This is a genomic window from Labrys sp. ALF-8 (assembly GCF_059699065.1).
On record NZ_AP048541.1, the window covers coordinates 1 to 114,858 of the forward strand.

At 62.8% G+C, this 114,858-nt stretch carries 106 protein-coding genes (1 of these 106 only partly in view); 53 read left to right on the plus strand and 53 right to left on the minus strand.

Features of this window, described 5'->3' with window-relative positions; all coding sequences use genetic code 11:
- A partial coding sequence (locus AC6H34_RS30960; RefSeq protein WP_497541507.1) for a substrate-binding domain-containing protein occupies positions 1-567 on the minus strand: 567 nt, incomplete at its 3' end.
- 165 nt (positions 568-732) lie between these two features.
- Positions 733-2,451 carry an ABC transporter substrate-binding protein gene (locus tag AC6H34_RS30965; RefSeq protein ID WP_497541508.1) on the minus strand — a complete coding sequence of 573 codons (1,719 nt, stop codon included), beginning with the start codon at positions 2,449-2,451 and terminating at the stop codon, positions 733-735.
- Between the two features lie 311 nt (positions 2,452-2,762).
- Between AC6H34_RS30965 and qhpR the strand changes: the two genes are divergently transcribed.
- The 3 genes from qhpR to AC6H34_RS30980 all read left to right on the plus strand — a co-directional run bounded on the left by qhpR (position 2,763) and on the right by AC6H34_RS30980 (position 5,370).
- On the plus strand, positions 2,763-3,803 hold the full coding sequence (qhpR, locus tag AC6H34_RS30970; protein WP_497541509.1) for an AraC-like transcriptional regulator QhpR: 1,041 nt from the start codon (positions 2,763-2,765) through the stop codon (positions 3,801-3,803).
- 78 nt (positions 3,804-3,881) lie between these two features.
- Entirely contained in the window at positions 3,882-4,607 is a 726-nt protein-coding gene (locus AC6H34_RS30975; protein WP_497541510.1) for an SDR family NAD(P)-dependent oxidoreductase, read from the plus strand.
- A gap of 16 nt (positions 4,608-4,623) precedes the next feature.
- Positions 4,624-5,370 carry an SDR family NAD(P)-dependent oxidoreductase gene (locus AC6H34_RS30980; RefSeq protein WP_497541511.1) on the plus strand — a complete coding sequence of 249 codons (747 nt, stop codon included), beginning with the start codon at positions 4,624-4,626 and terminating at the stop codon, positions 5,368-5,370.
- A 176-nt stretch (positions 5,371-5,546) separates the two neighbouring features.
- On the opposite strand, the gene AC6H34_RS30985 is transcribed toward AC6H34_RS30980, so the two are convergent.
- Positions 5,547-7,370, minus strand: a complete 1,824-nt coding sequence (locus AC6H34_RS30985; RefSeq protein ID WP_497541512.1) for a hypothetical protein — start codon at positions 7,368-7,370, stop codon at positions 5,547-5,549.
- A gap of 881 nt (positions 7,371-8,251) precedes the next feature.
- Here AC6H34_RS30985 and AC6H34_RS30990 point away from each other — a divergent pair.
- The 4 genes from AC6H34_RS30990 to AC6H34_RS31005 all read left to right on the plus strand — a co-directional run bounded on the left by AC6H34_RS30990 (position 8,252) and on the right by AC6H34_RS31005 (position 12,778).
- Positions 8,252-9,505 carry a glycosyltransferase family 4 protein gene (locus AC6H34_RS30990; RefSeq protein WP_497541513.1) on the plus strand — a complete coding sequence of 418 codons (1,254 nt, stop codon included), beginning with the start codon at positions 8,252-8,254 and terminating at the stop codon, positions 9,503-9,505.
- A gap of 87 nt (positions 9,506-9,592) precedes the next feature.
- Positions 9,593-10,723: a UDP-galactopyranose mutase gene (gene glf, locus AC6H34_RS30995; protein ID WP_497541514.1), complete on the plus strand. Its 1,131-nt coding sequence runs from the start codon at positions 9,593-9,595 to the stop codon at positions 10,721-10,723.
- 96 nt (positions 10,724-10,819) lie between these two features.
- Positions 10,820-11,863, plus strand: a complete 1,044-nt coding sequence (locus AC6H34_RS31000; RefSeq protein WP_497541515.1) for a glycosyltransferase family 2 protein — start codon at positions 10,820-10,822, stop codon at positions 11,861-11,863.
- Between the two features lie 12 nt (positions 11,864-11,875).
- Positions 11,876-12,778 carry a glycosyltransferase gene (locus tag AC6H34_RS31005; RefSeq protein WP_497541516.1) on the plus strand — a complete coding sequence of 301 codons (903 nt, stop codon included), beginning with the start codon at positions 11,876-11,878 and terminating at the stop codon, positions 12,776-12,778.
- 153 nt (positions 12,779-12,931) lie between these two features.
- Here AC6H34_RS31005 and AC6H34_RS31010 read toward each other — a convergent pair whose 3' ends face one another.
- From AC6H34_RS31010 to AC6H34_RS31080, 15 genes are all read right to left on the minus strand, one after another.
- Positions 12,932-13,258, minus strand: coding sequence for a hypothetical protein (locus AC6H34_RS31010; protein ID WP_497541517.1), 327 nt, complete (start codon positions 13,256-13,258; stop codon positions 12,932-12,934).
- 620 nt (positions 13,259-13,878) lie between these two features.
- A complete protein-coding gene (locus tag AC6H34_RS31015) occupies positions 13,879-15,513 on the minus strand; it encodes an ABC transporter ATP-binding protein (protein WP_497541518.1) in 1,635 nt (544 codons plus the stop codon).
- Between the two features lie 903 nt (positions 15,514-16,416).
- Positions 16,417-17,016, minus strand: coding sequence for a nitroreductase family protein (locus tag AC6H34_RS31020; RefSeq protein WP_497541519.1), 600 nt, complete (start codon positions 17,014-17,016; stop codon positions 16,417-16,419).
- Between the two features lie 203 nt (positions 17,017-17,219).
- The gene (locus AC6H34_RS31025) at positions 17,220-17,663 is read right to left on the minus strand and encodes a DUF1284 domain-containing protein (RefSeq protein WP_497541520.1); all 444 of its coding nucleotides are present in this window, start codon (positions 17,661-17,663) and stop codon (positions 17,220-17,222) included.
- Entirely contained in the window at positions 17,660-18,250 is a 591-nt protein-coding gene (locus tag AC6H34_RS31030; protein WP_497541521.1) for a biotin transporter BioY, read from the minus strand. The genes AC6H34_RS31025 and AC6H34_RS31030 overlap by 4 nt, the downstream gene beginning before the upstream one ends.
- Before the next feature lie 112 nt (positions 18,251-18,362).
- Positions 18,363-19,001, minus strand: coding sequence for a GntR family transcriptional regulator (locus AC6H34_RS31035; protein WP_497541522.1), 639 nt, complete (start codon positions 18,999-19,001; stop codon positions 18,363-18,365).
- A gap of 320 nt (positions 19,002-19,321) precedes the next feature.
- A complete protein-coding gene (locus AC6H34_RS31040; RefSeq protein ID WP_497541523.1) occupies positions 19,322-19,897 on the minus strand; it encodes an acylphosphatase in 576 nt (191 codons plus the stop codon).
- Positions 19,894-20,880 carry a sugar phosphate isomerase/epimerase family protein gene (locus tag AC6H34_RS31045; RefSeq protein WP_497541524.1) on the minus strand — a complete coding sequence of 329 codons (987 nt, stop codon included), beginning with the start codon at positions 20,878-20,880 and terminating at the stop codon, positions 19,894-19,896. Before AC6H34_RS31045 ends, AC6H34_RS31040 begins: the two co-directional genes overlap by 4 nt.
- 44 nt (positions 20,881-20,924) lie before the next feature.
- The gene (gene iolG / locus AC6H34_RS31050) at positions 20,925-21,917 is read right to left on the minus strand and encodes an inositol 2-dehydrogenase (RefSeq protein ID WP_497541525.1); all 993 of its coding nucleotides are present in this window, start codon (positions 21,915-21,917) and stop codon (positions 20,925-20,927) included.
- 53 nt (positions 21,918-21,970) lie between these two features.
- Positions 21,971-22,795 carry a carbohydrate ABC transporter permease gene (locus AC6H34_RS31055; protein ID WP_497541526.1) on the minus strand — a complete coding sequence of 275 codons (825 nt, stop codon included), beginning with the start codon at positions 22,793-22,795 and terminating at the stop codon, positions 21,971-21,973.
- Positions 22,792-23,700, minus strand: a complete 909-nt coding sequence (locus AC6H34_RS31060; RefSeq protein WP_497541527.1) for a carbohydrate ABC transporter permease — start codon at positions 23,698-23,700, stop codon at positions 22,792-22,794. The genes AC6H34_RS31055 and AC6H34_RS31060 overlap by 4 nt, the downstream gene beginning before the upstream one ends.
- Complete coding sequence (locus tag AC6H34_RS31065; RefSeq protein ID WP_497541528.1) at positions 23,697-25,019, minus strand: extracellular solute-binding protein; 1,323 nt, start codon at positions 25,017-25,019, stop codon at positions 23,697-23,699. The genes AC6H34_RS31060 and AC6H34_RS31065 overlap by 4 nt, the downstream gene beginning before the upstream one ends.
- Before the next feature lie 2 nt (positions 25,020-25,021).
- Positions 25,022-26,113 carry an ABC transporter ATP-binding protein gene (locus AC6H34_RS31070; RefSeq protein WP_497541529.1) on the minus strand — a complete coding sequence of 364 codons (1,092 nt, stop codon included), beginning with the start codon at positions 26,111-26,113 and terminating at the stop codon, positions 25,022-25,024.
- 211 nt (positions 26,114-26,324) lie between these two features.
- Positions 26,325-27,236, minus strand: a complete 912-nt coding sequence (gene iolE, locus AC6H34_RS31075; protein WP_497541530.1) for a myo-inosose-2 dehydratase — start codon at positions 27,234-27,236, stop codon at positions 26,325-26,327.
- A complete protein-coding gene (locus tag AC6H34_RS31080; RefSeq protein WP_497541531.1) occupies positions 27,233-28,384 on the minus strand; it encodes a Gfo/Idh/MocA family protein in 1,152 nt (383 codons plus the stop codon). Before AC6H34_RS31080 ends, iolE (AC6H34_RS31075) begins: the two co-directional genes overlap by 4 nt.
- A 142-nt stretch (positions 28,385-28,526) precedes the next feature.
- Between AC6H34_RS31080 and mocR the strand changes: the two genes are divergently transcribed.
- The 6 genes from mocR (at position 28,527) to AC6H34_RS31110 (ending at position 34,512) form a co-directional block, all read left to right on the plus strand.
- Positions 28,527-29,978: a rhizopine catabolism transcriptional regulator MocR gene (gene mocR / locus AC6H34_RS31085; RefSeq protein ID WP_497541532.1), complete on the plus strand. Its 1,452-nt coding sequence runs from the start codon at positions 28,527-28,529 to the stop codon at positions 29,976-29,978.
- 154 nt (positions 29,979-30,132) lie between these two features.
- Entirely contained in the window at positions 30,133-30,915 is a 783-nt protein-coding gene (locus AC6H34_RS31090) for an alpha/beta fold hydrolase (protein WP_497541877.1), read from the plus strand.
- 477 nt (positions 30,916-31,392) lie between these two features.
- The gene (locus AC6H34_RS31095) at positions 31,393-32,394 is read left to right on the plus strand and encodes a hypothetical protein (RefSeq protein ID WP_497541533.1); all 1,002 of its coding nucleotides are present in this window, start codon (positions 31,393-31,395) and stop codon (positions 32,392-32,394) included.
- Between the two features lie 7 nt (positions 32,395-32,401).
- Positions 32,402-33,478, plus strand: coding sequence for an OmpA family protein (locus AC6H34_RS31100; protein ID WP_497541534.1), 1,077 nt, complete (start codon positions 32,402-32,404; stop codon positions 33,476-33,478).
- Positions 33,479-33,641: 163 nt separating this feature from the next.
- The gene (locus AC6H34_RS31105; protein WP_497541535.1) at positions 33,642-34,007 is read left to right on the plus strand and encodes an ArsR/SmtB family transcription factor; all 366 of its coding nucleotides are present in this window, start codon (positions 33,642-33,644) and stop codon (positions 34,005-34,007) included.
- A complete protein-coding gene (locus AC6H34_RS31110; protein ID WP_497541536.1) occupies positions 33,985-34,512 on the plus strand; it encodes an SRPBCC family protein in 528 nt (175 codons plus the stop codon). Before AC6H34_RS31105 ends, AC6H34_RS31110 begins: the two co-directional genes overlap by 23 nt.
- Before the next feature lie 49 nt (positions 34,513-34,561).
- Here AC6H34_RS31110 and AC6H34_RS31115 read toward each other — a convergent pair whose 3' ends face one another.
- Positions 34,562-35,227, minus strand: a complete 666-nt coding sequence (locus AC6H34_RS31115; RefSeq protein WP_497541537.1) for an HAD-IA family hydrolase — start codon at positions 35,225-35,227, stop codon at positions 34,562-34,564.
- Positions 35,228-35,419: 192 nt separating this feature from the next.
- Positions 35,420-36,541 (minus strand): NADH:flavin oxidoreductase, encoded by a 1,122-nt coding sequence (locus AC6H34_RS31120; protein WP_497541538.1) that lies wholly within the window; start codon positions 36,539-36,541, stop codon positions 35,420-35,422.
- Positions 36,542-36,639: 98 nt separating this feature from the next.
- On the opposite strand from AC6H34_RS31120, the gene AC6H34_RS31125 reads away from it, so the two are divergent.
- The gene (locus AC6H34_RS31125) at positions 36,640-37,032 is read left to right on the plus strand and encodes a winged helix-turn-helix transcriptional regulator (protein WP_497541539.1); all 393 of its coding nucleotides are present in this window, start codon (positions 36,640-36,642) and stop codon (positions 37,030-37,032) included.
- Positions 37,033-37,173: 141 nt separating this feature from the next.
- On the opposite strand, the gene AC6H34_RS31130 is transcribed toward AC6H34_RS31125, so the two are convergent.
- Genes AC6H34_RS31130 through AC6H34_RS31140 form a run of 3 tightly spaced genes read right to left on the minus strand, consistent with a single transcriptional unit; the run spans position 37,174 to position 40,809 of the window.
- Positions 37,174-38,508 (minus strand): tetratricopeptide repeat protein, encoded by a 1,335-nt coding sequence (locus tag AC6H34_RS31130; RefSeq protein WP_497541540.1) that lies wholly within the window; start codon positions 38,506-38,508, stop codon positions 37,174-37,176.
- Entirely contained in the window at positions 38,495-39,355 is an 861-nt protein-coding gene (locus AC6H34_RS31135) for an alpha/beta fold hydrolase (RefSeq protein WP_497541541.1), read from the minus strand. Before AC6H34_RS31135 ends, AC6H34_RS31130 begins: the two co-directional genes overlap by 14 nt.
- The gene (locus AC6H34_RS31140; RefSeq protein ID WP_497541542.1) at positions 39,352-40,809 is read right to left on the minus strand and encodes an APC family permease; all 1,458 of its coding nucleotides are present in this window, start codon (positions 40,807-40,809) and stop codon (positions 39,352-39,354) included. The genes AC6H34_RS31135 and AC6H34_RS31140 overlap by 4 nt, the downstream gene beginning before the upstream one ends.
- Positions 40,810-41,061: 252 nt before the next feature.
- Here AC6H34_RS31140 and groES point away from each other — a divergent pair, with 252 nt between their 5' ends.
- The 11 genes from groES to AC6H34_RS31195 all read left to right on the plus strand — a co-directional run bounded on the left by groES (position 41,062) and on the right by AC6H34_RS31195 (position 51,279).
- Positions 41,062-41,349, plus strand: a complete 288-nt coding sequence (groES, locus tag AC6H34_RS31145) for a co-chaperone GroES (RefSeq protein WP_497541543.1) — start codon at positions 41,062-41,064, stop codon at positions 41,347-41,349.
- A gap of 40 nt (positions 41,350-41,389) precedes the next feature.
- Positions 41,390-43,018, plus strand: coding sequence for a chaperonin GroEL (gene groL, locus AC6H34_RS31150; RefSeq protein ID WP_497541544.1), 1,629 nt, complete (start codon positions 41,390-41,392; stop codon positions 43,016-43,018).
- A 142-nt stretch (positions 43,019-43,160) separates the two neighbouring features.
- Positions 43,161-43,925 carry an alpha/beta fold hydrolase gene (locus tag AC6H34_RS31155; RefSeq protein ID WP_497541545.1) on the plus strand — a complete coding sequence of 255 codons (765 nt, stop codon included), beginning with the start codon at positions 43,161-43,163 and terminating at the stop codon, positions 43,923-43,925.
- Between the two features lie 160 nt (positions 43,926-44,085).
- On the plus strand, positions 44,086-44,934 hold the full coding sequence (locus tag AC6H34_RS31160; RefSeq protein WP_497541546.1) for a transporter substrate-binding domain-containing protein: 849 nt from the start codon (positions 44,086-44,088) through the stop codon (positions 44,932-44,934).
- Positions 44,924-45,760: an amino acid ABC transporter permease gene (locus AC6H34_RS31165; RefSeq protein ID WP_497541547.1), complete on the plus strand. Its 837-nt coding sequence runs from the start codon at positions 44,924-44,926 to the stop codon at positions 45,758-45,760. Before AC6H34_RS31160 ends, AC6H34_RS31165 begins: the two co-directional genes overlap by 11 nt.
- A 19-nt stretch (positions 45,761-45,779) precedes the next feature.
- A complete protein-coding gene (locus AC6H34_RS31170) occupies positions 45,780-46,688 on the plus strand; it encodes a homocysteine S-methyltransferase family protein (protein WP_497541878.1) in 909 nt (302 codons plus the stop codon).
- Positions 46,689-46,738: 50 nt separating this feature from the next.
- Positions 46,739-47,494 (plus strand): amino acid ABC transporter ATP-binding protein, encoded by a 756-nt coding sequence (locus AC6H34_RS31175; RefSeq protein ID WP_497541548.1) that lies wholly within the window; start codon positions 46,739-46,741, stop codon positions 47,492-47,494.
- A 330-nt stretch (positions 47,495-47,824) separates the two neighbouring features.
- A complete protein-coding gene (locus tag AC6H34_RS31180; RefSeq protein WP_497541549.1) occupies positions 47,825-49,300 on the plus strand; it encodes an ABC transporter substrate-binding protein in 1,476 nt (491 codons plus the stop codon).
- 197 nt (positions 49,301-49,497) lie between these two features.
- A complete protein-coding gene (locus tag AC6H34_RS31185; RefSeq protein ID WP_497541550.1) occupies positions 49,498-49,713 on the plus strand; it encodes a hypothetical protein in 216 nt (71 codons plus the stop codon).
- Between the two features lie 116 nt (positions 49,714-49,829).
- A complete protein-coding gene (locus AC6H34_RS31190; RefSeq protein WP_497541551.1) occupies positions 49,830-50,831 on the plus strand; it encodes a carbohydrate ABC transporter permease in 1,002 nt (333 codons plus the stop codon).
- 229 nt (positions 50,832-51,060) lie between these two features.
- Positions 51,061-51,279 carry a hypothetical protein gene (locus tag AC6H34_RS31195; RefSeq protein ID WP_497541552.1) on the plus strand — a complete coding sequence of 73 codons (219 nt, stop codon included), beginning with the start codon at positions 51,061-51,063 and terminating at the stop codon, positions 51,277-51,279.
- Positions 51,280-51,368: 89 nt separating this feature from the next.
- Here AC6H34_RS31195 and AC6H34_RS31200 read toward each other — a convergent pair whose 3' ends face one another.
- The 12 genes from AC6H34_RS31200 to AC6H34_RS31255 form a co-directional block, all read right to left on the minus strand.
- Positions 51,369-53,078, minus strand: a complete 1,710-nt coding sequence (locus tag AC6H34_RS31200; RefSeq protein WP_497541879.1) for a dipeptide ABC transporter ATP-binding protein — start codon at positions 53,076-53,078, stop codon at positions 51,369-51,371.
- Positions 53,078-53,938 (minus strand): ABC transporter permease, encoded by an 861-nt coding sequence (locus AC6H34_RS31205; RefSeq protein ID WP_497541553.1) that lies wholly within the window; start codon positions 53,936-53,938, stop codon positions 53,078-53,080. The genes AC6H34_RS31200 and AC6H34_RS31205 overlap by 1 nt, the downstream gene beginning before the upstream one ends.
- Positions 53,935-54,924 (minus strand): ABC transporter permease, encoded by a 990-nt coding sequence (locus tag AC6H34_RS31210; protein ID WP_497541554.1) that lies wholly within the window; start codon positions 54,922-54,924, stop codon positions 53,935-53,937. Before AC6H34_RS31210 ends, AC6H34_RS31205 begins: the two co-directional genes overlap by 4 nt.
- Positions 54,921-56,603, minus strand: coding sequence for an ABC transporter substrate-binding protein (locus AC6H34_RS31215; RefSeq protein WP_497541555.1), 1,683 nt, complete (start codon positions 56,601-56,603; stop codon positions 54,921-54,923). Before AC6H34_RS31215 ends, AC6H34_RS31210 begins: the two co-directional genes overlap by 4 nt.
- Positions 56,604-56,812: 209 nt before the next feature.
- Positions 56,813-58,177 carry an LLM class flavin-dependent oxidoreductase gene (locus tag AC6H34_RS31220; RefSeq protein ID WP_497541556.1) on the minus strand — a complete coding sequence of 455 codons (1,365 nt, stop codon included), beginning with the start codon at positions 58,175-58,177 and terminating at the stop codon, positions 56,813-56,815.
- A 51-nt stretch (positions 58,178-58,228) separates the two neighbouring features.
- Complete coding sequence (locus tag AC6H34_RS31225; RefSeq protein WP_497541557.1) at positions 58,229-58,852, minus strand: dimethylsulfonioproprionate lyase family protein; 624 nt, start codon at positions 58,850-58,852, stop codon at positions 58,229-58,231.
- A gap of 2 nt (positions 58,853-58,854) precedes the next feature.
- On the minus strand, positions 58,855-60,204 hold the full coding sequence (locus AC6H34_RS31230) for an LLM class flavin-dependent oxidoreductase (protein ID WP_497541558.1): 1,350 nt from the start codon (positions 60,202-60,204) through the stop codon (positions 58,855-58,857).
- The gene (locus tag AC6H34_RS31235; protein ID WP_497541559.1) at positions 60,201-61,037 is read right to left on the minus strand and encodes an ABC transporter ATP-binding protein; all 837 of its coding nucleotides are present in this window, start codon (positions 61,035-61,037) and stop codon (positions 60,201-60,203) included. The genes AC6H34_RS31230 and AC6H34_RS31235 overlap by 4 nt, the downstream gene beginning before the upstream one ends.
- Positions 61,037-61,897, minus strand: a complete 861-nt coding sequence (locus tag AC6H34_RS31240) for an ABC transporter ATP-binding protein (protein WP_497541560.1) — start codon at positions 61,895-61,897, stop codon at positions 61,037-61,039. Before AC6H34_RS31240 ends, AC6H34_RS31235 begins: the two co-directional genes overlap by 1 nt.
- Positions 61,894-62,790 carry an ABC transporter permease gene (locus tag AC6H34_RS31245; protein ID WP_497541561.1) on the minus strand — a complete coding sequence of 299 codons (897 nt, stop codon included), beginning with the start codon at positions 62,788-62,790 and terminating at the stop codon, positions 61,894-61,896. Before AC6H34_RS31245 ends, AC6H34_RS31240 begins: the two co-directional genes overlap by 4 nt.
- Positions 62,787-63,764: an ABC transporter permease gene (locus AC6H34_RS31250; protein WP_497541562.1), complete on the minus strand. Its 978-nt coding sequence runs from the start codon at positions 63,762-63,764 to the stop codon at positions 62,787-62,789. Before AC6H34_RS31250 ends, AC6H34_RS31245 begins: the two co-directional genes overlap by 4 nt.
- A gap of 11 nt (positions 63,765-63,775) precedes the next feature.
- Positions 63,776-65,329 (minus strand): ABC transporter substrate-binding protein, encoded by a 1,554-nt coding sequence (locus AC6H34_RS31255; protein WP_497541563.1) that lies wholly within the window; start codon positions 65,327-65,329, stop codon positions 63,776-63,778.
- Between the two features lie 187 nt (positions 65,330-65,516).
- Between AC6H34_RS31255 and AC6H34_RS31260 the strand changes: the two genes are divergently transcribed.
- The 11 genes from AC6H34_RS31260 (at position 65,517) to AC6H34_RS31310 (ending at position 76,677) form a co-directional block, all read left to right on the plus strand.
- The gene (locus AC6H34_RS31260) at positions 65,517-65,954 is read left to right on the plus strand and encodes a RidA family protein (RefSeq protein ID WP_497541564.1); all 438 of its coding nucleotides are present in this window, start codon (positions 65,517-65,519) and stop codon (positions 65,952-65,954) included.
- Positions 65,955-66,149: 195 nt separating this feature from the next.
- Positions 66,150-67,739, plus strand: coding sequence for an ABC transporter substrate-binding protein (locus AC6H34_RS31265; protein ID WP_497541565.1), 1,590 nt, complete (start codon positions 66,150-66,152; stop codon positions 67,737-67,739).
- Between the two features lie 12 nt (positions 67,740-67,751).
- Positions 67,752-68,096 (plus strand): DUF3088 domain-containing protein, encoded by a 345-nt coding sequence (locus AC6H34_RS31270; protein WP_497541566.1) that lies wholly within the window; start codon positions 67,752-67,754, stop codon positions 68,094-68,096.
- Between the two features lie 35 nt (positions 68,097-68,131).
- A complete protein-coding gene (locus tag AC6H34_RS31275; RefSeq protein ID WP_497541567.1) occupies positions 68,132-68,404 on the plus strand; it encodes a hypothetical protein in 273 nt (90 codons plus the stop codon).
- A 122-nt stretch (positions 68,405-68,526) separates the two neighbouring features.
- A complete protein-coding gene (locus AC6H34_RS31280) occupies positions 68,527-69,570 on the plus strand; it encodes an MsnO8 family LLM class oxidoreductase (RefSeq protein ID WP_497541880.1) in 1,044 nt (347 codons plus the stop codon).
- A gap of 29 nt (positions 69,571-69,599) precedes the next feature.
- Positions 69,600-70,946: an LLM class flavin-dependent oxidoreductase gene (locus AC6H34_RS31285; protein WP_497541568.1), complete on the plus strand. Its 1,347-nt coding sequence runs from the start codon at positions 69,600-69,602 to the stop codon at positions 70,944-70,946.
- Entirely contained in the window at positions 70,943-72,181 is a 1,239-nt protein-coding gene (locus AC6H34_RS31290; RefSeq protein ID WP_497541569.1) for a M20 aminoacylase family protein, read from the plus strand. Before AC6H34_RS31285 ends, AC6H34_RS31290 begins: the two co-directional genes overlap by 4 nt.
- Positions 72,178-72,708 carry a GNAT family N-acetyltransferase gene (locus tag AC6H34_RS31295; RefSeq protein WP_497541570.1) on the plus strand — a complete coding sequence of 177 codons (531 nt, stop codon included), beginning with the start codon at positions 72,178-72,180 and terminating at the stop codon, positions 72,706-72,708. The genes AC6H34_RS31290 and AC6H34_RS31295 overlap by 4 nt, the downstream gene beginning before the upstream one ends.
- A 77-nt stretch (positions 72,709-72,785) precedes the next feature.
- Entirely contained in the window at positions 72,786-74,582 is a 1,797-nt protein-coding gene (locus AC6H34_RS31300) for an amino acid ABC transporter permease/ATP-binding protein (protein ID WP_497541571.1), read from the plus strand.
- Between the two features lie 58 nt (positions 74,583-74,640).
- Complete coding sequence (locus tag AC6H34_RS31305; protein WP_497541572.1) at positions 74,641-75,579, plus strand: ABC transporter substrate-binding protein; 939 nt, start codon at positions 74,641-74,643, stop codon at positions 75,577-75,579.
- A gap of 63 nt (positions 75,580-75,642) precedes the next feature.
- Positions 75,643-76,677, plus strand: coding sequence for an LLM class flavin-dependent oxidoreductase (locus AC6H34_RS31310; protein ID WP_497541573.1), 1,035 nt, complete (start codon positions 75,643-75,645; stop codon positions 76,675-76,677).
- A 43-nt stretch (positions 76,678-76,720) separates the two neighbouring features.
- Here AC6H34_RS31310 and AC6H34_RS31315 read toward each other — a convergent pair whose 3' ends face one another.
- The 3 genes from AC6H34_RS31315 to AC6H34_RS31325 all read right to left on the minus strand — a co-directional run bounded on the left by AC6H34_RS31315 (position 76,721) and on the right by AC6H34_RS31325 (position 79,880).
- Positions 76,721-77,713, minus strand: a complete 993-nt coding sequence (locus AC6H34_RS31315; protein WP_497541574.1) for a PLP-dependent cysteine synthase family protein — start codon at positions 77,711-77,713, stop codon at positions 76,721-76,723.
- A gap of 176 nt (positions 77,714-77,889) precedes the next feature.
- Positions 77,890-78,999 (minus strand): LLM class flavin-dependent oxidoreductase, encoded by a 1,110-nt coding sequence (locus AC6H34_RS31320; protein ID WP_497541575.1) that lies wholly within the window; start codon positions 78,997-78,999, stop codon positions 77,890-77,892.
- Positions 78,996-79,880, minus strand: a complete 885-nt coding sequence (locus AC6H34_RS31325) for a sulfurtransferase (RefSeq protein ID WP_497541576.1) — start codon at positions 79,878-79,880, stop codon at positions 78,996-78,998. The genes AC6H34_RS31320 and AC6H34_RS31325 overlap by 4 nt, the downstream gene beginning before the upstream one ends.
- A gap of 123 nt (positions 79,881-80,003) precedes the next feature.
- On the opposite strand from AC6H34_RS31325, the gene thiM reads away from it, so the two are divergent.
- The 3 genes from thiM to AC6H34_RS31340 all read left to right on the plus strand — a co-directional run bounded on the left by thiM (position 80,004) and on the right by AC6H34_RS31340 (position 83,877).
- Positions 80,004-80,852: a hydroxyethylthiazole kinase gene (gene thiM, locus AC6H34_RS31330; protein ID WP_497541577.1), complete on the plus strand. Its 849-nt coding sequence runs from the start codon at positions 80,004-80,006 to the stop codon at positions 80,850-80,852.
- 113 nt (positions 80,853-80,965) lie between these two features.
- Positions 80,966-82,204, plus strand: coding sequence for a styrene monooxygenase/indole monooxygenase family protein (locus AC6H34_RS31335; protein WP_497541578.1), 1,239 nt, complete (start codon positions 80,966-80,968; stop codon positions 82,202-82,204).
- Positions 82,205-82,914: 710 nt separating this feature from the next.
- Positions 82,915-83,877, plus strand: a complete 963-nt coding sequence (locus AC6H34_RS31340; protein WP_497541579.1) for a sugar-binding transcriptional regulator — start codon at positions 82,915-82,917, stop codon at positions 83,875-83,877.
- 63 nt (positions 83,878-83,940) lie between these two features.
- On the opposite strand, the gene dhaL is transcribed toward AC6H34_RS31340, so the two are convergent.
- The 4 genes from dhaL to AC6H34_RS31360 form a co-directional block, all read right to left on the minus strand.
- Positions 83,941-85,704 (minus strand): dihydroxyacetone kinase subunit DhaL, encoded by a 1,764-nt coding sequence (gene dhaL, locus AC6H34_RS31345; protein ID WP_497541580.1) that lies wholly within the window; start codon positions 85,702-85,704, stop codon positions 83,941-83,943.
- 36 nt (positions 85,705-85,740) lie between these two features.
- Positions 85,741-86,706, minus strand: coding sequence for an ABC transporter permease (locus AC6H34_RS31350; protein ID WP_497541581.1), 966 nt, complete (start codon positions 86,704-86,706; stop codon positions 85,741-85,743).
- A 4-nt stretch (positions 86,707-86,710) separates the two neighbouring features.
- Positions 86,711-88,195: a sugar ABC transporter ATP-binding protein gene (locus AC6H34_RS31355; protein WP_497541582.1), complete on the minus strand. Its 1,485-nt coding sequence runs from the start codon at positions 88,193-88,195 to the stop codon at positions 86,711-86,713.
- A 64-nt stretch (positions 88,196-88,259) separates the two neighbouring features.
- On the minus strand, positions 88,260-89,198 hold the full coding sequence (locus tag AC6H34_RS31360) for a substrate-binding domain-containing protein (protein WP_497541583.1): 939 nt from the start codon (positions 89,196-89,198) through the stop codon (positions 88,260-88,262).
- Positions 89,199-90,226: 1,028 nt separating this feature from the next.
- On the opposite strand from AC6H34_RS31360, the gene AC6H34_RS31365 reads away from it, so the two are divergent.
- The 5 genes from AC6H34_RS31365 (at position 90,227) to AC6H34_RS31385 (ending at position 94,393) form a co-directional block, all read left to right on the plus strand.
- Complete coding sequence (locus AC6H34_RS31365) at positions 90,227-91,159, plus strand: 3-hydroxyacyl-CoA dehydrogenase NAD-binding domain-containing protein (protein ID WP_497541584.1); 933 nt, start codon at positions 90,227-90,229, stop codon at positions 91,157-91,159.
- Positions 91,152-91,847, plus strand: a complete 696-nt coding sequence (locus tag AC6H34_RS31370) for an aspartate/glutamate racemase family protein (protein WP_497541585.1) — start codon at positions 91,152-91,154, stop codon at positions 91,845-91,847. The genes AC6H34_RS31365 and AC6H34_RS31370 overlap by 8 nt, the downstream gene beginning before the upstream one ends.
- Positions 91,848-92,245: 398 nt before the next feature.
- On the plus strand, positions 92,246-92,479 hold the full coding sequence (locus tag AC6H34_RS31375) for a hypothetical protein (RefSeq protein WP_497541586.1): 234 nt from the start codon (positions 92,246-92,248) through the stop codon (positions 92,477-92,479).
- A 124-nt stretch (positions 92,480-92,603) separates the two neighbouring features.
- Positions 92,604-93,461 (plus strand): DUF6895 family protein, encoded by an 858-nt coding sequence (locus tag AC6H34_RS31380; RefSeq protein WP_497541587.1) that lies wholly within the window; start codon positions 92,604-92,606, stop codon positions 93,459-93,461.
- Positions 93,458-94,393, plus strand: coding sequence for a DUF6895 family protein (locus AC6H34_RS31385; protein ID WP_497541588.1), 936 nt, complete (start codon positions 93,458-93,460; stop codon positions 94,391-94,393). Before AC6H34_RS31380 ends, AC6H34_RS31385 begins: the two co-directional genes overlap by 4 nt.
- 158 nt (positions 94,394-94,551) lie before the next feature.
- On the opposite strand, the gene AC6H34_RS31390 is transcribed toward AC6H34_RS31385, so the two are convergent.
- Both AC6H34_RS31390 and AC6H34_RS31395 read right to left on the minus strand, forming a co-directional pair.
- Positions 94,552-95,679: a Gfo/Idh/MocA family protein gene (locus tag AC6H34_RS31390; protein ID WP_497541589.1), complete on the minus strand. Its 1,128-nt coding sequence runs from the start codon at positions 95,677-95,679 to the stop codon at positions 94,552-94,554.
- Positions 95,666-96,634 carry a hydroxyacid dehydrogenase gene (locus AC6H34_RS31395; RefSeq protein ID WP_497541881.1) on the minus strand — a complete coding sequence of 323 codons (969 nt, stop codon included), beginning with the start codon at positions 96,632-96,634 and terminating at the stop codon, positions 95,666-95,668. The genes AC6H34_RS31390 and AC6H34_RS31395 overlap by 14 nt, the downstream gene beginning before the upstream one ends.
- A gap of 198 nt (positions 96,635-96,832) precedes the next feature.
- Here AC6H34_RS31395 and iolD point away from each other — a divergent pair, with 198 nt between their 5' ends.
- The 3 genes from iolD (at position 96,833) to AC6H34_RS31410 (ending at position 100,476) form a co-directional block, all read left to right on the plus strand.
- Positions 96,833-98,677 carry a 3D-(3,5/4)-trihydroxycyclohexane-1,2-dione acylhydrolase (decyclizing) gene (gene iolD / locus AC6H34_RS31400; RefSeq protein ID WP_497541590.1) on the plus strand — a complete coding sequence of 615 codons (1,845 nt, stop codon included), beginning with the start codon at positions 96,833-96,835 and terminating at the stop codon, positions 98,675-98,677.
- Positions 98,678-98,753: 76 nt separating this feature from the next.
- A complete protein-coding gene (gene iolE, locus AC6H34_RS31405) occupies positions 98,754-99,653 on the plus strand; it encodes a myo-inosose-2 dehydratase (RefSeq protein WP_497541591.1) in 900 nt (299 codons plus the stop codon).
- Between the two features lie 4 nt (positions 99,654-99,657).
- Positions 99,658-100,476, plus strand: coding sequence for an SDR family oxidoreductase (locus AC6H34_RS31410; RefSeq protein WP_497541592.1), 819 nt, complete (start codon positions 99,658-99,660; stop codon positions 100,474-100,476).
- A 199-nt stretch (positions 100,477-100,675) separates the two neighbouring features.
- Here the strand turns inward: AC6H34_RS31410 and AC6H34_RS31415 are convergent, their stop codons facing one another.
- The 4 genes from AC6H34_RS31415 to AC6H34_RS31430 form a co-directional block, all read right to left on the minus strand.
- The gene (locus AC6H34_RS31415) at positions 100,676-101,545 is read right to left on the minus strand and encodes a MurR/RpiR family transcriptional regulator (RefSeq protein WP_497541593.1); all 870 of its coding nucleotides are present in this window, start codon (positions 101,543-101,545) and stop codon (positions 100,676-100,678) included.
- 166 nt (positions 101,546-101,711) lie between these two features.
- Positions 101,712-102,728 carry a sugar-binding protein gene (locus AC6H34_RS31420; protein WP_497541594.1) on the minus strand — a complete coding sequence of 339 codons (1,017 nt, stop codon included), beginning with the start codon at positions 102,726-102,728 and terminating at the stop codon, positions 101,712-101,714.
- Between the two features lie 59 nt (positions 102,729-102,787).
- The gene (locus tag AC6H34_RS31425; RefSeq protein WP_497538351.1) at positions 102,788-103,849 is read right to left on the minus strand and encodes an ABC transporter permease; all 1,062 of its coding nucleotides are present in this window, start codon (positions 103,847-103,849) and stop codon (positions 102,788-102,790) included.
- The gene (locus tag AC6H34_RS31430) at positions 103,839-104,579 is read right to left on the minus strand and encodes an ATP-binding cassette domain-containing protein (protein ID WP_497541595.1); all 741 of its coding nucleotides are present in this window, start codon (positions 104,577-104,579) and stop codon (positions 103,839-103,841) included. The genes AC6H34_RS31425 and AC6H34_RS31430 overlap by 11 nt, the downstream gene beginning before the upstream one ends.
- Positions 104,580-104,702: 123 nt before the next feature.
- Here AC6H34_RS31430 and AC6H34_RS31435 point away from each other — a divergent pair, with 123 nt between their 5' ends.
- The 3 genes from AC6H34_RS31435 (at position 104,703) to AC6H34_RS31445 (ending at position 107,197) form a co-directional block, all read left to right on the plus strand.
- Complete coding sequence (locus tag AC6H34_RS31435; protein ID WP_497541596.1) at positions 104,703-104,879, plus strand: hypothetical protein; 177 nt, start codon at positions 104,703-104,705, stop codon at positions 104,877-104,879.
- A gap of 90 nt (positions 104,880-104,969) precedes the next feature.
- The gene (locus tag AC6H34_RS31440; RefSeq protein WP_497541597.1) at positions 104,970-106,163 is read left to right on the plus strand and encodes a Gfo/Idh/MocA family protein; all 1,194 of its coding nucleotides are present in this window, start codon (positions 104,970-104,972) and stop codon (positions 106,161-106,163) included.
- A 32-nt stretch (positions 106,164-106,195) separates the two neighbouring features.
- Positions 106,196-107,197, plus strand: coding sequence for a Gfo/Idh/MocA family protein (locus AC6H34_RS31445; protein ID WP_497541598.1), 1,002 nt, complete (start codon positions 106,196-106,198; stop codon positions 107,195-107,197).
- 44 nt (positions 107,198-107,241) lie between these two features.
- Here AC6H34_RS31445 and AC6H34_RS31450 read toward each other — a convergent pair whose 3' ends face one another.
- The 5 genes from AC6H34_RS31450 to AC6H34_RS31470 form a co-directional block, all read right to left on the minus strand.
- A complete protein-coding gene (locus AC6H34_RS31450; protein ID WP_497541599.1) occupies positions 107,242-108,057 on the minus strand; it encodes an HpcH/HpaI aldolase family protein in 816 nt (271 codons plus the stop codon).
- Between the two features lie 10 nt (positions 108,058-108,067).
- The gene (locus AC6H34_RS31455; RefSeq protein WP_497541600.1) at positions 108,068-109,504 is read right to left on the minus strand and encodes an NAD-dependent succinate-semialdehyde dehydrogenase; all 1,437 of its coding nucleotides are present in this window, start codon (positions 109,502-109,504) and stop codon (positions 108,068-108,070) included.
- 2 nt (positions 109,505-109,506) lie between these two features.
- Complete coding sequence (gene iolG / locus AC6H34_RS31460; RefSeq protein WP_497541601.1) at positions 109,507-110,514, minus strand: inositol 2-dehydrogenase; 1,008 nt, start codon at positions 110,512-110,514, stop codon at positions 109,507-109,509.
- A gap of 113 nt (positions 110,515-110,627) precedes the next feature.
- Entirely contained in the window at positions 110,628-111,377 is a 750-nt protein-coding gene (map, locus tag AC6H34_RS31465; RefSeq protein WP_497541602.1) for a type I methionyl aminopeptidase, read from the minus strand.
- A 204-nt stretch (positions 111,378-111,581) separates the two neighbouring features.
- Positions 111,582-112,208: a ParB-like protein gene (locus AC6H34_RS31470; protein WP_497541603.1), complete on the minus strand. Its 627-nt coding sequence runs from the start codon at positions 112,206-112,208 to the stop codon at positions 111,582-111,584.
- A gap of 342 nt (positions 112,209-112,550) precedes the next feature.
- Here AC6H34_RS31470 and AC6H34_RS31475 point away from each other — a divergent pair, with 342 nt between their 5' ends.
- The 3 genes in view from AC6H34_RS31475 to AC6H34_RS31485 are tightly spaced (at most 58 nt apart) and all read left to right on the plus strand, a layout consistent with a single transcriptional unit that may run on beyond the window.
- Entirely contained in the window at positions 112,551-113,468 is a 918-nt protein-coding gene (locus AC6H34_RS31475) for an NUDIX hydrolase (RefSeq protein ID WP_497541604.1), read from the plus strand.
- A 58-nt stretch (positions 113,469-113,526) separates the two neighbouring features.
- Complete coding sequence (gene nadA / locus AC6H34_RS31480) at positions 113,527-114,510, plus strand: quinolinate synthase NadA (protein WP_497541605.1); 984 nt, start codon at positions 113,527-113,529, stop codon at positions 114,508-114,510.
- A protein-coding gene (locus AC6H34_RS31485) for an L-aspartate oxidase (RefSeq protein WP_497541606.1) crosses the window boundary here: on the plus strand, positions 114,507-114,858 show its start. Its footprint extends 1,202 nt past the window's final position; 352 of the gene's 1,554 nt are visible here — the first part of the coding sequence; the start codon lies at positions 114,507-114,509; its stop codon lies off the right edge, out of view. Before nadA ends, AC6H34_RS31485 begins: the two co-directional genes overlap by 4 nt.

Genomic DNA, 114,858 nt, shown 5'->3' on the forward strand with positions numbered 1-114,858 from the left:
CTTGGCGATATCCATGATCCAGTCGCGGAAGGGGCCGCGCCCCTGGGAACCGCCGACGTAGTTCAAGGTGCCGGGCGACCAGAGCGCGTCTCCTTCATTGGCTGCCCGGTCGCAGATCGGTTCGTTCGCCACCGCCACCAGGACATTGTGCTGGAGGGCCGTCTCGGTGAGGATCTTGCAGGCCTGGTTGCCGTCGTTCATCTCGCCGAGGATGGCATTGTACTTGCCGCTGGAGATCACGTTCTGCGCCTGGTTGTGCTGAACGGTGGCGCTCCAGTTCGGATCGAAGACGTCAAGCGTGGCGCCGATCTTCTGGGCGGCCTCCTTGGCCCCCTTGATCGCAGCCTGGAGATGAGTGTTGTTGGTGGCGGCGACCAGGAAGGCGATATGGAGCTGGCCGCAGCCACCCAGCACGGATTTGCCTTCGCCAAGATCGATCTTGTGGGGCTTGCACGTGTCGTCGGCGCGAGCCGGTATGCTGCCGGTGCCGGCGAGCAACGCCACGCCAAGCGTGAGCGCAGCAGTCGAAAGCAGGCAGAGGCGCAGTTTATCGGACAGTCTCGTCATGGATCCCCACCATCTGGTCAGGCGGCCCTCGTTGCGTGGCCGCTCTCTGGATGGGGAGCGAGTATGTTCTATCCCGGGATTTTCGATTTAACAGTTGAACACAAAGTTCGGGATGCAGCTTCGGGAAGAGCAGCGGCCGCGCCCTTTCAACTTGATGTCGTCCCCCTATTCCGGGTTCAGCCAGGGCGGCGCGCGGAAAGTACACTCGCCATAGGGCAGGGGCGATAGGATGCGCTGCCGCCCCTCCTGGATCTGGTAGATCAGATGCGCTTGGCTGATGGAAGGATCGTTCGAGGTGTCGGGATAGGCCTGCGCGACCTGGCCGGGATTGTCGAGGAAATAGGCACCGTTGACGCCGCGATGGATTACGGCGCGGATCTCCGGCACCACACGGTCGAAGGCCCTCGGATTGTCGGTTCGCGTCCAGGCTGTGGCGAGGATGTTCACGCGATCATAGGCAAGTCCGGCATGGGAATGTCCGGGCTTGACGCCGTGCATCTGCTCGTAGCGCTCGGCGAAGCCGCGGGCGAGATGATCCTGGTAGAGCCCGGTCGTCGTGGCCCAGATCACGCCGTCCGCATCGCTGCCGAGCTGCTGCCGAAAGGCCGGAACCGAGGGGGCGTACAGCATGTAGACCAGCGCATTGGCCGGATTGATGAGGAATTGCCGTAGGAAGGCGATGCTTTCCTCCGGGAAATAATAGGCGAGGAAGATGGCAGCAGGAGCGGAGCGATGCACCTTGTCCATCACCGCGCTCCAGTCGATGTTACGAAGCGGCAGATCGTCGATCAGATCGATCTTCCAGCCGGATCTGGCCGAGAATCTCTCCAGATTCCGAAAGCCGATATTCATGCGGGACCAACGTGGCTGGATCACCGTGACACGACGGCTCTGAGGCATCCATTGGCGCGAACACTCCAGTTCCGTCAGGAACTGGATGAAACGGGGGCCGTAGTGGATATCGCTCGGGCAGAGCTGAAAGACGTTGCGTAGCCGGAAACGATCCTGACGGACCCTGTCCACCATCGCCTCCATGGTGGCGCAATGCAGATAGGGGGCGCCATAGTCGGCAAGGAGATCCTGAACCCGTTCCTCCGAGCAGGTATAGCCCGACGTGATCGCATCCACCTCGGCGTCGATCAAGGCGCGGATCGCTCCCGTCACGGCGCGTTCATCACCGACATCGCAATCGACGACGCGAATCTCCAGCTTGCGGCCGGCGACACCGCCGCGCCGGTTGATCTCCTCGACAGCAAGGCGCGTGCCGTTCAGCATCTCGGTGGCATCTGCGGAAGCGAGACCGCTGAGCGACAAAGGCGTGCCTATCAGGATCGGCCGTCGCTCCACGGAGGGTGCCTGTCCCCTGGCCTGCCTCGTGCGCCAGGGCGCCTTCTGGTCGACCAGGCCAACCGTCAGCGGCATCAGGTTGCGGCCCCCACCCGGGGTCGGCAGTCGGAGCAGGCCCAGGTCGATCGCCAGGGTTGCAGCGCCCGTGCGACTCATCTGCCCGAGCTTCACCAGAATCTTCTCGATATGGGTAGTCACCGTCCGCAGGCTGGTCTCCAGGCAGCTTGCGATCTCCTGATTGCCGAGCCCTCCGGAGATCAAGGTGAGGACATCCAGCTCCCGGGCCGTGAGGCCGAAAGGCGGGACGACGACAGCGGCAGAGAGAATGGCGCGGCAGGAATCGTCGGCCTTGCGTTCCAGATCGATACGGATCGCATACCAGGACTTGTCTTCGTCGATCCAGACGAAGCGCACGAGTTCGCGGCCGCTATGCAACAGGGCCACCGCGAAATCACAAAGGTCGGGGCGGGCCGAGACGAAGGCGACGGCGTCCCGACCCTCGATCTGCTCGATCTCGCCTTTTTCGGTCAACGCCACGCGGTGGGTTCCCAGGCGCGGAACGGCCTCTGGCTGAGAGAGTGCGGGCACATGCTGCACCGTCGTCCCCGCGGCGCCGGGCCTTCTCATATGAACCAGGCTTGATCGGTTCGCTGCAGCCATCGGACCCGAACCCCTCACATGGACATCCCATCCCAGGATTAGCAAATCCCATGCCATAGGGCATCGGTCGGTTTACGTATTTTGCCGCTTTTTTGGCCAGCTAATCTCCCTTCCGCGGCCTGTAACTCCGCAAACGGGCAACCAGACTGCTTCGCCCCCTTGTTGGTCCAACGCCGATGGAGCTCGCAATGGCACATAATGTAATGTCGTCCGCCAGCATTCTGTCTTGCGCGGCCAACGGCATTTCGGAGTTTATTGTCGCCAACGGCGCCGATCCCGGCGTCATACTCCAGGCCGCCGGCATTGACGAGGATAGCGTCCGTACCGGTCGGGTCAGCCTCGACCTGCGCCGTTATTGCGAGATGATAGAGCTGGCGGCACGCCAGACCAGAAATGACAATTTCGGCCTGCAGTTCGGCTACAGCTTCACGCCGGAGAGGCTTGGTCTCATCGGCCAGATCGCACTCGCCTCGTCCACCCTCGGCGCGTCGCTGCACAACCTGGTGCGCTTCTTCCCCTATCACCAGCAGAACACGCAGGCTGCCTTCCGTCGCGTAGGGGCGTTTTGCCGTCTCGAATACCGCATCCTCGATGGGCGTATCCTGCAGCGGCGCCAGGATGCCGAGCTGACCATGAGCCTCTACCTCAATGTCATCCGTCGCTGCCTCGGGCCGCTCTGGACGCCGGACGAAGTGCATTTCGAACATCCTCGCCCGGATGAAATCGAGGCGCACCGGGGCGTGTTCAAGGCGCCGCTCTATTTCAACATGCCCACCAACGCCCTGGTATTCCGCGATTGCGATCTCGCCAGACCGATGCCGGGCTGGAACGCCGATCGCATGGAGGGCCTCTGCAGGGCGCTGACCCAGCTTGCGGGCAATACCGGTACGCTCAGCCTCACCGACCAGGTGGCGGGTGAAATCCGCTCGCGGTTGCCGGCCGGCTATCCGAAGATCGAAGAAGTCGCCGATGCATTGCAGATGACGCGCTGGACGCTGCAGCGCCGGCTCGCCGATCATGGCCAGGTCTTTTCGGATCTCGTCGAATCCACACGCCGGCGCCTGGCCGAGCTCCATCTCGGCGAGAGCCGCATGCCGATCAGCGACATCGCCGACATCCTCGGCTATTCCGAGCTGAGCGCCTTCAGCCGCGCCTGCGTGCGCTGGTTCGCGGCTTCGCCCTCCAAGGTGCGCGAGCGGCTGCTTCGCACCAAACGCGAACGGCAGTGACCAGATGTCAAGCGTTGTCCGCCTCCAGGCTCTATCCTGTCCGCTTGCGTCTGCCGAATTAGGGGAGGGGATGAGCATATGAGGGTGAAGGACAAGTTTGCGGTCGTCACGGGCGCCCATCGTGGCATCGGCCGAGCCTGCGCCGAAGTGCTTGCCCGTGAAGGAGCCCGCGTGATCGCCGTCGACGTGCTGCGGCAGAACCCGGGCTACGACAATCCAGCCATTGTCTATCGCCGGCTCGATGTCGGCTCGGAGAGCGATTGGGCGGGTCTTGCCAGCGACATAGTCGCCGACGCGGGCCGCATTGACATCCTGGTCTGTGCTGCCGGCATCGCCCCCACCAAGGCCGGCGTCCATGACGTGAAGCTGGCGGATTGGGACAGCATCATTCGCGTCAACCAGACGGGCGTGCTGCTCGGCATGCGCACGGCGACCGCGCTGATGCTCGGCCGGGGACCGCTGTCGATCGTCACCATTTCCTCGATCTGGGGACAGGTCGGAGGCCACGGCCAGATCGCCTACCATGCCAGCAAGGGCGCGGTCATCAACATGACCCGCAATGCCGCCGTCACGTATGCCAGTCAGGGCGTCAGGGTGAACGCCGTGTTGCCCGGCCTGATCGATACCGAGATGGTGCGGGTTCAAAAGCCCGAGATGAATGCAGCAACCCTGGCTTTGACGCCCATGGGCCGCATAGGGCTGCCCGAGGAGATCGCAGCGGGGGTTCTGTTTCTCGCCAGTGACGAAGCCTCCTTCGTGACGGGCGCTGCCCTGGCTATCGACGGCGGCTTTACGGCTCAATAACGGAAATGCGGATCCTATGACCGACCAGATCGATACAGGCCCTCTTGCAGGACGCATAGCCCTGGTCACCGGGGGAGCGCGCGGCATCGGCGCCGCGGTAGCAACACGCCTCGCGGGCGACGGCGCCCTCGTGTATGTGGGCGACATCCTGCACGAAGAGGGGTGTGCCCTTGCTGGCAGCCTCGGCCCGCGGGCACGCTTTCAACGGCTCGACGTGACCGACGAGGTTGGATGGGCCGCCATGATGGAGCGTATTGCCCGAGAAGCGGGCCGCCTCGACATACTCGTCAACAATGCGGGGATCTACGGCCCGTCCTCGCTGCATGATGAAACGGCGGCGGGCTTTCGGCGCCTGTTCGAGATCAATCAATTCGCGATCTTCTGGGGCATGAAATGCGCCGCGCCGTTGATGACTCTCGGGGGGTCGATCATCAACCTGTCCTCGATCGGCGGCATGGTCGGCTATAAGGGCACCTTCGGTTATGCCGGTACCAAATGGGCGGTTCGTGGCCTCACCCGCTCGGCTGCCCGGGAACTGGCCCCCATGAAGATCCGCGTCAACACAGTGTGTCCCGGCGTCATCGATACGCCCATGTTCTACGAGAACGATCCGGCACTCCTGAACCAGTTTCTCGAATCCATTCCCCTCGGCTCACTCGGCAAACCAACGGACATTGCCTCGGCCGTCGCGTTCCTGGCCTCGGAAAACGCCGCGTATATTACAGGAGCGGACATTCTGGTGGATGGTGGAATGCTGGCCTGACCGGGGAGGCCGTCAGCCGCGAGTTCAAGCTTGAGGCGGTGAGGCTGGTGAAGGATCGAGGCGTTGCGATGGCTTGTCGGCCGTGACTGGGAGGGGGGGAGGGCGACCTGTCGACGGCATCCAATCACTGGGCCCTCAAGTTACGGTTGCCGGTTTCCTGGCCGCCCAACTTTCTCTCAGAGCTTTTGTCGATCCCGGATCAGACTCATTCTCGCGCTGCCTGGTTCAGGCAGCTTGAGCTGCTTACGCCAATATTCTTCGCTCCGGATCCCAGGGCCTTCCGATCGATACTTTCTTCCTGCCTGCTTTAATTTCGCTTTAATCCGGTATCCGATACGGGCGAGCCTTCGCATTCCGTCGAAGAATGCATGTCGATTCATCGTAGTCGTTTCCAGGTTCATGCCGCTGCCTGAGATCGTAAGAGTAACACCTTTCAGGCTACCGCGGCTGAAATCCCATGGGATGCGCCGATGCACGACCGTTCCGCAGTCCGTGTTGCGAAAAGAGGGATGCCATCCCCAGAGTCTCATTGTCAGTTTTTTCATAAGACCATGACGCTGCAATGGCCTGCGCAAAGTCAGATGGTCAAATTCGTCGCGCGTGGTCGCCGTCGAATTCTTCCGAGATTTCACTCTATCGAGTTGCTCGAGAGGCGCAGGAGTGTTTTTGAAAAACTCGGGTCCCTTCAGGACATCCATTACAGCATCGAGAACCGCGTACATACTTGCATAGTCGAACCGTAGCCCCAGGCGCTTGACCAACTTTGCGGTCTGCTTGAACGCCTTCATTCGTCCCGCATTGGGGCAGTGCATCAACGACAGAGCCAGCCAGCTTCGATTCGCGAGGTATTCGGTTGAGGGGCTGTGCTTCAAGCCGAAGTCATCGCACCAAGTGGCGACACCATTCAAAGTCACGATGTGGAAGTCATTCATCAAGCTGAAATCCACATCATCTCCGCGCACGAAAAACGGGAATGGCATGTATTTGACGCTCGCTAGAGGGTAGGCAAAAAACCACCAGGCGCCATAATTCGCACGGTCCGCTCCGTCGTTTGAACAGACCATCCCAAAATCAGCCAGATCGCGGTTGTGATTGAGAGCGGACCAGATCCACGGTTGGCGACCGGACGTGTCGAAGATCGCTCCCTTTTCATGCTGGATCGTAGGGCGGTTGGAGAGCAACATCGCACCTGCTACGGACGTCTTAGCATCCTGTGCATAGGAAAGTAGCGCAAGTGTGCGCCAAACACTTTCAGGCTCGCAGGATGCATCGTCATCCATGAACAGTACATGTGTGAATTCTGCGGCGTCCGTCGCCTCAAGCAGGCCTCTCGCAAATCCTCCGGCGCCACCGAGGTTGGGATTGCTAAAGATCGTGATTCCGGCCGGCGGCTCAATCGTCAGCGTCTGCCCGTTATCGATTACGAAAAGTTTGACGGAACCGACCGGCGGATTGACGCACGTCACCTCGGCAAAAGTCCTGATTGCCTTGGTGACGGCTTCCTCGCGCCTGAACGTCGTTATCACCCCACAAAGAGCAACCATTCGGCGCGGCTCATTGGGGGTTACCCACGCCATGGCACTTATCTTGGCGCCGCCCTCGAGTGCAGTCAGCGCAACAGCCAAGACCTCACCCGTTAATTTGGAGAACTCAGGAACGTCGATCTCGCCAGGCTCATCCCCGAGATCAACGTCTTTCGACACGATCTCCCATGCAGCGGCGGAAAATGTGTAGGCACGGATTGCAATCTTCACCTTTCCGGATCCATTCACCCGAAGCGCGAGCCCATCGAGGCCTGTGATTTCCCTCCATTTTCGATGACTGAAGACGTTGAAAAAGCTGCAGAAGGAAGCACCTTTGCCAGCCTCGAACTTCAGGGTTCCATCTTGCTGCGCGAGAGTGGGGCCTCCAAACCATTCGTCAACGTATAGTGGCGTGCGGTCCGCCCGGCTTTCGTCCGGAAATATAAAATTTTGTAAAACCTCCAAAAGAACCCCCAATCCCATGACGCCGGTGGCACGACTGTCCTAACGACAACCTGCCTATGAGGAAGCCTCTAATATTTGGATCTTGCACCGAAGTCAGCTTCTTTTTAGCCGAGTTTTTCCTTAGGATCGGTGCAGCTTCGCTGCACTAAACCCAAGTTTAGCCCGAAGATGGAACTTGCGTCCACTCCGCGGCCCAAAATACAGCCTACCCCCAAGGGAGGATGCTTCGGCTCCCTTCTTGTCTCGCTGATCGGAGAAGCGGGCCAAGTTGTTTTCGTCGTCTCCCAGCGTGTGGTGGGTTTTGGATGGCATTTTTGGAGTGCTTAACGTGCCTGGGAGTAGTTGAAAAGATTCCTGCTGGGTAATCCGAGGTTCGTCAATCGCTTGGAGGTTTCGGATTTCGCCTGATAAAAAGGCTGCCTTAGGCTCCATTATTCTTATGAAATCTAATTAATACTGTGTTTATTCGTTATAATTTTAAATGATAACTAAATATATAGTCTATTTGAAATTGTCTGCCGCCATGAGTGGAATAGAAAATACGAAGTGCCACCTGCATCCCAGCAAGATGGTATGAGATAACGAGAGCCCCGTCATTTGTGCGCACAAAATTGAGCAAACTGCTGGCGGTATCGAATAGTACCTTTTGAAATACATTATATAAAGGATAGGATTAAAGTAACTAACTGTAATGTTTTGATTGTATATGAATAAATTCGTTCATACTCAAATATTTATCTAATACCTATAATTTCAAAATCTGACCATTTTTGAACAAATTGCTCTAAAAGTAGAAATATAGTAGATAAAAACTGCGCTCATTGAAAAATTAGACTCGATATCTAGTTCGGAATCGCCTTATACCCCTAAGGAAGTTCTGGAGCTGAAATGTGATGGGTACTGCTCGTATGAGATCGGTGGGGCTGTCCATCCGCGAGCGCTCGGAATGGGGGTGCGATCCCTTCGCTGGTCTATCCCTGGCGCGAACGTCTGACGAGACCAGGCCTTTCAGCGATGTTTCTGCAATCCGAACAACGCTCAAGCTCTGTCATGTTTTGCCTCGAGGAATGCGGTATTCGTACTCAACCGCCACCTCGATCGACCTATTCGTATCGGAAATGGTCCAATACAGCCGCCAGAATAACATGGTGATTGCAGAGAGAGCCGCGGATCCTTTGCCGGCACCGGCACTGGTGGAAATGCCGTCCTATAAGGTTGCGAGGACGCTCAGGCGGACGCGCTTCATCGCTGAGAAGATCGCCAAGTTCGAGCCGGATGTGGTGATCGTGCAGCAACACCTGCCTTCGGCTTCGCTGATCAACAGACAGGTGACACGGCCAGTAATTCTTCAGAGACACAATATTATAGAGAATACGTTCCAGGCAGGACTTCTCGATAGGGTCAGTTATTGGAGAAAAGTGAGATCTTTAAATAGGCTAGCAGGTATTACTTTTGTTAGTGATTTCGTGCTCCAGCATTTCGAACGATGTTGGCCGGACGTAGGTGTTCCTCGAAGTGTAATTCACAACGGCTATGCCATCGGAAAGTGGAACGCTCAGCCAGTTCGCGAGAATGCCATTTTGGTCGTGGGCAGAGTTGCGCCCGAGAAGGGAATCCTGGAAGCGGCACAGGCAATAAAACGGGTCCTTTCCGTGGAGCCGGGCTGGAATGCAAAATTTATTCTGTCCGAAGAGAACGTGCATCCGTCCTATTTTGCAAAGATCCAATCTGTCATCGCGTCGCTGGGTGATAGCGCCGATGTTCAGCTCAACAGGCCTTTTGAGTACGTGAAGGCCGAGTTCGAGCGGGCTGCTATCGCCGTGATTCCATCGAAATGGGCGGAGCCCTTCGGACGGACGTGCCTTGAAGCGCATGCAGGAGGGGCTGCCGTGATCTCGTCTGGAACGGGTGGCTTGGCTTCGATCAGCGGCGATTGCGCGCTGTATGTCGATCCGAACGATCCGAGATCGATCGCAGGTGCGATAAGCAATCTGATTGCAGACGGCGCGCTACGCAAGGGACTGGCCCAAAGGGGCCAAGAGCGTGTGCAACGCTTGTTCGGGCTGGAGACCCTTGCAGCCAAGCTCGACGACTTTTGCCTTTCCACGGCTTTCAGGGCGCAGACAGCAGCGCACCCCGGTCCGTGACGTTTTCATCCCGGTCGCCAAATCATCAACCGCGGCTCCAGTGCGCTCCCGGGAGGGAGACGTCTTCCTTTCCTGGTCTGAGAAATCGTGAAAAAGAAACACTATGACTGGCTGATCGTCGGAGCCGGCTTTACCGGCGCCGTTTTGGCCGAACGCCTCGCTTCGCAAGCCGACAAGCGAGTCCTGCTGATCGACCGAAGGGATCATCTTGGCGGCAACGCCTATGATCGTCCCAATGAAGCGGGTCATCTCTTTCATCAGTATGGGCCACACATCTTCCATACCAATTCGGACGCCGTAGTTCGCTATCTGTCCGAATTCACCGAATGGCTGCCCTATGAGCATCGCGTGGTCGGTCTCATTGAAGGTCGGTTTGTTCCGATTCCCTTCAATCTCGGCTCCCTGGATATTCTCTTCTCCAGCACCGAGGCGCGGAAGATGAGGGATCTCCTGACAAGCAGCTACAGCTTTGGCCAGAAGGTGCCCATCCTGAAGATGAAGGAGTCGGCCCATGCCGGGATCCGTGATCTCGCCGACTTCATCTATGACAGTGTCTTCTATGGCTATACCACAAAGCAATGGGGGCTGACGCCCGAGCAGTTATCACCGTCCGTCACCGCCAGAGTTCCTGTCAATATTTCATACGACGACCGGTATTTCGCCGATACGTTTCAAAAGATGCCGATCCAAGGCTATACGGCGATGTTCAATCGGATGGTCGATCACCCCAATATCTCTGTTGAATTGAATACAGGATATAGGGATGTCCTTCACGAAGTTTCGTTTGGCAATGCGATCTATACGGGCGCTGTAGACGAGTTTTTCGATTACGAATTCGGCCCCTTACCTTATCGCAGCCTTCACTTCGAATTCCGGACTTATGAGCAGGCACGGCACCAACCGGTTGGAACCGTCAATTATCCCAACAGCCAGCCGTTCACCCGCATTACCGAAATGGGCCATCTCACAGGGCAATGGGGAAACACGACAACGGTAACCGTCGAGTACCCCCGGGTCCACCAGCCCGGTGAGACCACCCCCTACTACCCGATTCCTCAGGACGAAAACCTGAAGTTGCACCACCGCTATATCGAGTTCGCGGCCAGGGAGGCTGCAAACGTCCAGTTTGCAGGTCGCCTCGGCGATTATCGCTACTACAACATGGACCAGGCCGTTGGGCATGCCCTGTCGATCTTCAGCAAAAGCATGCTCATGTGAGCGTGTAGCGGCCGGGACGGCTCGAGGCCATCCTTGTCGCCACGCCACGCTGCCGTTCGAGATTGGGATCCAAGCGGTAAGGGCGGCGGGGGCTCAATGCTGATCGATGTGGTCGTTCCGGTGCGCAATGGCAGCGCTTGGATCGCACAGGCGCTTAACAGCGTCCTGAACGATGCGTCACTCCTCAACCATATCATCGTGATCGACGACGGATCGAGTGACGAGACGGCAGCGATTGTTCAGGCCCTTCCGCGGCAAGACCGGATAGAACTCATCAGGCAATCGCCATTGGGGGTGATCGCGGCGCTCAATCGTGGCCTGCATTGTGCAACAGCGCCGCTGGTTGCCCGGATGGACGCGGACGACATCTCTCTGCCCGGCCGCTTGCAGGCACAAGCCTGCTTTCTGGCTGAGAATTGCGATGTCCAGGTCGTTGGAACGCAGGTCTCCTACATTGACGAGGTAGGTATCGAGCTGGGTGGCGATACCCATTATCCGACCGATCCGCTGTCGGCCGCCGGTGCGCTGTTCGCCGGGCGCTGCATTCTGGCTCACCCGAGCGTGACCATGCGCCGGGAAGCCATTCTCGCCCTCGGCGGCTATCGCCCGGTCTTCGAGGCTGCTGAGGACTACGATTTGTGGCTGCGCGTGGCAGAGGTGGGAAAAGTTGCCAATCTTGCGCAGAAATTCCTGCTCTATCGGCGCCACGGAGCCCAGGTTGGCGCGATAAGGAAGCTTCGCCAGTCGTACTCGCGCGACTTGGCGTTGCTGTGCTCCCTGGAGCGCCGCAATGGACGGCCGGATCCCTTTGCGGGCGTGAGCGTCGGCACGCCCTATGATCCGGACGCCGAGGAGATCTCGCGCGCACCGGCCATTTTTTCGACTCTTGCACGAGGCTATCGGGCGCTCGCGGCGATGGAGGGCGGCGGCGGCTCCGTCAGAGCAGCAGACCTGAGTGTTCTTCCCGAACTCGCTGGCTCGCACCTGCTCGGTGAGGGGCGAAGGACCCGTCGCACAGCGTTGAAGAAAGCGTTCAGGGTTGCTCTCTCAATGGGTGAATGGGGCACCGCAGTCCGATCGGCACGCATGCTTGCCACGCACTCTCGCAAGCACGCGGCCTGGAATGAGATCAGGCGGTGATGGGATTCTAATATGACTAGGCCCGAGGCTGTGAGAATATGTGCCGTCGTTGTCAGTTTCAATCGCGCCAGTCTACTGGTGGAGGCCCTCGCCAGCGTGCTGGGACAGACACAGGGCTGTGATATCCTTGTGGTCGACAATGCATCCACCGACGGTTCGCGTGCCGTGATCGAGGAGATCGAGGCAAGAAGCACGCGCATCAGGACGTTGTATCTGCCCGAAAATATTGGAGGCGCCGGCGGTTTCCATGCAGGGCTGAAGGAAGCATGGAAACTCGGCTATCATCTGTTTTGGCTTCTGGACGACGATACGATCGCCGATGCCACCGCCTTGGCACGCTTGGTAGCGGCCTGGGATGCAGCGACGAATGCCAGCGGCCGCTCCCCCGCCTTTGCATGCTCCAATGTGCGGTGGCGGGATGGGACGGCGTGCCGTATGAACATTCCCGTCCTGTCCCGGGATTGGCTGGGCTCGGCCCAGCGCGGCCTACCCTATTTGTCCGTTCGCCAGGCGTCCTTCGTTTCATTGCTCGTCTCTCGCGAGACGGTGAAGACCTTTGGTCTGCCTTTGCGTCAATATTTTATTTGGTTCGATGATAGCGAGTTCACATATCGGATCTCACGGGAGGAACCTGGGATCCTCGCCCTCGACAGCCTCGTCGAACATAGGATATCCCAAAATATGATACCGGACATCAAGCACCTGGATAGCCAGAATATCTGGAAATTTGAATTCGGGTACAGGAATCAAGCGTCCTTTATAAGGCATAACAGCGGTACGACAAAGTATTTAAAATTTTTGAGAAGGGTACTCTTTCGTAGCATTAGAGCACCTCTTGCATGGCGATTGCGCTTACGCTTGATCAAGGCGACTCTGCGAGGTTATCGATTCCGTCCCTTGGTCGAATATCCGTAACAGCCACCGTTAATCACGCCGAGCTTATTGCTGATGGGTCGGGGCCCCTTCCGACGCCGGCACAACGCATGAAATCTTTCGAAGGGTGCCACGCTCTATAAAAACGAAATCAGGAATAAATCCATTTTGACTACAGTTCACCTCAACAACGATTTATTCTATGAATTTGAATCTCTTAGCCAATCTTCTTACTTGTTCGCACCAGCTGATTTTTTCAGTATTGCTTAATGATTGCATTCTAGCTTTTGTTGTTCCAGAGTAAAATTGCATATCTTTGTTAAAATTCAGATCGCTGTCGTCGACTTCATTGTTTATGAACTCTTTTACCGCACCCGAATTGAAGTGGAATCCGCACTCTTCCTCCGAGCCGAGCATCTGCCCCAGCCCGTTTGCGATGGAAATGGAGGAGCTTTGACATTCCGCGACCGACGTACCGGCGAGGAAGAGGATCGCAGTCATAGATAAGATCAGTCGCGGCACGATCGCCTCATACGAACACCCATGTGTGGTGAGTCCTGGGCAGGACTCATACCGTTCTGCCTCGGTGCCGGAAGACATCAGACAAAGAGGAGCAGGAACGTGTATTTATTCGATTCTTATGGATAATTTCTAGTACCAATTTTAAAATGACGTTGGGTATGTTTCGTATAACTACCGACTTATATCTTAATATAAATTACATTATATTTGAATAAATTCATAAATAATGTTGTTTTGTTTGGAATACTTGGTATCTAATTAAATTTAAACGAATAAACTTTAGATTTTTGCCTCGCCTCAATCTCGAAATAACTGCGGAAGGCGTCTGCGCAACAAGCACGCTTCGTATAACATCGATTAGCTCCGTGCCCACCTCGTAGCCTCTTCATGGATATGACTGGAAGATAGATCTTAGGGCGCTAGGTGCGCCGTGTTTGGCCGGTTCGCTGATTGCGTCGGCCGTGGAGCAGCCGTCCTGCGGGATGGCCGACGGGCTACAAACAATTCGGGGCTGTACACCTGGAGCAAAGCGCGTTTAGGCAGAAACGACGCTTTTCTCTAACTCTTTGTTTTTCGACGCGTCTTTGCGTTTTGTCGATCCCGTCAAAACACAGAACGCTCTAGCCGACGCTGACGTCGATCCCCTTCTCGATATGCACGACGCGGTCTACATGCGCGTAGCTCTCTTGCCGATGTGCGATGAGAATCATCGTCCGACCCTGTGCGAGATTGTGTAATCCGGCCTGGACATGCTGCTCCGATTCATGATCCAGCGCCGAAGTCGCTTCATCGAGCAAAATGATGGGCGCACCTTTCAGGATGGCCCGTGCAATAGCGATGCGCTGGCGCTGGCCGCCCGATAGAGAAGTGCCGTGCTCTCCGACCTGCGCATCGTATCCACCATCGAGCTTCTGAATGAACTCATGGGCATGAGCTGCCTTTGCCGCAGCCACGACGTCCTCTTCACGGGCGCCGAGACGCCCATAGCCGATATTTTCCTTTACGCTGCCCTTGAACAGGAAAGCGTCCTGGGAAACCACTGCAATCGCTTGTCGAAGCGATGTGAGGTTTACGGTCCAAATGTCCTGGCCATCTATTTCTACAGCGCCATGCTGCGGCCTGTAGAAGCCCTGAAGCAGGCTGAATACGGTGGACTTTCCGCTGCCCGAGGGCCCGATGAGCGCCGTGCTTTTCCCTGCTTCCGCCATGAAGGAGAAATGGCGGAGCACAGGCACGTTGTCGCGATAACTGAAGGTCACGTCCCTGAGGACGACTTCCCCGCGACTGACGGAAAGATCGGGGCGGCCATCCCTCTCGGGCTCGCTCCCGGGAGAATCGAGGAAGTCGAACATCATGCGTACGCCGACCAGGGCTCCACTCAGGTCGACATTGAACTTGGCGAGGCGCTTGGCCGGCTCATAGGCGAGCAGAAAGGCCGTTATGAACGAAAAGAACGCGCCCGGTGTCTGGCCGTCATGAATGACTCTCCACCCGCCGTATAAGATAACGACCGCGACCGTAATGCCTCCGAGCGTCTCCATCATCGGGCTCGAACGCGCACTTACGACATTCAGCCTCGTCGAGGCCAGTTCGAACGCCTTGATTGCTTTCTCCATGCGGTCGCGCATGAAACCGCCCAAATTGAAGGACTTGACGATACGAATGCCCTGCACCGCCTCCTGCACTGTCTCCATTATGATCGCGTTGGAATGAAATTCATTCTCCATGATCTTCTTGGAGCGCCGAATCAGCTTGCGGACCCCGAAAAGCGCGACCGGCATGAACAGAAAGGCCGCGAGTGACATGAATGGATCCTGGAGTACCATGACGGTTACCAGGCCGACCAGCGTCAGGCCATCGCGCCCGACGGCGGTCACCAACAGGTTCAAGGCGTTGCGGGCGGATCCAGCCATGAAGGACTGTTGGGCGATGAATTCCGTAGAGTGGCGCCCGGAGAAATAGTCCACGTCCTTTGTCAGGAGGTGAGCAAACATGCGCTCCTGAATTGATGCTACGATCCGATTCCCCACTCGCGCCAGGGTTATGTCCTGCCCATAGCCGGCAAGACCTTTTGCTGTATACGCGACGACTACCGCTCCCGAAATCAGCCACATCATCGACGCACTCTTGTCGATGAAGACCCGGTTGATGACATCGCGCATCAGCCAGGCGGTGAGTGACGTTGCGATAGCAGCGATCATCATGAACATGAATGAAATGATATAGCCACGAGCATGAACTCGCCCTTGCTCCATTAGCAATCTCCATGCCAATGGTAACATTCTTCCAGACGAAGCTAGCTTATATCCACGTAGGAAACGAAAAAACATTCAGACACCAGAATGTTGGGACTGCTCCTTTCCCAAAGGAATAATCGACAATCTCAACGGAATTAAACTTCGATAGCGTATTAGCGTATGGGAGCCTTTCCTACAAAACCTAAATTCCAACAGCAGCCAATTTCGGGCTCTTTGCCAGCCGCATCGCGACCGCAAAGGCTCCGCATGGTCCTGGTGTGCTTTAACGACAAGTCTAACCTCGTGAAATCGCAGAGCTTCTGGATCTCGGCCGAAGTATTTTCTACGCGATCTAAGGACGATTGCCCGGCGGATCGCGCCGACCCAGTTCATTCTGTGAATCGATCGGTGTGGCAGCATTCAGGGGATCGATGAGATGCATGTCGAGGGTGCAGGTACGTCGTCAACGACCGAATGGCCGCCGGCGTGCATCGAAAGCTCTCGCGAGCGGGGAGGGGGAGACGACAGGAAAAGTTCGACGGATATGTACAAGGCAGGCAGGAGTTGGATCACGACTCCTGTACATATTATTCTGACGCCCGATCCACGAGCCAGGAGGTCCCGATGCCGATGTCAGAACAAGCAGATCCGCCGAGAGTGCCCGAAGAGCCCGAGCCGATCGAGCCGGAGACGCCGCAGGAAGACCCCGCGGAGGAGCCAGTCGAGGATCCTGAAGGGTATCCCTCGGAAGCCCCCAGGTTTGACGAGCCGTTTCTGCCTTCGCCTCGCGAAATCTAAATGACCAATCTCATGGCGCTGCCCGTTCTATTCGGGCAGCGCTGACGCCCATGGGTGGCAATTTCGGCAAAGCCGATATCGCGCTGGACTTGACCCGCCGCAGTGACGACTGCGGTATTATCCTCAGGCGAAGACCTTGAAGCGTGTGTCGTCTGCGATGAACGTCTTCTCGGGCAGCGGCTTTTCGTTTGAGCCGAAGGGCATCTGGGCGCGCAGTTTCCAGGATGCAGGGATGGCCCACTCCTGGGCGATCGGCTCGTCGATCAAGGGATTGTAGTGCTGAAGGCTCGCGCCGATGCCTTCGGCCGCCAGCACAGACCAGACGGCAAATTGTGCCATCCCCGATGACTGCTCGGAGAACTCCGGGAATTTATCGGCATAAAGCGAAAATTTCTCCTGAAGTCCCCTGACGGTGCTCTGATCTTCGAAGAACAGGATGGTGCCGGCGCCGCCTGCGAAGGCATCGAGCTTTGCTTCGGTTGAAGCAAACGCCTCAGCCGGTACGATCTTGCGCAGAACTTCCTTTGTGATGTCCCATAGTCTGACACTGTGCTCGCCGAACAAGATGACGACGCGGGAGCTCTGTGAGTTGAAGGAAGATGGCGCCAGGCGAACGGCTTTTTGAATGATGCTGGCCAACTGCTGCTGGGGAACCGGCAATTGCTTTCCGAGCGCATACTGAGTGCGTCGTTTCGTGATTGTATCAATGAACGAATTGGACATGGTCACCACCTGATTGAACCTGAGCGAAAACCGAAGCGCTCAAGGTAGGGCAGGCTAGGGTGAGCGACTGTGGCGATCAACGCGCTGCGGCGCAACATAGCCATGCAAGGAGCGCAGGCAACGGTGGCACGACGACCAGAAAACTGGTGAACCGATCCGCTCGGCCGATCGCATCGGCCATAGTGCCGGCGTGCCAGGCAGCGTCATCGCGGCGCGTGAAAGCCAGGCGAATGCACCCGCGTTGTGTCGTAGTCGTCGGCTGCGATGGCGCTGCACAGATCGAACCACTCGCAACCGCTGCAGGCTGCGCGAACCCGACCATCAGCAAACGCGGCCCGCATCTGCCGAAGCAGCGCAGGTGGAAGCTCGAGCCGCGTTCCCTCCGCGATGGACATGTGAAGAAGCTGCCCGACATCATCGGCTGCGCGCCTGTCGCGATCCCTCACGCTCTCGCGCCAGCAATGGGGACCGTCGCCGTCGAGCAGCGGGGCACAGATCTCGTCCGGCCCCTCGACGATGACAATGTCCTCTCCGTCCGACAGTCTCCTGGCGATGTGATCATAGTTCGCAACGAAGGCGGGGCTGTAACCCTTGCCTGCATAGGTCAGCAGGCAAAGGAGGTGATGTGGCCGAAGGCGGACCGTCATTTTGCCGGCGACACCGTGGTCCGCACCATCAATCGAAGAATGGCGGCGCCGAGGGCGGATTTGAGGGCACCGCCGACAAGGAATGGAACGACGCCAAGCAGGAGGGCCTTTTCCAGGCCGATCATGGCTGCGAGCCATAGGCCACCAACGGCAAGGCAGGCGACATTGCCCAGAGCCATGGACAGCAGGGCGAGAAGGGGGCGACGGCCATTCCAGCCCTTTTCAGCCAGCAAGCCGGTGAGTGCGGCCGAAAGCGGAAAGGCGAAAAGGTATCCAGCCGTCGGCCCCACGAAATGATGTGCTCCAGCCGCACCGCCCGCGAGCACGGGGAAACCGGCTGCACCCTCGGCCAGCCATGCGATGACGGTCACCATCCCCAGTCGCCATCCATAGAGCGCTCCGAGCAAAGTAACCGCAAAGGTCTGCATCGTGATCGGCACGGGCACCATCGGCACTTCGATATAGGATGACAGCGCCAGCATGGCTGTCCCCAGGACAACGGCCGCGACCTGCCAGAGAAGCGGGCGATGTTGCAGATCGAGGGGGCTGAAGACAGGTTTCGGGGCCTGAGTTGCGATGCTGTTCATGACGGGCTTTCAAATTATAGATAATTTATAAGTTCTATCGCTAATGACTCCATAGATCTGCGCGGATGGCAAGAGTGCCAGTCTCGTTTTTCGGCGCCATGGGACGAGCGCGCTAGAACTGCATGGTCTGGCGAGGATTTTGGCCGACCCATTGGACATGACGGGTCAGCACACCGGCGGCGGCCTCCACGTTGCCGGCACGCAGCGCATCAAGAATGGAGCGGTGATCGCGATCCGTGGGAGCGTCCCACTCGGCCCGCCAGCCAGCAAACAGGAACCGGGCGCTGGCCGTATGGAGGTCATCGATTGCCTTCAGGAGGCGGGGCATGCCGCAGGGGGACAGGATCAGCTTGTGAAAGGTCCGATTGGCCTCTTCCCAGGCGTGTACGTCACCAGCCTTGTCGCCGACACGGGTTGCGGTTTCGGCCGCGTCGAGTATCGCTTTCGTCAAGTGAGGCGCGGCATGCCGCAGTGCCAGCACTTCGAGGGAGGCGCGCATCTCGGCCACCTCCTTGACTTCTTCAAGGCTGAAGCCCGCGACCCTGACGCCTCGTCGCGGCTCGCTGACGACGAGCCCTTGCGACTCCAGTCGCCGGAACGCCTCCCGGACTGGAACGTGGCTTGCATTGAATTCCTCAGCGATATGATCCTGGCGCAGTCTCGCGCCAGGCTGAATCGTGCCGGCGATGATGCGTTCTGCGAGCGTGCGACCGATGCGGGAAGCGAGCGTGTCTGATTTGGCAGTCGTCATGAATTATAGATAATTCACCGCGACTCGGCCGTCGAGTGTCGAAAAGGCAGCGCCCTGGCAATCGACGTCACTGGAACTATCCAGCGTCAGGAGCGGCGTGGCGGACCGTGTCTCGCACTTCGATCGCTTGGCGGAAGCTGGGAAAGCCGGCCAGGGGGCGGCCCCGATGCGGAGTTATGTTCCATAACAAACCTTATCGGAATCCGATCATTGTCACGGTGCGTCTTTTTTGAAGTGAGCGCTCCTGGCCCTGTCAAACCCTCCTCTGCACGTAGGCGAACTGGATCAGCACGCCCTCGCGCTTTCGAGACTTGCGGAGATCAGTCGCCCTCGCGCAATTTCTTCAAATCGTCGCCCTTCAATGTCGATCTCAGAATACCCTGCCAGACATTCTTGACGTCGGTGTCCGCGAGCGTCTTGTCCTCGGGCCGCAGGGTGAAGACGAGATCATAGGGGTTGGTGATGTCGCGGCTTGTGGATGTCCAGGCAAAGATTGTGAAATTGCCGAGAGCCCGATCGACCGTACCGGGCGTTGTCGCGACTTGGATGTTCGATGATTTTTTCGTGCCTTCGCGGATGGCCGCGACCGCTTTATCCAACCGGCCCGCGTCGCCTTGCAGCGTGAAGCTTACGATATCGTTCGGTAAGTTCTTTGCGTAGCCCGCGAGGTTATACTCGATAGCCTGCTTCATGATCATGGCTCTGAAACCGACGTGCTGATCGTTTCCGGTAACCGTTCCTGATATCGCTTCTTTGGGCTTCATGGTCGCCTCCTCGTGCCCTTTACGTCTTGGCCTGTACGGATCTAAAAATTCACGCGGTTTCTTCGGCATTTGGGACAACAGATTCGCCGCGCCATCGTCAGCCAGCCCCATGACAAGGGCCAGGCGACTCATGGCCGGGCATCATAGTTTCCATCGCTCCCGAATCCCTCGGCCCCGTTGCCTAGATTGATCGCGGCCTGGCGCAGGAGGTCGACGGATTTGCGCATGCCCTCCATGGGCGACATCATGGCGTCCTCATGCTCGATGGAGAGCACGTCGTCATAGCCGGCGAGCTTCAGCGCGGTACAGAACTGGCGCCACCAGGTCACTCCATGCCCGTAGCCCAGCGTGATGTAGTTCCAGCTGCGCTCGGCAATACGGTCGGGCGCCCTCGCCTCCAGCGTTCCATCGATGCCGGCGGGGACTGGCTCGATGCGCGTATCCTTCGCATGGACGTAGTAGATCGCAGATCCCAGGGCGCGCACCGCGGCCAGCGGGTCGGCATTCATCCACAGGGGGTGGCTGGGATCGTAGTTGGCTCCGACCGTATCCCCGACCGCCTCGCGCAGGCGCATCAGCGTATGGACGTTGTAGACCGCCTGGTGGCCGTGAAGCTCCAGGCACAGCTTCCGGATGCCCAGGCCGTTGGCATAGCCCACCAGATCGCGCCAATAGGGAATGAGCTTTTCGTTCCATTGATAGGCCTCGATCGCCAGGCATTCGGGTGGCCAGTCCGTGACGATCCAGTTGGGATTGGCATCGCCCGGGCCTCCCGGGAGGCCCGACATCATCACGACGCGCTCGATGCCCATGAGGCTGGCGAGCCTGATCGTCTTGCGGGTGACATCGTGATGCTCCGCGCCCTGGGGACCGGGATGGAGGGGATTGCCCGAGCAGTTCAGGGCCGCGATCGTCAGGCCGTGGTCGTGGACCTTGGCTGTGAATTCGCGGCGGACGGCCTCGCTCTCCACCATGGCGTCAAGGTTGAGATGCGGCGCCGACGACCAGTTGCCGCAGCCAAATTCCAGCGTCTCCAGGCCGAGCTCGGCCGACGCGGCCAGCATGGCATCTAAGGAGAGGCTGCCGAGGCTGTCGGTGATCATGCCGATTTTCATCTGTCTGTTCCTTGCACTTTGGCGTTCGGCGCGAAGGGCGCCGCTCAGTAGCGCACCGGCTCGAAGCGGCCCGATTTCGCTGAAGCGAGGGCGGCCTCGCATAGGATCATGGCCTTGCGCCCGTCCTCGGCGCCGACATCGGGCTTTTCTCCCGTCTCGATGCAGTCGATGAAATGGTCGAGCTCGGCGGCATAGGACTCCGCATAGCGCTCCACGAAGAAATAGAGCGGCTTGTCGGTCGCTATCGCGCTCGCGTTCGACACTTCCAGCGAGGTCGGCGTGCGGTTGCCGGCCCGCAGCATGCCCTGCGAGCCATGCACCTCGATGCGCTGGTCATAGCCGTAGCTGGCACGCACGGAATTGTTGATGTGGCATTGCCGCCCGGAGGCGGTGCGCATCACGAACATCGCCGTGTCGTAATCCCCCAGTTTGGCATAGGCCGGGGAGACCAGCGAGGAACCGGTGGCGAACATCGCCACGGGCTCCTCGCCGAGCAGATTGCGGGCCATGTCGAAGTCATGGATCGTCATCTCCCGAAATACGCCGCCCCCCGATGCCAAGGCCTCCTCGCTTTCGGGCTCGGGATCACGGCTGGTGATGATGACCTGCTCGACGGCACCGATCTCCTGTTCGGCAATGCGGCGCTTGAGCGCGCGGAAACTGGGGTCGAAGCGACGATTGAAGCCGATCTGGAAGAGCACGCCGGCCTTCGCCACGGCCGCAAGGCAGGCATCGGTCCGTCCTATGTCGAGATCGATGGGCTTTTCGCAGAAGATCGCCTTGCCCTTCCCCGCCGCGGCCATGGCGATATCGGCATGGGTCTTGGTGGCCGAAGCGATCATCACGGCCCGCACGGCAGGATCGTTGAGCGCGCTGTCGGTATCGGTGATCTCGGCTCCCGTCGCCGCGGCGATGCGCGCCGCGGCTTCGGTGCGCGGATCGACGATGTAGCGCAGCCGGACCCTGGCATTGCGCACCAGGTTTGCGGCATGGACGGAGCCGATGAGTCCGGCTCCAAACAGGCAAATATCGATCATGATGTCCCCTGCAAGTCGATGGCTTGAACCTTCCGGCCGGCGCAGGCCGTTCCCTACTTCACCGCTCCCATGGTCAGTCCCCGGACCAGATGACGCTGCACCATGAGGGCGAAGACCACGATCGGCAGCGCCCCGATCACGCCGGCCGCCGACATCGAGGCCCAGTCGGTATCGATGCGGCCGATCAGGGTCGCCGTGCCGCGCGGCATGGTCATCGCCCGGGGCGTTGCCGTCAGCGCGAGCGCGAACAGGAACTCGTTGAATGTGACGATCACGGCGAAGATGGCGGTCGCCGCCAGTCCGGGCGCGGCAAGCGGCAAGGCGATGCGATAAAAGGCGGTGAAGCGCGAATCCCCGTCGACCATGGCCGCCTCCTCCAGGTCCACCGGGATCTCGCGGAAGAAGCTCTCCATCATCCACACGCAGAAGGTGATGTTGAAGGCGGTGTAGGTCAGGATCAGGCCGAGCCAGCTGTCGAGCAGCTTGAGTTGCAGCATCAGGAGGTAGACCGGGATCAGGATGACCACCGGCGGCACGATGCGCAGCGTCAGAAGCGACAATCCGATCTTGCGCTCGAGGCCGAAGCGCAGATGGAACCGCGCGATCGCGTAGGCGCCGAGCGATCCGAAGACGAGCGCCACGAACACGGAAATGCTCGTCACGACCAGGGAGTTGGCCAGGAAAGCGCCGAACTGCTTTTCCGAGAACAGATGCAGATAATTGTCGAAGGATGGAGCGTGCGGATAGATCGTCGTCTCCTGCGTGATCTCCTTGTTGGATTTCAGGGAGGTCGCGACCATCCAATAGATCGGCACCAGGACGATCAGCAGGATCAGCACGATGACACCGGTGCGCAGGAGGCGTTCGATCCATCTCATAGCGGTTCGACCCTGCGCAGGAGGCGCACGGCCGCCAGCGCCAGCGCCAGTACGATCAGTCCGATCGTGACGAACAGCGCGGCGGCATAGCCCGTCTGCTGGAACTTGAAAGAGGTATCGTAGCCGAACAGGGAAATCAGCCTCGTCGCCTCGCCCGGACCCCCATGGGTGAGCACGAAGACCTGATCGAAGGTGCCGAAGGCATCGATCGTGCGCAGGACGATGGCGATCGCCAGGACAGGGCGCATCATCGGCAAGGTGAGGTCGGCAAAGACCCGCCAGTTGCCGGCTCCGTCGACCTGCGCCGCTTCGAAAGGCTCCTGGGGCAGCGACTGGAGGCCGGCCAGCAGGATCAGGAACATCAGCGGCGTCCACTCCCAGACATCGAGCAGGACGAGGCCGATGAACGCCTTCATGGGATCGCCGAGGATCTCGACGGGGCGCCCGCCGAGAAGCTGCGAGAAGGTCGTGAGCATGCCGACATCGCTGGCATAGATCAGCCGGAACACGATGGCGACGACCACGGGCGTAATCACCATCGGCATGATCAGCACGGTGCGCAGGAGGCGGATGCCGGCAAATTCGCGCAGGCAGAACAAGGCGAGTGCAAATCCAAGCACCGTCTCGATCGCCACCGACAGGCCGACGAACTGAACCGTCACCCAAAGCGCATTGCGAAACTGGTCGTCGCTCCACAGGCGCACATAGTTCTGCAGGCCGACATCGGCGACCGGCGAGCCGTAGCGATAGAGTTTGGTGCTGGCGCGCAGCCCATCCCAAAGAGGATAGACCAGCACGCCAAGCACGGTGAGGACGCCCGGCGCCAGCAGGAGATACGGCAGGCAAAGGTCGAGCCCCCTGCCCTGCAGCCTGCCCGTCTGCTGTCGCCGGACGAGAGAGGTCATTGATAATATCCCGCCTGGGTCAGGTAGTCCTTGACCTGCGCCGCCGCCGTATCGAGGGCCGCGCCGCCTCCCGATCCTGCCTGCAGCGCCTTGTTCAGCTGGATGCCGAGAAGTTCCTCGATTTTTGCCCAGTCGGGGGTACGCGGCCGTGGCAAGGCGCCGGCGTCGAGCTGCTTGAGCGCAACCGGAATGAGCCGGTTTCCCGGATCGGGAACGGCGAAGGCCGAACGCTTGACGGGGATGGATCCCGCCTCGGCCAGCTTGGCCTGGATCTGCGGGCTGGAATACCATTTCAGGAAGGCCAGGGCGTTTGCCTTGTTCGGCGCCGATTTGGGCACGCCGGCGATGAAGATGCCCATTTGCGCGATGGCGGAGACTTTCTTCGGCACCACGCCGAAGTCGAGCTTGCCGGCAACCTTCGACTGTTTGGGATCGTCCGATTTCACGGCATTGCCGGAATACTGGATGATTGCCCCGGCGTCCCCGCCGAGGATGGCCGCGCCCTCCTGGTCGGAGTCGAACTCGACTACGCCGGGCGGCGCATTCTGCTTGAGGGTGGAGACGAAGAAATCGGCCGAAGCCTTGCCGGCATCGGAGTTGAAGGTGACGTTCCACTTGTCGTCGAAGAACTGGCCGCCGAAGGACAGGAAGATCGGATACCAGCTCGTGACGATCGGGTTGCCCGAGACCCCGCGGAATACCACGGGATATTTGATCTTGCCTGCGGCCACGCCGGCCTTGCCCTTGGTCAGGACGTCGTCCCAGGTCGCCGGCGCGCCGTCCGTGAACACATCGTTGCGGTAGGTCAGCGTCTGCAGGTCGCCGACAAAGGGCACACAGATCAACGTCGGCGTCGCCGTCTCGAATCCCTTGACGCGCGGACCCTGGCGCGGGGGCCAGTAGCCCATGTCGATCATCGAGCCGATCCAGTCCTTGTCCGCGCCGTCTATGCCGCCGGCCGCCAGGTCTTCCAGGACATTGGCGGCGCCGAACTGGGGCACCCAGGGATCATCGAGCAGGTAGAGATCATACTGGCCCGCGGAATGCTGGGCATCCGCGAACCATTTCTCCAGCGTGACGCCATATTCGTCCTCCAGGAACTGGATGTCGAACCCCTCGGCCTTGGCGAGTGGCAGGATCTTTTCCTTGAACGGCGTCAAGCCACCGTCGGCAAAGGCGCCGATGATGAGCTTGCGGCTTTCGGCGCGCGCCGGTGTTTGCGGGACAGCCACCAGGGCCGCCCCCATCAGGAGTCCGCTCGTGCCTTGCAGCAGGGCACGACGGCTGATCGTAAATTTCAGATGGTCAAGACTTGTCACAGCTATCCCCTCTTGTTCTTTACGCGATGCACTACGGTTGAACCGGCGGCGTCGAAGAAACTGGCGTCGTCCGGATCGAAGGTGACACCGATCGTCGACCCGATCGGCGCCGTGAAGCCGCGGCCGGCGCGTACGCACAGCCGCTCGCCCCCCAGTCTGATGTCGACAAGCGTCTCGTTGCCCATGGGCTCGATCACATAGATCTCGCCACCGAGCACGCCGGGCGAGCCCGGCTCGGCAAAGCGAAGATCCTCGGGCCGGACGCCGATCTCGGCGATCGCCGCGCCGCGGCAAGCGCGACGCCGCTCCTCGCCAAGCGGCATCCGGCCGCCGGCGATGTGCAGGTCCGTGTCGTCCACCGCGGCACGCAGGACATTCATCGGCGGATTGCCCACGAATGTCGCCACGAAGCGGTTGGCAGGGCGTTCGTAGATCTCGTCGGGGCTGGCCAGCTGCTGCAATTCACCGGCGCTCATCACAGCGATCAGATCGGCCATGGTGAGCGCCTCGGCCTGGTCATGTGTCACGTAGAGCGTGGTGGCGCCAAGCCGATGGCACAGGCGCTTGATCTCCCCGCGCATGGTCAGGCGCAGACGTGCATCGAGATTGGAGAGGGGCTCGTCCATCAGGAACGCGGCCGGGTCGCGTACGATGGCGCGTGCCAGGGCGACCCGCTGGCGCTGTCCGCCCGAAAGCTGGCGTGGATGGCGGTCGAGCAGATGGTCGATCTCCAGCGCCTTGGTGACCTCGGCGATCTTGGCCGCCCGTTCCTCGCCGCCGACCTTCCGTATCCAGAGCGGATAGCCGATATTGTCGGCGATGGTCATGTGCGGATAGAGGGCATAGCTCTGGAACACCATGGCGACGTCCCTGTCGCGAGGCTGCAGGCGCGTGACGTTGCGCTCGCCGATCATGATGCGGCCGCTCGTCGGCATCTCCAGGCCGGCCAGAATGCGCAGGGCCGTGGTCTTGCCGCAGCCGGACGGACCAAGCAGGGCCAGGAAGGTCTGGTCGGGTATGGCAAGGTCGAGCGAACGAAGGGCCTTGAATGCCCCGAAATTCTTCACCACCGCCTGATAGGCGACCGCACTCACGCCTGACCCCCACCCGAATGCAAGAGTCCTGCTTGACCGGCGCCGGCGCTGTTGCTCGCTGGACTTGACGATGAAATCACGAACTCCCCCGGTACGGTTGGTGGCTCTTGGTTGTCCTTGTGTCGAAGACGCCCCAGGTCATGCGGGCCCCTTCCCTGAAATGCTGGCTCGCCATCGCGCCGTGGACACGAGACAAGCGCGTGGTGCTCGTTCAGGAGGGCGGCGATCCCTCGACGCTGAAGCCGGCCTCCCGGGCAAGGCGATAGAGATTGCGATAGCCGAGACTGGCATAGGTCAGCGGGTGGGCCTTGGCCGGGTCCTGTTCGGCCTCGACGACAAGCCAGCCCTCATAGCCGTGCTCGGCAAGCAGGCGCAGAAGCGGAAGGTAATCGATGGCGCCGTCGCCCGGCACCGTGAAAATGCCCTCCAGCACAGCGCCCATGAAACTCATGTCGCGTGCGCGCGCACGTGTGAGGACATCGGCCCTGACGTCCTTGCAGTGGACATGGACGACGCGCCCGACGTGTTTTTCCAGGAGTCGACCGGGATTTCCTCCCGAGAAGGCGCAGTGCCCGGTGTCGTAGAGCAGGCCGACGGCCTCGCCCGTTCGCGCCATCAGTTCGCCGATCTCGGCGTCGGTCTCGACGATCGTTCCCATGTGATGATGGAAGGCAAGGCCCACCCCGAAATCCGCCATGCGTTCGGCCAGCGCCGTGATCTTGCGGCCATAGGCCGGCCATTCGTCCGCCTCGAGCTTGGGACGCTGCGAGATGGGGTCGAGGATGGCGCCATGACGTCCGCGGGATGTGTCGGCATAGACGACATGACGGGCGCCCAGATCGCGCAGAAGCGTCAGGTGCGGCAGGATCGCATCGAATTCCGCCTCCATCTCCCTTTCGAGGATGCGCCCGTCATACCAGCCGGACACGAGCTCCAGATCGTAATTCCTAAGAATAGGCCCCAACACATTGCTCTGGCGGGGAAATTTCCCTCCCAGCTCCGTGCCCTGGTAGCCGGCCTGGCGCGTCTCGGTCAGGCAGGTCTCCAGCGGCGTGTCGCCCCCGAGTGCCGGATCGTCGTCATTGGTCCAGGTGATGGGATTGATGCCGAGCTTGACGGTCATGCGTTCATCCTTGTGAGGTCCGGCACCCTCTCGGGCTGCCGGATCCAGTGGCCGCTGGCAGTGGAGTCGAGGATGGCCTCGCAAATGCGAGAGATGCGGGCCGCGTCGGCGAGATCGGGCTGCGCGTTCTGGCCCGTGGCGATCGCCGTCAGGAAGGCCTTGAGCTCGATGGTCTTGAGGTCGTTGAAGCCGAGGCCATGGCCTGGCGCGGGCAGGAAGGCCGCATAGTCGGGGTGACCCGGTTCGATCAGCAGGCGACGAAACCCCGCGCCCGCTCGTTCGTCGAGATAAAGGCCGAGTTCGTTGAGGCGCTCTGCCTCGAAGCGCAGCGTGCCGCGCTCGCCGGTCAGCTCGAACGTGAGGTCCATCTTGCGTCCGAGCGCGACCCGGCTGGTCTCGATGAGCCCCGGCATGCCATTTTCGAAGCGCAGGAGGGCGGAGGCATAGTCTTCGTTCTCCACCTGGCGGAGCTGCGACCCTTCTCCATCGCTTGGTCGATAGGGATGGAGGATCGCGCTCTGGCCGACCAGGGCCTCGATTGGCCCGCACAGATAGCGGGCGACCGAAAGGATGTGACAGCCAAGGTCACCCAGCGCACCGCAGCGCCCGGCGCTCGCGGCCGACAGGCGCCAGCTGAAAGGCGCCTCGGGCGCGGCGAGGTAATCCTCGAAATGGCGTCCGTAGAAATGCAGGGGCCGGCCGATGAGGCCGGTGTCGATCAGGTGACGGGCATGGCGGATCAGGGGGGAACGCAGATAGGTGAAGCCGACGGCGTTCACCACCTTCCGCGCGCCTGCCTCATCCGCCAGGGCCTGCGCCTCATCGCTCGAAAGGCCCACGGGCTTTTCGCAAAGGATAGGCTTGCCCTGGGCCAGCGCATGTCTGGCGATGGCGGCGTGGGCGTTGCTTGGCACCGCTATGATGACGGCGTCGGCCTCGTCGACGGCCTCGCGCCAGTCGGGCGTGGTCCTGGCAAAGCCAAGGGTGGAGGCTCGCGCCAGGCGCTGGGGATCGGCGTCGGCCAGGATATGGGCCTCTGCGATGATCGGACAGTCCGCGAACACGGCGTTGACGGCGCGAACCGCCAGGGCGTGCGAACGGCCGATGAATCCGGCCCCGATCAAACCTATGCGAAACCTGTCCTGCATGGGGATAGTCCGCTGTCCTGATGTAAAAACACTACTCCTTTGTGTATCCTTCGCGAGAGCCAGTTTTGTTGATTTTCGAGGAACCAGTTTCCTTCCCCTCGCGGATGGCGCGAAGAGACGGGATTTCAAGAAAGGATGGCACATGCGGCAGGCCTTTCCTCTCGATGTCTTGATGCTGGAGCGCGCCGCCGGCGAGGCCCTGCACCACCAGCTCTACAAGGCGCTGCGCTCGCTCATCCAGGACAATACCTTGCCCGCCGGATCCGCCCTGCCCTCGACGCGCATGCTGGCCAGCGACCTTGCCATCGCCCGCAACACGGTGATTGCCGCTTATGAGCAACTGGCCACCGAAGGCTATCTTCTGAACCGGCCCGGTGCCCGGCCTGTCGTGGTTGATCTGCCCGTCAGGCCCCGTCCCGAGGCGACCGCCCAGCACCAGGCGGCGCCATGCGCGCTATCGCGGCGGGGCGAGGCCATGATGCGCCAGCCCTATCATCATGGCTTGCCGGGCCAGGTCGCCTTTCATCCCGGTATGCCGGATGCCCGCAGCTTCCCGTTCGGCGTATGGAGCCGGCTGCTGGCGCGCCGCGCCAATTTTGCCGGGACCACGCTGTTCGGCACCTACAACGTCGTGGGCCACCCGGCCCTGCGCGAGGCGCTGGCGATCTATCTGCGCACGGCCCGCGGCGTGCGCTGCACGGCCGACCAGATCGTGGTGACCACGGGCGCCCAGGCTGCCTTCGACCTCCTGGCCCGGCTGCTGCTCGATCCCGGCGAAGCCGTTTGGATGGAGGAGCCCGGCTATCTCGGCGCGCAGTCCGCCTTCGTGGCGGCGGGCGCGCAATTGGTGCCGCTACGCGCCAATCTCGAAGACTGGCAGCTCGATCGCCCCAGACCCTCGCCTCGCCTCATCTATGTGACGCCGGCTTGCCAATACCCTCTCGGCATCACCATGCGCATGGAGCAGCGCCTCCGGCTCCTGGAAGTCGCCGCGCAGAATGATGCCTGGGTGATCGAGGACGATTTCGACGGCGAGTATCGCTTCCAGGGGCGGCCGATACCGGCCATGCAGGGTACGGACCATTCGGGAAGGGTGATCTATGTGGGCACCTTCGCCAAGATCCTGTTTCCTGCGTTGCGGCTCGGCTTCATGGTGCTGCCTCCTGCCCTGCATGAGCGCATCCAGCACGCGCTCAGCATTACGGGACAATTCGCCCCCCTCCTTCTCCAGGCCGCACTGGCGGATTTCATGATGGAAGGGCTGATGACCCGCCACCTCAAGCGCATGCGCCGCATCTATGCGGCGAGGCGCCAGCGATTTCATGAGCTCTGCGCCGCAGAACTGCCTGGCCGGCTGACGTTGCTGTCCGGCGAAGCCGGCATCCAGGTGACGGGACTGTTCGAGGAAGGCCTGGACGACCGCTGCTTTGCCGAGGTGGCCCTGGACCTCGGCCTCAACGTGCTGCCCCTGTCGAAGCACTATCGCCATGACGCCCCGCTTCATGGTCTCGTGCTCGGCTATGCGGCCTGCAACGAGGAGGAGACCGAGCAGGGCATCCAACGTCTCAAGAGGGTTTTCGAGCGCATGGCGTGACCGGGCACGGGTACGTCAGGAAGCCCGTCGGCATTTTCCCGGCCGCTCGCGCTTCCCGGGACTGATCCGCGAGATACCAAGCACAGGCCGGCGAGACGTGCTAGACATCGACATATTGGGCAGGTTGCGGCGAGGTCGAGCAGTGCGCGTGGCAATGAGAGACGGGGTGGCGCTGCGCTATGAACTGGCCGATGGCGAGCGCCCGCCGATCGTGCTCATCCATGGCTGGTGCTGCGATCACACATTCTTCGCGCCGCAGTTCGAGCAATTCGCCAGCCTCGGCCATGCGGTGGTTGCGGTCGACCTCAGAGGCCACGGCACGAGCGACAAGCCCAGGCAGCCCTATTCGATGCAGGTCTTCTCCGATGACCTTGCCTGGCTCGCAGGCCAGATCGGCCTGTCGAAGCCGATCGTCATCGGGCATAGCATGGGCGGTGTCGTGGCGTTCGACCTTGCCGTTCGCCATCCTGATCTCGCCTGCGCTATCGTGATGATCGACTCGCCGGTAACGAGGCCGGAGGCTGCGCGCGCCAGGATGCCGGCTTTCCTGCAGACACTGGAAGAAGGCGACTACCGGGCCGCGATCTCGGCCTATGTGGAGCAGGCGCTGTTCCTGCCGACAGATGCTCCCGACCGACGCGCGGCCATCCTCGCCAGGATGCTGCACACCGAGAGGCACTTGATGGCTGCGGCCTTCAAGGGGCTCTACGATTTCGATCCGAACGAGGCGGCCGGCCGCATGCTCGCGCCGAGCCTTTACATCGCCGCCAACGCCCGGCCGTTGTCCGACATGCCGCGCCTTTTCGCGCTCGCGCCGCAGACCCGGTTTGGCCAGACGGTGGGTTCGGGGCATTTCTGCCCGCTCGAGGTGCCCGACCAGGTCAACGCGATGATAGGCCGATTCCTGGAAATATTGGACCTCCCGGCAAGCTGGTGAGTCCAACGGGCGTCCAATCGCTCGCGAGATTGCCCAACTCACTGCAAAGTCACGTGGGGGCGCCCATACTGGGTGAATTCTGGAAATGACTTGGAGTGGGCTGAAGCCCTGCTGACCACCGGGGTGCCTGGGCTTCGTCGAATTTCGAGCCGTGGCGCTGCTCATGATTCGCGCTGTGCAGGAACGTTTCCGCCCTTCTGGATTCTACCTTGGGTCCGGAGGGAAACATGCGACGCCAGGGAGAAACCGGTCCAGGCAGTGCCTGCGCTCGATCCCATGTTTGGGGGATAGGCAGTGCGGATTCCAGGCATAAGATGATGTGGTGATGTCGAGCGGGGCAAAAGGACTCCCGGCACGCCAGATTCCCGCGAACAGGAACTGGCCCTCGGCTTCGTAATGCCCCGGTCACCCGGCTTTATTGCAGCGGGCCGCTCCTGCGGGACGCGCCCACGAGCGCGAAGCAAAGAAGGTTCAAGCATGCCCGCGTTCTTTCAGGAAGTCTTTGCACGTGCCGGCGTTGACGAGGACGCAAAGCCGTTTCCTGGCGCCATCGTGCCTCTGGACGGCTCGAATTTCGTGCGGCTGGTTGGTGGAAGCGGCCTGCGTCTCGATGCGCCGCGAACACTCAAGGTCGAGGAATTGAGCTTGCAGGGCTTCATCCAGGCGGTGCACTCCCTGCCCGCCGCCTTTCTCTCGCTCTTGATAAGTTCCCTGAAGCCCGGAGGCTTTTCGGACACTCGCTACTTTCGCATCTCTCCGGCCGCTCCGCGCGGCCCCCTGCGCGCGCAGGTCAATGCCGTCTCACGAGGCCATTCGAAGCCGGCAGCAGTGCTCGACGTCGCGGTGTTGCGAACGAAGAAGGTCAAGCTGTCGATCCGGCCCGTACAGATCCGCGACCCCCAGGGCAATCTCGTCTTTCATTCCAAGAAACCGTTCGATATCGCGGCAATGGTCGAACAGATGAACTCCATCTGGACGGGGCAAGCCAATATCGTCTTCGAGCTCGTCTCCTCAAACCCGGCGCCATTCGAGCATGAACGCGAAGTCGCGCAGATTCTCGACCTCAAGATGACCGACAAGGCGCCGCTGCCGCCAATGGTCGTCCTGCAACGCTTCGCGAACCTGTTCAGCACGTTGAAGGACAAGAACGCGGACCTGACCATGTTCCTGGTGGAGAGTGCCGGTGATCTCGGCGACCCCAAGGCACCCTACCGGGCCGCCACCCGCGTATCCGGAGTCACGGATTCCGCATTGGGAATATCTCTTATCAGCGACGATCGGACCTCCATCTTCGAGCTGCTGGCTCACGAGGCGGGGCATCGCATCGGTTCATTCATCGGCCAGGGCGGCAAGTTTGTGCGATTTGGCCATCGCGGTGGACCGCAGGACCTGATGCATGAGGGTGGCTCGGCGATTGCCAAGATCCCTTTTCACGACGTCATCGATTTCTTCAACAACCCGGAGAGCAAGTCTTCCTGAGCCTTGGTTGAGCGACGCGCTGTGGCCGTTTGCTGCGTATTTCAACGCGATGATGATGGAGCGAACAAACATGGGCGACTACTACATTCCCGGCGTCTGGGCGACGCGATATGACCACCTGTCCGCCGCCGAACGGAAGAACGTGGCCGACGAGGCCGACCGCCGGTTTCGGGTGCGTACCGGCATAACGCGCCAGCTCGACCCGAAGACAGACCATAATCTCGTGGTGCGGTGGCTGCGCATCCGGGATGAAGTCCTGGCGCAGATCAGCGGAAAGGGAGCCGCGGATCCGAAGAAGACCGGTGATGGACTGGCGCTATGGCTGCCTGCACCGATGAAGAACTTCGCATTCTTCCTGCTCTACAACTACGATATCGGCAGCGATGCCCTCAAGCCCCTGCACCAGAAGGCGATTGACGGGGTGATGCGACTGTTCCTCAAGGCGCATGCCGACCTCAGGATCGGCGTGGAGGGGCATGCCAGCCGGACCGGCGGGGAGGCCTATGACAATCGCGGCCTGTCCGAGCGACGCGCGGCTGTCGCGGACAAATATCTGCGCAAGCTTGCCGGGGCGTCCGCGAAATTCTTCACCTCCGGTGGTTCGGGCGCCAAGCAGCAGGTGTCGGAAAATCCGTTCTATCGTGAGGTCTGGCCGCATCTGGAATCCATCGACGAGGACGAACGCGACCGCTCCGTGATCATCACCTTTCAGTGGCAACCGCCCGGTGTCCAGGATTGGATGGATCAACCCAATATCGACTGGGACAAGGCATTCGATCAGGCCGCGCCCTACGCCGCCTTCGCCTATGTCAGCACCATGGGGTTGATGATCGCCGCGGACAACTTGTCGCCGATCAAGGTGGGCGAGATCCCCTCTCCATGGAACCCCTACACTGGGTGGCCGACGAGCTGGACGACCGGCAATCCCGACGCCGACCAGGTGATGCAGGCGATGGGCAAGATGATGATCGACAATATCGAGGCGGCGGCCAAGAGAAAGGGCTTCAAGATCACGCGGGACGACATCATCAGGCACTACCAGGACTGGTTGAAGAACCCAAAAAACAAATGGGTCAATCCGTAAGGTCGAAGAAGACCTGGCGCTTTGCGGCCTCAGCGCAATCATGCGACGCCGCCTTCACCTTCACGGAGTGTGTTGGCACGCTCCTGGAGCGTCCCGCCTGCCCTTGCCTGTGCGCCAGACCTCCCTTGCATGACGCTGATCCGTACGCTATATACTGAACCACATGGTTCAGTATATAGCCGCCCCTCTCGATGCCTCGTTCGCCGCGCTGTCTGACGCCACCCGTCGGGGCGTTCTGGAACAATTGGGGCGTGCAGACGCTTCGATCACGGACCTTGCCAAGAAATTCCACATGACCCTTACGGGCATGAAGAAGCATGTCGGCGTCTTGGAGAAGGCCGGGCTGGTAGCGACGGAGAAGGTCGGGCGCGTGAGGACCTGCACGCTCGGTCCGCGCCGACTGGCGGAAGAGACGGCATGGATCGAAACATACCGCCAGCTCTGGGCCTCACGCTTCGACGCGCTGGACAAGGTTGTCGAGGAATTGAAGCAGGAGGAACAGGTCGATGGGCGCAAGAGGCGAGAGTGATCCCACTTTGGGGAAGGAGCGCACGACGGTGGAGCGCAGGTCCGAGCGTGAGCTGGTCGTCACAAGGAGCTTCAAGGCCCCGGCGCGCACCGTATTCGAGGCCTGGACGAGGCCCGAGCTACTCAGGCGCTGGTGGGCGCCGAAATCATTCGGAGTGTCCTTCCTGTCCTGCGAGGTCGATGTTCGGACGGGGGGCACCTACCGCTTCGTGTTCAGCCACCCTTCTTGCGAGCAGCCCATGGAGTTCTTCGGTCGTTACATCGAAGTGATACCGCATTCCCGCCTGGTCTGGACGAATGAGGAAGGCGGCGACGATGGCGCCGTTACAACGGTGACTTTCGAAGAAAGAGGCGAGGAGACACTGGTGGTCATGCACGACCTCTATCCCTCGAAGGAAGCTCTCGACAATGCCATCGCCTCCGGAAGCACCAGCGGGTTCAACGAGACCTTCGGGCAACTGGATGAGCTTCTCCTCACGATCGGCAAGGGCGTGGGACGGTCCTGAAGCCGTCGTGCCCTTCGCGGGACGCCGAACCGATCGGTGAGCGGTACCCTCAGGCGCGCAGCAGTGCGGCCGTCAGTTCGCCATAGCCGTCGATGGTCGGATGCTTCGTGTCGAGGGCGTGCTTGTGGGTCGTCGTGACGACGACCACCGCCGCACCGGCGGCCTCGCCGGCCTGAATGCCGGCCAGGGCGTCTTCGAAGACCAGGCAATCCTCGATTCGCCGCCCAAGGCGGCTCGCCGCCAGCAGGAAGCAGTCGGGGGCAGGTTTGCCTCGTTCGACATCTTCGGCGGTGACGAACACGGGCGGAATGGGCAGGCCGGCGGCCTCGAGCCGACGCACGGCGAGTTCTCTCGGCGCGGAGGTAACGATGGCCCAGCGGTCCGCCGGCAGGGAATGAAGAAAGGCGGCGGCGCCCTCGATGGCTTCGATGCCGTCGACATCCTCGATCTCGGCAAGCAGAAGGGCGTCTATCTCGACCTGAGGATCGACTCCCGGCAGGTCCAGCAAGGTGATCGTCTCGATGCCACGCCGGCCATGGATCGTGGGAAGGAAGGAAGCGACATCCAGCCCATGCTTCTCCGCCCAGTCCGACCACACCCGTTCGGCGACGGCGATCGAATTCACGATCGTGCCGTCCATGTCGAACAGGAGGGCATCGAATGTGCGGCCAATAATCGTTTGCTTGCTCATAGCCAGCGGATAGTTCGCCAGCATGAATCAGTCAACACACCCGGCAATGCATTCGAAGAATACCTGCAATCCGGCAGGCTTTTCGAGTCATCGCCTGCCGGGGTCCAAGCGCGGCCGCCAAAGTGGCCGCCTCCTTTCCGCTTGGACACCAAGATGTTCGCTGCATATGCCGGCATCAGGCGGACCGGCGGCGGACCCTCCGCCGCCGGATGTCGTTCAGGCGAGTTCCGCAAGTGCCGTGGCCTCGAAGCCGCGCAGGCCGTCCGCGTCGCCTTCTCGCACTTTCGTCGTCCATTGGGGATCGCTCAGCAAGGCACGGCCGACGGCGATCAGGTCGAACTCGTCGCGCTCCATCCGCGTGATCAGCCTTTCGAGGTCCGAGCGGGCGGCGTTCTCGCCGCCGAAGGCGCCCATGAAGTCGCCGGACAGGCCGACGGATCCCACGCTGATGGTGGCCGCCCCCGTGAGTTTCTTGGCCCAGCCTGCGAAATTGAGGCCCTCCTCGCCGTCGATCTGCGGGAACTCAGCCTCCCAGAAGCGCCGTTGCGAGCAGTGAAACGCATCGGCACCAGCATCGACCAGCGGCTGGAGCCATTGAGCCATCTCGTCCGGGGTTTCCGCCAGGCGCGCGCTGAAATCCTGCTGCTTCCACTGGCTGAGACGGATGATGATCGGGAAATCGGGGCCGACCGCGGCGCGAACGGCGGCGATGATCTCAGCGGCGAACCGGGCGCGCTCACCGATGGTGGCGCCACCATAGCGATCCTGGCGGCGATTGGTGCCCGCCCAGAAGAACTGATCGATGAGATAGCCATGCGCGCCATGCAGCTCGATGGTATCGAAGCCGAGCCGCCTGGCGTCGGCTGCGGCCTTGGCAAAGGCTGCGATCGTGTCTGCGATCGCCGCCTCGCTCATCGCCTCGCCCCGGGCCACACCGGGCGCGTCGAGGCCGGACGGACTCTCGACCGGGGCATCGGCCGTCCAGTCGGTGAGGAAGCTCTTCACCGCTCCGGTATGCCAGAGTTGCGGACCCATTCGGCCCCCTGCCGCATGCACCGCATCGATCACGCCCTGCCATCCGGCAAGTGCCTTGTCTCCATGGAAGAAGGGGATGCCGGGATCGTTGCGCGAGGCCGGTCTGTCGATCACCGTGCCCTCGGACAGGATGAGGCCGACCCCACCCTCTGCACGCCGCTTGTAATAGGCGGCGTTGGCGGGACCGGGCACGCCACCCGGTGCGAAGGAACGCGTCATGGGGGCCATGACGATCCGGTTGGGCAGCGCAAGCGAGCGCAGTCTGAACGGGCGGAAGAGAATGTCGGGGGTGGTGGCGGTCACGCGAGAGAGCTCCGTTGTGAGGGGAGCGTCTTAAGTATATCGTGTAAACCTAGCGTCAATAACGCACCTTGTTTCGCCTAGGTATATGCGAGGAAACCATGATCGACCATGAGCGCCAGCGTTTCTCGGTCGACTGCCCCAGCCGCCTGTTGTTCGACCAGATCGCGGACAAATGGTCGATGATGGTGCTGACGGTGCTCGACGCCGGGCCGATGCGCTTCAACGCGGTCAAGCGGGTGCTGGAGGGGGTTACCCAGAAGGCGTTGACACAATGCCTGCGGCGGCTGGAGCGCAACGGCCTGGTATCACGCCGCGTGATTCCCGTCTCGCCGGTGGCTGTGGAATACGAGATCACCTCTCTCGGCCGCTCGCTTCAGCCCCCCTTCAAGGCACTCTACGCCTGGACCATGGATCATCTGGATGAAGTGGACTGCGCGCGCAGGGTCTTCGACGCGCGGGCCGCAGCCCCGACAGGACTGGTCCAAAGGTGATGCCGATGCGCGCCGGTTGGAGGCGGGCCGGGCAGCTACTCGGGTCGCCAGAGGGCTGGAAGCTGCCCTCGCCCTGTCGTCGCACTTCATTGTCTCTAGGCCATTTCGCGGTGAAGCCCATGTTTTTGGCCCGCTTTCCGGTCATTCGTGCCCGGCCGCTCTCGCTGCCGACTGAAGATAGGCCTGCCGCGTCCTGTGGGTCGGTCGCACCGCCAGGCGCTCGGCAAGCAGGGCATGCGCAAGATTGACCTGTCCGCCGCGTTGCGCCGCGGCTATCAGTGTCTGGGTCAGCAGATCGCGTTGAGCATGGCTGCCGCCAATGCGGACGATCTTGTAGCGGACCGGCAGAATGCGATCGATTGCGTAGAGGTAATCGGCGTTGGCGAAAGCCAGCACGCCATCGATCAGGCGGCGCCCGACATCGACGGTGATGTCGCGATTGTCGCCCTTGCCCTCGCGGGCATAGGCGTCGAGCGAAGCCAGAAGCCGCGAGATGCCTTCCCTGTCCCCCGCCCGCGATACGGCCAGGGCGATGTGCAGGTCGTTGAAGGCCAGCACATGTTCCTCCGCATGGGTGAGCCACTGGCTGGCAAGCGGCTTCCAGCGCTCGCCGACATCGGCGCCGGCAAGTTCCAGCCGCCACAAGAGCGCGGATGCATCGACGAGGTCGAGCAGTGAATCGGCACCGAGGCGCGGCGCCACATGCCGGTCATAGTCGGCAAGCACCTCGTCGGAATGCCCCTCCTCGATCAGGTAGAGAGCCAGGTGCCAGCCATTGTGAATGGAAAGAGCATGAGCCTTGCTCCAGGCCGGCCGCGACGCCTTCAGAAAATCGATGCCCTCGGCTTGCCGGCTCTGCGTCTCCAGGACATGGGCAACGGCATGGACCGCCCATCCGTCCTCTTCATTGAGGGTTATCGCCTGCCTGCCAACCTCCTCAGCCCGTTGCAGCTCGCCTGCTTCTTCCAGGCCGAAAGCGTATTGCCCGAGAACATAGCCGTAATTGGGGTTCCACTCGTCCCATCGCGGCAGGACCCGAGCCACTGAATCGCGAATGCTCAGCGAATGCCCGAGATAGAAGTAACTGTCGTGCGCGAAGCGCAGCGCTAGCGCGTCGGTGGGATGGTCAAGGAGGATGTCCTCCCAGATGTCGGTTGCGCCGACTATCCTGCCGTCCGCCCAGGCCTTGGCGGCGGCAAGGTGTCGTTTCTCGCGCGATGTGGCGCCCCCGATCGACGCTTCGGCCTTTGCAAGGGCGGTCACCACGGCCGGGTTGTCTCCTCGGAACCCGTTGAGGGCCAGAAGAGAGGCCGTGGCACTATGCCCGAGCGTGAAGGCGGGATCCTGTTCGCTCGCCCCCTGCAGCACTGCGAGCGGGTCCCCCTTCCAGGCGTAATAGTCGGCAACGGCCTGGTCCAGCGCCGACACCGAGGCGGCATTTCCGGTAACCTCCAGCCCCTGGCTATCCCGCGGCATGATGATGTTCCTTCCTGAGAGGGGAGCCGCGTTGGTCCAGCACGACGAGGAAATCGGCAATGTCACGGGCCACGCGATCCGGAATCTCCCAATGCGGCGCGTGGCCGACGTCGGGATAGTGAATGGCGGTCAGGTGCTTGAGGTGGAGGGCCAGCTCGACCTGGGCTCCCTTGTCGAATACCGTATCCTGTGCGCCCCACAGGGACAATGCCGGTGGATGGAGCAGCGGTGAGCGTGTGATGTCCCAATCACCCAGCAGACCGTCCAGGGCGCCGCGCCACGTTTCGGGATGCAGCCTCAGGCTCTCCTGGACGAAGGTGTCCAGATGAGCCGGATCGATCTCCCTGTAGGTCGTGCCGCGCTGGAAGGCCGTCACGAAATCGCGTGTGATCGTGCCGAGGGAAGCCAGTTCCGCCCTTAGCTCGAGCAGTCCCGGGTGGTCCGCGGCGCTGCGGGCCGCACCGATCAGGACGAGGCTCCTCACGAGGTCCGGATGGGCCGAAGCGACTCGCTGAGCCACGATGCTGCCCAGCGAGTGCCCGACGAGATGTACTGGTTCCTTGGCGACCGTCTCGATGAACTCCGCCGCATCCTGGGTGAAATCCCGGACAGCGTAGCGATGGCCGCGCTCGCTGTAGCCGTGGCCGCGCTGGTCCAGCAGAAGGAGCCGAAAGCCCTGCGCCAGCGCAGGAAGGAGCAGCTCGAAACTGCGCCAGCTGTCGGTGTATCCATGCAGGAAAACCAGGGTCGGTCCTTCGCCGCCCACCTCGATATAATGATGGCGCAGCCGGTTGCTCAGCACGACATGGTGGCTTTCGGGAAGTGTCCTGCGTGTATTCCGGCTCATGGCTTCACCGCCTCGCTGCCGGCGGGGACGAGATCGGCTTCGAGGGCTTCGAGAGAAGCGGGCGAGACCAGCTTGAGAAGCAGGAACCAGGCGACGCCGAGCGCCAGAAGGCCAAGGAAGATGTAGGGCAGGATGGAGTAGGGCCAGGCAGGCACGGGATAGACGCTGCCGGCCAGCGGAAGCAGCAGGAGAAGAATGGTGACGAGGCTCGTGAGCGCGTGCCACGATTTGTAGCGACCTATCCGATGCAGGAAGAAGGGAACGCCGGCTGCCACCAGGATGTAGGCAAACAGGAAACCATAGGTGGCGATGGTTCCGAGCAGGCCGAACGTGTCGAGCAGACCGTATCCGGCCTGGGTCAGACTCAACGACAGCGCGATCGCGATCAGCGCGAGGATGGTGACAGCCACATGCGGCGTGGCGTTCACCCGATGGGCCACGCTCGCCGAGCGATGAAACAGGCCATGCCGCGAGAGTGCGAATAGAACCCGGGCGCCGGCATTGATGCTGCCCAGGGTGCAGGCAAAGAAGCTGAGCGCGACACCCAGATCGATCAGGCTGCCGACGAATCCGACGTGGAGGCCTTCGGCAGCCGTCGTAAGCGGCGCTTCGGCCTTGTCGAGCGTCACCGCCAGGGGATGAAAGACGCTGGTCAGCCCATAGGCGCTGATGACGAAGAACAAGCCGATGCCCAGCACGCTCACGAAGACGGCCCGCGGAATGGCGCGGTGGGGATCCCTTGCCTCGGCACCCAATGTGGTGGCGCTCTCGAAGCCGACGAAGCTGAAGAAGGCAAGCACGAGGCCGAGCCGCAGCTGGTCGGTCCCGACGCCGGCGAGGGACAGCTGTGCGCCGTCGACCGCGGGGCCTATCACGAAGATCGCCCCCAGGACCACGAGGAGGATCAAGGCGACGGTTGCAAGTTCGATCGCCAGCGTGGCGCGCGTCGAAAGGCGAATGTCGCGATAGGCCAGCAGCCAGGCTCCGATGATCACGGCGAGACTGATGAGGACGGTCAGGAGCCGGTCGGCGCTCTGCAGCCCCAACGTGTGGACCAGGACGAGAAGAGAGTTGACCGAACCGCCGATTACGGCGCCGGCCGTGAACAGGTAGGCGATCAGCAGCGACCAGCCTGCGATCACGCCCCATAGCCGGCCAAGACCCTGGCCGGCGAACACGTAGAGGGCGCCGGGACTAGCGGTGTGACGGGCGAACTGGTTGACGTTCCACGCCACGAACAGCAGGGCGATGGTGGCAAACAGGTAGGCCAGCCAGGTGCCGTTGCCCGCAGCGGCGAACACCACGGGTATTACCAGAGCCGGTGTACCCGACGGCGCCACCGTCCCGATCGACTGGGCGATGACTTCGGGCAGAGACAGGCGATTGGCGGCCAGGGCGCCGCCGGCCGTGGAGGACAGAGGAGTGGCGGTACCCGCCGCGTCGGTGGTGCTCATGAACGGCTCCGATCCGCAGGAAAGGGAGGGGCGGCAAGACGCCCCTGTCGATTGCCGACGGCGCACTCCCCTACGCCTCGCTGGTAAGAGGATTGGAGCAATTTTCTTTCATGTCAAGTTAGTCTATAAAATTAGTATTCTATTATTGACACCCGAAGCCGGCCCGGTTTACCCATGGGTTGTCACATAACGGTCGAAATACCTTTCCCGGCCTCGGGAGAAGGAACTCGCCCCTCTTGAAGGAAGTCGTTCATGAGCTTTCGTCCATTGCACGATCGTGTCGTCCTTCGCCGGCTCGAAGGCGAGGAAAAGACCAAAGGCGGGATCATCATCCCCGACACCGCCAAGGAGAAGCCCCAGGAAGGAGAAGTCGTCGCCGTCGGCCCGGGAGCCCGCGACGAGAGCGGCAAGCTCCAGCCTCTCGACGTCAAGGTCGGTAACCGCGTGCTGTTCGGCAAGTGGTCGGGAACGGAAGTGAAGATCGGCGGCGAAGATGTGCTGATCCTCAAGGAATCCGACATTCTCGGCATCGTCGCCTGAACCAGTCCCTCAATCACAACCAGTTCATTTGGAGACAAGAATGGCTGCCAAGGACGTTAAATTTTCCGGCGATGCCCGCGAGCGGCTGCTGCGCGGCGTCGATACGCTCGCCAATGCGGTGAAGGTGACGCTGGGTCCCAAGGGCCGCAATGTCGTCATCGAGAAATCCTATGGCGCGCCCCGCATCACCAAGGATGGGGTGACGGTGGCCAAGGAGATCGAACTCGAGGACAGGTTCGAGAATCTCGGTGCCCAACTGCTGCGCGAAGTCGCTGCGAAGACCAACGATCTTGCCGGCGACGGCACGACCACCGCGACCGTCCTGGCCCAGGCGATCGTCAAGGAAGGCGCCAAGGCCGTCGCGGCCAGCCTCAATCCGCTCGACCTCAAGCGCGGCATCGATCTCGCCGTCGCCGAGGCCGTGAAGGATATTGAAAAGCGAGCCAAGAAGGTAAAGTCCTCCGACGAGGTCGCCCAGGTCGGCACCATTTCCGCCAATGGCGACGACTCGGTTGGTCGTATCATCGCCACGGCCTTCCAGAAGGTCGGCAATGAGGGTGTGATCACGGTCGAGGAGGCCAAGAGCCTCGATACGGAGCTCGATGTCGTCGAAGGTCTGCAGTTCGACAGGGGCTATCTCTCGCCCTATTTCGTGACCAATACCGAGAAGCTGATCGCTGAATTCGACGATCCCTACATCCTCATCCACGAGAAGAAGCTGACATCGCTGCAGCCCTTGCTGCCGGTGCTCGAAGCGGTGGTGCAGACGGGCAAGCCGCTGCTCATAATCGCCGAGGATGTCGAGGGCGAGGCGCTTGCCACGCTCGTGGTCAACAAGCTGCGCGGTGGGCTCAAGGTCGCCGCCGTCAAGGCGCCCGGCTTCGGCGATCGCCGCAAGGCCATCCTCGAGGACATCGCCATCCTGACCGCGGGAGAGACCATCTCCGAGGACATCGGCATCAAGCTGGAGAACGTCACGCTGGGCCAGCTCGGGCGGGCCAAGCGCGTGCGCATCGAAAAGGAGAACACCACGATCGTCGATGGCGCCGGCAAGAAGAAGGACATCGACGCCCGCGTTTCTCAGATCAAGGTGCAGATCGAGGAGACGACCTCGGACTATGATCGCGAGAAGCTGCAGGAACGGCTGGCCAAGATTGCGGGCGGTGTCGCGGTGATCCGCGTCGGCGGCATTACCGAGGTCGAGGTGAAGGAAAAGAAGGATCGGGTGGACGATGCCCTGAATGCCACCCGGGCAGCTGTCGCCGAGGGAATCGTGCCCGGGGGCGGCGTGGCGCTGCTGCGGGCCAAGGCTGCTGTCGGCAGGATCAAGAGCGACAATTCCGACGTGCAGGCCGGCGTCCAGATCGTACTCAAGGCCCTGGAGGCGCCCATTCGACAGATCGTCGAGAACGCAGGCGTTGAAGGCTCGATCGTGGTCGGCAAGATCCTGGAGAACAAGTCGCAGACCTTTGGCTTCAACGCCCAGAGCGAGCAGTTCGTCGATCTGATCGAGGCCGGCATCATCGACCCGGCCAAGGTCGTGCGCACGGCGCTGCAGGATGCGGCCTCGGTGGCGTCGCTGATCGTCACCACGGAAGCCCTGGTTACCGAACTGCCGAAGGACAAGCCGGCTGCCGGCGCCCCGGGCATCGGACCGGGCGACTTCTGAGCCTGGCGCGATACTATGCGCGGAGCCCGGATCCATGCCAAGCGCGGATCCGGGTTTTCGACGTGGCAGCGGGGATCGCCGCACGTCGGACGGCGGGTCCCTCAATCGCCCCGCTTGCAGTCGAATGGCATGAGAAGCAGCGATGAAATCCCTCTGGCTGGAACGCGAACAGGCGCATCTGCGATATCACGATCTGGGCGAGGGCGATGCGCCCTTGCTGTTCATACACGGCCTTGGCTGCGCCTCCTCGTGCGACTATCCCACCGTCGCGGCCGATCCGAGTTTGCGCGGCCGCCGATTGCTTCTCGTCGATTTGCTGGGCTCAGGGTTCAGCGACCGTCCCGCCGACTTCGGATATGGCGTCGGCCACCATGCCCAAACGATCGCCGAGCTGGTTCGCAGCCTGGCTCTCCCCACCCTCGACCTCTTCGGCCACAGTATGGGCGGTTCGGTTGCCATCGTAGCAGCCGGCCTCCTGAAGGGGCACGTGAAAAACCTTCTGCTTGGCGAACCGAACCTGGATCCCGGCGGAGGGCTCTTCAGCCGACGGATCGCCGCGATGTCGGAGGCGGATTATCTGGGGCACGGTCACGGCGATCTGGTTCGAGCCTCCCGCTCGCAAGGCAATGGCGTGTGGGCCGCATCGCTTGCGGCGAGCTCGCCTTTGGCCGCGTATCGGGGCGCAGCCTCCCTGGTTGCCGGCTGCTCTCCCGCCTGGCGAGAACGGCTTTATGCATTGCCCGCGCGAAAAACCGTGATCTTCGGCAGTGCCTCCCTTCCTGATCCGGACACCGGCGAACTACCGCGCCACGGCGTATCGGTGGAAATCGTCGCCGATGCAGGACATTCCATGGCTTGGGAGAATCCAGCGGGATTGGCTCGCGCGATCAAGGCGGGGTTGCACTGAATTCGGCCACCGTGCCGCATCGGGAGGGTAAGCTTCAGGTCAAAATATATCTACTAATTCTATATACCTTATATATAAATATGGTACGAGGGGAACGAAACGCCTCCAACGCTCTGCCAGAGCTCCACCGTGCTTCGGCGAGAAAATCAAAGGACAGGCCATGTCGCCCGCTCGAAACCGGCTGAGATCACGCCTCCGCGCCACCATCGCAATCCTGGCTCTGGCTACTTGGTCCGCCTCCCCTTCCCTGGCGGGCGAGACGCTCGACCGCGTCAAGAAATCCGGACAGGTCGTCGATGTCCTCGTTAACGACTATCCGCCCTTCGGCTTCATCAATGCCCAGAACGAACTCGACGGCTTCGATGTCGACGTGGCCCACGCCTTTGCCGACAGGCTTGGCGTGAAGCTCAAGCTGGAGACGCCCGGGTGGGAAGCGATCATCGGCGGCAAATGGTCCGGGCGCTGGGACGTGGCGATCTCTTCGGCCACGCCGACCGACGACCGGGCCAAGGTCGTCGATTTCCCGGTGATCTATTATAACGCGCCGGCGGTCCTGGTCGTAAACCAGGATGAGAAGGCCATTCGATCCGCCGCCGATATCTCCGGCAAGAAGGTGGGTGTGGGCACGGGGTCTTCCTACGAGGCCTATGTCAACCGCAGCTTCTCGATACCCGGCCACAAGCCGATTGCCTTCCCCTTCAAGGACGCCATTGCCGTTCCCGGCGACGAGACCGTCAACTTCCAGAACCTCGCCCTCGGGCCGGGTGTGCGCCTGGATGCCATCGTCGCCTCTCTGGCAACGGCCAAGGGCGGCATCGAGACCACCAAGAAACTGAAGATCGTCGGCGATCCCCTCTTCGCCGAACCCAATGCGGTGGTCACCGACAGGGGCGATCCGGAATGGGATGCCGAGGTCAGGCGCGTGTTCGGTGCGTTGAAGGCGGACGGCACGCTCGCCAAGATCTCCAGCAAATGGTTCGGCGCGGACATCACCAAAGATGTCGATTGAGGAGGCCGCGGGCAATCTCCAAGGCGCCCGGACAGGGCTCGCCAGGGGCGGCCTTGCCTTCCGGCACAAGGTCTGGCTGGTCTGGGCGCTCATGGCCGCCATCCTGCTGCTCGGTTTCCTGGGCCTCGGGCTCGACCTCGGACTGATCCGGCAGAAGCTGCCTTTCCTGCTCGGGCTAAGGCTCGCGCCGGATGGCTTCCTCCAGGGCGCGGCGCTCACGATCTTCGTCACCGCGATCTCCATGGCACTGGCCTTGGTGGTCGCTATGCTGACGGCGTTCGGCCGGCTCTCCAGCAATCCCGTCGCCTTCGCTGTCGCGACCTTCTATGCGTCCCTCTTCCGCGGTACGCCGCTGCTGGTGCAGGTGCTGATCATCTATCTGGCGCTGCCCCAGCTCGGCATCGTGCTGTCGGCGCTGACATCGGGCGTGCTCGCGCTGGCACTGAACTACGGCGCCTATCTTGCCGAGACCATCCGCTCCGGCATTATGGCCGTGCCGAAGGGGCAAAGCGAAGCGGCAATGGCGCTGGGGCTGCACCGCTGGATGATCGCGCTGAAGGTCATTGCTCCCCAGGCGATGCGCGTGATCATCCCTCCGGCCGGGACGCAGTTCGTCTCCATGCTCAAGGATTCTTCGCTGGTCTCGTTGATGGGCCTGTGGGAGCTGAACTTCCTGGCTCAATCCTACGGGCGCTCGACCTTCCACTACATGGAGATGCTGACGTCGGCAGCGGCGATCTACTGGCTGCTCTCCATCCTGTTCGAACTGATCCAGTACCGCCTCGAACTCAAGTTCGGGCGCGCGGCCGCGGCCGCACATTCGTGAAAGCGACGTCATCGTGAGTATGCAAGCCGATACCTTCACCATTCTCGACGGCGGCATGGGCCGCCTGCTGGAGCGCCTCGGCGCGCCCTTCCGCCTGCCCGAATGGTCGGCCTTGCCCCTGATCGAGGCGCCCGACTTCGTGGAAAAGGCCCACCGGCTTTATGTCGAGAGCGGCGCGGAAATCATCACCACCAATTCCTACGGGATCGTGCCGCACATGATCGGCGAGGAGCGCTTCGCGAGCGAGGGCATCGCCTTGGCGGCGCGCGCCGGCAGCCTCGCCCGCGCCGTCGCCGATGCGGCCGGAAGCCGGGTTCGGGTCGCCGGGTCGCTGCCGCCGCTGTTCGAAAGTTATCGTCCCTCCCGCTTCCAGCCGAGCCGCGCGCCCGCCATCCTCCAGGTGTTGGTCGAAGGCCTTGCGGCTCATGTCGATTTCTGGCTGATCGAGACGCAGAGCTCGACGGCGGAGGCCTTCGCCGCGATCGAGGCCGTTCGTTCGACGGGCCTGCCCGTCTGGGTGTCCTACACGCTGCGGGACGAGGATGGGCGGGAGGGCCCGCCGGAACTGCGTTCGGGTCAACCCGTCGGCGAGGCCGTGGCGCAGACGCTGGACAGGGGCGCGCGGAGCATCCTCTTCAACTGCAGTCAGCCTGAGGCCATGAGCCAGGCCGTCAGCGCGGCGCATGCAGCCATTCTCGCGTCGGGCAGGCAAGGCATCGGCCTCGGCGTCTATGCCAACGCCTTCCTGCCGGAGCCGCCTTCCGATACGCCCTATGCCGGCATCTCGGAAATCCGCGCCGATCTCGACCCGCAGAATTACCTCACATGGGTGCGTCATTGGGTCGGGCTGGGCGCGACCATCGTCGGCGGCTGCTGCGGCATCGGGCCCGAGCATATCGACGCCATTCGCCACTCCCGACAGAGCTGAAGCGGAATGTCGAGCCAAATTCAATGACCGCAATCCACGGAATGCCGCAAATGGTCACCAAAGCCGCCCTCGACCCCGTCGCCGTCCGGATTACCCATGTGAACAAGTGGTACGGTGAGTTTCATGTTCTGAAGGACATCGACCTGGAGGTTCGTCGCGGGGAGCGGATCGTGATCTGCGGTCCGTCTGGTTCGGGCAAGTCGACGATGATCCGCTGCATCAACCGGCTTGAGGAGTTCCAGAAGGGTTCGATCACGGTGGACGGTATTCCGCTGACGAACGACCTCAAGCGCATCGACGAGGTTCGGCGGGAAGTCGGGATGGTGTTCCAGCACTTCAATCTCTTCCCGCATCTGACGGTTCTGGAGAACTGCACGCTGGCGCCGATCTGGGTGCGCAAGATGCCGAAGAAGGAGGCGGAGGACCGTGCGATGGCCTTTCTGGAACGGGTGAAGATCCCGCACCAGGCCAGGAAATATCCCGGGCAGCTGTCGGGCGGCCAGCAGCAGCGCGTGGCGATCGCGCGGGCGTTGTGCATGAACCCCAAGATCATGCTGTTCGACGAGCCGACCTCGGCGCTCGACCCGGAGATGGTCAAGGAGGTGCTCGACACCATGGTCTCGCTGGCCAATGACGGCATGACCATGCTGTGCGTCACCCACGAGATGGGTTTTGCCCGCCAGGTTGCGGACCGCGTGATCTTCATGGATGCTGGGCAGATCGTGGAGATGAACGAGCCCAATGCCTTCTTCTCCAACCCCCAGCACGAACGAACCCGGCAGTTCCTCAGCCAGATCTTGCACTGAAATGTAAGTTTATTGAGCATATTACGACTTTTTCTTTGCATATAAGATTAAGCATGCCGGCCTTGGGATCCGGGTTCGGCAGATCCACTTCTCAGGCATGACGCGCTGAAATTGCTGGCGCACCGGCGAAGCTGGAGATCAGACTATCAATACATAAAATCTATAAAGTTTATTGATTTATAGATTGCGCCGTGATCTTCTCGTGAGGCCGCGGCAAGAACGCTGCTGATGATTCAGGTTTCAAAGTGGAATTCGTAGATGTCGGTTGAATTTAAAGTATCCAGGCGCCAGGTCCTCTGGAGTGGGGCGGCTCTTGGCGGAAGCGCGTTCTTGGGACTGCAATCGCCGGCGCAGGCTGCGGCAGCCAAGACCATCCGTATTGCCACGGGCGAAGCCGACGGCGTGAAGGGTACCTTGGACCCCGCCTTCTCCAACACCGACAACGATGCCGCCCGGATCAGCCTGGTCTACGAGAGGTTGGTCGTCCCCAACGAGCGTTTCGCACCCCAAGGACAGCTTGCCCTGAACTGGACACCCGATGCGACCGGACAGGCGTGGACCTTCGCGCTGCGCAAGGACGTGAAGTTCCAGGACGGCACGCCCTTCACGGCGAAAGACGTGGTCTACAGCTTCGGCCGCCTGATCGACCCGAAAACCGAATCGGCGGCCGCGGCCGTGCTCGGTCAACTCAGTGCAGACGGCGTCGTCGCCCTCGATGACCACACGGTGCAATTTCGCCTCAAGGCCCCGGTCGTCGAATTCCCGCTTCTGATTGCAAATCGCTTCACCTACATCGTGCGCGCAGGCCAGACCTCCGAGCAGCTGCGAACGGCGGGCATTGGGACCGGGCCTTTCAAGGTCGAGAGATTCGTTCCAGGCGAAGAGCCTGCGATCTTTGTGCGCAACGGTCACTATTGGCAGGCTGGCAAGCCACATGTCGACCGGATCGAACTGCGGGCGATTGCCGAGCCGGCATCCCGCAAAGCGGCCCTCCTCGCCAACCAGGTCGATATTGTCACAAATCTTCCCGCGCTGGGGCTGCAGCAGTTGGAGGGAAATGCCGATATCCGGATCCACTCCGTTCGCACTTCCTATTGGACGGGCCTTGCCGCCTTCACCGATGTTGCGCCTTTTAACGACGTCCGCGTCAGAAAGGCGCTCAAGCTCGTTGTCAATCGCGAGCAATTTCGTCGGGCCCTGGTCGGCGATCACGGCAGCGTCGCCTATGACACCCCTATTCCGCCCTGGCAGACCTATGGTTTGCCGGAGACGCCTTACAAGCCCGATATCGCGGCAGCCCGCAAGCTGCTGGCCGAGGCGGGGCACCCTGACGGCATCGACCTCGACCTCTATACCTCCGCCGTCAACAACGATCTCATTCAAACGGCGACGCTGTTCAAGGCGCAGGCCGAACCAGCCGGCATTCGCGTCAACATCATCGTGGCGCCCGCCTCCGACTACTGGTCGAATATCTGGTTGAAGAAGCCCTTTGTCGTAACGAGCTGGGACGGGCGCTCGGCGGACGAGGCATTGTCGCTGGAGTTCCTGTCCACCGCAGCCTGGAATGAGACGCATTGGCGAAACAAGGATTTCGACGATCTCGTCTTCGAAGCACGCAAGACTCTCGACGAAGGCAGACGCACCGACCTCTATCGGAAGGCGCAGCGCCTCATTCAAGAAGAGGGCGGCGCAACCATCCTGTTCTATTCGGATACCATCGCGGCAACCAGGGCCAATGTCCGAGGCTACCAGCCGACGCCGCAGAAAATTCCATACGACTTTTCGGAGATCGATATCGCCACCTGAACTGTCGCTCTTTCGCGCATGAAGGGGCGCCGTGCGATCAACCACGGCGTCCTGTTCGTGCATTCCGGCTCGACTTTCGGAAGAACTCCAATGCCGATCTCGCTCTCCCGCCCGCGTGCAGCTGCAAGACCGGCCTCACCACGCCTTGCCGCTGGTTTGGGCATCCGGCCTTCCGACCTGCAATGGAAATCCGGAACATGACTATTCATATCGAGCTTACAGGCGAGCAGCTCAAGCTGTTGAGGGACTTGGTCTCGGATGCGATCGAAGATGCCGAAATAGACGTTCAGCTGTTTGGACAAGCAGTCGATAGCAAGCTTATCGAAGACTTCTCCAATTTTCATCTCGATGAGTTGATAAATATCCGAAACAGGCTTTCGGCCCTATCGAGGGCATTGTCATTGGCGGAGTAGAAACCCGCGACGGTTCATAGGCCTTGCTTGGCGATCCCATTTCTTCTCGCAGGAGTAATTTCATTCTAACTGCGCTGGTCCAAGGTGAGCCGAACTGACGCGTCGGACTCCCGGACATGAAGCGTGCGGCCTCGATCACGACCTACACCATACTGGCGCTGTGGTCGTTGGTATGTCTGTTTCCGCTCTACTGGGTGGCCGTCACCTCGTTCAAGGGCGCGCGCGAGATAATCGCTGGCCCTGTTTATATGCCGTTCGTCGACTACGCTCCAAATCTGGACGCGTGGAACTACATTCTCGCCGATTCAAGCGACAATCCATTACTCCGATACCTGAATTCGGTCATTGTCGGGTCCATCTCGACGGTTTTGACCGTGATACTTGGTGGCCTGGCAGTTTATGGCTGCACGCGATTTCGCCACAGGATCGGATCGATCAGCGTGGCACTGCTGCTCCTGGCGGCAACCTTCGCCATTGCCGCCTATTGCGTGCCGGCTGCGGGAGAACGCTGGCTTGCGATCGCGATTGCAGGGTCGCTGATCGTCCTATTTGCCAGGCATCCAGGCAGGGGACCGTCCTTCGACGGGTCGGCGATCCTGTTGGGCGCTCTTGCCACGCGAATTCTGCCGCCCATCGTCATTGTCTTGCCCGTCTACCTCATGGCTCAGCAGGTGGGGGCATTGGATACACGCCTCGCGCTGATCGTCGCCTACACCGCGTCGAATCTGCCTGTCGCCATCTGGCTCCTGCGCCCTGTTCTCCGCGATGGAGCCAGTGACCAGGAGGAGGCGGCGCAACTCGACGGAGCTTCCCACTTCAAGATCTTCTTTTCCATCGTGGTGCCGATGGCCGCGACCGGCATCGTCGCGGCGGGCTTCCTCATCTTTCTGCTTTGCTGGAACGAGTACCTTCTCTCCGTCTATCTGGCGGGCAACCAGGCCATGACGATGCCACCCTTCCTCGCAGCGCAGATGAGCGTGCGTGAGCAACAGGCCGGATCGGACGCCGAGGAATGGGCGCATCTTTGTGCCGCTATCCTGCTCATGGCCGCGCCGGTCATGGCCCTTGCGGGTCTCGCGCAGCGGGTTCTTGCGCGTATCACTTTGTGGAGCCGTTGAACCAGGCCTCTTATCGGCGAGAATGCGGAGGCGGTTGCAGCGGGCATGACGAATTTCGGCCGCCGCAGTCTCCCCGAATAACGCCGTGGCGCCTGCCAGCCCACGAGAACGGCATCCTCCAGGGAATCTTCTCAGCTGTGGCCGCATTATCGAGACAGTGGCAGGGGGCCTCCGCCCATAAACTTGCCTGGCTCCATCCCTCTTACGCCGGGCTTTTATGAGAGCGATCATGGATATGGACGAGACCTATCCCGTGCATACTCTCCGCTCAAAGCTGGAAGCTGCACGACTTTCCGTAATCGAAGAACTCGCAGCGTCGAGCGACCCGCCCGCATTCGAGGCGATGCACAGACTCGCCGTCGTCCAGTCGGCGTTGAGCGCAGTGAACGACGAAATTGCGCTGCATCGAGTGCATGTCGGCGGCGGCAGCGAGCAGGCTCTGCGGTAGATCGTCGGGACCTGATTTTGCATCTGATTGGTTGCGACCAGAATCATATGTTGAGCGGCACGAGCCGCTCTCCACTTCCTATGGTATTTCTAATGCTCCGGCCTTGCTAAGAGTCTGTCCGGAAACTCGGGGATGAACGGTCCCTGGCTCGCCGTCCGGCCACGCGGCGCAAGCTCGATGCGCGGAGCCGCCGCGAGAAGCTGCCGGGTGAAGCTATGCTGGGGATGCTGGAAGACCTGTTCGACCGGCCCGCGTTCCACCACCTTGCCATGCCGCATCACGAGCACAGCGTCGCTCATGTGCCGGATCACGCCGAGATCGTGGGAGATGAAAAGGTAGGAAACATCCAGTTCCGCCTGCAGGTCCGTCAGCAGATCGAGGATCTGCGCCTGCACGGAGACGTCGAGGGCGGATACCGGCTCGTCGCAGACGATGACCTTGGGCCTGGAAGCGATGGCACGGGCGATGGCCACACGCTGGCGCTGTCCCCCCGAGAGTTGCAAAGGCCACCGCCTGGCATAGTCCGGCGTCAGCCTGACCTTCCCAAGCAGGTCATCAATCCGTTCGCGATGCTCGGCTCTCGCCACGCCGCCGGCATCGAGCGCATCGCCAAGGATCTGCCCGACGCTCCAGCGCGGGTCGAAGGAACTCAGTGGGTCCTGGTAGATAATGGCAAACTCCGGCCGCCGCGGCCGCCGCTGACGCTCGGAAACCCTGCCGCCGGCGCTCACCCAGGGCGCGCCGTCGAAAGTCACCGTGCCCGTATTCGGCTCGACCAGACCAAGCGCCAGCCGAGCCGCCGTCGTCTTTCCGGATCCGGATTCTCCGATGATCCCCAGCGTCTGGCCGGATTCGAGCCTGAAGCTCACAGCATCCACCACAGGCCGTTGCCGGTGATCCGGGCCGGTATAAATCTTGGACAAATCGCTGGCCTCCAGCACCGTGCGGGGCAGGCGCGCGAGCCTCGTGACCGTTTGCCGGTGATCCTCCTGCGACAGATGGCTGCCACGCCGACGTCTGCCGGGGACGGCTTCAAGAAGAGACTTGGTATAGGGATGCCGGGGGCGAGCGAGCACGTCCTCGGTCGCTCCCTGCTCGACCACCTCGCCATGGCGCAGTACCAGGACTTCATCGGCAAGCCGCGCCACCACCGCGAGGTCGTGGCTGATGATCAGGAGGCCGCTGCCCCTCTGCTTGATCACGGCAAGCAGGTCAAGGATCTGTGCCTGTACGGTGGTATCGAGGGCCGTGGTCGGCTCGTCGGCAATCACGATGGCGGGATCGAGGGCCAGTGCCGTCGCGATGAGGGCGCGCTGGCGAAGGCCTCCGGACAATTCGCCCGATCGCTGGCGCGCTCGCAAAGCCGCTTCGGGAACGCCGACGAGATCGAGCAGATCGAGCATTCGCCGCTGATTGCGGCTTCGATCGTTCGCACCGTGGGCGGAGAGCGCCTCGGTGATCTCCTGGCCGACGGTCCTCAAGGGATCGAGCGAGACGAGCGCATCCTGAAGAACGAAGCCGATATCCTTGCCCCGCAGGGAACGCCAGCCCGCCTGAGACAGGGACAGGAGGTTTCGATCCCCATATTCCAGTCGCCGCGCCCTGATCTGCGCCCCCGGCCCCGTCAGGCCAACGAGCGTGCGTGCGGTCACGCTTTTGCCCGAACCGGATTCGCCAACCAGGGCAACCACCCTGCCCGGCTCGACCGTAAAGGAGATATTGCGCACGACCTCGCGGCGCGCCGGCCCCTCTCCGAGCATGACCGAGAGATTCTCGACGACAAGATGCTGCTTGCCCATCATGTGCGTCCTTCCATTCGTCGTTGCAGATAGCGGCCCGTTATGGTGGTTGCCAGTGTGGTCAACACCACGGCGAGGCCGGGAAAGAAGGTCAGCCACCAGGCCTGCTGCACGAAATTTCGGCCCATCGAGAGCATCGTGCCCCATTCGGCCGCCGGAGGGCGGGCGCCGAGCCCCAGGAAGGACAGGGCCGACGCCCAGACGATGGCCTGGCCTACGCCCATGGTGATCGTCACGATGAGGGGACGCATCGCATTGGGCAGGACTTGCCGAAAGGTAGTGCGCAACGGTGCGTGTCCCAGGGCGCGGGCCGCCTCGATATAGCCCGCGTGCCTTACCGTGAGCACTTGCCCGAAGACCATGCGGGCATAGCCGGGCGCATTGCCAATTCCCGTGGCGATCACCAGGGGCACCAGCCCATTGCCGAGATGGGCGCCGAACAGCAGCGCCAGGATCATGGTGGGAAAGGAAAACAGCACGTCCAGAACCCAGCCGACGACACGCTCCGCAAGCCGGCCGGCGAGCCCACCTGTGAGGCCAAGCACAATGGCGATGGCCATCGAGAGGGCGACTGCGCCGATACCGAGCAGGAGCGATTGGCGTGCGCCATAGATGACCCGGCTGTAGATGTCCCGGCCCGACTGGTCCGTGCCGAAAGGATGTCCCCAGTTGGGCGGCTGGAAGGCCTCCCGGGGGGCGATCGCCAGCGGATTGGCGTGCGAAAATACTTGCGGCGCGACAGCGGCAACGGTGATCGCTGCCAGGAAGAGAACGGCGCAGGTGATACCGGGCTCGGGAAGTCGCCTGGAGCGCAAGCCGCCCTCGCGTGGCATTGGCAGGCCCGTATCGGAGGTGCTCATCGGCCGTCCGCCTCGAGGCGAGGATCCACGATGACATAGAGGACGTCCACCAGGATGCTGGTGACGATGTAGACGAGGGTGACGAAGAGGGTGATGCCGATGGTCAGCGGCATGTCCTGCAACGAGACCGCCTGATAGAGCTGGCGGCCAAGGCCCTGGCGCGAGAAGATCAGTTCCACCAGCACGGAATTGCCAATGAGGGAGCCGACGGCCCAGGCCGATAGGCTGATGGCCGGCAGCACGGCATGTCTCAGCGCATGACGCCAGCGGACGCTCCAGTCACCGAGGCCGCGCGTGCGTGCGGAGAGGATGAACGGCTGGTCCAGCGCGAGCTCGAGCGACTCACGCATCACCTGCGCCAGGAAGCCGGCAAGAGGAAGGCCCAGCGCGAGGGTCGGCAGGATGAGGCTGGCAAGGCCGTCATTGCCCTCGGGCGGCACGAGGCGCAGGCCGAAGGAAAATATAGCCAGCAACACGATGCCGAGCCAGAATTGCGGCAGAGAGGCGCTGACGGTTTCGATCGCCGATCCCAATCCGCTGAGCCAGGCTGCTCGACGTGTCGTGCCAAGGACGGATATCAACGCCAGCACCCAGGCCGCCAGCAGCGAGGCCGTGGTCAATTGCACAGTCGATCCGACCTGCTCAAGGATCACGTCGGCGACAGGCATATGTTGGGAGAAGGACATGCCGAAGTCGCCGCGCAGCAGCCGGCCGAGATAGAGCCCATATTGCGTGAGCAGGGGCTTATCCAGGCCGAACTCCTTGATCGCCGCGGCGATGGTCTCGGGCGTGGGGTTGGATGTCGGCCCGCCGAGAAGCGCCCGCACCGGATCGCCCGGCGTCAGGTGCAGGGCGAAGAAGGTAACGGTCGCCGAGGCGAGCAACACGAGCAGCCCCCCTCCAGCGCGCAGTGCCGTCCGCTGAAGGAGACGCCGGAGCCTGCCGCTCGTCGGCGCCTGCCATCCGGCATGCTCGGCAACGCTCATTTCGAGACCCAGGCGTCATAGAGCGTCGTGACCGTCAGCGAAGGTTCCAGCGCCACGCCGTGCGCGCTCTTGTAGACGCCGAGGCGCGTGCTTTGGGGATAGGTTCGCAGCTGCAGATACTGGGAGGAGATGAGCTTCTGCGCCTGATAATAGAGGGCACGGCGCTTGTCCGGATCCTGCGTCTCCAGCGCTTTCTCCACGATGTCGTCAAAGGTCGCGTTCTGGAAGCCCGAACCGTTCTGGTGATAGCCGCCCGAGCCGGCGGCGCCGAGGAACTCGGAACCGAAGACGATCCGCAGCACGTCGGCTGTGTTGGTGTTCCAATAGTCCAGGGTGACGTCGTAGTCCCACTTGCCCTGGCGCTCGCTCGACTCGGTGTCACCGACCGGTTCGAGGCGAACGTCGAAGCCCACCTGGCCGGCCGTTGCCTGTACCTGCTCCCAAAGCGAGCGTTCCGCCGGGCTGATCGACGCACCGAGCGGGATGTGGACCACGAGAGATTGCCCGTTCCTGGTACGGAAGCCGGATGAATCCCGCTCCGTCCAGCCAGCCTCGTCCAGCAGCTTGTTGGCCCGATCCGGATCATAGTCGTCGGCGCTCCGGAAATCGCCGGAATAGAACGGCGTTGCCGAGCTCAAGGGTCCGGAGGCGTGGTGGTAGCGGTTGAAATAGACGCTGGCCAGTGCACCGTCGATATCGGCGGAGCGCACGAAGGCCTCGCGAACTCGAATGTCGTCAAAAGGTGCGCGCTTGGTGTTCAGTTCGCCATTGGTTGGATTGCCGGGCCGGTCCTTGATGATCAGCGTAAGGTCGGGGTTCTTCTCCGCCTCCGCCTCGGATTCTGGCGGCAGGGCCTCGATCACGTCGACGCCGCCGCTCTGCAGCGCGGCGAAGCGGACGGCAGGCTCCGGAATGAATTTCCAGACGATCTTGTCGAGATAGGCCGACCCCTGATGCTGCGTCGTCGGCGGAGCCCATTTGTAGTCGGGATTGCGCTCCAGAATGACCTGGCTCTGGTGATCCCAGCGCGTGACCTTGAACGGTCCAGAGCCGACCGGACTCTGGCAATTCTCGTCCCGCGAACGCTTCAGGGCGGAGGGAGCCTCGATCCCCAGGAAGCCCTGCGCCAGGACCTCGAGAAACGCCGCATAGGGCTTGGAAAGATGGACGACCGCCGTAAAGTCGTCTGGCGTGTCCGTGCCGACATATTGCTGGACATAGCCCCCTGCCGTCGACGACTGGGTCGCCGGGTTGATCATGTGATCCAGGTTGGCCTTGACGGCTGCCGACGTGAATTTCTCGCCGTTGGTGAAGGTCACGTCGTCACGAAGACTGAAGGTGTAGGTCTTGCCGTCTGGAGAAACAGTCCAACTCTTGGCAAGCCAGGGACCGATATGACCGTTCTTGTCCATCGATACCAGCGAATCGAGATATTGCTGGGCCACGAATACCTGGGGCATGTCGCCGTCGACATGCGGATCGAGGCAGGTCGGCTCACGATCCGTGGCATAGATCAGGGTGCCGCCGGAAACGGGTGTTGCTCCATCCGCCGCAAGGCCGGCCCTGGTACCGATGCCAAGGACAAGCAGAGCGCCAGCGAGTGTTGCGAGCGCGACGCCGGACTGCAGGCGTCGCCGTCCCGGGCCACGCGATCGCGGGGTCGCACTCGCAGAGCGCATGGCCGCGCGATCACCATCCAAATGGTTGAAATCGTTATATAAAAGCATGGGAACCCCATAAGGGCGCTACCGCGATGGCTCGCCGGCGAAGCGCGTCGACAAATTGCAACGCGTCATCGTAGCGGCTTCCAGTAATATGTCTATAAATTTTATAGATTTTATATTCTTTTATATTTTACGCTCACGGGCAGGCGCTATCCCGCCCTTCCTCAAGCAAGCGCCCCGGCAATACGGTAGCGCGCGGCCGGATGAGCCGGTGCAAGCCTTGCCTCGCCTCCGAATTTTTCCCGCAGCGTTCCCTTCGCGTAATCCTGCTTGTAGGCCCCGCGCCGTTGCAGTTCCGGCACCACGATGTCCACGAAATCGACATAGCTCTCAGGCGCGACGACGCTGGTCAGGTTGAAGCCGTTGATATCCGCCTGTTCGACCCAGTCCTGCATCTCGTCGGCGACTTCGGCGGCCGAGCCGAGGAACAGCGGTGCACCACCTCCGAGCGTGGTCGCCCGTCCCAGTTCCTCGATCGTACGGCGGTCCGGCGCCCGGTCGCTGCGGTCATGAGCCTCCACCCCTTTGCCACGGACCTCGCTGACCGCGGCATCCAGTGGCGCGCCCGCGAAATCGAGCCCCTGCCAGCCCGACTGCAGGACGAGCCCGCCTTCGACGCTGGCATAGCGCCTGTAGTCGTCGAGCTTGTCCTCGGCTTCGCTCCGGGTCCGGCCGGGCACGCTCACCGCGCTCAGGAAGACCGTAATGGCTTCGGGTGAGCGGCCTGCGGCTTCGGCGAGACTACGAATCTCGCGCACGAGTTCGCGGATCTCGGCCTTCGAGTTGCCAGCTATGAATACACATTCGGCATGACGAGCAGCGAAGGCCCGCCCGCGCGGTGAAGACCCCGCCTGGAACAGCACCGGCGTACGCTGCGGGGAAGGCTCGCTGAGATGATAGCCGTCCAGCCTGAAATGCTCGCCCTCGTGGCGGATGCGATGCACGCGTCCCGGATCCGTGAAAAGACCCGCCTCGCGATCGCGCAGGACGGCCCCGTCCTCCCAGCTCCCTTCCCACAGCTTGTAGACCACCTCCATATATTCGTCGGCAATCTCGTAGCGCAGGTCATGACGGTTCTGGCGCGTCCGCCCCGCCGCGCGGGCCGCGCTGTCGAGGTAGCCCGTGACGACATTCCAGCCGACCCGTCCCTTGGTGAGATGGTCGAGCGTCGACATGCGCCGGGCGAAGGCATAGGGCGGATCGTAGGAGAGGATGCTGGTAACGCCGAAGCCGATGTGATCGGTGGCATAGGACAGAGCCGGAACGAGCAGCACCGGATCATTGGCGGGAACCTGCACGGCGCCCTTCAGGGCTGTATCCGCGCTGCCGCCATAGACATCATAGACGCCGAGCACATCGGCAAGGAACAGGGCATCGAATTTGCCTCGCTCCAGTGTTCTTGCAAGATTCACCCAGTATTCGATATTGGTATAATCTTGCGTCCTATCTCTGGGGTGACGCCAAAGACCTGGAGACTGGTGCACTACGCAATTCATGAAGAATGCATTCAGACGAATTTCACGCGTCATAACTATTCTCTTTGAGGACAGGAACTAATTTCGCAACGAACAGCTGCTGGCCTATTCCACGAAGACGGAGGGCGATGCGATGTCCCCGCGCCAGGTGAACAGGGCCAAGAGCGGCTCATCGTGGGTTCTCATGGCGTGCGGCACCTGTGTCGGGTGCAGAATGAGGGAGCCCGGCGGTCGCACAGCCGTGATCGGACCGGCCGTCCATTCGGCGTCGCCCGACAGCACCAGATAGAGTTCCACGGCGGGATGTGCGTGCAGCGGATAGTAGGTGCCGGGGGCGAGAAGCGTCAGCCCGACCACGACGTCGGCCGGCAGCAGGCCCGCCTTCCCGATGATGTCCGCAAAGCCAGCGGAAGAGCCGAGAGTGGGCCAGCGTGGATCGGGCGGGTAGCCGAAGGTCCAGGTTAGATCGGCGGCAAGGGGCGAGATCGCCGAGGCAATCGTTGCCTCCGGACCAGCCTGGGCACCGGAGAGGGCTGCCTCGAACCAGGCCACCACCGGCAAGGTTTGCCCGCCCGCCTTTTTCGATTGCCGGACACCCGTCTGCTCGGGCAGCGAGGCGAGGACGGCGTTCGCCTCCTGCCGGACCTCGGGCGCGGATGCCGGCACCCTGTTGAGCCGTTCCTGAAGCACGGCATGGAAATGCGACACGATCTCGGCAGAGGAAGCCATGTTCAGCTCGCAAGGGCGTCAAGCGGACGATAGCGGCCGGATGGTCGGGACAGGCCGAGATTTTCGCGCAACGTCGTGCCCTCGTAGGATCGTTGCACCAGGCCGCGCCGTTGCAATTCCGGCACGACGAGAGAGGCGAAGGCCTCGAACCCGCCTGGCAGATGAGCCGGGGCGATATTGTAGCCGTCGCAGGCGCCGGCCGCGTACCATTCCTCGAGCTGGTCCGCGACCTCGAGGGGCCCGCCATAGACCAGCCGGTGACCACTGGTCAGCGCGATGGAGCGGTAGAGCTGGCGCAAGGTCAACCCGTTGCGCCGCGCCGCCTCCAGGACGAATTTCTGACGCCCCTTCGGGCCCTCGGTGGCCGGCAGTGCCGGCACCTGTTCGTCGAGAGGAAAACCCGAGAGATCCGTGTCGCCGATAAGCCCGGATAGGAAAGCCAGCCCCGCAGCGGGCGGCAGCAGACGATTGAGCGTATCGATCTGGTCTTCGGCCTCCGACCGGGAGCCCGCGACGACGGTCACGGCGCCGGGCATGATGTTCAGCGTGTCCGGGGTGCGGCCATATCGCACGAGCCTGGCCTTCACGTCGTCGTAGAAGGCCTTGGCGACGGGAAGCTCCGACTGCGCCGTGAACAGGATCTCGCCGGTTTCGGCCGCCAGTTCGCGCCCCGCTTCCGAGAGCCCCGCCTGCACCATCACCGGATGGCCCTGCACCGGCCGAGGCAGGCTGAGCGGGCCGCGAACCTGGAAGTCCCGCCCCTTGTGATTCAGCCGCCGCGCCTTGCGCGCGTCGAAGCAAACCCCGCTGTCCTTGTCGAAACGATAGGCATCGTCGTCGAAGCCATCCCAGAGCCCGGTCACCACTTCCACGAATTCCCGGGCCCGCGCATAGCGGTCGTCATGCTGGGGGTGCCGCTCCAGCGAGAAGTTTCCGGCCTCCGCTGCGGAAGCCGACGTCACCAGGTTCCACGCCGCCCTGCCGCCGCTGATGTGATCGAGCGAGGCGAAGCGCCGTGCCAGACTATAGGGATCGTTGTAGGTGGTGCTTGCCGTACCGACGAGCCCGATATGGCTCGTCACCATGGCCAGCGCCGAAAGAACGGTCAGCGGCTCGAATTTGGCGCTCCACGTCGTTTGCGAGACGGCTTCGATATTCTCGTCCCAGATCGCGTTGGTATCGGCGAGGAAGAAGAAATCGAAGCAGGCGGCCTCCGCTGCCCTTGCCATGTCTACGTGGTGGCCGAGATTGATGCCGCCATCGGGCACAGCGCCGGGGAAACGCCAACCGGCGACGTGATAGCCGGACGGATAGAAGGAAAGGCCAAGCTTGAGACGGCGTGCTCGTGTCATTGGGAACTCTGGGACAGGTCGGAAAGAACGCTTGAACCGGCGCTGACGGCTTCGATCAGGCTCGCGGTGTAGTCGTGCCGCGGCTGCTGGAAGATCTCGGGAATGGCGGTGTCCTCGCACAGGACACCGCGATAGAGCACGACCGCGCGATCGGCGAACCAGCGGACCACCGGCAGATCGTGCGTGATAAAGAGGATCGCGATGCCGGTGCGCTCCTGTACGTCCTTCAGGAGATCGAGCAGCGAGGCCTTGACCGAGACGTCGAGCGCCGAGGTGATTTCGTCGCAGACCAGCAGTTGGGGTTCCGCCGCGAGGGCGCGGGCCACCGCCACCCTCTGCCGCTCGCCGCCGCTGAGCTCGGCGGGATAGTGCCCGGCATAGTGCGCCGGCAGGCGAACGTCGGCCAAGAGCTGATGAACGCGCTCGTGCAACTGCCGACCCTTCAAGCCTAGGAAATGACGCAGGGGACGCGCCAGGATGGTGCCGACCCTGTGGCGCGGGTTCAGCGAGGCATCCGGATTTTGGAAGACGATCTGGATCTGCCGCAGGACGTCGCGCGGGCGCCCGTTCACGAGAGGAGCGATCTCCTCGCCCCGAAAGAGAATGCGGCCTTCGCCTGCGGGCAGCAGCCCGGAAACGATTCGCGCGAGCGTCGACTTGCCGCTGCCGCTTTCACCGATAAGGGCCAGGATCTCGCCCGGGCGGATGGCAAAGGAAACCGCCTGCAAGGCCTTGGGTGCGTCCTCGCGGCCGCGATAGCCGTAGGAGATATCGTGCAAGGCAAGAAGTGCCGGCGCCCTGGGGCCGGACGTCCGTTCGATGATCCTGGACATCAGACCACCTTCCGCAGCAGCGCTTCGCCGCCGTTCGGGTCGAGGGCGTGAAGGGGGCGGTCGAGACGCGGCAATGCATCGATGAGGGTCTTGGTATAGGCGTGGCGTGCTGCCGAGAAGATCGCCGCGGCGGACCCTGTTTCGACGATCTCGCCCGCATACATCACCGCCACGCGCGAGCAGAGTTCGGCCACCGTTTCCAGATCATGGGAAACGAAGAGCATGGCAACGCCGCGTTCGCGGCAGAGCGCCTTCAGCAGGCCGATGATCGAGCGGCGGATGATCGGATCCAGCCCCGTCGTCGGTTCATCGAGGATGAGGAGGTCGGGCTCGCAACTGAGGGCCAGAGCCAATGCGATGCGCTGCTGTTGGCCGCCGCTGAACTGGTGGGGGTAACGTTCCGTCGCCTGCCCGGGGTTGGCGAGCCCCACGTTCCCCAGCAAGGCGACGATGGTCTCGTGTCTCGCCGTGCGGCTCAGCTCCGGGCGGTGGCGCCGCAGCGTTTCCTCGAAAAGTCCTCCGATGCGCATGGTGGGCGTCAGCGAGGCACCGCTGTTCTGCGGCACGAAAGCCAGCCTTGCCCCGCGCATGCGCTGCAGGGCACCGCGATCGCCCTTGAACAGATCGGTGCCGTCGAACGCCACCTCGCCGGAGACGATGCGGCGGTCGCTTCGGCGCTCTCCCAAAGCAAGGGAGGCCAGGGTGGATTTGCCGCTGCCGGATTCGCCGACGAGTCCCACCGCCTCGCCCGCCCCTATGTCGAGGGAGACATTGCGCAGCACGCTTCGCCATCCCACAGGCAGGCGATAGTCGGCGCTGACGGCGTGCAGCCGCAGCAAAGGCCTGGACCGGTCCGTCATGCCCCGCCCCCTCCCCGCCCCGCGGGCGTGATGCTGCGCAGGAGGGCATCCGTTAGGAGGTTCACGCTCGTGACCAGCACGGCGATTCCGAGCGCTGGCGCCAGAACCGGCCAGATCGCGGAATCGAGCGAGGAACGCCCCTCATTGATCATGAGGCCCCAGTCAGGTGCCGGTGGCGCCGTGCCGAATCCCAGGAAGCCGAGGCCGCCAATGAACAGGACCGCGTAACCGGTGCGGATCGAGAACTCGACCAGGAGCGTGCCGGCGACATTGGGGAGCAGTTCGCGCAATGCTATCGACAAAAGGCTCTCGCCGCGGGCTTTGGCAGCCGCGATGAAATCCTCGGCGACGAATGCCAGCGTCGCAGCCCTGAGCACGCGGGCGACATTGGGTACCGTCAGAAGCCCCACTGTGAGGATGACGGTGAGATGGTCGGAGCCCGCCAGACCGATGACCAGCAGAGCGAAGATGATCGAGGGGATGCTCATGACGATTTCGAGCATCCGCATGCCGACCTCGTCGACCACGCCGCCGCGAAGCCCCAGCACCATTCCCAAAATGCCGCCGAGGATTGTCGCCAGCGCGGCAGCGCCGCAGGCCGTCGACAGTACGGTTCTGCCGCCATAGAGGAAGCGGCTGGCCACGTCGCGGCCAAGCCCATCCGTTCCCAGCCAGAGCGCACCGGAAGGCGGATCGAAGGGGCCGCCGACAAAGACATCCGTGGGCGAATTGGTGGCGATTGCGGGCGCGGCCACAGCCGCCACGGCATAGACGACAAGGATCGACAGGCCAACATAGCCCGTCCATGGCAGGGGCGCGAGGAAGATCCCGTGCGGGCGGCTGGCGGCCGCCTCCGCTGTTTCGGGAACCAGGCCTGTCGACAGGACGCTCATGCCAAGGCCGTCCGGAGCTTGGGAGTCAGGACGATCACAGTGATATCGGCGACGAGGTTGACGGCGACATAGGTCGCCGACAGCGCCATGGCCGCCCCCTGCACCAGCGGTACGTCATGGTTGCCGATGGCTTCCACCAACAGACGCCCGAGGCCCGGGTAGTTGAAGACGGCTTCGACGACAACGATGCCGCCGATGAGCCATCCTGCGTTCAGGGCAATGGCGTTGATGGCTGGGCCGATCGCGCTTGGCAGCGCATGCCGCAGGAGAATCCGGCTGCGCGGCAGGCCTCTCAAGGTGGCGGCACGGATGAAATCCGATTGGAGGATCTCGATCATCGACGAGCGGGTCTGCCGAACGACATAGGCCGTCATGACGAGGTTGAGGGTGATCACCGGCAGCGTAAGCAGGACGATCAGCTGCCACACGGATCGGGCCTGGTCTATCAGGGCCAGCGGCGGAAACAGGTTCCAGGCGGTGGCGAGCCAGGACACCAGCCAGATGCCGATGACGAATTCGGGCACGGACATGCCCAGCAGGACGATCACCGAAATGGACGTGTCCAGGGGGCCGTCGCGGCGGGAGCCCGCCGCCACCAGCCCGAGCCCGATGCTGAGGGGAATATGCACGGCCAGGGCCGCCGCGGCGAGAAGCAGCGTGTTGGCGAGCCGATCGACCACATAGGGTAGCACGGGTCGGCCCGCTGCCAGCGAGACGCCGAAGTCGCCGCGCACCAGTCCGCCCAGCCAGTGCAGGTAGCGCGTCAGGGCGGGATCGTTGAGGTGGAGCTTTTGCCGCAATGCCTCAAGCGCCTGTGGCGTCGCCTCCCGGCCGAGTATGCGCTGGGCAGCGTCGCCGGGCAGGAACTCGATGGCCCAGAAGACGATCGTCGCGACCACCAGCAAGGAGAGCACGGCAAAGGCCACCCTTCGGGCGATCAACCGGCCGACCGGTCCGGCAAGGGGCGTCAACAACGTCATCGCCGTCAGGTCGCGATCGACACGTCTGAGAAGTCGTGCGTAATCTTCTGGGGATGGACCTTGTAGCCTCGGATATTGGCGCGGGTGGCGCCGACCGTGTCGGCGTAAATCAGAATAAGGGCCCCACCATCCTCCTGAATCAGCTGCTGGGCCTTGTGATAGAGCTTCGTCCGGGCCTCCGCATCCAGAGTCTTTCGGGCTTCGAAGACCAGTTCGTCGAATTCCTTGTTGCGCCAATGGGTTTCGTTCCACTCGGCGGTCGACAGGAATTCCAGCGAGAGGGCCTCGTCTGCGGAGCGGGCATTCCATCCGGTTGCGACAAAAGGCTTCTTGAGCCAGATATTGCTCCAGTAGTCGGCGGCCGGTGCCTGAATGATGTTGACGCGGATGCCGGCGGGCGCGGCCTGGGCCTTGAAGAGGGTGGCGAGTTGGATCAGCCCGACATCGGCGGCCGAGGTATAGAGGTCGAGATCGATGCCGTCCGGGTGTCCTGCCTCGGCCAGGAGCTTCTTTGCGGCTTCGATATCGGGTTTGAAGGGCTGCTCCGGCAGGCCATAGGCCTGCCAGGGGGGTACCGGCGTATCGTAGGCGACGGTGCCGCGGCTGCCCACGATGGCCTTGAGGTATTGCTCGCGATTGACCACCAGCTTGAGCGCCTTGCGCACCCGCACGTCGTCGAAGGGCGGCACATCGGTGAACGCCGCGAGGCCATGCCAGAAGGAAGTGCGCACCGACTGGATCTTTACGTCCTCGCTCGCTTCCAGCCGCTGCAACCCCAACGCCGGCAATTCCGTGACGATGTCGACCTGATTGGCCAGCAGCGCGGCGATCCTGGAGGCCGGCTCGGCGATAGCGCGCAGTTCCACCCTGTCGACGTGGGGACGCCCTGGTTGCCAATAATATTCGTTCCTGAGGAAGATGGTCGGCTCCTCGCCAGGCACGAACTTGTCGACCTTGAAGGGGCCGGTGCCGATACCCGCGGTGCGCAACTCCTCCGAGGTTTGGCCGGCCCGGACGATGTAGGTGAAGCGATTGGCGATCTGGAGCGGAAATTCGACGACCGCAGCCCGCAAGCGGAATTCGACCGTGTGGTCATCAAGGGCGTGGATGCCGTCGGGATCGATCTGTCCCAGCAGGGCCGCGGCGGCGGAGGCCGTCTTCGGATCGACCAGCCGCCTGAAGGTGTAGATCACGTCCTTGGCCGTGAAAGGCGTGCCATCCTGGAACTTGACGTCCTTGCGCAGCGCGAAGGTCCACACCTGGCCGGTGGCATCAGGCTTCCAGCTCAGGGCCAGCTGGGGCTGCGGTGCGAAGGCTTCGTCCGGTACCACAAGACGCTCATAGACGAGGCTGGCCCGCGCGGCATCGTTGTCGTTGTTGCCATAGGCGGGATCGAGCGTGCCCTTGACGCCGTCGGTTTCGCCAGTGGCAACGCGCAAGGTCGTGAGACCCGCGGCGGCGCTCGGATCTGGCGATCCAAGGACCGCCATGCCACCCAGGCCAACCGCACCAAGAAGGACGTCACGCCTCGATGCGTGACCGTCGCGAATATCTGCCATCGCGGGATTTCCATTTCGACGGAAAAAAACTGACCGCCCCCTTCTGTCGGGAAGCGTCGACAAGCGCGACCATGGCACTCAATATCTACTAAATCAATATAGTTTATAAATTTAATATTTTGTTTCATTCTGGTGGCTCGGTGATGCCTGCCCGTGGCGGGCCGGAGCATCAATCCAGGGAGGCGATGTGAGCGGAAGGATTCATCATGTTGTGCCCGGGGCGAGCCCTCCCCCGCCCTCCTCGCGCTATGCGCATGCGGTCGAAGCGGGAGGCTGGCTCCATGTAGCCGGCCAGCTGCCGACCGATCCGGATGAGCCGCAGGCTCCCTTGCGGGCGGGCATCGAGGCCCAGGGCGAGATGTGCTTCGAGAACCTGAAGCGTATCCTGTCCCATGTCGGATACACGCTGGGCGATGCAGTCTTCGTGAGGATATATCTGAAGGAATTCGATCGCGATTTCGCCGCCTTCAACCATGTCTATGCCCGCCACTTCCCCGATGACAGGGGCTTGCCGAGCCGCACGACGGTTGGCGTGGCCCAACTCGGCCGGCAAGCGCTGGTCGAGATCGACATGGTCTGTTTCAGGCCGCCCGGGAACACGCCGACCGGGGCTGGCGAGCCGTGACAGACGATACCCCCTACGCGCACGACATTGCCTTCCTTGGAAAACGGCGCCATACGGCCATGCTCTCCGAGCCGAAGCCACATCTTCAGCTCCATAATTATATTAATTCTATAAACTTAATTGACTAAATGAGTGAAGGGACCTAACGTCGGGAGGATACCTCGCAAGATCGCCTTGCATCGCGGAGGCCTGGACATGAAGCCGCTCGCCCTGCTCGTCTCGACTGCCCTCTCTCTGGCCCCGGTTGCGGGTACTGTCCGCGCCGAAACCCCGCCCGGCATCGTGGTGGTGGCGCAGCCAATCGATGACGTCACCAGCTTCGACCCCGCCGAGGCCTTCGAGGCGACCACCGGGCAGACCGACAATGTGGTTTACCAGCGGCTCGTGCAGTCCGACCGCGCCGATAGCGCTAGGCTCGTGCCGGCCCTCGCCTCGACCTGGCAGGCCGGGGCCGACGGCAAGAGCCTCACGTTCACGATCGCCGCCGGTGCCAGATTCGCATCGGGCAACCCCGTTCGGCCCGAGGACGTGATCTTCTCGCTGAGCCGGGCCGTCAAGCTCAACCGGGCGCCCGCCTTCATCCTGAACGAACTGGGCTGGGGTGCCGACACCGTCGACAAGTCCTTGGCGAAGATCGACGACAGCCATGTCAGGCTCACCTGGCAGGCCGATGTCGGCCCATCCTTCGTGCTTGCCATCCTTACCGCGAATGTCGCTTCGATCGTGGACGAGGCCGTTGTGGCTCCACAGGCTCGGAACGACGACTTCGGCACCGGCTGGCTGAAGGACCATTCGGCCGGCAGCGGCGCGTTCAAGATCAAGAGCTACATCCCCCACGAAGTGCTGGTGCTGGATGCCAACGCGACCTCGCCGGGTGGCGCGCCGAAAGCCGGCGGCCTGATCCTGCGCAACGCACCCGAGCCGGCCGCCCGCCGCCTCCTGGTCGAGCAGGGCGATGCCGACATCGCCCGAGGCCTCGGCGCGGATCAGGTCGATACGCTCAGGGGCAGCGGCAGGGTCACCATCTATGCCGCGCCTTCGCCCCGCCTGGAATATCTGCTGATCAACACCAAGGCGAACCCGACTCTTGCAAATCCCGCCTTCTGGGAGGCGGCCCGCTATCTCGTCGACTACGAGGGCATCGCCGGCAATCTGCTTCGCGGCCAGTACAAGGTGCACCAGGCCTTCCTGCCCGACGGCTTCCTCGGCGCCCTGCCCGACAATCCCTACAAGCTCGACGTCGCCAGGGCGAAGAAGATCCTGGCCGATGCCGGCATCGGCCCGACGCGGATCAGCTTCCCCGTCTTCAACGACCAGCCCTTCCTCACCATTGCCCAGTCATTGCAGGCGACCTTCGCCCAGGCCGGCCTGACCCTCGACATCCAGCCCGGCGTTCCCAGCGAGATCTTCGCCAAGGCCCGCTCGGGCCAGTACGAAATCACCCTGCGCTATTGGGGCCCGGACTATTTCGACCCGCATTCGAATGCCAGCGCCTTCGCCATCAACCGCGACAACACCCACAACACCATTGCCAAGCAGGCAGGCTGGGTCATCCCCGAGTTGAGCGACCGGACGACGGCGGCGGTGAAGGAACAGGACCCCGCCAGGCGCGCCGCTCTCTACCAGGCCTTGCAGCGCGAGATCCAGAAGAGCTCTCCCTACGTCCTGCTGCTGCAGGACAGCAACCAGGTCGTCCTCGCCAGGAACGTCACCGGCTATTTCGAAGGCCCCGACGGCACGATCTATTACGATCGCGTGGAAAAGCGCGACGGCACCACGAATTAGGAAGTCCAGCCCATGAGCCGAGACAAGCTGATGCTCCTCGAACCCGGCTTCGAAGATCCCAGATACCCCGGCCAGCGTTTCGTCTGTCCGCATGGCATCCAGATCGAAGGATTGCTGGCCGGCTCTCCCGAGCTTGCGGAAAGGCTGGACATCGAACGCGTCCCCTTCCCTCGTCCGAGGCGGGAGGTCATTGCCTTGCTCGGCGAGGAGAACCAGTCGCTGCCGGTGCTGGTCTTCGGCGAGGGACCGGTGCCCGACGACGCCGAGCGGCGGGGCGAGGTCGCGTTCATCAAGCCGACCCGGCGCATCCTCGACCTTCTCGCCGATCGCCATGGCTTTCCGCGCCTCCACGACTGACGGCCGCCCTGTCTCAGCTTTTCCAGGTGATTTCCATGTTCATGCGGATGAAACGGCGCGCCCTGATGCAGCTCCTGAAAGGGCGCTACGCCCACAAGGGAGGACGCACGCAGGCTGAACGCGCCCGGAATGTGGCGGCCATCGCGACATCCTATACGCGCGAGGAACTGCTCGCCGAGCACGGCATCGGGCGCATCACCGCGCTTGAAATCGAGCGGTGGCTGGCGCTGCGCGGGCTGCAGTTGAGAAGCCCCTGTCCGCTCCAGCCCGGCGGCGTCCTGCCGACCGGCTTCAACATATCCGGATGAGGGTGCGGCAGGTCCCGGTGGAGGTCCGACTTATTATCTATTAAATTTATAGACTTAATAATTTAATGCCGTATTCTTTTGCAGGAGACGCCCTCCGCGGCGCAATGAACCAGGTAGGCATGATGAGTTATGCGCTCAGTCTGCTCGACAAGAGCCCCCTCGCCCGCGGCGAGAACGCCGGCGATGCGTTGCGCCGCACCGTCGCCCTTGCCCAACTCGCCGAACGCTTCGGCTATCGGCGTTTCTGGGTTGCCGAACATCACAGCGCGCCGGAGCTGGCAAGCTCCTCCCCTGAGGTGCTGATCGCCTACCTCCTCGCCAACACGGTGACGATCCGCATCGGCTCCGGCGGCGTGATGCTGCAGCACTACAGCGCCTACAAGGTCGCCGAAAACTTCAACCTCCTCTCGTCCCTTGCTCCGGGGCGGGTGGATATCGGCATCGGCAAGGCTCCCGGCGGCCTGCCCCTTTCGACCCGGGCGCTTCAGGGCGCCTATGATCCCGCGCGCAAGCCTGCTTTCGCGCAACAGCTCGCCGACCTCGGCAAGTTCCTCGACGGCCCGCTTCCCGACGCCGACGCGCTCGCAGGTCTTGCCGCTACCCCGCGGCCGTCGGCGGCATCGGAGCGCTTCCTGCTCGGCGCGAGCGTGGAGAGCGCAGGGCTCGCCGCCGCGCAGGGCTGGAACTTCGTGTTCGCACGGCATCTGAACGGCGATGACGCGCTGCTGGACGCTACCGTGACCGCCTATCGCAACGCCGTCGGTCGCCCTCCCCTCGTGGCCATCGCCTTCATCATCGCCGAGACGGTGGAGGAAGCGGAACGCCAGAAGTCGGCCCTCCAGCTTTTCAAGGTGCACATCAAGGGGGGCCAGAGCGTCACGGTGGGCAGTCAGGCGCAGGCGGAGGAATACGCCCGGCAAGCCGGGGCGAGCGAGTTCAGCATCGAAGCGAAGACGCCGAGCGTGATCGCGGGTACGGCGAGCCAGGTCCTGTCCGGACTGGACCAGCTCCACGCACGCCACGGCATCGAGGAATTCATCATCGAACCGGCTTCGAGCGGCGACCAGCGCCTTGCCGCGGTCGAAGCCCTTGCCGGAGAACGCCGCCTCCGGACCGCCGTCGGCGACGAAAACAGGGCTGGCCGCTCCCTCGCCGTGCCGGCCTGAAGGGGTGATTTTTTCAAGGAGTTATTGCCATGAGCGCGAAACGTATTCCCTTCGGCGTCATGCTCCAGGGGCCCGGCGGCCACATGAATTCCTGGAAGCATCCGAGCGTGCCGGCCGACGCCAGCGTCAATTTCGACTATTACGTCCGCACTGCCCGCCAGGCCGAGGCGGCCGGTATCGCCTTCGCCTTCGTTGCTGACGGCCTCTATATCAACGAAGTCTCGATCCCCCACTTCCTCAACCGCTTCGAGCCCATCGCAATCCTGGCCGCGCTCGCCGCCTCGACCAGCAGCATAGGGCTCGTCGGCACGCTTTCGACCTCCTACAGCGATCCCTTCACCGTCGCACGTCAGTTCGGCTCGATCGACGCCATCAGCAGGGGGCGCGCCGGCTGGAACGCGGTGACCTCGCCGCTGGAAGGTTCCGCTCGCAATTATGGCCGTGTCGAGCACCCCGACCACGCGCTGCGCTACGAGATCGCCCAGGAGCATATCGAGATCGTCAAGGGCCTGTGGGATTCCTGGGACGACGACGCCTTCGTGCGCAATCGGGAGACGGGGCAGTTCGCCGATTTCACCAAGATGCACCGGCTGAACTACAAGGGCCGCTTTCATTCCGCCGAGGGGCCTCTCAATCTCGGCCGGTCCCTCCAGGGCCAGCCCCTCATTTTCCAGGCGGGCGCCTCCGATGACGGCATCAAGCTTGCCGGCCGTCATGCCGACGCCGTATTCGCCGGTGCGGAGTCGCTCGAGGAGAACCGCGAGCTCTCCCGCAAGCTCAAGCAAAGCGCCGTCGCGCATGGGCGCAGGGCGGACGAGATCAAGATATTTCCCGGAATCGGCCCCATTGTCGGGTCCACCGAGGAAGAGGCGGAGCGGAAATACCGCGAGATCCGCGGACTGGTGAGCGACCGCGAAGCGCTGCTCTATCTCGGCCGCTTCTTCGACCATCACGATTTCACGGCATACCCGCTCGACGAGTCCTTCCCCGACATCGGCGACATCGGCCGCAACAATTTCCGCTCGCGCACCGACCGCATCAAGCAGGTCGCCCGGGAGAGAAAGCAGACCCTGCGCGAAGTGGCACTCGAAGTGGCGACACCCAGGGTTGGCTTCATCGGCACGCCCGAAAAGGTCGCGGACGAGATCATCCACTGGATCGAGTCGGGCGCTGCCGACGGCTTCGTGCTCGGCTTCCACGTGCTGGCCCAGGGGCTCGACGATTTCGCGGTGCAGGTGCTGCCGATCCTGGAAAGACGTGGCTACCACCAGCGCGAACAGATCGGCAGCACGCTGCGCGATCACCTGGAACTGCCCTATCGCGAGAGCCGCTACGCCAGCAGGCCGGGCGGCGCCGGCAACGAGGAAGCTGCATGATGACGGTGCATGTTCCTCCCCGCGCGGAACCGATCGCCGCCGGCATCGCCGACTTCGCCGACGAATTCGTGGCGCTGCGCCAGAAGCTGCACAGCGAGCCGGAACTGGCCTATCAGGAAGAAAAGACCAGCGCGCTGGTGGCTTCCTCCCTCGAATCGTGGGGCTATGAGGTCGTCCGCAACATCGGCGGCACCGGCGTCGTCGGCACCATCCGAAACGGCGACGGCAGGCGGAGCGTCGGCATCCGGGCCGACATGGACGCCCTGCCCATCCTGGAAGCCACCGGCCTGCCCTATGCCAGCCGGACGCCCGGCGTCATGCATGCCTGCGGGCACGACGGGCATACGTCGATCCTGCTGGCCGCCGCCCGCTATCTGGGAGAGACGCGCGATTTCTCCGGCACGCTCAGAGTGATTTTCCAGCCGGCGGAGGAGAATGGCGGCGGCGCCCGATCGATGATCAGGGACGGCTTGTTCCGGCGCTTTCCCGTCGATGCGGTGTTCGGGCTGCACAATTGGCCGGGAGTCCCCACCGGCCAGTTCGGCTTCCTGAGCGGTCCCGCCATGGCCTCGGTCGATCTCGTGATCATCCGAATCGTCGGCCGGGGCGGGCATGGCGCCAAGCCGCAACTGGCCGTCGATCCGGTGGTGGCCAGCGCTTCGCTGGTGATGGCGCTGCAGACCATCGCCTCCCGGAACATCGATCCGCTGGAAGCGGTGGTGGTGACCGTGGGATCGATCCATGGCGGCATTGCGCCCAATGTCATTCCCGACAGCGTGGAACTGCAGCTGACAGTCCGCACTTTCAACGACCAGGTGCGAGAGCAGGTGCGTTCGCGCATCATCGACCTCGCCGAAAGCCATGCCAGGAGCTACGGGGCGACGGCGGAGATCAAATATCCGCGGGGCTATCCCGTGCTCGTGAACCATGCCGATGAGACCGAGTTCGCGCGCCAGGTGGCACTGCGCCATTTCGGCGCCGAACGGCTCCATGAGAGCCTGCGGCCGATCACGGCGAGCGAGGATTTCGCCTTCATGCTGCAGGAGATACCTGGCAGCTATCTGTTCGTCGGCAATGGCGACAGCGCCGACCTGCACAACCCCTGTTACAACTTCAACGACGCGATCCTGCCGGACGCCGCCCGCTACTGGGTAGCCTTGGCGCAGGACTATCTCGCCGCCCGGGACCCAGCGGTCCCGCATACCCAGGCAGACAGTGACGGAACGCCCCGATGACCGACAGCTTCCTCTATACGACGCCGCTCGACCTGCGTGCCCAACCGCTGGTGGAGGCGCTGACCTGGGAATACCAGACACGCTACGGGGACTACTGGGGCGAGCCCGCCTCCAGGGAGATGAGCCGCTACCCTGCGGAACTCTTCGCTCCGCCCCACGGGGCCTTCGTGCTGCTGATGCGCGACGGTGCAGCCATCGCAGGTGGTGCGTTCAAGCGTTATGACGAGCGCACGGCCGAATTGAAGCGTGTATGGACCCATGTGGACCTCCGCCGGCAAGGCCTCGCCCGTCGCATCCTTGTCGAACTGGAGGCGCAGGCCGCGCGCCAAGGCTATACCCGCATCTATCTGACCACGGGTTTCCGCCAGCCTGAGGCAGCGGGGCTCTATCTCAATACCGGCTACACGGCCCTGTTCGATACGAGCGCCGATCCCGAAATCTACGGCTCGCTGCCTTTCGAGAAAGATATCGCCGCACTGGCCCTGCAAGCACGGGCACAACAGGCGATCGACCGGAAGGCGGGTTGAAGCGCCATGGTCGGGGGCGTCGCCACCCTATAATTCTATAAATTCCATAGAAATACATAGTATAAGGATGGCAGAGGATGGCATCGACGGCGGACTTCGAAGGAGCGGTACCTGCCGAGCAATCGTCAGCGGTGGGTGATCTTTCCCGCTATCGGGTCATCCCCGCCAGGCATCCCTGGCGCATCGTCGGAAGCGTCCTCGCCGTTCTTCTCCTCGCTGCCACGCTCCATTCGATCCTGACCAATCCGAGATGGGGCTGGGGCGTCTTCGCAACCTTCTTCTTTTCCGAACCCGTGCTGGTCGGGCTCGGCAGGACCTTGCTGCTGACCGTGCTCGCCTCCTTCTTCGGCTTCCTTTTGGGCGGCATCCTTGCCTTTGCGCGCGTCTCCAGATCGCCGCTGCTCGTCGGGATCTCCTGGGGCTATATCTGGTTCCTGCGCTCGATACCGCTGATCGTGCTACTGCTGGTGCTCAATAATCTCGGCTACCTCTATGCCACGGTGGACATCGGCATCCCCTATACCGGCATCCTGTTCGCACAGTACAATACCGTCGAGATCCTCAGTCCCTTCGCCGTGGCCCTGATCGGGCTCAGCCTGAACCAGGCGGCCTTCTCGGCCGAGATCATCCGAGGCGGCATTCTCTCGGTGGACCAGGGGCAGCATGAAGCGGCGGCCGCTCTCGGCCTTTCCCGCCACCGGCAGACGCTCCGCATCGTGCTGCCGCAAGCCATGCGGGCGATCCTTCCCAGCGGGTTCAACGAAATCATCGGCTTGGCCAAGTCGACGTCGATGGTCTATGTGCTGGCGCTGCCGGAGCTGTTCTACACCGTCCAGGTCATCTATCGGCGCAATCTGGAAGTCATTCCGCTCCTGATGGTCGCCACCATATGGTACCTCATCATCATGAGCGTCCTCTCGATCATCCAGCTTGGGATCGAGCGGCATTTCGCCAAGGGAGCCCTGCGAACGGCTCCCGTCTCCCTTCTCGGCCGATTCGCCGCCCTGGCCGGCATCAGGCGCCTCGCCCCTGCCTCGACGCTCCGCGGTTCGCCCTCCGTGCCGGTCACCCGAAAGCCTCTGGTCACGCCGGGCGATACGGCACCACGCAGGAATGAGGGGCTGATCGAGATCCGCGGCATCTCCAAGCACTATGGCACGCTGAGGGTGCTGGACAATGTCGACCTCACCATCCGTCCCGGCGAGGTGGCGGCCATTCTCGGCCCATCCGGGGCAGGCAAGTCCACCCTCCTGCGCACCATCAACCATCTGGAGCGCGCCAATGAAGGCTTCATCGCCATTGACGGCGAGCTCATCGGCTACAGGCGCCGCGGCCAAGTTCTCCACGAGTTGAAGGAGGCCGCCATCCGCCGTCGCCGCTCGGCGGTGGGCATGGTGTTCCAGAACTTCAACCTCTTCCCCCACTTGACCGTTCTGGAGAACATCATCGAGGCGCCGGTCTCCGTGCAGGGAGTGCCGCGCGCCAGGGCCGCCGAGCAGGCCCGGGATCTCCTGCAACGCGTGGGGCTCGCCGAAAAGGCCGATGCCTATCCCAGGCAGCTATCGGGTGGCCAGCAGCAGCGCGTCGCCATCGCACGAGCCCTCGCCCTGAAACCCAAGGTGCTGCTGTTCGACGAGCCGACCTCGGCGCTCGATCCTGAGCTCGTGGGCGAGGTTCTCGACGTGATCAAGGAACTCGCGACCTCCGGCACCACCATGGTGATCGTCACCCACGAGATCGGCTTTGCCCGCGAGGTCGCCGACACCGTCGTGTTCATGGAGAGCGGCCGGGTTCTCGAAGTCGGCCCGCCGGCACAGCTCTTCAACGCCCCCACGCATCCCAGGACGGCGGAGTTCCTCGCCAAGGTCCTCTGACGTCCCCGGGAAACCGCGTTCCGCCGAAGCCGTCCCACCCCAAACCCAAGGAGCCATCGTGACTTTCGCCCCCAGAACCCTCCTCTCCGGCGTCTTCGCCGCCGCACTGGCTTTCGGTCTCAGCGGAGCCGCCTTCGCGCAGCAGGCCTTCGACCTCAGCCCCGAACAGCCCTCGCGCGTCCATGCCGACAAGATCGACGCCGCGGTCGCCGCGATTTCCCCGAACTTCAAATTCGTCAAGGACGGCGTCCTCACGGTCGCCATCAATGCCTGGGATCCGCCGGTCGCCACTTACGCACCGGATGCCAAGACCGTGGTCGGCGCCGATCCGGACATCGCCTCCCTGATCGCCGAAGCCCTCGGCCGCAAGCTGGAACTGGTCTCCGTCGCCTGGGCCGACTGGCCGCTGGGCTTGGCCTCGGGCAAGTATGACGCCGTCATCAGCAACGTGACGGTGACCGAGGAACGCAAGGAGAAGTTCGATTTCTCCACCTATCGCCAGGATGTCCTGGGCTTCTATGTCAAGTCCGACAGCAAGATCGCGTCGATCAAGGAGCCCAAGGACGTAGCCGGGCTCAAGGTGATCACCGGCGCCGGCACCAATCAGGAAAAGATCCTGCTCGAATGGGATCGCCGGAACGTCGCCGCCGGGCTCAAGCCGGCTGAGGTCCAGTATTACGACGACGCGGCTGCCAGCCAGCTCGCCGTCCAGTCCGGCCGGGCCGATGCCGAGTTCAACCCGAATGCCACGCTTTCCTATGCGTCCGTGGTAAGCGGCAAGACCAAGCTCGTCGGCATCGTCAGTGGCGGCTGGCCCCTGACGGCCGATATCGCTGTCGCGACCCGCAAGGACAGCGGCCTCGCCGACGCGGTGACCCTGGCCATCAACAAGCTGATCGAAAACGGCAAATACGGTGCCGTGCTGTCCAAATGGCATCTGAACGCCGAGGCGATCGAGAAGTCCGCCACCAACCCGCAGGGCCTGCCCAAGACCTGACCTGCAGCCGCCTGGGCGCCGCGCAGCCCGCGCGGCGCTCTCCCACGCAAGGGAAGCCGCATAATGCCGCCTGTCCTCATCCGTCATGTCGGATTCCTGTCGCCGGGGAACTACCCATCCGATGATCCCCACGCTGGTCTCGAACGCACACTCCAGCTGTTCGAGTTCGGCGAAAAGCTCGGTTATGACAGCGCGTGGGTTCGCCAGCGCCATCTCGAGCCCGGCATCTCCTCGGCCAGCACCTTCCTGGCCGCCGCCACGCAGCGCACGCATCGCGTGGAGCTCGGCACGGCCGTCATTCCGATGGGATATGAAAGCCCCTACCGGTTGGCGGAAGATCTCGCCACCGTGGACGTGCTTTCACGAGGCCGGCTGAATGTCGGCCTGAGTGCCGGTCTTCCGCCTCACGCCGATCTTCTGGGTTCCCTGGTCTTCGACGAGGGCTGGCGCGATCACGACTTTTCGCATGATCGGATCAGACGGCTTGCCGATAACCTGCGTGGATCCTATCTCGGCGAGGCGGATACCTTCATCGACATACCGGGCGGGCGCATCCGTCCGCGCCTGCAGCCTTACGCGCCGGGCCTGCTCGACCGGTTGTGGTACGGCGGCGGCTCGCTGAAATCCGCTGACTGGGCCGGCCGAAATGGCTTCAACCTGCTCCTGAGCAACGTGACCTCGGGGGAGAATACCGATGATTTCATAGAGGCCCAGTCACGCCAGCTGAAGCTCTTTCTCGATCTCGCCCCGACACGGCGCACGGCACTGGGCCGCGTCATCGTTCCCTTCGACAACGCCGACGCGCGAACGCGGCGCCGCTATACCGAATACGCCGCCAGCCGCCACGGCCGGACGCTGCAGCCCAACGGCCCGCGCCGGACGCTGTTCGCCGGCGACCTTATCGGAACTTCGGAGCAGATCCTCGAAGCCCTGTTTGCCGATCCGGTCTTGGGGCAGGTGCGGGAATTGCGGCTCGAACTGCCCTACGAATTCGAGCGTCATGAGTATGAGCAGATCCTGGCCGACTTCATCGCCGGGATCGCGCCGCAACTGGGCTGGACACCGGCTGTGCGGCCGCTGAGCCGGGCGCTCGCCTGAGTGCAAGCCAGCGCGCCGCCGACGTGGTCGGCCCGCTGGCCCTTCATTCCTCCGCAGCGGTCGAAGCCAGATAGCGCTCGCCCGTGTCCGGCAGCACCGCGACGATCAGCTTGCCGGCATTCTCCGGCCGGCTCGCCAGCTGTGTCGCCGCCCAGAGCACGGCGCCTGAGGATACGCCCGCGAAAATTCCTTCTTCGGCCACCAGCGCCAGCGCGGTCCGGCGCGCCTCGGCGGTGCTCAGGGGAATGACCTCGTCGGCGACGGCATTGTCGAAATTCCTGGGCAGCTGCTCGGGAGGCACCTCGGAAACCTTGTGCACGCCGTCGATCTCGTCGGGGTAGGGATTTTCCTCGGTGGGAACGGAGCCTTCCGCGGGCTCGGCAATCACCACCCGCAGCTCGGGCTTCATCGACTTCAGGAATCTGCCGGCGCCCGAAATGGTGCCGCCTGTGCCGACCCCGCCGACGAAGATGTCGACGGCTCCCTCGGTATCCCGCCAGATCTCCGGTCCGGTGGTGTTGAAATGGACCCGCGGATTGGCGGGATTGGCGAGCTGGTCCGTGAAGAATGCCCCCGGATTCTCCTCCCTGATGCGGGCGGTGATCTTGTCGAGAGCTTCCGGATCGAGGAAGAACTCGTTCTTCACCGTGACGATCTCGGCGCCATAGAGGCGCAGGACCTTCACCTTGTCCTGGCTGATGTTGTCGCTGACGTAGAATTTGGCGCGGTAGCCGCGCGAGGCGGCCACGGCCGCGAAACCGATCCCGGTATTGCCGCTGGTCACGTCGACGATAAGATCGCCGGCGTGAAGCCGGCCGGCATCTTCCGCTTCCTTGATGATAGCCCAGGCAATGCGGTCCTTGATGCTTCCCGCCGGGTTGAAATACTCGATTTTTGCGACGATTCGCCCGGGCAGATTCCGGTTTCTCGCGTAATTGTGCAATTCCAGCAGGGGTGTATTGCCGATGAGGTCCGAAAGGTTGTCATGAATCTTTTTGATATGGGGGCCAGAGCCGGCAAAACTACCTGAATCCATCTTATGTCTCGCTCGTCAAAACATTGCTTGTTGAAAGACGGGTGCCGTGCCGGCGCATTGAAGATCTACGCCGGAATATAGAATATAAAATATATAGATTATATAAATATATGTCGACAGGAAAAGCGGCTTCCTGGCCCAGTTGCGCCGGCGCGGGCCGCTGCCCGTTGTTTGGCTCAGCCGATCTGCGCCAGGCGTGGCAGCAGCAGTTGCGACACGTTCCTGGCCTCGTCGATCAGCGGCCAGCCGGAGAGGATGAGGGCCGAAAGGCCCGCTTCATCATGGTAGGCCTGGACATTGCCGGCGATGTCCTCGGGGTCGCCGACGAAATAGACCGCCGAAGAACCGGCATCGAAGACATCGAGAGGCGACCACGCCGTGATGCCGGCAAACAGGTGGCGCTCTAGCCGGAGATCCTCGATCGGCGGCAGGCGGCCGGCCAGAATCGCGCGCACCCAGCCGCGGCGCTTCTCGTCAGGCGCTTCGAAAGTCGCAAGACTATGCTGGCCCTTGGTGCGTCGGTGAACCGCTTCCTCCAGCTTGGCGCGAATCCCGTCGACGCCCGTCCGCTCGAAGACTGCCCGAAAATGGGCCTCCGCTTCCGTCCTGGTCGGGCGGACGATCACGCTGGCGAGGGCGCCGAGATCGCCGAAGCGCCGGCCCTGGGCTTGGGCCGAAGCCCGGGCAGCGGCGAACTGGCCTCGGATGCGATCGATGCTGCGCAGCATCGTGAGATAGACGTCGACGATCCTGCCGGCATGGGCAAGCCCGGCAGGGCTGTCGCCAGCCCCCCAAAGCGGAACACCCTCCGGCTGCGTGGGCTGGATGGCCAGGGGCGTATTGGGAAAGTTGCTGGGGTTTCCGACCTTGTAGTGCCGGTGGAACTCGCGCCAATAGGCCTCTCCCAGCGCATAGCGATCGTCATGCGAGGTCGAGACGCCATAGGTCGCCATGATGTTGTCGCGGCCGTTGATCAGGTTGAGCAACAGCCTGCCGCCGGTGAAGGCGTCGAAGGTGAGCGCCTGCTGCGCCAGCAGTTTGGCTGGTGTCATCCGCGCATAGGCGGCGACGAGGAAGCGCATCTGCCTCGTGTAGCTGGCAACGAAGGAAGCCGATGCAAGCGGGTCGTTCGGCCATGTCGCAACCAGCGCGCCGTAGAATCCGCCCCGGTCGATCGTCTCCGCAAGCCGCCGGTAGCGCGCGAAATCGACCGGGTAGAGCCCGTTCTCGATCCAGGGATAGTCGCCATCCGCGAGGTTGAGATACCAGAGCGTCTTCAAGGTCATGATGTCATCTGCGATTGTTCGGGAGAAAGGATCATCGGCAACGCCGGATCGGCCGACCATTCGGACAGGGAGCCGTCGTAGATCGCGACGTCGTCGACACCGACGAGGTTGAGTGCGAGGGCGGTCCCTGCCGCCGTGACGCCGCCGCCGCAATAGAGGACGAGAGGTTCGCCGCCCTGGCGAAGGACTGCCAGCCGCCGCTCCAGAATGCCTGCCGGCAGAAAGCGATTGCAGGCGTCGAGCAATTCTCCGAAGGGCAGATTGATGCTGCCCGGAATGTGGCCGGCCCGGCTGTAATTCTGCTCGGCGCCGGCAAAGACGGGAGCGCGGAGCACGCAGACCAGCAGCCCCGGCGCGCGACCCTCGGCAATGGCCTTCACCCCGGCCTTGTCGACGAAAAAGCCTGGTCTTGCGTGCGCCGCGAAGCCGGCCGGAACGACTGGCGGGGTCGGCCCGCGATCGATAGGGCGGGTTTCGTTCCTCCAGGCCGCCAGACCCCCGTCGAGAACGGCGACTTCATCGTGGCCCAGCGAGCGGAACAGCCACCACAGCCGGGCGGCCCAGATGCCGTTGGAATTGTCATAGACGACAATCCGGTGCCGGTTCGATATCCCCAGGGCCTCGGCGGCCGCGGCAAATTGGGCGGCGCGGGGCCGGGTGAAGGAAAATGGCGCCTGCGCATCGGAGAAGGCCGATATCAGGTCCGCGAAGCGCGCTCCGGGAATATGGCCGACATCCTCGAAGGACTGGCGTCCGCTGTGCCAGACGCGCGTGCCTCCGGCGGCATCGGTCTTCTCGACGCTTGCATCGAGGGCAATCACGGTCGGATCGGCGATATTGCCGGCAAGCCATTCCGTCGAGACGATCGGACCGAATTCCATAGCTTCACTCCAGCGGGTCGCTCGCTTGCGCGAAACGCAGACCGAGATATATCTACTATGTCGATAGTTTTTATAGTCAATAACTCGAGCGCCTTTTCGAAGGCCAGCCTCCGTGGAATCGCCATGCCCCTTGCCACCGCCACCGCACACGCTCCCACGATCGAGGACGTCGTTGCCGCTCATGCCGCGCTTCGCAGGAGGCGGCCTCTCGTCCAGGCGTTGACCAATACGGTCTCGACGAATTTCATGGCGAATGTCCTGCTGTCGGCCGGCGCCTCGCCGGCCATGGTCGACAATCCGGAGGAAGCTGGCCTGTTTGCCGGTGTCGCAGACGGCGTTCTCATCAATCTGGGGACGCCGACGGCCGCGCAGGTCGAGGCCATGCGGCTCGCCGCACAGGCTGCACAGGCGGCGGGCAAGCCTTGGGTGCTGGATCCCATCGCCGCCGGCGGCCTCCCCTGGCGGGGCGGCGTCGCTGCCGAGCTCCTGCAGTTCCAACCGGCGATCATACGGGGCAACGCCTCCGAGATCATCGGACTTGCAGGGCTTGGCAACGGCGCGCGCGGGGTCGATAGTTCCGATGATCCGGCGCAGGCGGTGCCGGCCGCCGTTTCCCTGCTGGACCATGCCATAGCCGTTTCCGCATCGGGACCGGTCGATCATGTGGTGGGACGCGTCGAAGGAACCATCGTGCTGGTCAGGGTCGGCGGCGGAAGCGCCCTTCTCCCGCGGGTCACGGCCACGGGCTGCTCGCTTGGTGCACTCTCGGCTGCCTATGCCGGCGTGGCGCCAGACCCGCTGACGGGGCTTGTGGCTGCACATGTCCACGTCGCGGTCGCGGCGGAACTGGCCGAGGCCGTCGCCTCGAGACCCGGCAGTTTTGCCGCCGCGTTCATCGATGCCCTCGACGCCGTGGACGAGGCTGTGATCCGGCAGCGTGCCCGGGTCGAAACGACAGTTCCCTTTCCTTGAACCGGCCTTGAAGTGAGCTCAGGCCGCGAAGACAGTTTGACAATTCATAAATCTATATATTTTATAGATTTACTATAATTTAGATTCGGTTCCCTCTCGTTCAGGAGAAGCCAATGGCCAGGAAGATTGCAATCGTCGGCGCGGGACAGGCAGGCCTTCAACTGGGCCTCGACCTTCTGGAGAAAGGGCACGCCGTGACCCTCATAACCGAAAAGTCGGGCGAAGAGATCGCCAACGGCCGGATTACGGCCACGCCTGCACTGTTCTGGCGAGGACAGCAGGCAGAGCAGAACCTCGGCATCGACTTCTGGCGCAATGAGGTGTTTTCCAACAAGAAGGTGCAACTGGGAATACGCGATGACCGGGGCGAACTGCTGCTCAGGGTCGCCGGCCAGTTCATCAATGGCACCGCGCAGATGGTGGATCTGCGCTTGAAATACCCCAAATGGCTCGAGACCTTTTCACGCCGCGGTGGCAGGCTGGTGATCGGACGGCCGGATATCGCCGGGCTGGATACCCTCGCCGGCGAACACGACCTTCTGTTCGTCGCCACGGGCCGGACCAATGCTTCCCTCTTCGAGAGGGATCCGGAACGGTCGATCTGGCCGGGACCGCTGCGCCGGGTTCGTGCGATCTTCCTCGACGCCCCGGAACTCGACCGCTGGAACAACACCTTCGTGCCCGGGATTGGAGAACTCGCCGCCTCTCCTGCCCTCGGTCTCGGCAACCGCCCTGTACAGGCCCTGCTGGTGTGGGGCGCCTTCGGCGGACCGCTGGACTTCCCACAGGATGTGGATGGCGCCCAGGTCACGGAAGGCATCAAGGACGCCTTCCGCCGCTTCAATCCCGACTACTATGACAAGATCGCCGACAAGAAGATCCTGGACGACAAGGCCTGGGTCACCGGCGCCGTCGCGCCGACGGTCCGCAAGCCTACGGCCCTCCTGCCCTCCGGGCGCTTCGCGGTAGCGCTGGGCGACGTCGCGGTCACCGTGGACCCGCTGACCGGACAGGGTCTCAACAACGCCTCCCATGCGGCGGATGTCTTCGCGCGTGAGATCGAACTTCGCGGCAACGAACCCTTCACGCCGGCTTGGGCGGAAGCGACGTCGAACGAGGCCTGGGACTTCATCAGGCACAGCTATCTGCTCAATCGCATCCTGCTCGACCCGCCGGCCTATCAGGAGCCGGTCTTCCCGGCGGCGTCCCGGAACCCCAGGCTCGCGGATGAACTGATCAGCGGCTTTCCCGATCCCGAAACCACTGTCTGGTTCCACGATCCCGATGCATTGCGCGAGAAGCTGGCAGCCTATCCTCCCGTCGAACAGGACCTCGTGCCGGCCAGCCCGTAGGGAGGAGATCGCGGGCGCGGTCTTCTCCTTGCCGGGCCTTGCCATATCGTTCGTTGCCGGCCAGATCCTGACGGATACAGTGCGCGATAGCCGGGACGAGTTCACGGTTCCCATCGATGACAAGGTGGCCGCCGCTCTCCCCTGCCTGCTCTTGGGGGCGGACGGGCGGGCGGCGGCGAGTCGATCTGCGTATGCCAGCTTCCAATAGACCCTGATGGTTCCGCATAAAGGGTGGCGGAAATAGCCGCCGCGCGAACGCGGCAGGCACGCGCATCTCCAGGGCGTTCAGCCCCTTCCAAGCTCGTTCCTGAAACTTCATCCCTTGCAGCCACCTCTCGGCCCGATATTACACGCAGTCGGGGCAGGCTCGACGACATGCGTCATCTCGAGCTTCGACGGCCGGCACCGCAGCGAAGCGCTGCTTCTCCATGCCTCATGCAAAGCGCTCGCCGGACGGAGGGGCGCCTGGTGATTGCCATCCTTCGGGAATGCCGCGTTTGATTGTGCCGATCCGCGAGCCTACTATTCGCCGCGCGCGAACAGATCAAGAGCCCATGGCTTAACGGGCTGACTGAGAAAAATGGAAAACATTGTCGAGGTACGTGATAGTAGATTCATCGAATATGCCGCGGGATCCTGAACAAGAAAATTTCAAATTTTCTGACTCCGTCCGCAAGGCGGAAGCATAAATCAAAAACAATGGACGAAAGATGGGGACGATCGACAACTTTTCAGATCTCGGCGACGAGCTCGAGCGCGCGCGGGTGGCCTGGTTCTACTTCATTGGCGGCCAGACCCAGCAGGAGATCGCCGAGCGCATGAACATCACGCGACTCAAGGTCAACCGCATCATAGGCCAGCTCAGGGGATCCGGCAGCGTTCAGGTCAGCGTCAACCTTCCGCTCAGCGACTGCGTGGCACTCTCGGAGAAAGTCTCCTCGCGCTATGGTTTGATCGAGACCGTCGTAGTGCCCGATCTGGATGATTATCTGGAACAGAAGCGGGTGGTCGGCGAGGCAGCGGGGATCATGGCAAGTCCCCTCATCCATGAGCACGATATGGGGGTGGGCATCGGTTCGGGCAGGACCCTCAGCTTCGCGGTTCGCGCACTGCGGGCACGCCCGAGCCCGGAGAGCTGGGTGGTGGGCCTGACGGGGGGCGTGACGAGCGGATCGGCAACCAATACCTTCGAGGTCGCGACGGCTTTCGCCCGGCATCTGGGTGTCGAATGCCATTATCTGACGGCACCAATTTACTGTGCCAATCCGGAAAGCCGCAACGCAGTTCTCCTGAACGAAGAATTGACGGACGTCCTGGCTCGCACGGAGATTGCCGATATCGGTCTCGTCTCCTGCGGCTCGCTCACGCAGGAGACGTCGCTGACCCAGATCCGGGTGGTCAAGGACAATCTCGAAGCCGTGCTGCGGCTTGGCGCCGTCGGCGAATTCATGGGTTGTTTTCTCGACGCGCGCGGCGAGCCCGTCGATCACTTCCTGAACGAATCGATCATTGCCCTGCCGCCCGACAAGTTGAAGCTGAAGCCGGTGTCGGTGCTCGTTTCCGGCGGATTGAACAAGATACCGATCATTCGTGCCATTCTGCGGGCGGGCTATGTCAATCGTCTCGTCACCAACGAGACGGTGGCGCGCGCGCTGCTTCAGGGACCGCGCTGAAAAGGGGTTGCCGCCTGACGGAGGCGTCAGGCGGCTTTGGCGCACCCTATAACCAGCAAGATGTCAGGCGAGCGCCCGCTCGAGGGCCGCCGCCATCGCCCGCAGCGTCACATAGGTCGAGGCCGCACCGGGATCGATATGGCCGAGGGACCGGGCGCCGAGCTTGGCCGAGCGTCCCCGGCGCGCTTCCATCGAAGCGGTTGCCTTCATTCCCTGCTCGGCGCCGTCCCGCGCGGCAATGAGAACGTCGAGAGAGGTGCCTCCCTTCGCCGCGCGCTCGGTTGCCGCCTCCACGGCGGGCAGCCAGGCGTCGATCATCGTCTTGTCACCGGCCTGTGCCCTTCCGCGATCGCAAATGCCCTGGCAGGCGGCGGACAGCCAGTCGACCATGGCGCTGCCGTCGAGGTTCAGCCTGTGGCCGACCGCCGTGCCCGCACGCAGGAACGCGGTTGCATAAAGCGGGCCGGAGGAGGCGCCGACGGCGTCGAGAAAGGCCTTCGCCATCCTCTTGCAGGTGCCCTCGATCGTCTCTCCCTCGGGGGTGTCCTCCATGGCGCGCTGCACGGCCTTCCAGCCGATCTCCATGGTGACGCCGTGGTCGCCGTCTCCGATCACGCCGTCCAGCTCGGAGAGCCAGTCCTTCTCGGCGATGATCTGCTTGGCGACGTTGTGCATCATGGTCTGGAAGATGGCCGGCGTCACCTCACCTTCGGTGACGAGTTCGCGCGCAGCCGTGGCGGAACTGCTGCGGGTTTCGCTCGCCCGCTCCGATTTCCGGCTGCGGGCACCGGCGACGCGCTCCTCCGCGACACCCACCGTCAGGGCCGGGGTGCGGCACGGATGGTCGAGCAGCGCCTGCAGCGTGTCGTTCAGCTTGATCAGGGTGACCGAAGCCCCAGCCATCTCGAGAGAGGTCGCGTATTCGCCGACCCACGAGGCATGGATGTGAACCTTCAGCGCGTCGAGCCTTTGCTTTGCCCGCCGGAAGATCAGGTAGAGCTCGATCGGTGTGGTCGCGCCGAGGCCGTTGACGAGCACGCCCACGCGATCGCCTTCCTTGAGCGCCAGTTCGCCGAGGATGGCATCGATCAATTCATCCGTGACCTCGTCCGCCGGTGCCAGCTTCTGGCGACGGATACCCGGTTCGCCATGCAGGCCCATGCCGATTTCCATGTCTTCGTCGCCGATGCTGAAATTCGGCTTGCCGGTCTGCGGCAGCGAGCAGGCACTCAGCGCCACGCCCATGGAGCGGGTGGCTTCGTTCGCCTCGCGGGCGAGCGCCTCGACGCGCACGAGCGGCTCCCCGAGATCGGCGGCCGCGCCGGCAATCTTGAAGACGAAGAAATCGCCGGCGATGCCGCGGCGCTCGGCCTTCTTCTCGATCGGCGCGGAGGCGACATCGTCGGCGACCGCCACATGCCGAACCGCCATGCCATCCTGCGCCAGCTCGTCGGCTGCCATGGTGAAATTGAGGACATCGCCCGTATAGTTGCCATAGAGCATGAGCACGCCGGCCCCGCCGTCCGCCGCGCGCGCCGCCTCGGCGATATGCGCGGGCGAGGGCGAAGCGAATACGTTGCCGACGGCCGCGGCATCGGCAAGGCCACGCCCGACATAGCCGGCGAAAGCGGGCTCGTGGCCGGAGCCGCCGCCGATCACGATGCCGACCTTGCCGTCCCTCGGCCCATCGACGGCCACGACCGCGCGCCCCGTCGCGCCCTCGACCCGCAACATGTCGGGATGGGCGCCCACCATCCCCTCGATCATCTCGGCGATGATGTTTTCGGGCGCGTTGATCAGTTTCTTGGTCTTGGGTTGTTCATTCATGACTTGTTTTCCGCCGAGGGTATGCCGGTTCAGCGCTCATACTGCTTCTTGGCGCAGATAGCGGCGCGAAATTGCGTCGAAGGAGATGGCGAGCACGACGATCGCGCCCGAGACGATCCCCTGCCAATAGGGTGATACGCCGAAGAGGACGATGATGTTCTCTATGATGGCGATGATGCCCGCACCGAGGATGGCGCCGACCGGACTGCCCACGCCCCCGGTCGTGGCGACGCCGCCGATGACCGAAGCCGCGATGGGCGCCAGGACCCAGGTATCGCCGATCGAGGGCTGTGCCGTGCCGAGCCGCGCGACCATGAGCACGCCGGCCAGCGCCGCGAGCGCGCCGGCGGCGATGAAGACGATCACCCGAGCCCGATCGACGCGGATGCCGAGCATGCGGGCGGCCGCCTGGTTGTTGCCGATGGCGTACATGTAGCGGCCGAAGGGCGTCTTCAGCATCACGGCGGTGGCGACGACAAGCGCCGCCAGCATGATGATGAAAGGAACCGGTACGCCCAGGAAATCACCCCGGCCGAGGAACTGCACCTTCTGCGGAATGCCCGTGATCGCGACGCCGCGCGTCAGCACGAGATTGGCGCCGCCGAAGATGCCGGCGGTTCCAATCGTCAGCACGAGAGAATGCAGCCGCAGCACCGTGACGAGCAGTCCGTTCAGGAGGCCGAGGCAGGCGCCCAGCGCCACGGCAAGCACCATCGCCGTATAGGGTTCGATGCCGAGCTTGACCATGAGCATGCCCGAGACGACGCCGCACAGGCCTCCCGTCACGCCGAGCGACAGGTCAAGCTCGCCCAGAACCATGAGCATCGATTGTGCGATGGTGATCAGGCCGACAAAGGCCAGTCCACGCGCGATGACCGACATGTTGTAGGAGCTGAGAAAATAGGGCGAGACGATCGCGGACAGGATGAATATCGCGACGAGCGCCACGAAGACGCCCGCGAGCGGGTTGCGGAACAACAATGCGAAGGGCTTCGACTGCATCGGTTTAGATATCCGTTCCAAAGATGGCGCCCACGATGGTCTCCGTGCTGGTGTCGGCCGTGGCGAATTCGCCGGTAATCCGCCCGTTGTGCATCGTGATGATGCGGCTGGCGCATTGCCTCAGCTCATTGATCTCCGAAGAGACGAGGATGACCCCCACCCCTTCCTGGGCCAGCTCTCGCATGATGCGATAGATTTCCGCCTTGGTGCGGACATCGATGCCCTTGGTCGGCTCGTCGAAGATCAGGATCCGCGGACGCGTTGCCATCGCCCGTCCGATGATCGCCTTCTGCTGGTTGCCGCCTGACAGGTTGGCGATACGCTTGCCCATTCCCGCCGTCCGGATACCGTAGTCGTCGATGATCTTCTGGACGAAGGTCCGCTCCTTGGTGCCGCTGATTCCCAGGGCACCGCTGGTCAGGGAGAAGATCGACAGGCCGATATTCTCCCGCAGGGACAGAAGCGGAAAAATGCCGTGGTGCTTGCGTTCCTCGGAGAGGTAAAGCATGCCGCGCTCGACCGAGCGGGACGTGTCGTTCAGCCGCCAGCCCTGCCCTTCGACCTCGACCTTCCCGGCCTTGGCCTGGAGATATCCGAATATCGTCTGCATCACTTCGGAGCGCCCGGCGCCGACCAGGCCGGCGAAGCCGAGGATTTCACCTCGCTTGAGATCGAAGCTCACGTCGTGGAAGCGCTGGCCTGAGAGGCCCCGCACGTCGAGGATGGTTTCGGCCGTTTCCGTCGAAGGGCGGAAATGCTCGTCGAAGGTAAGATGCCGGCCGGACATGGCACGGATGAGATCGGTCTCGGTGATGTCGGAGATCCTGCCGCTGTCGACCTTCTCGCCATTTCGCAGGACGGTATAGTCGTCGCCGATCTCGAAGACCTCCTCCATCTTGTGGCTGATGAAGACGATGGCGTGGTCGCGGTCCAGGAAGCCGCGGATCACCTTGAACACGCGCTCGACCTCGATCGGCGTGAGCGAGGAGGTCGGCTCGTCGAGGATCAGCACCTTCATGTGGGCATTCGTGGATGCGCGGGCGATCTGCAGGAGCTGCTGGTCGGAGACCGAGATATTGGCGACGAGGTCCCGCGGCCGTGCCTCGATCCCGAAGCGGTCGAGATAGGCCTGGGCCTCCGCCGCGACGGCACGACGGTTGAACAAGAGGGAGCCGTGTCCCGTCTTGTCGAAAGGCATGAAGAGATTTTCAGCCACGCTCATCTGCGGGAACAGGGAAAGTTCCTGCGGGACATAGGCGACGTTTCGGTAGAGCGTCGGGTCTTCGGCCGGATCGCGGCCATCGATCAGCACCTTCCCGCGCGACGGCGCGTCGGTGCCGGTCAGGATCTTGACGAGCGTGGACTTGCCGGCGCCGTTCTCGCCGGCAAGGATGTGCGTCCGTCCCAGCGCGATATCGAGGTCGATGCCGTCAAGGGCAGTCACGCCAGGGAAATCCCGCCCCAACCCGCGCGTTTCAATGTAGGCCATAGGATCAGTGCCTTCACCTGGGGAACGGAGCGCGGATGTCCCGCGCTCCAGTGGCTGCACTCGGTCAGCCGCCCACATTGTCCTTCGTGAGGAAGGCATTGCCGGTGTCGATGTAGCCGGGAACCGGGGCGCCGGTCGCCTGGGACCAGAGCATCATCACCGACCAGTAGCCCTGAAGCTCCGGCTGCGAGGCCGACGAGCTGTCGGCGACGCCCTTGCGGATCATGTCCAGCATTTCCGGCAGGTTGTCGAGACCCACGAGGGTGACCTTGCCCTGCTTGCCAGCTTCGATGATCGCCTGGCCGATGCCGATCGGGCCCGAGGCGTCGGAAGCAACCCAGCCCTTCAGATCGGGATGGGCCTGCATGATGGCGGCGGCCTGCTGCTGAGCCGTCTCGATGCTGTCGTTGTCGATACCCTCGGCGACCACCTTGATCCCGGGATTCTCGGCGAAGACCTTACGATGGCAGTCGGCCCGGATCGCGTGATTGGGAGCTGTCGGCACCCCCTGCATGATGGCGACCTCGCCCTTGCCGCCGAGGACCTCGACCAGGCGGTGAGCGGCGATCTTCGCCTGCTCGCAGAAATCCGAGCCGATATGGGTGATGTTCATGCCTTCCGGCGGCACCGAGTCGAAGATCACCAGCGGGATCTTCTGGTTCTGCGCTTCCTCCAGCGAGGCGCGATTGCCGGAGGGGTCGAGCAAGTCGATCGCCAGACCGTCCGGATGGGTCGCGAGGGCACTGTCGAGAATCTGATTTTGCTGGACGACATCGGCCGATTGGGGAGCGGAGTACACGATCTCGATCGAGGCGCCAGTCTGTGCCTTCAGGGCCGCGGCGGCGGCTTGAGCGCCATTGTTCACCTTGTCGAACCACGGGTGCACGACCTTCGGCACGATGACAAACCGGTAGCTGTCCTTCTTCGTGGTGCCGTCCTGCGCACTGGCCGCTACCGGCAGAGCGAAGGCGACGCACGCCAACAATAACGCGAACTTCCTCATGAATTCCTCCCTTGGCCATCGGCGAGACGGTTTTCTCTGTCCGAGCATGAGGGCGAGGCGGCGGCGATGAAATATCTGCCGATCTCACGCCCTCTGAGCCGTCTATACAGATGTAATTTTAATTTTACAAGAGTTCATAAGGGGCTTTTTGCGTTCCAAAAACGGGCACCGATCGCTTCGACCGGCGGAATAATTCTCGGCTTTAATGATGCATGCGGGCGCCGCTTTTGCGCCCCGGCAAGTATTGTTTGAGATGATTCAGCCCGATGGACCATGGTCAGCCAGTCACTCCATCGGGGCCCGTCGGCTGGGGCGGGCAGTCTGTTCAGCTCTGCCGTCGATGGGGAGAGGCCGCGTCTTTGGGCGCCAATTTCCCGCTTCCCGGATCTGATGGAGGTCTGCCTCTTCTTGCCGTGATACGTCTTCCGTGGGGTGCCCACGAGCCGATCCATTGTCGGTGTTCCATCGGATACAGCCGAAAATTGGTTTTCGAGCCACCCTTCGGCATGCGGGGGGCGGTGCCATGAAACAATGGAAGTTCCTCAGACATCTCGGTCGTGCCGAGAAAACCCGGGCCGCGTCGTCCGGTCGTCACATCTCCCAATTGACCGAGCTGGAGCAAGAACGTTGCGGGCTTTGTCCGGAGCGGGATGACGCTCCGGTCATCTGGACCCATGCCACCGACTATGGCTGGCATGCAGAGCGATCCCACTGGGATAAGAAAAGAGACGCCGAAACATAGATCGGCATTCAATCAGCGGGCACGCGGCTTCATGCGGTGCCCCTGCCTGATCCGGTGGAGGATCGGCACGGCGTCCCCATGAGCGGCCGAATTCCTGGTTTGCGAAGGGATGCGGCGGGCGATCGGCAGGGCGCCGGCGGTTCGTTTGACAGCTCCTGGGCAGGTTAATACGCTTCACTCGAATCTGGCCCGACCAATTGGAAACGTGTCGCGTCATAGCCGCCGCTCGATCGCGCAAGGAGCACCGTGGCGATATCTCTCGGCGAAATCGAAAGAGGCCACGATCGTGAACGCTGGGCATGGACCTCACCACATCGCGATCATCGGCTGCGGCCTGATAGGAGCCAGCTGGGCGGCGCTGTGTCTCGCGCATGGATATAGGGTGAGCGCCTGGGATCCTGCCCTCGAAAGCCGCCGCACTTTTCGCGACCGGCTCTTGCTTCCGATGTCGCAGCTGCATGAACTGGACGTGGGCTCGCAGAGGTCGACGGAAGATCTCGAGATCTGCGAAACGCTCGCCGCGGCCGTGCGCACCACCGATTTCGTCCAGGAGAATGCGCCGGAGCGGGTACCTTTGAAGCGAGCGCTCTATGCCCAGATCATGGAGGCGGCTCCGACACACACCATCATCTCATCGTCAACCTCATCGCTGACGTGGAGCGAGCTCTCGGAGGGACTTGCCGAGCGGCAGCGATTGATCACGGCGCACCCCTTCAATCCCCCGCATCTGATGCCGCTTGTAGAGCTCTTCGCCGCCGATCGTGCGGTCGAAAAGCTGGCAGTGGATTTCTACACCGCCTTGGGGCGCGAGGTCGTCGTGCTGAAGAAGGATGCCGTCGGCCATATTGCGAATCGGCTTTCATCCGCCCTGTGGCGTGAGGCCGTGAACATCGTCGCAGAAGGTATCGCAGATGTCTCTGCCGTGGATCGGGCTCTGGTCAATGGCCCCGGCCTCAGATGGTCGGTGATCGGGGCTCACATGGCCTATCACCTGGGGGGCGGTGAAGGCGGCATCCGACACTATCTGGAGCATCTCGGCCCAAGCCAGGAACGGCGATGGAAAACGCTCGGCCAGCCGAGCCTGACACCCGAGGTTTGCAGGCTTCTCGTCGAAGGCGTGCTGTCCGAAGCCGATGGCAGAAGCATCGCCGAGCTTGAGGAGGAACGCGACGGCGCCATCCTCTCCATGCTCAAGGCCCGAGGCGGAACCCATGTCTGACACGGGTCCGCGGATTGCGCTCATCCACGCATTGGAGGAATCGGTAGCGCCCGTGCGTGCAGCGTTCCGGGAACTATGGCCGCAGGCCCTGCCCTTCGATCTGTTGGACACGTCGCTGGCTCCGGACCGAGCGCTCGCGGGCGGCTGCGACGACCACATCGTAGGCCGGTTCCAGGCGCTCGCTGGCTATGCGGCGAGCACCTGCGGTGTCGCGGGATCGACACGGGCAGTATTGTTTACATGCTCTGCATTCGGTCCGGCCATCGACGCGGTGAAGGCCAGTCTGCCGATACCCGTGCTGAAGCCGAACGAGGCGGCCTTCGAGGAGGCACTGGAGTTTGGGGAACGCATAGGCCTTTGCGTGACCTTCGAGCCCTCGCTACGATCTCTGACGTCCGAATTGGGCGAGATGGCCAATGCTGCGGGCCGATCGGTCGCCATTACGTCCGTCCTGGCGGAGGGGGCGCTGGCTGCACTGAAGTCGGGCGATGGGGAAGCGCATGATGAACTCGTCATGCGCGCCTGCTCTAGGCTGGGCGACGTGGATGTGATCCTCCTCGGTCAGTTCTCGCTGGCACGCGCGGCGGGCCCGTTGCGCCGCCAGCTCAAGGTCCCCGTCCTTACCACGCCCCACTCGGCCGTTCGCGCGCTGGGCAAGCGTCTGGCCGCATCCGATCGAGCATCCTAGAAGCAACCCTCTCTCCGGACGAAGTCGCAGAGTCCGAGCTGGTCGCCAAGAAAGCACCCGTGCCGCCAGGGGCTTGGGCGTCGCGAACGGCGCCAGCTCAAGCGCGGCGATGGCAGCACAGGCATTCGTCGAACAGGATGCGCCCTTGCCGGCAACTGAACCACAACAAAAGGGTATTTGAACCAGGTTCTTGCGAGTACCGGCGTCAGGGATTGTTGAAAGCCATTAGGCCTTGACTTGATTGTTGAAAATGAGTACTTTTCAACCTATGGTTTAATGAAAATGCCATACGTTCAATGGCGTACATGCGATGTGTCTATCGTAGTTATTAGACGATCTCACGTGCATCGCAATTTATCTCCTCGTTCTGAATGCTTAGACCGATAGGAGTTTGAACCATGCCCCGCCAAGCCGTTGCGCATACTCTTCCCTCAGCAAGCGAATTCATGGAGTTCGCCAAGAAATCCAAGGCCGTCAATCTCGACATTTCGGCGGCTACGCTGCTCGAAAGCGCCGACAGCATCCTGCGGCTGCGGCCCGGATATGTCCTGTTCAACATTCGCTGCGGCCTGCTGATCGTGGAGCGGCCGGAAGTCGAAGTGGAAGTTCTGCGGGAAATTGCCGGAGGCTGATGCCCTTCAGGTCATCGCGGCGACAGTGCCCACCGATGCGTCTTCACCAAGTATATTTGCCTCGTAGAAATCAGGCTTAGAGCAATCTATGGTCCGGACGAGTGCCGATCTACTGGACGGCGCAATGGATTGGCTTGAGGATAATCTCAGCCAATTTGATCCGTTATCGAGCGATGGCCCACCGGACGCGCTGCGAAATAAGGCGCTTGCGGAGCTGGCGTTCCTTTGTGACTACATCCGTCGGGCGCAGCCTTCATTAGGCGAGCGTTCACGGCGGGTGCTCGCGTTCGTGGCAGGCATCTGGCACCGCCCGGCCTATCAGGACCTTATCGTCCGCAATCCGGAATCCCTCCAGCTATACGTGCTCACATACAATTCGCTGCTGCATTCAGGCTTCGACGTTTCGGCTGCGGCGCCCACCATACAAAGCGTGATCGATGCGGGCTATGCGACCGCCGTCGAGGCCGTGCCGTTTCGCCTGATGGATTTTCGTCATGTGCTCGACTATGCGGGCCTGCGCCACTCGCTTCCGAGCTTGAGCGATCTGTTTCCGCTCACAATGCTCGCCCGACGCCCCCCGCTGCATTATCTTACAACCGCAGATGTCTACTGTCTCACTCATGCGATCTTCTACCTGACCGATTTCGGGTTTGCGGACCCGGTGGCCATCGATCCTTCGGATCTCGTGGAATTTCGCGAAACCGTCGAACAATTGATCGGCCTCTCGGTGCGCCTGCGCGATTGGGATCTCGCCTCCGAATTGCTGGTATGCGCCCATTGCCTCAAGAGCGGCCCGACGGGTCTCAAACATGCGGCGTGGCATGCGCTGGTCGAGGCCCAACTCGAGGACGGCTCGGTCCCCGCGCCCAGGTTCGACCCGAAGGGTGCCGAGGCGCGCCGTTCTCCCGCGACCTACGCCTTCGAGAACAACTACCACACCACACTGGTAGCCGCGCTGGCCGCGGTCCTGTGCGGAACATGAAGCGGCAGCCCCTCCCCATAGACGCGACGCCGGCGCGAGATCTCGTGCTCGCCTGGGTGGAACGTCACCTCCCGGCTATCGATGCGCCATCATCGATCGCCGCGACCCGCGCCCTGGACTGGCTCATTCTGGCGTGGATCTGCGAAACGGGTTTCGGATCGGGACCCGGCGGGGCTGCGACGCCGCTTTCGAGAAGGATCGCTGGCGCAGTGGCGCAGCGGCTCGCTGACACGAATGCGCGGCAGGCATTCAATGAACTGCTCGGTTGCGATCCGCTTCGCACGACGCTTGCGCGCGGCGTCCTCAGATGCAACGGCGTTTCCTGCTCTATCCTGGACATGTTCACGAACGGTCTTGCACGAAGCCTTGCTGCTCGGGGTGAGGAGGAAGACGCCGACCGGGCCGAACTCTGCGAGACGCGACTTCTTCTCAGCCTGCAGGGAATGGGCTCGCCACCTCCACGACAGGCACTCGATGGCGTCACCCTCGGCACGATGCTCGAACTTCTTCAGGCGAGTGAGCCGGTGATCCAGGAGATCGCAACAAGGATAGCCCTCGCGTCGGCCTATGGCACCGGCGACCTCGTCATGACTTCGGAGACGCGAGAGATGCTGACTACGTCCTTGAGTGTCTGGCTCCTTGATTTTGCGAGGAAATACAAACTGGATCTCGTTTCCCTGCTGGTAAGATCGCTCGCCTATCTGGGCGTCGCCGATCATACCCCTGCCCGGCAGGCCGTGGCTTTCCTGCTTGCCCAGTTGCACCCTGCGGGCCGCTTCGGCTTCTTCGGGCCTGAAGTGGCCCGTGCCCATAAGAAGGAAGGCAGCTTCGACGAATCCGTCGAGCTTTATCTTCCGACGACTCTCGCCTGCATGTGGGCACTGGCGGAATGCCGGGATCCGGCCTTTCGCCTCGTGGCGAGTGTCCGCTAGGGCAAAATGGGATCAGGTCGAACCGCAGAAATCACGAGTATCTCGCAGTTATTGATTGTTAAATCCAAAACAAAAGGCGCGGGATGAGGCCGGTACTGGAAGCAGCCCAGCCTTTTCCGGCCGTGTTCGATGGTGGCAACACTTCCGACCCGTCGAGGTCACTGGGCCGTGTCCACCCAACGGCTTTCGATGGCGGACTGCTGGATCGCCTCGACCAGTCGTTGGATACGGTGGCCGGACCTGAATCCGAAGGGCTCAGGGCGGTTGCCGGCGATGGCGTCGACAAAGCCTGCGATCTCGATCGCCTTGAGATCGTTGAAGCCGAGCTGATGACCGGGAGCGACGCAGAACAAGCCATAGGGTACGTGGTCGGGACCCGCTTCGATCCGGCGAAATCCGCGGCGCCCCTGCCTGTCCGCGCCGTCAAAGAATTGGAGTTCGTTGAAGCGTTCCTGGCTGAAGACCAGGGCGCCTCTGGTGCCGTAGACCTCGAAATCGTGCTGCATCTTGCGGCCGGTAGCGATCCAGCTTGCCTCCAGGCTGCCCGATGCGCCGCTGGCGAAACGCAGGAAGGCACGGCCGAGATCGTCGACCTGGACGTTCCGTCGCCCGCCCGTGCCATCGGGCCGGCTGTCGATGACGGTGACGCTGTCGCCCTGGACTCGTTCGATGGGGCCGAGCAGGAACTCCGCCGTCGCCAGCGCGTGACTGCCCAGATCCGCCAAGGCTCCGCCGCCAGCCGGATCATGTCGGAACGTGAAAGGGCTCTCCGCATCGGCCATGTAGTCTTCGGCGTGGATGCCCCTGTAACTGCGGATCTCACCCAATTCGCCGCTGTGGATCATTTCGCGGGCGAGCGAAAACAATGGATTACACAGATAGTTGAAGCCGACCTGGGTGCACACGCCGGCCGCCTGCGCGGCTTGCGCCATCCCGGCCGCATCCGTCGCCGTGGTCGCGAGCGGCTTTTCGCAATAGACATGCTTGCCGGCCGCCAGCGCGGCGAGCGCGATGTCCTTATGCAGCGCGTTGGGGGCGGTGATGTCGATGACGTCGATATCGGGATCGGCGACGAGGGATGTCCAATCGCCCGACGATTTGGCAAAGCCCAGCGTTTGCGCCGCGGCTGCCGCCAGGTCGTCGCTGCGGTCGGCGACGGTGTGCAGCACCAGGTCATAGTCGAGGTCGAAGACCCGCTGGGCGGCCGCAAAGCCGAAGACATGGGTCTTGCCCATGAAGCCTGTGCCGATGAGGCCGATTTTGAGCTGTCTCTTAGAACCTGGCATTGAGATGTTCTTTGTTGACGATGAGGGCGGGATTGATCCTGCCGGAAAAGAAATCGAGCACGTTCTGAACCGATGAGATGGCCATCCGCTCCGCGCATTCAGCCGTCAGGCCGGCGATGTGCGGGGTCAGGATCACGCGATCGAGTCCGAACAGGGGGTGGTCCGCCAGGGGTGGCTCGTCGTCGAAGACGTCCAGGCCGGCGGCCGAGATCCTCCCCTCGAGCAGTGCCGCGAGGAGGGCCGCCTCATCGATGATGCCCCCCCTCGCCGTGTTGACGAGAATTGCAGACGGCTTCATCGCCCCGAGTTCTTCGGCGCCGATCGCCGGGCGTTCGGCCTTGGGTACATGCACGGACACGGCGTCCGCCCACCCCAACCCGGCAGCAAGGTTCTCGACGGGAGCAACCGTGCCCTCCGGCCAACCGGCGGCCTGGAGATAGGGGTCGAACGCCCTGACTTCCATGCCGAAGACGCCGGCATAGCGGGCAAGCTGTCGACCCGTCCGGCCATACCCCACGATGAGAAGGCGCTTGCCGTAAAGCTCCGTGGCCAGAAGCCGGTTGCGCCAGGCCCAGTTGCCCTCGCGCACGCTGGCATCCGCCTGCAGCAGCCTCTTGGCGCAGGCAAGCAGGAGCATCATCGCATGCTCGGCGACCGATATCGAATTTACGTCGCCCACCACCGTCAGGGCGATGCCCCTGCCGTTCAGCACCGGCAGATCGACGGCATCGTAGCCAACGCCGTGGCGCGAGACGATCCTGAGCCTGAGCGCACGCGCGATGGTCGGCGCCGAGAGAGGCTGGGTGCGAATGACCAAGCCATCCGCGGCCGCGATGAGGGGGGCATAGCTTTCTTCCGAGACGTCTTCGACATAATCGAACGTCACGCCAGGAACTGCCTGGAGCAACTCCATTCCGCTCGGATGCAGTTTGCCGGCGACGAGTACGTGCGGCATCATTTCCTCCGGCCAGCACAAATGGCTGGCTGTCTCGATCGTCTCATGCCCGGCCATTGACGAGAGCGCAGGCAGGCCGCTTCATGGCCGGGCATTTCCGCCCTTTGGGCATTTTGCAATGGTGATTGCAAATATCTTGCATTGTCAATAATCATTTCGTAAGCAATAGAAAAATCGCGATGGCGTGGGAGGACGACGATGCCGGCAACTATTCGCCTCACAATGGCCCAGGCCCTGGTCCGTTATCTGTGCAATCAGTTCACGCTGGTGGAGGGAGCCAAGGCTCCCCTCTTTCCCGGCGTGTTCGCGATCTTCGGCCATGGAAACGTCACCTGCCTCTCCGAGGCCCTGGAGGCGGTCAAGGACACCCTGCCGACCTGGCGCGGCCAGAACGAGCAATCGATGGCTCTGGCAGCGATAGGGTTTGCCAAGGCCACGCGCAGGCGTCAGATCATGGTCGCCACAAGCTCGATCGGCCCTGGTGCACTCAACATGGTCACCGCCGCCGGCGTTGCCCATTCCAATCGCCTGCCGGTGCTGCTGCTCTCGGGCGATACGTTCGTCAATCGCCGCCCCGATCCGGTCATGCAGCAGGTGGAGCACTTCGGCGACCCCACCATCAACGTCAACGACGCTTTCAAGGCCGTGACACGCTATTGGGACCGCATCGTCCATCCCGAGCAGATCATCTCCTCCCTGCCCCAGGCCGTCGGCGTGCTGCTGGATCCGGCCGATTGCGGGCCTGCCTTCATCGCGCTGCCCCAGGACGTCCAGGAGATGGCCTGGGACTATCCCGAAGCGTTCTTCGAGCCCGTGGTGCACAAGATTCCAAGGCCGCGCCCGGACCGCGATCAGCTCAAGCAGGCCGTGAAGATCCTGCAGCAGGCCAAGCGGCCGCTCATCATTTCAGGCGGTGGCGTGCGCTATTCCGGTGCCGAGACGGCGCTGGCCGGCTTTGCAGCCAAGCGGGGCATTCCGCTCGCCGAGACCATTGCCGGCAAAGGCTCGGTCACGCACGACCACCCCGCCCATGTCGGGCCGATCGGCATCGTCGGATCGACCTCCGCCAACGCACTGGCGGGCGAAGCCGATGTCATCCTCGCCATCGGCACGCGGCTGATGGACTTCACCACCGGCTCGTGGACCGCCTTCTCCGAGACGGCGAAATTCATCTCCATCAATGCAGCGCGCTGGGACGCCACCAAGCATCGGGCGCTGGCGGTCGTCGGCGATGCCCTGGAAACCGTCGAGGAGCTGGAGAGTGCGCTTGGCGAGTGGAAGACGCCGGCCGCCTGGACGCAGAAGGGCGTGGAGGAGTTCGCCAGATGGAATGCCATGCTTGATGGCTTCCAGAAGCCCACCAACGATCCGGTTCCGACCTACGCACAGGTCGTTGGGGTGGTGAATGCCAGGGCCGGCAACCGGGACCTGCTCATCACCGCGGCCGGTGGCTTGCCCGGTGAAGTCATGAAGAACTGGCGTGTCAAGGATCCCAACACCTTCGACTGCGAGTTCGGCTTTTCCTGCATGGGCTACGAGATCGCCGCAGGCTGGGGCGCTGCAATGGCCGATCCGACGCGCACGCCGATCGTCATGGTCGGCGACGGCACCTACATGATGATGAATTCGGACATCTATTCGACCGTCCTGAGCGGACACAAGATCATACTGATCGTTTGCGACAATGGCGGCTATGCCGTGATCAACCGCCTGCAGAACGCCAAGGGCACGCCCGGATTCAACAATCTGATCAGGGACTGCCGCGTGAAGGAGCCGTTTGCGGTCGACTTCGCCAAGCATGCCGAAGCCATGGGCGCCCTGACCCGGCAGGTGGATAGCCTTGCCGACCTCGGCCAGGCCGTCGAATGGGCCCAGCAGAACGATCGGACCACGGTCATCACCATCGTTTCCGACGCCTTTGCCTGGACGCCGGGCGATGCCTGGTGGGATGTCGGCGTTCCCGCCACGAGCGAGAGGAGCCAGGTGCGCGAGGCGCACGCCTCCCAGCTGGCCGGACGCAAGCGCCAGCGTGTCGGTGTGTGACCTTCCCCTTCCCGCCAATGCTGCCTTCGGGGCGTCGTTGGCCTCGACTTCCATCGACCCGGATTTGGAGAGCCTCATGAAAGCCAGACTTGGCATCGCACCGATTGCCTGGTGGAACGATGATTTGCCCGAGCTCAGCGACGACGTGTCGCTCGACGAATGCCTGCGTCAGGCACATGAGGCAGGCTTTACGGGGATGGAGACCGGGCGCCGCTTTCCGATGGATCCCGCCGCGCTCCAGCCCGTGCTGAACAAACACGGCATGCGTGTTTGCGGCGGCTGGTTCTCGGGCCTGCTGCTCGATGGCGATCTTGAGGTGGAGAAGGAGCGCATTGCCGGGCAGATGGCGCTCTTCAAGGCGGTCGGAGCGCCCTGCATCGTCTATGGCGAAACAGCCGGCACCATCCAGGGGGACCGCTCCGCACCCCTGTCGACAAAGCGGCGGCTGAGCGAGGATGAAATCAAGGTCTACGGGCGCAAGATGACGGCCTTCGCCGAATGGTGCGCCGCGCAGGGCATGCCGATCAGCTACCATCATCACATGGCGGCGCCCATCGAGACCGAGGAGGAGCTCGATCTTCTGATGAAGCATTCGGGTGAGGCCCTGCCCCTGCTCTATGATGCGGGACACATGGCTTTTGCGGGCGGCGACGTGCTGCGGGTGATCGACAAGCACCATGCGCGCATTTCCCATGTCCACACCAAGGATATCCGCGCCGAGGTCGTCGCTGGTCTCGATCGCACCAGGGAGAGCTTCCTCGACGCGGTGGTGAAGGGGGCCTTTACCGTTCCCGGAGACGGATCGCTCGATTTCGAGGCCATCGTGAAGCGATTGGCCGCCCACGGCTATGAGGGATGGTTCGTCGTCGAGGCGGAGCAGGATCCGGTCAAGAGCCCGCCGCTGGAGATGGCCAGGATCGGGCACAAGGAATTGTTGAGGGTGATGGCCGCAGCCGGCTATTCGGTGGAGAACTGATGCCATGAATCGCATGGATGGAAAGATCTGTGTCGTCACGGGTTCGACGCAGGGCCTGGGCGCCGCGATCGCGCAGCAGCTTGCCGCGGCCGGGGCTGCCGGCCTGGTCACGCTGGGCCGCAATGCCGCCAAGGGGCAGGCCGTTGCCGATGAGATCAAAGCGCGGACCGGCGTTCCCGTTCACTTCGTCAAGGCCGATGTGGCGGTTGTCGCGCAGTGCCGGCACGCCATCGCCGAAACCGATCGCGTCCACGGCCGGGTGGATGTCCTGGTGAATGCCGCGGCGTGCACGGATCGCGGCACGATTCTCGACACCTCGCCCGAACTGTTCGACCAGCTTTTTGCCACCAATGTCCGCGGGCCCTACTTCCTGATGCAAGAGGCGATGAAACTGATGATCCGCGATGGCATTGCGGGATCGGTCTGCAATATCGGCTCGATTTCCGAACATGCCGGACAGCCTTTCATCAATGCCTACTGCGCCTCCAAGGGCGCCCTGGCGACGCTGACGCGCAACACGGCCTTTTCGGTGATGAAGAACCGGATCCGCGTGAACCAGCTCAATGTCGGCTGGATGTCGTCCGACCATGAACGCGAACTGCAGGCGGCTTCCACCGGCGATCCCGATTGGGAAGCCAAGGCTGCGGCCGCACTGCCCTTCGGACGCCTCGTCGATCCGGCCGAGGCAGCCCGGGCCGTCAATTTCATCGTCTCCGACGATGCCGGCCTGATGACGGGCGCCGTCATCAACTACGACCAGACCGTCTGGGGCGGAGCGGCCGGCATGATGCCGGTGCCCACCGAAGCCCTTTCGCTGGCCTGATTGACTTCAAGCAGGAGGAAGTCCTCGGAGCGGAGGCGGACCTTGGCGGGCTCATTCCTGTGCGGCCGCCGCGTCTTCTTCCCAGGGCGTCTTGCGGCTGGGCGGAAAGGGCAGGAGACGCAAGGTTCCGCTGAAGCGCCCCTCTTCGCTCGATCAGGATACGTGGTGTCGAACCGGAATGCGCCAGGACGGCCTTGCCTCAAGGCTGCGTGACGATCGGGATACGAGGCACCGGAGCCTTCTGCAGGCGCGCCGCCAGTGCTGCAGTGAGGGATTGGGCCAGGCACATCGGGGCAGCCAGGGACCTTGAAAACGTATATTGATGCTCCGGCACCGCGAAGAGGACGGTTGCGTTCTTGGCGAGGGGCGAAAGCGTGGAATCCGTTATCGCCAGGATGGGCAGGCCCTGCGAGGCTGCCTGCTCGACGATATTGACAACCTCCGTCGCATAGAACCGGAAAGAGACGGCAAAGAGCAGATCCGTGGGCCGCATGGTGCCCGCAATGTGGGTGGAAAGGCCGCCACTCGCATCCAGAAGAACCGTACGCTTTCCCAGCATGGTCAGAATATAGCGGGTGAGGTCGACGATGGGTGCCGAGCGCAGCTGGCCCACCAGATAGATGGTGTCAGCCTTTTCCATCAGGTCGACGGCTTTCTCGATGGTCTCTCCAGTCGTCAGGTTCAGCAATTCCTGGAGCGCATCGATGTCCCGCAGGACGAGATCGTGAAGGAAGCCCCAGCCTCCGACATTTTCACGATCGCTCAGTTCCGTCTCCAGGGCCTTGATTCTGGCCTGGAAACCGGGAGCCGCGGTGGAGAGGCGTCGTTGGAAGACAGCCTGTACTTCCTTGAAGCCCTTATAGCCCAGCATCTGTGCGAAGCGCACGAAGCTCGATGCGTGGATGCCGCAGGTTTCCGCGATGGCGTTGAGCGACATGACCGCGACGTCGTTTGGATTCTGGGTCAGGTATACGGCGATATTCTGGTAGGCCTTGCTCATCCCGTCATACTTGTCGTGGATGATCCGAATGAGGTCCTCGTAATCCTGCGGGACACTGTCGGCGCCCATGAATATTTCCTCTTTGCAACAGGGCATCGGCACTCGAAGGTGCCACGTGCTCATCGCGCTTTACCATAGGCATGCCGCGCAGCGTTAGCCGCGCGGCATTCAAAATATGCCCGGCCTGATTTGCCGGACCGTCCGTCATCCCCGCAGGCTGCCTCGGCGACCGGGCCTAGTTGCCGCCGCCGATGCATGTTGCGACGTTATCAGGCGTGCAGACATCGAGGCCTGTATAGGTTGGGTCCTGTGGATTTGGCTTTCCTTCCTTGATGTCCTTTAGGAAGTACATGGCCTTGTATCCCATCTCGAAGGGTCTCTGTCCGACGTTTCCGGAGGCGAGGCCTTCCTTGAGGAGGTCGATCTGCACGGGGAGGGTATCGGCGACGACGAGGGCGAGGGCGCCGGACTTGATCTTGTCCTTGTACTTGGACGCGACCTGGCGATAGGCGTCGGGGAGGAATTCGGGGAAGCCGCCGGTGGGGATGAAGGCGTCGAGATCGGCATATTTGCCGAGGGTGTCCTCCATCTGCTGGACGGATTTGGGGAAGTCGTCATCGGTGTAGAGGGGGCAGCCGTCGACCTCGGTCCAGCCGTTCTGGCCGGTGAGCCGGTCGCCGGGGGCCTGGTCGCTGGCCTTGCCGGCGAGGGTGTCGCGGATGCCCTGCATGCGTTCATTGTGGTTGGCTGCCGCGGCGCCGCCGGACTGGATGCAGATCTTGCCGCCCTTCGGCTTGATCTTCATGGCGATCTTGGCCAGGTTCACGCCGATCTCGTAGTTGTGGGTGCCGACATAGGCGATGCGCTCGCCCTTGGCGTCGGGCAGCAGGTCGGAGTCCCAGGTCAGGACCGGGATCTTGGCGCCGGCGGCGCCCTGCAGGGCGGCGGCGATCGCCGGGGCGTTGGCCACGGAGACCGCGATGCCGTCGACGCCCTTGGTGATCAGGTCCTGCACCATCTGGGCCTGCTCGTCGCCGCCGCCATGCTCGCCGGGACCGACATAGAGGCATTCGATCGCCCCGTTGAGCTCCTTCTCGGCCTTCTTGCAGCCCGCCATGGCCTGGTCGAAGAAGGGATTGTTGGTGTTCTTGGGCACCAGGGCGAACGTGTATTTCTCGGCCGCAAGGCCGCTGCCGGCGGTTGCGGCGAGGCCCACGGCGATGGCGGCCGTGGTCAGCAGATATTTAAGCATCGTCTCCTCCAGACATGATGCCCTTTGCGGGCGTTTGATACGCGCGCCGGCCTTGCCGGTCATTCGCGTCGCTTGCCGCGGATGCGCTCCAGGAGCACCGCGAGAACCAGGAAGCTGCCGACGAAGACGCCCTGCCAGTTGGAGTCGACGCCGGCCATGAGAAGGGAGTTGCGGATCACCTCGAGCAGGGCCGAGCCGATCAGCGCCCCGAAGGCGCCGCCCTCGCCGCCCATCAGGTTGGCGCCGCCGATCACCGTGGAGGCGATGGCCCGCAGTTCATACCCCATGCCGAGCGAGTTGATGGCCGAGCCCGCCCAGCCCACGCTCAGGATCGCCGCGATGGCCCCCGTGATCCCCGAGAAGACATAGGCCTGCATCTTGATGCGCTTCACCGGCACGCCGGTGAGATTGGCCGCATGTTCGTTGCCGCCGACGGCGAGCAGATGCCGCCCCCACGTCGTCATGCGCATCACCACGAACAGGGCCGCCGTCATCACCAGCAGCACCCACACCGGGTTGGCGATGCCCAGGATGGCCCCGGCGCCGATCGCCTTGAAGGCCGGCCCGCCCGGCCCGAAATTGTAGAGCATCTTGTTGCCGGAGAGCACCACCGCCACCGAGCGCGCGGCCGACAGCATGCCCAGCGTCACCACGAAGGGGGACAGGCCGACATAGGCGATGAGGCCCCCGTTGACGGCGCCCGCCAGCGCGCCCGCCGCCAGGCCGGCGCCCACGCCCGCATACCAGGGATAGCCGGCTTCCAGCGTCAGGCCGCAGGCCACCGCCACAAGCCCCATGATCGAGCCGACCGACAGGTCGATGCCGCCGGTGATGATCACCACCGTGGCCCCGAGCGCCATGATGCCGATGAAGGCGAAGTTGCGCGTGATGTTGTAGAAATTGTCTTCCGTCGCAAAACGCGGCTCGCGGATCGACATGACGGCGCAGATCACCACCAGCGCCACCGTGACCCAGAAGGCCTGGCTGGAGACGAGCGTCTGCCACAGCGTCTTCTCGCGGACCGCCAGCACCGATTCGATGGAGACGTTGGCCGGCCGGTTGTCGCGGCCCTGAGGCGGCGTGTTGGAGGAGGCATCCGTCATCGCGGCCTCATGCTGCATGGATGGCGCCGGTGATGAGACCGGTCACTTCTTCGGGCGAAGTCCGGGCGATCGCCTTGTCCGCCACCTTGCGGCCGCGCCGCATCACCACGACGCGGTCGCAGACCTCGAAGACGTCCGGCATGCGGTGCGAGATCAGCACCACGCTGATGCCGGCATCGCGCAGGCGGTGGATCAGGCCGAGGACTTCCGCGACCTGCCTGACGCTGATGGCGGCGGTCGGCTCGTCCATCAGCACGATCTTGGCCTGGGACAGGCGCGTGCGGGCGATCGCGACCGCCTGGCGCTGGCCGCCCGACATCTGGCGCACCAGATCGCGCGGCCGCGTCTCCGACTTGAGCTCGCCGAAAAGCTCCCCGGCCTTCCTGATCATCGCGCCATGGTCGAGCCAGCGGAAGGGGCCGATGCTCTTCTTCACCTCCCGGCCCAGGAACACGTTCGCCGCCGCACTGAGATTGTTGCACAGCGCCAGATCCTGGTAGACCACCTCGATGCCCTTGGCCCGGGCCTCCACCGGCTTGTGGAAATGCACCACCTCGTCGTCCAGAACGATCTCCCCCGACGTCGGCGGGAAATTCCCCGCTATCAGCTTAACTAGCGTCGACTTCCCTGCCCCGTTGTCCCCCATCAGTCCCACGATCTCCGATCGTCCAATCGTCAGGTCAACATCCGTCAAAGCCTTGATCGCCCCAAAGCTCTTTGAGACCGACTTCAGCTGCAACAGCGTCATGCCTCGCTCCCTCTTTCATCTTCTTGTTGGTCCAGCCAGGATGATCGACCCGCAGTCGCGACCCGTGTGAACCTTGCTCCGCCTATGGCGGGAGCATCGATCTCACCCGTCGCGAAAGACTCGTTGCTGAATGAACCTGCCTGGAGCAACGATGCCCGCGCTACTCCTGGCGCATACGGCAAATTTCCCCCCGCCACCGTTGTTGGTTGGTCTTTTGCAATTTCTATTTCATTTTATGTTCATTTGCAACAAGTATTGCAGAAGCCTGTCGCCGTCAAGGAGGTCAGGAATGATAATTGACAATATTTTAATTCAGCAATAGAAATTGCAAAAATCGCTCCGACGCACGGCCTTGGGTCGGCCGGTCGGTGCCGCCGGGGAGGAATGGGCATGGAGGCCGAGCAATTTGGTATGGGCGCCTATCCCGGGCCGGCTCGCCGCTTGCGGCTGGGGTTCGTCGGTGGCGGACGCGGCGGACAGGTCGGTGCCTGGCACGCTGCGGGGGCTCGCCTTTCGAACCGATGGGATATCGTGGCCGGCGCCTTATCGGCGGATCCGGCAAGGGCGAGAGCATCCGGTCGCGACTGGTTCCTGGCCCAGGACCGCATCTATGACGATTACCGCACCATGGCTGAACGCGAGGCCGCACGCCCGGATCCTATCGACGCCGTTGCCGTCTGCACTCCCAATCACACCCATAGTGCCATTGCCGAGGCTTTCCTGAAGGCCGGTATCAACGTCATCTGCGACAAGCCTTTGACGACCTCGCTCAAGGATGCCGAGGCCTTGCTGGCGCTCCAGGAGGAGACGAAGCTGGTTTTCGGCGTGACCTATGCCTTCGCCTTCCACGCCATGGTGCGGCAGGCGCGGCATATGATCCTCGGGGGCAGGATTGGACGGATCCGGCAGGTCCATGTCGAGTATTTCCAGGAGTGGTCCTGCCTGGAGGAGAGGTCCGCCAGCGGCGAAATCCCCTGGCGCCAGGATCCGGCAAGGGTCGGCAAGGCGTCGGCGATCAGCGATATCGGCACCCATGCCTTCCATCTCGCCAGCTATGTCACCGGAGATGCCATCGTCGAATTGAAGGCGGATCTGCATGTCTGCGGCCCTGAACGCGGACTTGAGGACACTGCCTTCATCAATGTTCGCTTTGCCGGCGGTGCGCCGGGCACGCTGCTTGTCACACAGGTCGCCCCAGGCAATTACTGCGCCCTGCGTCTCAGGGTCTACGGGGATCAGGGCGGCATCGAATGGGACCAGGAAAAGCCCGAATATCTCCGGGTCAGCTATCTCGGGCGTCCGGACGAGGTGATCGTGCGGGGAAAGCAGGGGGCGATGCTTCCCGCCGCCGCAAGAATGTCCACGCTACCGAGCGGACATGGTGAGGCGCTGAGCAATGCATGGGCCAATCTCTACACCGAATTCGCAGTGGCAATCGAGGCCAAGGCCGCCGGGCGTTCGCTGCCCGAGGGAATGCTCGAATTTCCCACGGTAAGGGACGGGGCACGCGGGGTGCGTTTCATCGAAGCGGCCGTGGAGTCGCATGAAAAAGGCGGTGCCTGGACACCGTGTTGGCTGGCATAGAACCGGAATGGAAGCCGGCGTGGGAGGAATGAATGAGCGTCAGAGTGGGGATTGTCGGCGTTGGCGTAATGGGGGCCGATCATGCCCGCACGATCGCATCGCAGGTGGCGGGTGCAACCATTCGCTGCATCTATGACGCCAATGCGGAACGGGCCAGGCAGATTGCCGACGAGGTCGGCGCAGACGATGTCGCCAGCGATCCCATGGGTCTGATCGGCGATCCGCAGGTTGATGCGGTCCTGATTGCCTCGCCGGACGCTACCCACAAGGAGCTGACACTTGCAGGCATCACCGCTCGTAAGCCGGTGCTGTGCGAGAAGCCTCTGGCCCCCACCTCACACGAATGCCTCGAACTGATCGAAGCCGAGGTGGCGGCCGGCGCGCGCTTCGTCCAGGTGGGATATATGCGCCGCTTCGATCCGTCCTATGTGGAGATGAAGGCCCATCTGGTGGCGGGCCAGGTCGGCAAGCCTGTGATGTTTCACTGCATTCATCGCAACGTGGCCGCGCCACCCTGGTTCGATGGCAGCATGGCCATCGCCAATTCGGCCGTACACGAATTCGACGTGGTGCGCTGGATGCTCGCCAGTGATCTCACGGCCATCTCGGTGTTCCGGCCCGCCAGCTTAGCCGGTCAATCGCCCGGCGCGCCCGTCTTCCTGGTGCTGGACAGTGCCAGTGGGGCCCTGGTGACCATCGAAGTGTTCAACGATGCTGCCTATGGCTACGATGTCAGGGGCGAACTCGTGTGCGAGAAGGGCACGGTCGAACTGCAGCGGCCGATTCATGGCATCGTCAACCATGCCCTGTCGCAGGGCACCAGCTATCCGCTGGATTGGCGTCCGCGCTTCCAGGACGCCTATCGCCTGCAAGCGCAGAGATGGATCGCGGGCATCAAGACGGGCCGACCCGAGGGCGCAAGCGCGTGGGACGGCTACGCCGCCACCCTCGTGGCAGAGGCGGGATTGCGATCCCTCGGCTCCGGCCGTCGGGAGGAGATCCCCGCTGCGCCGGTTCCCAAGCTCTACGGTTGAGGCCTTGCGAGGCTTTCGAGTTCCCAGTCCGGCTGTCGCCGGCATCAGTAGCCAAGCTTGACGGCCGTCGTCGCCTCGGCGGGCTTCCCGTTGAGTTCCCGGAAGCGTGCGACACTGGCCTGGGCGGCGGCGGCGAGCAGCCTGGCGTCGCCGGATACCGTCGTCATGTCGAAGCCCCATGCGATGGCGCGCGCGGCATAGTCGGGGGTGCCGCAATGCAGGGCGGCTCTCTTGCCTGCGTTCCTGCATGCAGCGACGATCTTCTGCAGCGCCTCGATCATCTCCGGTTCCTCGCGATCGAAGCCCGGTGCGAGTCGCCCCTCATGCAGGCTGAAAGTCAGATCGGCCGGCCCGACATAGATGCCGTCCAATCCGGGCGTGGCGGCAATGGCCTCCAGATTGGTCATGGCTTGGGCGGTCTCGACCATGGCGAGACCGAGAATCTCGTGGTTGGCTTCGGCAGCGTAGTTGGCGCCCGCGGAGAAATTCGCACGCGTCGGGCCGAAGCTGCGCTGGCCCTGCGGCGGGTAGCGTATGTAGCTCACGAACTCGGCGGCCTGCTCGGCGGTGTTCACCATGGGGCAGATGATACCGTAAGCGCCAGCGTCCAGCGCCTTCATGATGATGCCGGGTTCGAGCCAGGGTACCCGCGCCATCGGGACGACGCCCGAGGCGCGCACGGCCTGGAACATCGGCAGCAGCATGGAATAGTCGAGGGCGCCGTGCTGCAGGTCAACCGTGACGCTGTCATAGCCTTGCGCAGCCATGATCTCCGCCGTGAACGGGTTGCCAATGGAGAGCCATCCGTTGATCGTGGAATGTCCCCCGGACCAGACCTGCCTCAGCTTGTTCTTGATCACGGACGCCTCCTCAAAACACAATCTGGGCGAGCTTGGTGTCGAGATAGTCGGCAATGCCTTCCATGCCCCCCTCCCGGCCCATCCCGGAATAACGGGTGCCGCCGAAAGGAGCCTCGGCGGCGGCCAGGGCGAAGCTGTTGATGCCGACCATGCCAGCCTTCAGCTCCGTGACGGTACGCCTGGCGCGCCTGGGACTGCTCGTGAAAGCATAGGCCGACAATCCCATATCGCTGGCATTGGCCCGCGCTATGACCTCGTCATCCGACGAAAACGGCGCGATGGCAGCGATAGGCCCGAAATTCTCCTCTGCGAACACGCGCATGCCGTCCTCGACATGGGTGAGCACGGTCGGCTCGAAGAAGAAGCCGGCATTGAGGGTGGAGGGCGCGCGGCCCCCACACAGCACCCTGGCGCCGGCCTTCTCGGCCTCGGTGGTGATGGCCTCGATCTCGCTGCGCCGCCTTGCGTTGATGAGCGGCCCCATTTGCGTCGCACTGTCGAGGCCATCGCCCAGCTTGAGGGCGTTGGCTCTGGCCACGAAGCCCTGCACGAAGGCATCGTGGACGCTTTCATGGACGAAGAAGCGATCGGGGGTCACGCAGACCTGGCCCGCATTGGCGTATTTGGTCGGCACCGAAGCGTTGAGCGCCATTTCGAGGTCGGCGTCGTCGTAGATGATGAGGGGCGCGTTGCCGCCTAGCTCCATCGAAACCTTCTTCACCGTTTCGGCCGCATCCTTGATCATCTGCTGCCCGACGCGCGTCGAGCCAGTCAGCGAGACCTTGCGCACCGCCGCAGAGGCCATGATTGGATCATAGGTCGTCGAGGTGGGGCCGACGACGAGGCTTACGACGCCGGCCGGAATGCCGGCGGCCCGGCTGCAATCGACCATGACCATGGCGGTCCCCGGCGTCTGGCTGGAAGGACGCACGATGATCGAGCAGCCGGCGGCGAGGGCCGGTGCGACCTTGCGAGCCACCAGCGCGGCCGGAAAGTTCCAGGCCGTAAAGGCGGCGGCGATGCCGACGGGCTCATGCAGGACTTCGAAGCGCCCTCCGGGCACCCGGCTCTCGATGACACGGCCGTAGATGCGCCGTGCCTCCTCGGCGTACCAGCGGAACTGGTCGGTGGCCAGGCCCCATTCACGCTCGGCCTGCACCATCGGCTTGCCGGTCTCGCTCGAAATCATACGAACGGCTTCGTCCTTGCGGCGGAACATTTCGTCGGCGACGCGATGCAGGGCGTCGGCGCGCTCGAACGCTGTCTTGGATCGCCACAGCGCCAGGCCCTTCACGGCGCTGCCAAGCGCTTCCTCGGTATCCGAGCGCGTGGCGACCGGCGCCTCGCCCAGGGCTCGCTCGTGGACCGGGCTGATCACCGGGAAGGCGGCCTTGTCGGACGCCTGACGCCACTGGCCATCAATATAAAGGCCGAAATTCTGATACATGGTCAGGCAACCTCGCTGATGTGCACCGTGCGACCCTCGCTGATGGACCGGCTGGCGGCCTCGGCCAGGATCAACGCTGCGCGCCCGTCCTCGAAACCCACTTCCGGCGACGTGCCGTTTTCGACGGCATCGATGAACGCGCCGATCTCGGCGTTGAAGGCCTCCGAATAGCGTTCGATGAAGAAGTTGAGATAAGGGGCCCCGCGGGATGTCGATTCGGCCGTGAAGCACACGGAGTCGTGCGTTCTCCGGTTTTCCGACATGGCCATGCCCTTGTTGCCGAAGACTTCGACGCGCTGGTCATAGCCATAGACGGCCTGTCGCGAATTCAGGATCAGGCATTGCTTTCCGGTCGAGGTGGCAAGCACCACCGATGCGGTATCCCAATCCCCGCAGCGATCCATGAGCGTGGGATCCACCAGTCGACTGCCCGTGGCGCTCACCGTCTGGGGTTCCTCTCCCAGTAGAAAACGCGCCATGTCGAAATCATGGATCGTCATGTCGCGGAAGATCCCACCCGATGCCTCGATATAGGCGTCCGGCGCCATTGCCGGATCGCGCGAGGTGATGACGACCTGGTGAAGCTCACCGATATCGCGATTCAGTATGGCGGCCCGCGTCGCCCTGTGCGTGCGGTCGAACCGCCTGACGAAGCCGAGCATGATCGGAAGCGGCGTATTGCCAATCGTCTTGGCGCAGCGGTCGACCCTTTCGAGGCTCAAGTCGATCGGCTTTTCGCACAGCACCGGCTTGCCGGCCGCAACGGCCTTCTCGATATAGTCGGCATGCGTGCTGGTAGAGCTTGCAATGAGCACCGCGTCGACTTCGTTCGAGGCGAATACGTCGTCGTCGGCCGCATAGACGGTCGTGCCTTCGCTTGCTCCGACTTCAGCGGCGGCTTGTCTCGAAATATCGAAGACACCCGCCAGGCGGGCCCTCGGATGCGCCCTTATGTTCGCGGCGTGCATCCGCCCGATCCGCCCGCATCCCAACACGGCAATCCTCAGCACGGAAATCCTCCTGTGATTTTTTGCAATGATCATTGCAAAAAACTCCAGTTGTCAATAAGCCGTGCATAAATTTTTGGCGACCCGCCCTTGCCGCATGCCGATCTGGCGACGCCTCAACCCGGCAAGGTGACGACGAGGGGTCCGTTGCGCGTTGCGACCACCGTATGTTCATATTGAACCGTCGGTGACCGGGGTTTGCTGAGCAGCGTCCAGGGGTCCTCCGACTCCGTCGCCAGATGAGCGCCCATCGACACGAAGGGCTCCACGGTGAACACCAGGCCGTCGGTCATCGTCCTGCGCTCGGAACGATCAGGCCAGGTCGCGATCTCTTCCGGATATTCGTGCAGCGAGCGCCCGACGCCATGGCTGGCCAGGTTCCGGACGAGCGTATATCGGTTCCTGCGTGCGAACTCCCCGATCGCAAGACCGATATCGGCCAGCGGCTTGCCTGCTCCCACCTGCCGAATGCCCGCCCACATCGCGCGCCGGCCGTCTCGGCACAGGCGCTCGATCCGCTTGCTTGCTGGCGGCACGGCGAAAGAAGCGCCCGTATCGGCGAAGAATCCGTTCTTCTCGGCCGAAACGTCGATATTGACGAGATCCCCTGCCTCGATGCGGCGGGCTCCTGGAATACCGTGGGCAATCTCTTCGTTCACGCTGATGCATGTGGCGCCCGGAAACCCGTAGCAAAGCTCGGGCGCGGAGCGGGCACCGGCTTCTTCCAGTAGATTCCGACCGATTTCATCGAGTTCGGCCGTCGTCATTCCGGGCTCGATCGCAGCGCCCATAGCCTCGAGCGTATTGGCGACGACACGGCCGATTTCCTTGAGTGCGCGAAGCTCGTCTTCATTCGAAATTGTCATGATGTCCCACTCCAAACCCGGCCCAGGAGAGCCATGCCCAATGCTGCATCAGAGGCGTGTTCGCAAGCCCGATCAGGCGGTTTGTCCCGGCATGGATCCGTCTATCCGCGAGGCGCCTTGATGTCGCTACCCGATAACGCAAGGTTGCAGGCGGTCGGAAGAGGCTCGACTGCCATGGCGACCACATGCCGCGACGCCAGCCCGTCATTGTCGCTTCACCGGCCCGCACCACCCGGGCAGGAAGTCTGCATCGGCGCCTCGAGCCAATTCCAGGGCCTGCGAAAGGGCGTCATCGAAGTCCTCCGCAACCAGCTTCGCCTTGATGCGCCGACGCAGGAAATCCGCCCAGAGGAACTCGCTGAAGGGCGTGGTATCCTTGGCGTAGCCGCCAGCGATGCGCAGTTCTCCGGCCAGGCTGCGATAGGGATCGTCCACCAGATCGACGATGTACCGGGGAATATCCTCGTAGTTGCGCCGCTGGCCCTTGGCGTCGAAGGGATGGATCCAACCGCGATTGTCCAGATAGATCCAGAATGCATCGCGGCTCAGTTTGCGCAGGTCGCTTACCACTGTCACCGCGATGCTCTCGACCCCTTCCTGATGCAGGGCGAGCGACAGGTGATGGTGATCGATGACGTAGTAGTTCTCCTTTGGTCCCCAGATCACGGGGATCATGTGGCTGGCGATGAAATCGGCCTTCTTCTTGTCATCGCCGCGCGTACGCCAAGCCCTGCGTTTGGCTTCCACCTCGCGAAAGCCGACTGTGATCTGGGTCGGCCGGAGCTCGGCGATGGGCGTGAGGTGGAGACGAGGCTCTCTGGAGAAAGACATGGCAGCGTACCTTTATTGGAGTCTTGTCAACTCGCCACCAGCACCCTCGGACATTGAAGCGCCATTGACCTGGAATTGCTAGGGCCGGTGCATTGGAGCGTGCTTCCATTGAAAAGGGCTCGTCTTCGATGATCTTCGTTCACGGTCTGCAATGGACAGGGAGGGCCCGCAAATGCCTGTGTCGGCACGAAATCTCCGAGAGCCACTGAACTATCGCTCGCTCCTTTCGAGGGGCCGCTATAGCGTCAGCTTGGGTCGCTGAAGGGAGAGACGCTTCCGCTCGTCTCACGTCCAGTCTAACGGACTGTGATTCGCTGCCGGGGGGGCGGCTGGAACTTGGGAATGGATGGACAAAGCTCGATTACGGCCGATCTCATCGCGGTGCTGGTCGCCGTCGCCGGAGATCGGCCGCAGACGCTGACCGTGCAGGACGGCAATGCCTTGCCTTCCGGCCCCTTCGAGGCCGATCATCGCTCCTTGCAATCGGGGTTGCGCGCCCGTGTCGAGCGCCAGACCGGCCATGTGCTCGGATATATCGAGCAGCTCTATACCTTTGCCGACAGGGATCGCATTGGCGATCCGAGCCGACGCGTTATTTCGGTGAGCTATCTCGGCCTGACGCGTCAGGGAAGCGACGGCGGTTCCGAAAGTAGGTGGCGCGATTGGTACGACTATTTCCCGTGGGAGGATCATCGGGATGGACAGCCGGCCTTCTTCGAGGACCGAATAGCCAAACCCCTGGTCTCATGGGCGCGGGGCGCGGAGACGGCCGGGCTTCGCGAGGAGAGACTGCAAAGGGTCAACATCTCCTTCGGACTGAACGGGCTGCCCTGGCATGAGGACCTCGTCCTGCAGCGCTACGAACTGCTCTATGAAGCCGGTCTGGTTCCCGGCACCGGTCCCGCATCGGAGAGTTCGGCGCTCGTTCCCGGCAAGTCGATGCTCGCCGATCACCGACGCATCCTCGCGACGGGCATTGCGCGGCTGCGCGCCAAGATCAAGTACCGCCCCGTCGTCTTCGAACTCCTGCCGCCTACCTTCACTCTTTTCCAGCTCCAGCGCTGTGTCGAAGCCCTGGCGGGGCAGAGAGTGCACAAGCAGAATTTCCGGCGGCTCATCGAGCAGCAGGAACTCGTCGAGGAGACGGGCGCGCTGACGGCGGAGACCATCGGCCGGCCGGCCAAGCTGTTCCGCTTCCGGCAGGCCGTGCTGGCCGAGCGCGTCGTCGTCGGCACCAAAATTCCCCAAGCTCGGGGTTGACAATAGTTATGCTCAGGTTAAGCATATGTCGGCATTATGCTCAATCGGAGTATAAAAAATGTCCGCATCTGCCGGTGCACTCCTTCGGACTCGTCCGCTGTACGAGCGGGTCAAGAGCGTCATTCCCCCGATGGAATGGCCCGTCCTGGCGGACGATATCGATGCCATCCTCGATCTCAAGCACCGCCGGAACGCGGTGATCCTGGCGCATAACTACCAGGCGCCGGAGATCTTCCATTGCGTCGCCGATATCGTCGGCGACAGCCTGGCCCTCGCCCGCAAGGCCATGACGGTCGACGCGGAGGTTATCCTGCTCGCGGGCGTGCATTTCATGGCCGAGACGGCCAAGCTTCTCAATCCGGAGAAGACGGTACTGATTCCCGACATGGGTGCGGGGTGCTCTCTCGCCGATTCCATCAGGCCCGAAGACGTGCGCCTCCTGCGGCAGACCTATCCGGGTGTTCCCATCGTCACCTACGTGAACACCTCCGCGGCGGTGAAGGCGGAGTCCGATGTCTGCTGCACCTCCGGCAATGCCAGGGCAATCGTCGAGGGGCTCGGCGTCGATCGCGTCATCATGCTCCCGGACGAGTATCTCGCCCGGAACATCGCAGCGGAAACAAACGTCGAGATCATCGCCTGGAAGGGTCACTGCGAGGTGCATGAACGCTTCTCGGCGAGCGAAGTGCGCCAGCTCAGGGAGGATCATCCGGGCATCATCGTGCTCGCCCATCCGGAATGCCCGCCGGATGTCGTAGCGGAAGCCGACTTCTCGGGCTCGACGGCGGTGATGTCGGATTTCGTGGCCGCCGAGCAGCCGGCGCGCGTGGTCCTCCTCACCGAATGCTCGATGAGCGACAACGTGGCCCTCCAGCATCCCGGCGTGGAATTCATCCGGCCCTGCAACCTGTGTCCGCACATGAAGCGGATCACCCTCGCCAATATTCGGCAGGCCCTCGAGACCAATAGGCATGTCGTAACGATCGACCCCTTGCTGGCCGCGCCGGCCCGCCGTGCCGTGGAGAGGATGCTGGCCCTGTGAGCGAATATCCCAGAGCCTATCACGAGCAGACCGTGATCGTGGGGTCCGGTCTTGCGGGTTTGATGACCGCGCTCTGCCTTGCTCCGCAGCCGACGGTGCTGGTGTCGCTCGGACCCCTCGGCCAATCCACCTCGACCGCTCTCGCACAGGGAGGATTGGCGGCAAGTGTCGGGGAGAACGACAGCTCTGCCCTGCATCTCGCCGACACGCTGTCCGCCGGTCACGGGCTGGGGGATGAGCAGGAGGCTCACCGCATTCTCAAGGCCGCTCCCGCCATCGTGCGCAAGCTCTGCGATCTCGGCGCCTGTTTCGATCGCGAGGGTGCGAACTATGCGCTTGGGCTGGAGG

Coding starts and splice junctions, on each gene's coding strand:
- AC6H34_RS31210 (WP_497541554.1), bottom strand. CDS start 54,924: ATGAGCGTTGCCGAGCATGCCGGATGGCAGGCGCCGACGAGCGGCAGG.
- AC6H34_RS31155 (WP_497541545.1), top strand. CDS start 43,161: ATGAAATCCCTCTGGCTGGAACGCGAACAGGCGCATCTGCGATATCAC.
- AC6H34_RS31230 (WP_497541558.1), bottom strand. CDS start 60,204: ATGACACGAGCACGCCGTCTCAAGCTTGGCCTTTCCTTCTATCCGTCC.
- AC6H34_RS31440 (WP_497541597.1), top strand. CDS start 104,970: ATGGAGGCCGAGCAATTTGGTATGGGCGCCTATCCCGGGCCGGCTCGC.
- AC6H34_RS31135 (WP_497541541.1), bottom strand. CDS start 39,355: ATGAGCCGGAATACACGCAGGACACTTCCCGAAAGCCACCATGTCGTG.
- AC6H34_RS31370 (WP_497541585.1), top strand. CDS start 91,152: ATGTCTGACACGGGTCCGCGGATTGCGCTCATCCACGCATTGGAGGAA.
- AC6H34_RS31080 (WP_497541531.1), bottom strand. CDS start 28,384: ATGCAGGACAGGTTTCGCATAGGTTTGATCGGGGCCGGATTCATCGGC.
- AC6H34_RS31445 (WP_497541598.1), top strand. CDS start 106,196: ATGAGCGTCAGAGTGGGGATTGTCGGCGTTGGCGTAATGGGGGCCGAT.
- AC6H34_RS31475 (WP_497541604.1), top strand. CDS start 112,551: ATGGATGGACAAAGCTCGATTACGGCCGATCTCATCGCGGTGCTGGTC.
- AC6H34_RS31220 (WP_497541556.1), bottom strand. CDS start 58,177: ATGACGCGTGAAATTCGTCTGAATGCATTCTTCATGAATTGCGTAGTG.
- AC6H34_RS31195 (WP_497541552.1), top strand. CDS start 51,061: ATGGATATGGACGAGACCTATCCCGTGCATACTCTCCGCTCAAAGCTG.
- AC6H34_RS31140 (WP_497541542.1), bottom strand. CDS start 40,809: ATGAGCACCACCGACGCGGCGGGTACCGCCACTCCTCTGTCCTCCACG.
- AC6H34_RS31385 (WP_497541588.1), top strand. CDS start 93,458: ATGAAGCGGCAGCCCCTCCCCATAGACGCGACGCCGGCGCGAGATCTC.
- AC6H34_RS31025 (WP_497541520.1), bottom strand. CDS start 17,663: ATGACGGTCCGCCTTCGGCCACATCACCTCCTTTGCCTGCTGACCTAT.
- AC6H34_RS31275 (WP_497541567.1), top strand. CDS start 68,132: ATGTTCATGCGGATGAAACGGCGCGCCCTGATGCAGCTCCTGAAAGGG.
- AC6H34_RS31300 (WP_497541571.1), top strand. CDS start 72,786: ATGGCATCGACGGCGGACTTCGAAGGAGCGGTACCTGCCGAGCAATCG.
- AC6H34_RS31380 (WP_497541587.1), top strand. CDS start 92,604: ATGGATTGGCTTGAGGATAATCTCAGCCAATTTGATCCGTTATCGAGC.
- AC6H34_RS31225 (WP_497541557.1), bottom strand. CDS start 58,852: ATGGCTTCCTCTGCCGAGATCGTGTCGCATTTCCATGCCGTGCTTCAG.
- AC6H34_RS31410 (WP_497541592.1), top strand. CDS start 99,658: ATGAATCGCATGGATGGAAAGATCTGTGTCGTCACGGGTTCGACGCAG.
- AC6H34_RS31130 (WP_497541540.1), bottom strand. CDS start 38,508: ATGCCGCGGGATAGCCAGGGGCTGGAGGTTACCGGAAATGCCGCCTCG.
- AC6H34_RS31425 (WP_497538351.1), bottom strand. CDS start 103,849: ATGCAGCATGAGGCCGCGATGACGGATGCCTCCTCCAACACGCCGCCT.
- AC6H34_RS31255 (WP_497541563.1), bottom strand. CDS start 65,329: ATGGCAGATATTCGCGACGGTCACGCATCGAGGCGTGACGTCCTTCTT.
- AC6H34_RS31455 (WP_497541600.1), bottom strand. CDS start 109,504: ATGTATCAGAATTTCGGCCTTTATATTGATGGCCAGTGGCGTCAGGCG.
- AC6H34_RS31375 (WP_497541586.1), top strand. CDS start 92,246: ATGCCCCGCCAAGCCGTTGCGCATACTCTTCCCTCAGCAAGCGAATTC.
- AC6H34_RS31320 (WP_497541575.1), bottom strand. CDS start 78,999: ATGACCTTGAAGACGCTCTGGTATCTCAACCTCGCGGATGGCGACTAT.
- AC6H34_RS31420 (WP_497541594.1), bottom strand. CDS start 102,728: ATGCTTAAATATCTGCTGACCACGGCCGCCATCGCCGTGGGCCTCGCC.
- AC6H34_RS31270 (WP_497541566.1), top strand. CDS start 67,752: ATGAGCCGAGACAAGCTGATGCTCCTCGAACCCGGCTTCGAAGATCCC.
- AC6H34_RS31290 (WP_497541569.1), top strand. CDS start 70,943: ATGATGACGGTGCATGTTCCTCCCCGCGCGGAACCGATCGCCGCCGGC.
- AC6H34_RS31390 (WP_497541589.1), bottom strand. CDS start 95,679: ATGCCAGGTTCTAAGAGACAGCTCAAAATCGGCCTCATCGGCACAGGC.
- AC6H34_RS31040 (WP_497541523.1), bottom strand. CDS start 19,897: ATGAGTCGCCTGGCCCTTGTCATGGGGCTGGCTGACGATGGCGCGGCG.
- AC6H34_RS31175 (WP_497541548.1), top strand. CDS start 46,739: ATGGTCACCAAAGCCGCCCTCGACCCCGTCGCCGTCCGGATTACCCAT.
- AC6H34_RS31165 (WP_497541547.1), top strand. CDS start 44,924: ATGTCGATTGAGGAGGCCGCGGGCAATCTCCAAGGCGCCCGGACAGGG.
- AC6H34_RS31125 (WP_497541539.1), top strand. CDS start 36,640: ATGATCGACCATGAGCGCCAGCGTTTCTCGGTCGACTGCCCCAGCCGC.
- AC6H34_RS31030 (WP_497541521.1), bottom strand. CDS start 18,250: ATGAACAGCATCGCAACTCAGGCCCCGAAACCTGTCTTCAGCCCCCTC.
- thiM (WP_497541577.1), top strand. CDS start 80,004: ATGCCCCTTGCCACCGCCACCGCACACGCTCCCACGATCGAGGACGTC.
- AC6H34_RS31160 (WP_497541546.1), top strand. CDS start 44,086: ATGTCGCCCGCTCGAAACCGGCTGAGATCACGCCTCCGCGCCACCATC.
- AC6H34_RS31170 (WP_497541878.1), top strand. CDS start 45,780: ATGCAAGCCGATACCTTCACCATTCTCGACGGCGGCATGGGCCGCCTG.
- groL (WP_497541544.1), top strand. CDS start 41,390: ATGGCTGCCAAGGACGTTAAATTTTCCGGCGATGCCCGCGAGCGGCTG.
- AC6H34_RS31395 (WP_497541881.1), bottom strand. CDS start 96,634: ATGCCGCACGTACTCGTCGCCGGCAAACTGCATCCGAGCGGAATGGAG.
- dhaL (WP_497541580.1), bottom strand. CDS start 85,704: ATGAATGAACAACCCAAGACCAAGAAACTGATCAACGCGCCCGAAAAC.
- AC6H34_RS31060 (WP_497541527.1), bottom strand. CDS start 23,700: ATGACCTCTCTCGTCCGGCGACAGCAGACGGGCAGGCTGCAGGGCAGG.
- AC6H34_RS31310 (WP_497541573.1), top strand. CDS start 75,643: ATGCCGCCTGTCCTCATCCGTCATGTCGGATTCCTGTCGCCGGGGAAC.
- AC6H34_RS31280 (WP_497541880.1), top strand. CDS start 68,527: ATGAGTTATGCGCTCAGTCTGCTCGACAAGAGCCCCCTCGCCCGCGGC.
- map (WP_497541602.1), bottom strand. CDS start 111,377: ATGACAATTTCGAATGAAGACGAGCTTCGCGCACTCAAGGAAATCGGC.
- AC6H34_RS30990 (WP_497541513.1), top strand. CDS start 8,252: ATGGGTACTGCTCGTATGAGATCGGTGGGGCTGTCCATCCGCGAGCGC.
- AC6H34_RS31350 (WP_497541581.1), bottom strand. CDS start 86,706: ATGCAGTCGAAGCCCTTCGCATTGTTGTTCCGCAACCCGCTCGCGGGC.
- AC6H34_RS31035 (WP_497541522.1), bottom strand. CDS start 19,001: ATGACGACTGCCAAATCAGACACGCTCGCTTCCCGCATCGGTCGCACG.
- AC6H34_RS31295 (WP_497541570.1), top strand. CDS start 72,178: ATGACCGACAGCTTCCTCTATACGACGCCGCTCGACCTGCGTGCCCAA.
- AC6H34_RS30975 (WP_497541510.1), top strand. CDS start 3,882: ATGAGGGTGAAGGACAAGTTTGCGGTCGTCACGGGCGCCCATCGTGGC.
- AC6H34_RS31215 (WP_497541555.1), bottom strand. CDS start 56,603: ATGCGCTCTGCGAGTGCGACCCCGCGATCGCGTGGCCCGGGACGGCGA.
- AC6H34_RS31015 (WP_497541518.1), bottom strand. CDS start 15,513: ATGGAGCAAGGGCGAGTTCATGCTCGTGGCTATATCATTTCATTCATG.
- AC6H34_RS31045 (WP_497541524.1), bottom strand. CDS start 20,880: ATGAAAATCGGCATGATCACCGACAGCCTCGGCAGCCTCTCCTTAGAT.
- AC6H34_RS31355 (WP_497541582.1), bottom strand. CDS start 88,195: ATGGCCTACATTGAAACGCGCGGGTTGGGGCGGGATTTCCCTGGCGTG.
- AC6H34_RS31185 (WP_497541550.1), top strand. CDS start 49,498: ATGACTATTCATATCGAGCTTACAGGCGAGCAGCTCAAGCTGTTGAGG.
- AC6H34_RS31020 (WP_497541519.1), bottom strand. CDS start 17,016: ATGTCCAATTCGTTCATTGATACAATCACGAAACGACGCACTCAGTAT.
- AC6H34_RS31200 (WP_497541879.1), bottom strand. CDS start 53,078: ATGGGCAAGCAGCATCTTGTCGTCGAGAATCTCTCGGTCATGCTCGGA.
- AC6H34_RS31205 (WP_497541553.1), bottom strand. CDS start 53,938: ATGAGCACCTCCGATACGGGCCTGCCAATGCCACGCGAGGGCGGCTTG.
- AC6H34_RS31105 (WP_497541535.1), top strand. CDS start 33,642: ATGGTTCAGTATATAGCCGCCCCTCTCGATGCCTCGTTCGCCGCGCTG.
- qhpR (WP_497541509.1), top strand. CDS start 2,763: ATGGCACATAATGTAATGTCGTCCGCCAGCATTCTGTCTTGCGCGGCC.
- AC6H34_RS31285 (WP_497541568.1), top strand. CDS start 69,600: ATGAGCGCGAAACGTATTCCCTTCGGCGTCATGCTCCAGGGGCCCGGC.
- AC6H34_RS30980 (WP_497541511.1), top strand. CDS start 4,624: ATGACCGACCAGATCGATACAGGCCCTCTTGCAGGACGCATAGCCCTG.
- AC6H34_RS31340 (WP_497541579.1), top strand. CDS start 82,915: ATGGGGACGATCGACAACTTTTCAGATCTCGGCGACGAGCTCGAGCGC.
- AC6H34_RS31090 (WP_497541877.1), top strand. CDS start 30,133: ATGAGAGACGGGGTGGCGCTGCGCTATGAACTGGCCGATGGCGAGCGC.
- AC6H34_RS31110 (WP_497541536.1), top strand. CDS start 33,985: ATGGGCGCAAGAGGCGAGAGTGATCCCACTTTGGGGAAGGAGCGCACG.
- AC6H34_RS31245 (WP_497541561.1), bottom strand. CDS start 62,790: ATGAGCGTCCTGTCGACAGGCCTGGTTCCCGAAACAGCGGAGGCGGCC.
- AC6H34_RS31005 (WP_497541516.1), top strand. CDS start 11,876: ATGACTAGGCCCGAGGCTGTGAGAATATGTGCCGTCGTTGTCAGTTTC.
- AC6H34_RS31095 (WP_497541533.1), top strand. CDS start 31,393: ATGCCCGCGTTCTTTCAGGAAGTCTTTGCACGTGCCGGCGTTGACGAG.
- groES (WP_497541543.1), top strand. CDS start 41,062: ATGAGCTTTCGTCCATTGCACGATCGTGTCGTCCTTCGCCGGCTCGAA.
- AC6H34_RS31055 (WP_497541526.1), bottom strand. CDS start 22,795: ATGAGATGGATCGAACGCCTCCTGCGCACCGGTGTCATCGTGCTGATC.
- iolE (WP_497541591.1), top strand. CDS start 98,754: ATGAAAGCCAGACTTGGCATCGCACCGATTGCCTGGTGGAACGATGAT.
- AC6H34_RS31265 (WP_497541565.1), top strand. CDS start 66,150: ATGAAGCCGCTCGCCCTGCTCGTCTCGACTGCCCTCTCTCTGGCCCCG.
- AC6H34_RS31115 (WP_497541537.1), bottom strand. CDS start 35,227: ATGCTGGCGAACTATCCGCTGGCTATGAGCAAGCAAACGATTATTGGC.
- AC6H34_RS31315 (WP_497541574.1), bottom strand. CDS start 77,713: ATGGATTCAGGTAGTTTTGCCGGCTCTGGCCCCCATATCAAAAAGATT.
- AC6H34_RS31235 (WP_497541559.1), bottom strand. CDS start 61,037: ATGTCCAGGATCATCGAACGGACGTCCGGCCCCAGGGCGCCGGCACTT.
- AC6H34_RS31240 (WP_497541560.1), bottom strand. CDS start 61,897: ATGACGGACCGGTCCAGGCCTTTGCTGCGGCTGCACGCCGTCAGCGCC.
- AC6H34_RS31190 (WP_497541551.1), top strand. CDS start 49,830: ATGAAGCGTGCGGCCTCGATCACGACCTACACCATACTGGCGCTGTGG.
- AC6H34_RS31360 (WP_497541583.1), bottom strand. CDS start 89,198: ATGAGGAAGTTCGCGTTATTGTTGGCGTGCGTCGCCTTCGCTCTGCCG.
- AC6H34_RS31335 (WP_497541578.1), top strand. CDS start 80,966: ATGGCCAGGAAGATTGCAATCGTCGGCGCGGGACAGGCAGGCCTTCAA.
- AC6H34_RS31430 (WP_497541595.1), bottom strand. CDS start 104,579: ATGACGCTGTTGCAGCTGAAGTCGGTCTCAAAGAGCTTTGGGGCGATC.
- iolE (WP_497541530.1), bottom strand. CDS start 27,236: ATGACCGTCAAGCTCGGCATCAATCCCATCACCTGGACCAATGACGAC.
- nadA (WP_497541605.1), top strand. CDS start 113,527: ATGTCCGCATCTGCCGGTGCACTCCTTCGGACTCGTCCGCTGTACGAG.
- AC6H34_RS31470 (WP_497541603.1), bottom strand. CDS start 112,208: ATGTCTTTCTCCAGAGAGCCTCGTCTCCACCTCACGCCCATCGCCGAG.
- iolG (WP_497541525.1), bottom strand. CDS start 21,917: ATGATCGATATTTGCCTGTTTGGAGCCGGACTCATCGGCTCCGTCCAT.
- AC6H34_RS31325 (WP_497541576.1), bottom strand. CDS start 79,880: ATGGAATTCGGTCCGATCGTCTCGACGGAATGGCTTGCCGGCAATATC.
- AC6H34_RS31415 (WP_497541593.1), bottom strand. CDS start 101,545: ATGGGCGCCGACAGTGTCCCGCAGGATTACGAGGACCTCATTCGGATC.
- mocR (WP_497541532.1), top strand. CDS start 28,527: ATGCGGCAGGCCTTTCCTCTCGATGTCTTGATGCTGGAGCGCGCCGCC.
- iolD (WP_497541590.1), top strand. CDS start 96,833: ATGCCGGCAACTATTCGCCTCACAATGGCCCAGGCCCTGGTCCGTTAT.
- AC6H34_RS31000 (WP_497541515.1), top strand. CDS start 10,820: ATGCTGATCGATGTGGTCGTTCCGGTGCGCAATGGCAGCGCTTGGATC.